This window comes from Rhizobium sp. BK619 (assembly GCF_014195245.1).
GTDB lineage: Bacteria > Pseudomonadota > Alphaproteobacteria > Rhizobiales > Rhizobiaceae > Rhizobium > Rhizobium acidisoli.
This window is the reverse complement of record NZ_JACIBH010000001.1, coordinates 394,908-507,345: the sequence shown is the minus strand read 5'-3', so window position 1 is coordinate 507,345 and position 112,438 is coordinate 394,908. Positions and strand designations below refer to the sequence as shown.

Genomic DNA, 112,438 nt, shown 5'->3' with positions numbered 1-112,438 from the left:
TCGCGCCGATGGCAGCCGTCAGCATCTACAGCGTCGAGGGTCTTGCGGGCCTCGGCGGCCGGCTGCTTTATGGCACCCTTGCCGACAGGATCGGGGTGAAGCCGGTGCTGGTCGCCGGCCTGCTGATGCAGGCGGGCGCTCTTGCGACCTATCTCCTCGTCAGCGAGCTGACCCAATTTTATGCGCTCGCCATCGTCTTCGGCAGCGCCTATGGCGGCGTGATGCCGCTTTATGCGGTACTGGCGCGGGAGTATTTCGGCCAGCGCGTCATCGGCACCGTCCTGGGCGCAGCGACGATGCTCTCCAGCCTCGGCATGGCCATCGGCCCGCTGATCGGCGGCTGGATCTTCGACACCTTCGTCAATTATTCCTGGCTGTTCATCGGCTCGGCGATGGTTGGCCTCGGGGCTGCGGCGATCGCGCTAGCATTCCCACCACTCGCGCGCCAGAAGCCGCAGCCGGCCTTGGGGGCGTCTTCGTAACGAGATGGAAATTGGTGAGATCCGCCACGCGGCCGTTTACCCCTCCTAATCCCTGCCCAAACGGGAGAGGGTTTGGGAAGGGTCTTGGGTCGGTCCCATACAATCCCCACAGTGGAAATCTCCCGCTTTCGTGCATTGCCCTTCGCCGATTTCGGCTGATAGACTTCCCCAATCTGTTTCATCACCTATGTCATTGGTTTTTCGGGAGACTGTCTTAGCCATGGTAGAACTTGCCCAATCGCTCGCATCGATCAAACTGCCGGACCTCGCCGGCAAGGCCGTGCTGATCACCGGCGCCTCCACAGGCATCGGGGCGGCGCTTGCCCGCGCTTTTGCGGCGCAGGGCGCCAAGGTCGGCGTGCACTACAATGCCAGCCGCGAGCCGGCGGAGGCGCTTGCCGAAGAGATCAGGGCTGCCGGCGGCACCGTGCATCTGATCCAGGGTGATGTATCCAGGGAAGGCGAAACCGAGCGTGTCGTCGAAGAGACGGCGAAGACTTTCGGCCATCTCGACGGGCTTATCAACAATGCCGGCGGCATGCTGGGGCGCAAGCCGACGTCGGAATATACCGATGCCCATTATGCCGCGGTGATGGATCTCAACGCCCGCTCAGTGCTGGCGGCAACGCGTGCGGCCCATCCCTGGCTGAAGAAGCAGGGCGGCTTCATCATCAACACCACCTCGATTGCCGCCCGCAACGGCGGCGGCAATGGGGCAATCCTTTATGCGGCATCGAAGGGCTTCGTCTCGACGATCACCCGCGGCCATGCCAAGGAATTCGTCGCCGACAGGATTCGGGTCAACGCGGTGGCGCCTGGTGTCATCGCCACGCCCTTCCACGAGCGTTATACCAATGACGAGCAGATGGAGCTGCAGCGCAAATCGATCCCGATGGGTTTCGTCGGCACATCGGAAGATTGCGTCGGCGCCTATCTCTTCCTCGCCTCGCCGACGCTGTCCGGCTACATCACCGGCCAGATCATCGAGGTCAATGGCGGCCAGCTGATGCCGTAGGACCTTCCTTCCGGCGCACAGCATCTGCCCTTTTCCCTTGGACGAGGGAACTTTCGAACCACCGTAACGTTTCCCGCTTGGTCTTTTCATTGAGCGGGGCATCATGAGCTTTTCATTTTCGGAACTCGACTTCCTGAAGCCGGAACTCGGCGCGGAGTATACGGGTTCCGGCACTCACTTCGCCATCTTCTCGGCGCATGCCGAACAGATAGAGCTCTGCCTCTTTTCACCCGACGGAAAAAACGAGATCGCGCGGATGCCGCTGCCGAAACGCGAGGGCGACATCTGGTCGGGCTATATCGCCGGTGTCGGGCCGGGCACCGTTTATGGCTATCGCGCCCATGGTCCTTACGACCCGGGCGCCGGCCACCGTTTCAATCCGAACAAGCTTCTGCTCGACCCCTATGCCAAACAGGTGACGGGCGACCTGAAATGGGACGACGCCCTGTTCGGTTATCAGATCGGCGAAGACGACCTTTCCTTCGACGAGCGCGACAGCGCGCCCTTCATGGTCAAGGGCGTGGTGCAGGATCCGGATTTCGACTGGGCGGGTGAAGAGGCGATCCGCCGTCCCTGGCCCGACACAATCATCTACGAAGCGCATGTGCGCGGCCTGACGATGACCCATCCGAAAGTGCCCGACCGGCTGCGCGGCACCTTTCTCGGCATGTGCAGCGATCCGATCATCGATCATCTCGTCAAGCTCGGCATCTCGGCGATCGAGCTTTTGCCGATCCAGTATTTCCTCGACGATCGATATCTCCTAGAGCAGAACCTCAGCAATTACTGGGGCTACCAGACGCTCGGCTTCTTCGCGCCGCAATCGCGCTACATGTCCGGCGACAAGATCACCGAGATCAAGACCATGGTGCGGAAGTTCCATGCCGCCGGCATCGAGGTGATCATGGATGTGGTTTATAACCACACCGCCGAGGGCAGCGAGAAAGGACCGACCCTGTCCTTCCGCGGGCTCGACAATGCCAGCTATTACATCCTCTCGCCCGACGATCCCCGCCACACTTTCGATACGACCGGCACCGGCAATACGCTGAATGTCGCTCATCCGATGGTGATGCGCATGGTGCTCGACAGCCTGCGCTACTGGGTCGGAGTCATGCATATCGACGGCTTCCGCTTCGATCTCGCCAGCACGCTCGGGAGGCAGGATCTGGAATTCGATCGCCAGGGCGGCTTCTTCGGCGCCATCCGGCAGGATCCGATCCTCTCCGGCGTCAAGCTGATCGCCGAACCGTGGGATATCGGCGAGGGCGGTTATCAGGTCGGCGGTTTCCCGCATCCCTTCCGCGAATGGAACGACAAGTTCCGCGACGATGTGCGCCGTTTCTGGAAGGGCGATGGCGGCATGGTGTCGGAGGTGGCGGCCCGCGTCACCGGCTCGGCCCCGCAATTCAACCATTCGGACCGGGGCGCCACCTCGTCAGTCAACCTTCTGTCGGCTCATGACGGTTTCACCCTGATGGATACGGTCTCCTTCGACGGCAAGCACAATGAGGCGAACGGCGAGGACAACCGCGACGGCCATTCGGATAATCATTCCGACAATATGGGCGCCGAGGGTGCTACCGATAATGCCGACATCAATGCCGCTCGGGCGCGGCGTCGGCGCAACATGATTGCGACCCTGATGCTCTCCCAGGGCGTGCCGATGATCCTGGCCGGCGACGAACTCGGCAACAGCCAGGGCGGCAACAACAACGCCTATTGCCAGGACAATGAAATCGGCTGGACGGGCTGGGATGGGCTCGACGATCCCTTCCTCGATTTCTGCCGCCAGGCCGTCGCCTTCCGCAAGGCGCATCCGGTGCTGCGCCAGGAACGGTTCCTGACCGGGGAGGTGAGCGAGGACGGCCGCATCGAGATCGCTTGGTACAAGCCGGACGGCAGCTTCATGGATGACGGCGCCTGGAACGATGATGGATTGCAGGTGCTCGGCGTCTATCTCTCGAGGAGCGTGCATGCTCCCGATACCGAGACGATGGACGACCTTTTCCTCGTCTTCAACGCCGGCGGCGACTGTCAGATCCACCTGCCCGAGGTGAACGGACTGCAGCATTGGTCGCGGATTCTCGACACCGGGACGGAGACCGACGCCTTTGCGGTGCATGAGCAGGACAATCCGGTCATCGTCTATGCCCAGAGCGTCGCAGTCTTTGCGCCGACAGGCCAGACCCAGCCGCCGGAGGGGGCGACCAAGGCCCAGCGCCGCCGCTGGTTCCAGTTCGGGCGCAGGAGCAAGTAGCGGGTCGCAGAAAAGATGAATGCCGAAGCCATCACCGAACTTGGTCTCGTTTATGTCAGCGACGCCGAACCCGGCATCCGCAGGCGAAGGAAAGGCAAGGGCTTCAGCTATATCATGCCCGACGGCACGACGCTTGCCGATGAATTGCAGCGGGCACGCATCGGCGCGCTCGGCCTGCCGCCGGCCTATGAGAATGTCTGGATCTGCCTCTATGACAACGGCCATCTGCAGGCGACGGGCATCGATGCCCGTGGCCGCAAGCAATACCGCTATCACAAGGACTGGCAATCCTTCCGAAGTGCGGGAAAATTCCATCAGCTGATCGAATTCGGCCGGGCCTTGCCTAGGATACGCCGCACCGTGCTGCGCCACCTCGACACCGGCACCGAGGATATCGACGGCGTGCTTGCGGCGCTGACGACACTGCTCGATGAGGCGCATCTGCGCGTTGGCAACCAGGCCTATGTCCGGGAAAACGGCACCTATGGCGCAACGACCCTGCTGAAGCGGCACCTGAAGATCGTCGACGGGCAGATCGAGCTGAAATTCCGCGCCAAGGGCGGCAAGCGCGTCCAGCGCAGCCTCAAACATCCACGGCTGCAGAAAATTCTGGAGGAGATCGCCGACCTGCCCGGCCGCCAGCTTTTCGTCTGGAAGGATGAAAGCGGAGCGCTGAAGCCGATCGATTCCGGCCGGTTGAACGCCTATCTGGCCGAGATATCGGGCATTCCCATTTCGGCGAAGACCTTCCGCACCTGGGCCGGCTCGCTCGCCGCCTTCGGCGCGGCGCGCGAGACGATTGTCGGCGGCGGCCGGCCGACGGTGAAGCAGATGTCGGAGGCGGCTGCCGAGGCTCTGCACAACACACCGGCGATCTCGCGCTCGAGCTATATCCATCCGGCAATCATTGCGCTTGCCGGCAACGATCATCCGCTGATCGAGAGCGCCGAACCACTGCGGGGCTTGCGGGCCGAGGAAAACAGGCTACTTGATTTCCTCACACGCGAGACCGAGGAATGAGCCCCCAAAATCCACCGGTAAGTCATCCACCCGCATCGGACGTCGTGCTGACCCATCCCGACCGGCTCTACTGGCCGGACGAGGGCGTGAGCAAGCAGGCGCTCGCGGATTATTACGCGGCGGTCTGGCCGTTCATGGCGCCTTATCTGGTCAATCGGCCTTTGGCGCTGCTGCGATTGCCTAATGGGATCAAGGGTCACCAGCGGTTTTTCCAGAAGCATGCGTGGAAGGGCATGAATCCTCATATCGAGGAGGTCGCCGATCCTGAGGAAAGGGACGGCGAAAAGCTGCTGCGGATTGTCGATTTCAACGGTCTGACGGCGCTAGTGCAGTCGGCGGCGCTCGAAATTCATCCCTGGGGCACGACGACCGAGAATTGGGAAAGACCGGATATGATCACCATGGACCTCGATCCCGGCGAGGACGTGGCCTGGAGTGCGGTGATTTCAGCGGCGCTCGACGTCAACGCGCGGCTCAAAGCCCGCGGCCTTGCCGCCTTCGTCAAGACCTCGGGCGGCAAGGGGCTGCATGTGGTGGCGCCGCTTGCGCCGAAGGCCGGCTGGGCCGCGGTGAAGGATTTCGCCCATTCCCTCGCCGAAAGCATGTCGGCCGACGCCCCGGAAAAGTATCTCTCCACTGCGACGAAGGCCAAACGCGGCGGCCATATCTATATCGATTATCTCCGCAACGGCCGCGGCAATACGGCGGTTGCCGCCTATTCGACACGGGCACGGCCGGGGGCGCCGGTTTCGATGCCGATCGATTGGTCTGAATTAAACGAGATCAGCGGCCCGGCCGCCTTCACGCTCGCCAATGTGCCGCAGCGATTGGAAACCCGTCCGAGCGACCCATGGCGCGATTTCTTCGATGCGGCCGCACCGCTGGAATGAGTGTCTCTCCGCTCATCCCGCGCTGTCGAGCTCGGGATAATGCCGGAAAATCCCCTCCTCGTTGAAGGCGAGGCGGCGAGGGGAAGCGAGATAGCGGGCAAGGTTCGGGCGCTTCGCCACCCGGTCATGCAGCGCAAGAAGGGTGGGATAGTCCGCCTTGCGCTTCGCCATGGCTTTCGGAAAGGCGTAGGTCATGCCTTCGATCACCTGGAAGAGCGACAGGTCGACATAGGTGAGCGCATTTCCCACAATATGGTCGGGACATCCAGGGTTCTGCCGCAGCACACGCTCGAAATAACCGAGGAATTTCGGAATGCGATCGCGGATGAAGGCGGCGGAGCGGGCCTTCGCTTCCTGCTTCTGGTCCTCGTAATAAAGCGATGTGTCGATCGGGTGATGCGTATCATGCACTTCGGCGACGAAATCGGTGACGGTCAGCTGCAGGCCGTTGGCGACATGGCGAAGGCCTTCATCTTCAGGCGCAAGGCCGAGCTTCGGGCCGAGATAGAACAGGATGTTGGCAACATGCGGGATAATGAGGTCGCCGTCCTTCAGGAAGGGCGGGGCGAAAGGAATATACGGTTCGCTGTCGCTCTTCATCAGGGCGAACATGGCATCCGTACCGCGACCGGGCTCACGGGTGACGTCGACATAATCGGCGCCCGCCTCCTCAAGCGCCAACCGCACGAATTCGCCGCGGCCTTGAAGACCGTCCCAATAATAAAGCTCGTAGGCCATGGCTGATCATCCCTTCGGCTGACGACCGAAGTCTTTTCGCAATTCGACCTTGGCCTTTTCAAGGGTGCCTCGCCGTTTTTTCGTAAGCTGGTCGCCGGCGCGGTTGATGTAGAAGGTCAACATCGACATGGCGGCGCGGAACGGGCCCGACTTGCGGCGATGGCTCTCCTCGGCCGAGTGCTTGACCGCGCGGGCGATCTTTTTCGGATCGTCCGATTTGAACACGCCTTCCTTCAGGTCCATCGCGTCGCTGTGTTCGGTAACATTCTGCGACCATTTTTTCTTCGATTTGGCCATCTCTGAAAATCCTTTGCCGGATGCGGCCGAAGGCAAATCGCCGCCGTCGCATATTCTTAGTGGTGGCTGTGGTGCTCATGGCGCTTGCGCGTCGCGGCCGCCTTCTTCGCCGAAGCGGAGCGTTCCTCCTTCGATCGTGCGGCGGATGCAGCGCCGCCGGCGCGCCCGCCGTTTTCGGAGGATTCATGGGTATCCTTCTTTCCGCGACCGGAACCGGATTTGTTGCCGCCGCCGCTTTCCTTGTTGACCGTCGCCCAGGCACGCCGTTCGGCCTCCTTTTCGGAGTGTGCAAAGGGGGCAAACTGATGTTGCGACCGAAAGTTCCGGCCTTGTGATCACTGATCCGGATTTCAGAACAAAAGCCGCCTCCGCTCGGTTTTCGAGGAGACAGCCTCGCATGAGCCACTACTTGAGGGAGCCGAACGCATGGAAAACCACATCGTCAAAGCCGATGGAAACGGCAGGATCGACGTCAATGGCCAAGTGTCCCCCGTCCTATACGGTGACTCAGGCAAGGGAGGGCCCGTTCCTACGAGGTCGACATCCGCCTCATGGCGCCGCGCGACTGGCTGCTGCAAAGGGGGGTCGAGCGCGATGCCGTGCTGGTCAGCCAGAGCGGCGCGCGCATTCCCGTCTCTCACGACGGCTGGCACCATCATGATGGTGCTAACCATCTCGTCGAGGGCCGCCTGGATCCCGCCGCTCGATCTCGGTCGAACTGACGGCGCGTGACGACAGCTGCACGAGCGAGGTGGATCTGATGCGCAAATACCCGAATTGGACAGCGCCGGTATTGGATGAGGTTCAGCGACAGGTCGCGCCCAACGGCGCCGCAGTGCTACTTTCGATGGAGTTTTTGCGATGCGGCGAAGGCGCGGCCGATATTGAAGAAGGGCGGCTGAGCCGGCGCACGTGAATCGCGGAAAACCAGCCCGACGAGATTGTCGACGACTAGGATGAAGCCGAGCGCGAGCCCGAGATAAAGCAGGGCGGCGATGACGAGGAGCGACATTTCCATCCCTCTAGACGACCGCGATCGCAGTGCGGGTGTCGGCTGCGGCAAGCGGGACGGAACGGATATTGGTGCGGTCGTCGTTCATGGCAACTTCCCGGGTTTCGCCATAAACAGCCAGCGCATAGACTTGTTCCCGGTTTTTGGGCGAGGGCTCAACTTTTTCAGGAAGCCTGAAAGCGTGCAACGTCATCCGGCCTCTGTTCACCCCCGCATGGAAGCCCATCCTCCGAAATTCGATAATGCAGAACTAATTCAAACTTATGACAAACAGCAGCAAAGGGCGCCGAGACGACGCCCTTTTTTCAATTCAGTTGCTCGGTATTCCGGTATTTAAAGAGCTGTCTTTCGGCTTGCCGTCCGTTTCGGCGCAGGGGTCACGACGCCGTTGGTCTTGCTGCCGGCGACGTTACGCTTCGCCTTGGGCTTCACTTCCTTGCCGTCCGAAGAGGCGCTCGACCGTTCGAGCGCTTCGCGCTCGTGTCGTGCCTGTTCCCAATGGATGGATTCTCGCCCTGTTGGATAGCCCTCTTCTTCCCAGAGGGCGTATGCACGTTTCTTGATCCACTCGTCCCGAGTTTCTGCCATCGCTGATCTCCAGTCAAATGATGCCGTCATCCGAACGCGATACTCCTTGGATGGTTCCAGAGGAACGGGAGCGTTTCAAGCAAAATCACGCTGCAACCGCAAATATTTTCGCGATGCAGCATAACAGGGTTGAGAAACACGTTCAGCGCGCGCCAAACTCGGCCGCCTTGTGCAGATCTGACACGAAATCCAGGCGCAGCCGCTGCTGCTCGGCCTCGTCGCGGATGCGCAGGAGATAAGAGGGGTGGATGGTGACGAGGACAGGCGGATGATTAGCCGGCTGTAGGATATGGCCGCGTTCCGGCGTCAGCTTCACCTTTGGCCCGAGCAGCGCATAAAGCGCGCTAGCGCCGAGGGTGACGACGAGTTTCGGTTGCAGGATGTTGAGTTCGGCTCCAAGCCACCAGGCGCAACGCCTAATCTCGCCGGCATTGGGTTTTGCGTGCAGCCGACGTTTGCCGCGGGGCGTGAACTTGAAATGTTTGACGGCATTGGTGACATAGCAGCGCTGACGGTCGAGACCGGCCTCCTCAAGGCAGCGATCGAGCAACCGGCCGGCGGGACCGACAAACGGCCGACCGGCCACATCCTCCTGGTCGCCCGGCTGTTCGCCGACAAGGACAATCTCGGTTTTCCGCGGCCCTTCACCGAAGACGATCTGCGTGGCATTCCTGTAGAGATCACAGCGGGTGCAGCTTTCGGCCTGATGCCGCAGTTGGGCGATGCTTTCCGCTTCCGCGACGTCGAGCGCCAAGGCGGGGCCGACGCTTGCAGCGATGTTCATGATGCGATCCTCATCTCTCCGGATCAATCGTCGGGCGCCGGGATTGTTCCCGCGGCGAAACGGGTGGCCGGGCAGGCAAAATGGTCACGGCGAAAAATTTCGCGTCATGGGAGAGAGCCGGCGCGATTGAACGCTGCCGTTTCGCGGCTATATTGGCCAGCGATGTTCTATCTCCTGTCGACCTACTGGCCGCATATCCTCTTTGTCGTTTCGATCGCCATGGGGGCCGCGGCGGCGATCCATGCCGCCATGACTAAGGAGGAGGTGCGTGCGGCGATCGGCTGGGTCGGCGTCATCATCCTGTCACCGATCATCGGTGCGGTGCTCTATGCGATTGCCGGCATCAACCGCATCCGCCGCAAATCGCTGAGCATCCGCCGCGACGCGCTGCTGCCGGCGGCCGAGTTCGACGAGCTGGAAACGTTCGACGCTGAGGCCGAAACGGTGATCAGCCAGTTCGGCCGCCGCTTTGCGGCGCTCCAGACGCTCGGCGATCGGGTAACGCGCAATCCGCTGACCTCAGGCAATTCGATCGACGTGCTGGAGACCGGCGACGAGGCCTATGCGGCGATGAAATCGAGCATCGACGAGGCGGCGCGCAGCATCCTGCTCGAAACCTATATTTTCGATCGCGACGCGATCGGCCTTCGCATCGCCGATGCGCTGATTGCGGCGGCCAAGCGCGGCGTGGCGGTCCGGGTGCTGATCGACGCGGTCGGCGCACGCTATTCGGTGCCGAGCATTCTCGGCCATCTCCGGGACGGGGGCGTCACCGTCGCCGTCTTCAACGGCAACGTCATCATGGGGTTGCGGCTGCCCTATGCCAATTTGCGCACCCACCGCAAGATCCTGATCGTCGACGGGAAGATCGCGCTGACCGGCGGCATGAACATCCGCGCCGGCTTCAGCGAGGAGGCGACCGGCGAGAGCTTTGCTCACGATACGCATTTCAGCATCACCGGCCCTGTTGTCGCCGACCTCTTCGACCTTGCTGCCGAGGATTGGCGCTTCTCCACGCGGGAGCTGTTGAATGGCGAGGCCTGGCGCATCGAACCGCCGCAGCGCAGTCCCGGCGATCCCATCCTGATGCGCGTAGTCGCCTCCGGGCCCGATCGCAGCGTCGAGACCAACCACAAGATGCTGATGGGCGCCTTTTCCGTGGCGCGCCAATCGATCCGCATCATGTCACCCTATTTTCTGCCGGACCGCGAATTGATCAGCGCCCTGGTGACGGCGGCGCGGCGCGGCGTCGAAGTCGATATCGTCGTGCCCGCGGTCAACAACCTCGTGCTGGTCGACCGGGCGATGACGGCGCAATTCGACCAGATCCTCAAGGGTTACTGCCGCATCTGGCGCTCGACCGGCAGCTTCAGCCATTCGAAGCTGCTGACGATCGACGGCACCTGGGCTTATGTCGGCTCATCCAATCTCGACCCACGCTCGCTCAGGCTGAATTTCGAGGTCGATCTCGAAGTGCTGAACGAAGGTTTTGCCGGCGAGATCGACGAGCATATCGAGGAAACCCTGAAATCGGCGACGCCGGTGACGCTCGACGGTTTGCGGGCGCGGCCCTTCCCGGTGCGGCTGCTCGAGAAGGTGCTGTGGCTGGGTTCGCCTTATCTCTGATGCAAGTCGCCCAAAACTGTGCAGCCGTTTTGGGAGGACGACATGCATAAAACAAGAAACCGGTGCGTTGCATGTCGATGCTACGCGCGTTTTTTTGGCGTTTGACATGGCAAGTTCCGCTTGCCCTCCTATACTGCCGAGAGAAGCCTTTTTGATCAACGGAACGATCGCGCCTTCCGATGCACGCCAAGAAAGATAATCTTCCTTCCAGCATTCTCGCCTCGATCAGAAGCAGGAAGAAGCGACTCGACCCGGCCTACACGGAAACACGGCCGCGCAGTGTGGGAACGCTGATCGCCTCCTACAACGTACACAAATGCGTCGGCACCGATCGCCGCTTCGATCCGGAGCGCACCAGCCGGGTGATCCATGAAATCGGCGCCGACGTCATCGCGCTGCAGGAGGCCGATACGCGCTTCGGCGAACGCACCGGCATTCTCGATCTCGGTCGGCTGGAGCGCGAGACCGGGCTGATCCCGGTGCCGGTTGCCGGCATGGCCAAGGCGCATGGCTGGCACGGCAATGTCGTGCTCTTCAAGAAGGGGCTCGTGCATGACGTGCACCAGGTCAAGCTGCCGGGGCTGGAGCCGCGTGGCGCGCTGGTGGCCGAGATCGAGCTGGAGCAGGGCGGGGTGTTGCGCATCATCGCCGCGCATTTCGGCCTGCTACGCCATAACAGAGCCCAGCAGGCCCGTATGCTGGTCGAACTCATCAACGACAGACAGGAGATGCCGACCATCCTGCTCGGCGACCTAAACGAATGGCGGCTCGGCGACCGCTCCTCGCTCAACACCTTCCAATCCGCCTTCGGCCCGCTACCCCCCGCCGTCCCCAGCTTCCCCGCCGGCCTGCCGCTTCTCGCCCTCGACCGCATCATCGCCAACCGCAAGGGGATCATCTCGGAGGTGGAGGCGCACGACACGCCGCTGGCGCGGATTGCCTCGGATCACCTGCCGATCAAGGCGCTTGTCGAGCTGAAAGCGGTGGGCGGATAGGACGGACTTTGCGTATCCCGATCGTCATTGCACGGCTTGATGTGGTTCCGACCCCCTCTTCCGCTCAAGCTTCGCCAGATGCTCGGAGCACACTGCCTTGACCAGCTCAAGCAATAAAGCCGTTTGCTCTGCCAGCGCGCTGAGAGCCTTCTCGTTTGATCTCGAAATGCTTGGAATACCGGGCTTTAACATAGGCCTCGTTAAGAGTGTTGAACCAGGCGCGCTCACGATGCTGATCGCGAGGAAACGCTCTCAAGACGGCGGTCCTGTTCCTCAACGAGTGAGCGGAAGAATTTGATGTTGTGGGAGGCGGCCGTAATTGGTGAGTGTCAGCAGGACGCAGGAGTAAGCTTGTTCGAATGACTGGTGAAGGCTGAAAGCAGCCCAATTCGTCCAAGCGTCGGGGGTCCTTTCTGATCTGCCAAGCTGAAACTTAGCCGTTTCCAAAATGACCGTCGCTTCGCTAAATTTCAGCTCAAAATGTTCCTCCGCCAAGCGCAGTCGATCGGCTACGGCGAGTGGCTGCGGCTCCGCAAGGAGCTCATCATCGAGTTCAGAGAGAACGATCCCTTCCTTGCGGATATCGAAAAAGAAGTACCGTCCTTCTTCCAGGTTAGTGTTCACCTCGCGCCTCGAATGAACGATGAAGCTCACCGGCGTTTCGATCGATTTGTCGTGGATCAGCCGGTCGGCTGCCTTGTGCCAGTACTCGGCGAAGCGCAAAGCTTACGGTTGTTGACGATGATCAGTAGATCAAAATCCGAGCGGTAATCCTCCATGGGTCAAGCGAAATCGCCCCGGCACCAAATCTTGACGCTCTTCCAGCAAGTTTACGGGCGGACGAGATGACAGATGGATTTTGGATGCGATGGTTCCTGAGATCGATGAGTAAAGTGGCAGTTTGCATGTACCTCTGGAAGTGGCATCTGCACGAATTGAAGTTTTCTGCATTTTCTGTATAATGCAGAAAACGCTCTCATGGAGACTTTCATGAACACCAAGACCGTCAGTACTGCGGAATTCATCCGCCATTTCGGACACTATCACGACGAGGCTCGGCGCGCACCGATTACGCTCACCAAGCACGGCCGGGAATCGCTGGTCGTGCTCTCAACCGAACTGTTCGAGCGCCTCAAGGGCAATGAGGATCCACGTCGTGTCTATGCCGCCGGCGAAACTCCTTCCGAACTGGCGGAACTTCTCATCGGCGAGCTCGACCGGCAATCGGCGGACTATAAGGCTGGGGATCATGACGGCTGAGCGTTTTACGAACGGCACCATCGTCAGCTATCCCTATCTCTGGCGCTGGCAGGCCGACGAAGGACGCGAGCATGGCGAGAAGGACCGGCCGGTCTGTCTGGCGCTTACGGTGCCCGATCCTCGCCAGAACATGACCCATCTGGTGATCCTGCCGATATCGGGAACTCCGCCGCGATCCGACCAGATCGCGCTCGAAATTCCCGATCTCGAACTGCGTCGCGCCGGCCTTTCGGTCTTCAAGCGCGGTTGGGTAACCGTCAGCGAATATAATTACGACATCGCCGAACGGTCCTGGTACTTCGACGCCGGCCAAACGCCGCGCGGCTGGTTCGGCCCGCGCTTTCTAGAAGATATTCGCCAGGCGTTGCGGCCGATCCTCGCAGCCCATGCGGGCCGCATCGATCGCACCCGCTGACGATGTGAAGATCGCCCGCCTTCTCGGCGAGGCCTTACGGTCGCAATCGTCGCGCCCGGTGCTGGAGGCGAATTTTTCGCATCTCAGGATACCGATTCCGGCTGATGGTAGCTGGGATTGGCGTCAAATCTGATTGAATATGGTTCGCCTGATGCCGCAGGCGACGTCCAATGCGCGACTTATCTCGCGCAAGCGGAGGCCGCAATGGGGATGTGTCAGACGCAGGCGTCGATGGGACGAGGACGCGAAAAACTGTCGCAGGTGATGGCTGCGGCCCGCGTGATGTCGCGTCGCTGGCGGGCAAATGCCAATATGCCAATCCCTGAGCGGCTGCCTTCCACTTTGAACATCGGCGCACCACAGCTGATCTCGATGAACCGGGTGTGGCCGCAGGACGACTGCGTCTCGATCGTCTGCCCGCAACTGCCGTCACGGACTATTTTCCGCCGGCGGGCGAACCCGCCTTTGCATCGCGAAGCAAAATAGCCCTATCCGGCCGTCTTTCACTTCGTTCCAGCCCTTCGGGTGCGGCGCCGATCGCCTCCGTCCTGAACACCGCCATCGAGGTCGCAATGGCGCGACCCGACCAAGCGGAAAGGAACCAAGTCATGGCAGTCATCGGCGAATTCACCACCAACGGCAACGTCATTCAGGGCAACGTCCGTACCCTCACGGTCGCAATGAAGGTCCGCCTGCATCCGATCGAACGTGTCTCGCGCGACGCGCCGGATTTCAGGGCCGTTGCCAAGGGCGCCGAGCTCGGAGCCGGCTGGAAGGCGGTCTCAGGCAACGGCGAGCCCTATATCTGGAACCGCCCAAACCGCGAAGCCGCGTGATCGGACGAAGGGGACCCCGCCCAAAAGGCGGCGTCTGCCACATGAGGAAGCCGGAAGCTGGTGTCGAGCCTGCTTCCGGTTTTCGGTGCCCTCGGGACGGTGGGATGCTTGCCAGTCCGTCCGAGCATGCGATGTCGCCGGCTCTCGCGCACCCAAGCCGAACTCGCTTACTTGTTCAGGGCATCCTTCAGGGCTTTGGCCGGCGTAAAAGCCAGCTTCTTCGCCGCTGCAACCTTGATCGTTGCGCCGGTCGCAGGATTGCGCGCCTCGCGCTCAGGTGTTTCCTTGACCTTGAACTTGCCGAAGCCTGGCAGGGATGTTTCGTTGCCAGCAACAGCAGCATCGGTGATCGAAGAAATCACAGCTTCGACGATCGCCTTGCCCTGGGCCTTGGTCAGGCTGTGCTCGGTGGCGATCTTGTCGGCGATTTCATTGGTGGTGGTCATATCAGTCTCCGCATCGTGATTGATAACGGAATCCGTGACAGGCGGTTATCCTTCTGTCATCGCTCGATGCTCGTGTTTGCGGCTTAAACCCTGGATTTCCACAGCTTCTGATCGAGCGCAGCACACGGCGTTCCGAGCGCCGCGACACAATCTGCCGCTCCCGACATTATCGGTGCCACACGAGAGGTTGGTTGTCTGCTCAGTCCCTCCGAGGATGTCATGGCGGGATAGAGGCCTCAAGGACGAGCGGTTCCCCCAATTTTGTCTCCGCTCCGATTCCCTCCACTCCGACAAAATCGGCACCCCCACTCGCCGGCTCCGCCGGTCGCATCCGCGATCCTTGACCCCTCTATCCCGCCATGACCCGAGCGCGCGTCTTTCACAAACGTCAAGGAGACGACGATGACGAACGAACTCGACCGCACGATCCTCGAACTCGAAGCCGAGCTCCGCAACGCCGATCCCGCCGAGCGCCGGCAGATCGAGACCGAACTCGAACTTGCACTGGCCGAGCGCGAGATGATCGTGGCAGAACAGGAAGGATGGGCAACCTCGGAGCCTCCGTTCTGACGGAGGCTTCGGCCGTGTCGCGAGCCAGGCGCGCCGGATCGAGCGGCAGGCTCGAAGCTCTGCTTCGCCACCAACGATCAAAGGTTAGGAGCTCCCTGTCGCTTATGCGCTTTCGGGCGATAGCCGCGAGATCGCTTCTGGCGGAGCAGGTCGAGAAACAGCGACACTGCCTCTTCTTCTCTGGCGAAGACGTGGGCCTTTAACTGCCCGTATGCACCGATCCGTCCCCAGCGCCGCGTCAGGCAGGTCTGCCCGAACAGTGTCGGGGATATATCCATGGCGTAGTAGCGCGCCATGTTCCTCGAGGCGTCCGTGCGTTCGACATAGAGTTGGTAAGGCTGCGCGATCATACCGATAGAATCGCCGATCACCGACTCTACGTCCAACGACAGATTTGAATCCATTGCGCCGGATTGATTCATCCCTGTGATGTTTGAGGTAGGGAACATGTGTTCGGGCGAGTGGCCTTCGTTGGCCTGGCTCTACTGTGTCGCTTCGCGTCATCCCGGAGCCCGCTTCCGCCTTCAGTCACGATCCACCTCGCGGCAAGGGCGAGGCCGCCGCCTCGTGTCGAAACGGCGCCGGGTGGTTCCTCAGCCGGCTAGTCGCCGGAAACGGTCGCGGCGCCTGCCGGCACCGCGGTACTCTTCTTCTCTGACGTCCTATTGTGCACCCGCCACTCCGGCGTCAAGGACTGCACGGCCCCTCCAATTTTCAGTCGCCGGCTGCCGGCCGGCGTCAGAAAATCGGTTCCTCCGCTTGCCGCCGCTGGCGGTCGCGTGCCGCGATCCCTGACCCCTCGCGGCTACTGTGCGGCCTCCTTTCGTCAGAACGAATGGAGACAATACGATGTCCAATGACTGGTACTACGTCCATCAGCTTGCCCTGCTTGCGGGCTTCAGGCTAATCGTCCTTGCGAACCGCATCGGTTGCACAGATAACTTTTCGAGAGCGTTGCACGACCGGCTCGCCGACGGGCTTGCATGCGCAATGGCACGGGCGCGATCGATCATGGCGCTACAGGGCGAACAGGTGTGCGAACCGGATCTCGAAGGCATCACTGCCTTCCAGCTCGAGGGCGAAAAGGAATGCTTCAACCGCTTCCAGATCACCCTTCTTGACGACCTCGAAATCGACTTCGCCACTCGTGAATATCGGGTCAACAATGGCGAGTGGCATTATGCGGACTGCGAGGGCATCGAAATCAGCTATCCGGGCACAATCGGCCTGACCGATGCAGAACTGGGTGGGCTCGGCCCGATCATCCGCGATATATCCCACGAAACGGGCATCTGCATCAGCGCCGCGCGGATCGTCTACGATTGATGCTCGGCGAGAGACGGCGGAGCCCGTCTCTCGTCTCTTCCCATTCCCATGACTTGCCGGCATCGAGCCGGCGCGGTCTTGAGGCGAAAGACTTGCCGCTTCTCCCCTCAAGCACCCCTCTCCCTGCGGAGCGGGTTAACACCCGCCCGGCCTATCGGGCCGATCAGCGGACGCTGCCTCGACTTCCTCAAACAAGACGGAGATGAGGATCGCCCTACGCTACGCCCTCATGCTTCGGGCGTCCGCTCCAGATGATCCTTCTCTCCTGCGGTGCGCTCGCCGTCTCATCGTTCGCGTGCCGTCGATGCCCGCTCCCTCCGGTCAGGGACATCCCGGCAGCTCACGACGAGGCCTCGCTTCAGCATCTTTCACCAAATCGATCTGGCCACCATGCTGTTCCTCCGGCGCGGATCACAGGCTTGCGCCTGTGAGCGCTGTTGCTTTGTCTGACGGCTCGCAACAGCATGGGCTGCGTCGGGCACGACATCCAGGCCGATTTGGTGAAAGATGGCAGGATAGGCTAATGGTATACCACTAGCCGTTTCGCCTGAGGGGCGATCTTCGAGGCCTGAATCGTGAATGGGTAAATGAGCGAATGGGTGCGCAACGGATCGCGCCGATTGGCGACTAAGCGGCCCAAATAGGTGGGTGCGCCCTTCGGCGACTGCGCGTTTCGGTAAGCCAGTGATCCTGTCGGTTCAAAACGGTGATGGATGGTTCCTAGTTTGGGGATATTGCCCGCACCGTACTTTGCCATCGCGGGGGTGTCGGTTAAACCTTTCGCCCGCGACAAGCTGGAATCAACAATGAACGAAACAATCAAAATCGATAGCCGAGGCGACTTTGGGCTCTGGGCGATCGAAGCGGCAAAGCAGATCGTCGGCGAGCAAGGCTTTGAGCTTGCCAAGGCGGCCCGTGACGGCAGTGAAGAGGAGTTACGCTCCGCCGGCAACGCTCTCGGGCAGGCGATCACCAACGTGCTGTTGGAATTATATGACGGCTTGTTGGACGGAGCTCCAGAAGCATAGGCCGATTTGGCCGTCGCCGAGGCTCAGTGATCTAGGCAGATCTCGACGGTCTGCTCCGCCTTGGACTTCTGAGGCGGCTCTCGCCGTCATCTTAGCCGGCGCAGACGATTGGAACAGGGGCGTATCACTCTGCCGCTGGTCTCTACTATGTCCGACGCTCTAATTTCTACCCCAGCAAATCCAGCTCGGACGACGATCCCGCCGAGCAGGATTTTCTCGCGCGTGTCGCGCTTGCGTTCAGCCGTCATTTGGAACCTGCCCCTGCGCTCCAGCGCCGCTATCTGCTGGTCGACGCGTTTGAGGAGCAGGGACAACGACCCCTTTCCTTTCCCCCTTGCGAAACCGCGCGGCGATCTCCTCGACGATCCGATCGACCTCCTCATCGGCGATCTCCATCTCGGCCAGGCCGGATTTGGTGACAGCGCGGGCAAACCGTTCCGCCGATTTGACGATCAATAGACGTTTGCGTTCGCGCAGCCTCTCGATCTGGGCGTCGAGATCGGCGATCGATGATTTGGTCGACATTCGCGGTTCCTTTCGCGGTTCAGATAGCGCGATGTTCGATTATACTGACTATAATAAGATAGTAAAGTGCGCTACCCTGCAACCGGAAAAACGGCATCGGCTCTACGGTCCGATCTGTTCGAGGGCGCAATATACGTCGCTGTCGCGACGTGCCTGGATCAATCTGGAGACACCAGTGGCGATCATGTTCGTCAGAGCGCAGGTGATCAGCAGGGGGGCGGGACGCAGTATCGTCTCGGCCGCCGCTTATCGTCATCGCGCCCGGATGATCGACGAACAGGTGGGAACGTCGTTCAGCTATCGCGGCGGCGCCTCCGAGCTGATGCATGAGGAACTGGCGCTGCCCGATCAAATCCCGGCCTGGCTGAAGAATGGGATCGACGGGCAATCTGTCGCCCGGGCGAGCGAAGTGCTTTGGAATGCGGTCGATGCCTTTGAGAGGCGGGCGGATGCGCAGCTTGCCCGGGAACTGATCATCGCGCTGCCGGAAGAGCTGACGCGGGCAGAGAACATCGCGCTGGTGCGCGACTTCGTTCGCGACAATCTCACCTCGAAAGGAATGATCGCCGACTGGGTCTATCACGACAAGGATGGCAACCCGCATATCCACCTGATGATGACGCTCCGGCCGCTGACGGAGGAAGGATTCGGGCGGAAGAAAGTTGCGGTTCTGGGAGAGGACGGCAAGCCGTTGCGTGTCGTCACCCCCGACCGGCCGACCGGCAAGATCGTCTATAAGGTCTGGGCCGGTGACAAGGAAACGATGAAGGCGTGGAAGATCGCCTGGGCGGAGACGGCCAACCGGCATCTGGCGCTCGCCGGCCATGAGATCCGCCTCGATGGGCGCTCCTATGCCGAACAGGGCCTCGACGGTATCGCGCAAAAACATCTCGGGCCGGAGAAGGCCGCACTCGCCCGCAAGGGCAGGGAACTCTACTTCGCGCCGGCTGATCTTGCACGGCGCCAGGAGATGGCCGACCGGTTGCTCGCCGAGCCGGAGCTTCTGTTGAAGCAACTCGGCAACGAACGCTCGACCTTCGACGAGAGGGATATCGCCAAAGCGCTACACCGCACTGTCGACGATCCCGCGGACTTCGCCAACATCCGCGCCCGGCTGATGGCGTCGGACCAGTTGGTCATCTTGAAGCCGCAGGAGATCGATCAAGAGACAGGGAAGGCGGCCGAGCCTGCCGTGTTCACCACGCGGGACATCCTGCGTATCGAATATGACATGGCGCTGTCGGCACGGGCATTGTCGGCGCGCGGTGGCTTCGGTGTTTCCAGGCGGCACGTTGAAGCGGCGATTGATCGCGTCGAGAGCGGCGATCCCCAAACGCCGTTCCGGCTCGATGCGGAGCAGGTCGATGCCATCCGTCATGTCACCGGTGATAGCGGTATTGCCGCCGTCGTCGGCCTGGCCGGGGCCGGCAAATCGACGCTGCTTGCCGCGGCCCGTCTCGCCTGGGAAGGCGAGGGGCACCGGGTGATCGGCGCAGCCCTTGCGGGCAAGGCGGCGGAAGGGCTGGAAGACAGTTCCGGCATCACCTCGCGCACACTTGCCTCGTGGGAACTCGCCTGGGCAAATGGGCGCGACACGCTCCATCGCGGGGATGTGCTGGTCATCGACGAGGCCGGCATGGTGTCGTCGCAGCAGATGGCCCGTGTGCTGAAGATTGCCGAGGAGGCTGAGGTAAAGGTCGTTCTCGTCGGTGACGCGATGCAGCTGCAGCCGATCCAGGCAGGTGCTGCCTTTCGGGCAATCACCGAACGGATCGGCTTTGCCGAGCTTGCCGGCGTGCGCCGCCAGCGTGAGGCGTGGGCCCGTGACGCCTCACGGCTCTTTGCCCGCGGCGAGATCGAGAAAGGTCTCGACGCCTATGCTCAACAGGGGCATCTGGTCGAGGCGGATACGCGCGAGGAAGCGATCGATCGGATCGTCTCCGACTGGGCTGTTGCGCGCAAGCAGGCAATCGGTCGGTCGATCTCGGAAGGTAGAGATGGCCATCTTCGCGGCGACGAGCTGCTCGTGCTCGCCCACACCAACGACGATGTCCGCAAGCTGAACGAGGCGCTGCGATCGGTGATGACGCAAGAGGGGGCGCTCGGCGAAAGCCGGAGCTTCGGGACCGAGCGCGGGACGCGGGAATTTGCCGTCGGCGACCGCATCATCTTCCTGGAAAATGCTCGCTTCCTCGAGCCGCGGGCCAAGCACTCCGGGCCGCAATACGTCAAGAACGGCATGCTCGGCACGGTCGTCGCGACCGGTGACAAACGCGGCGATCCGCTGCTGTCGGTTCTGCTCGACAATGGCCGCAAGGTCGTCTTCAGCGAGGAGAGCTATCGCAATGTCGATCACGGCTATGCCGCAACGATCCACAAATCGCAAGGCGCCACCGTCGACCGCACCTTCGTGCTCGCCACCGGCATGATGGACCGGCATCTGACCTATGTGTCGATGACCCGGCATCGTGACCGCGTCGACCTTTATGCAGCGAAAGAGGATTTTGAGCCGAGACCGGAATGGGGACGCAAACCGCGTGTCGATCACGCCGCGGGTGTCACCGGCGAGCTTGTCGAAACCGGCGAAGCCAAATTCCGGCCCGATGATGAGGATGCCGACGACAGCCCCTATGCCGATGTCAGGACGGATGACGGAACCGTCCATCGCCTGTGGGGCGTCAGCCTGCCGAAAGCGCTCGAAGACGCCGGCATCTCCGACGGCGACACCATTACGCTGCGCAAGGATGGTGTCGAGCGGGTCAAGGTCCAGATTGCCATTGTCGACGAGGCGACAGGTCACAAGCGCTACGAGGAGAGGGAAGTCGACCGCAACGTCTGGACGGCCAGACAGATCGAAACCGCCGAAGCGCGCCAGGAGCGCATCGAGCGGGAAAGTCATCGGCCGGATGTGTTCAAGCAGCTCGTCGAGCGATTGTCGCGTTCCGGCGCCAAGACGACGACGCTCGATTTTGAAAGCGAGGCCGGTTATCGCGCCCAGGCGCAAGACTTCGCTCGGCGCCGCGGGCTCGATCATCTTTCGCTCGCCGCAGCCGAGATGGAGGAAAGCCTTTCCCGGCGCTGGACGTGGATTGCCGCAAAGAGGGAGCAGGTGGAAAAGCTCTGGGAAAGGGCAAGCGTGGCGCTCGGCTTTGCCATCGAGCGAGAACGGCGGGTCGCCTACAACGAGGCGCGAACTGAATCCCACATCGTCTCGGGCGCAAGCGCTGGCGAAGCACACTATCTGATCCCGCCGACCACTTCGTTCGTCAGGAGCGTCGAGGCGGATGCGCGGCTGGCACAGCATTCCTCGCCGGCCTGGACGGAGCGGGAAGCAGTCCTTCGGCCGCTGCTCAATAAGATCTACCGGGATCCGGATGCAGCACTTGTTGCCCTGAATGCGCTCGCCTCGGACGTCGGCACTCAACCCCGCAGGCTCACTGATGATCTTACGGCAGCACCCGACCGGCTCGGCCGGCTGCGTGGTTCCGAGCTGATCGTCGACGGACGCGCGGCGCGCAACGAGCGCGAGGTCGCCATGGCGGCTGTGAGGGAATTGCTTCCCTTGGCCCGGGCCCATGCGACCGAGTTCCGCAGAAACGCCGAACGGTTCGAACTCCGTGAACAGACGCGTCGCTCCTATATGTCATTGTCGATCCCTGCGCTCTCCGAACGCGCAGCGGCGCGTCTTATGGAGATTGAGGCGGTGCGCAGCCGGGGTGGGGACGACGCCTATAAGTCGGCCTTTGCGCTCGCCGCCGAGGACCGCACCATCGTGCAGGAGATCAAGGCGGTCAGCGAAGCGTTAACGGCCCGCTTTGGCTGGAGTGCATTCACCTCGAAGGCGGATGCGGTTGCTGAACGCAACATGGAGGGGCGCATGCCGGAAAATCTGCCGGCCGCCCGGCACGAGGAACTGACTGGGCTGTTCGAAGCCGTGAAGCGTTTTGCCGAGGAGCAGCATCTCGCCGAGCGGCAGGATCGCTCGAAGATCGTCGTGGCTGTCAGTGCCGTTCCGGCCAAGGAGCCAGAGAAAGGGGTAGGGAAAGAGAATGTGCCCGTGCTGCCCATGCTCGCCGCCGTCACCGAGTTCAAGACGTCGGTCGACGACGAGGCTCGATTGCGAGCGCTCTCCAACCCTCTCTATCGCCAGCAGCGTGCCGCATTGGCCAACGTCGCGACAACCATCTGGCGCAATCCGTCAGGTGCCGTCGACAAGGTCGAGGAACTGCTCCGGAAAGGCTTTGCTGCTGATCGCATCGCCGCCGCGGTGGCAAACGATCCGGCCGCCTACGGTCCGTTACGTGGCTCCGATCGCCTGATGGATCGGATGCTGGCGTCCGGCCGGGAGCGGAAAGAGGTGATGCGGGCCGTGCCCGAAGTGGCAGCCCGCCTGCGGTCGCTTGGGACCGCCTATGCAAACACCCTCGAAGCCGAGCGTCGGGCCATTATCGAAGAGCGCCGGCGGATGGCGGTTGCCATTCCGGGCTTGTCGAAAGCTGCGGAAGAGGCGATCCAGCGGCTGACAGCGGAAGCGAAGAAGAATGGTCGGAAGCTGAGCGGTTCCGTTGGTTCTCTCGATCCGAGCATTCGCCGGGAGTTCGCCGCCATCAGCAAGGCGCTTGACGAGCGTTTCGGGCGAAATGCCATCATCCGCGGTGAAAAGGATCTCATCAATCGGGTCCCGCCGGCGCAGCGCCCGGCCTTCGCGGCGATGCAGGAGAGGTTGAAGGTCCTGCAGCAGACCGTCCGCCAGGAAAGCAGTGAGCAGATTATCGCGGAACGGCGCGAACGTGCTGTCAACCGTGGCCGCGGCATCGGGTGAAGACCGACGAAGAAGCGAAGCGGGCAATCGTGGAAACCAAGCGCGGCTTTCCTGCCCGCACCCACCTGAACGACGGCCGCTACATCGACTAAAATTTGATGCGAAAGAGGCGGGAGAGTGGACTTGACGTCCTTCCTCGTTTGAGAAATGCTAAGATGTCAGACCAATTTCAAGCCTGACTGCCTGATAGAAAAATGGGGAACCATGAAGGCAAACCTTAGCGACAGGCCGGTGATCAGGCCGCTTCCCGTCATGGACCGCGCGCGTCAGGTGACCGATGCGCTGGCGGATTATGTCGAGGATGCGCGCTTGCAGGCGGGGGACCGGCTGCCGGCGGAGCGCGAGTTGATGGCGGCCCTTGCTGTCGGGCGTTCCACGATTCGCGAGGCGATCCGCCACTTCCAGGCGCTCGGGGTGATCGAGACGCGCAAGGGCAGCGGCACCTATCTGTTGAAGCCGGTGTCTAGGGCGACGATCCATATGCCGCTGTCCTTCGATGCGGTGCATCTGCGCGATGCGCTGCTGCAAACGCTGGAGGTTCGCCGCGGAATTGAATGCGAGGCGGGCATGGTCGCAGCGAGACGGCGCACGGCGAAGGACCTCGTCGTCATCGAGGAAAAACTCAACGAGATGGAGCGGGTGCACCTGGAGAAGGGCACCTCGGGGCCGGAGGATCTGGCTTTCCATCTCGCCGTTTACGACGCCACCCACAATCCGCTGTTTCGCCAGCTTCTCGAGCAGATGCGCGAGACCTTCGAGCGCTTCTGGGAGCATCCCTTCGACCGGCAGGATTTCGCCCGCCGGTCCTTTCCCTTTCATCGCACCCTTTTCAACGCGATCGCGGCCGGGGATGCCGAGGCGGCGCGTGCGGAAACATTGAAGATCCTCGACATTGTCGAGGAAGACATCAAGGAAATGTCCAAATGAACAGCGGCGAAGACCCGTTCGATCTTGCCTCCATCATCACCGCCCACGACGACGGCAACTTCGCCGACGCCGTCGTGCCGCCGATCTTCCAGACTTCGCTTTTCACCTTTTCCGATTATGACGAGATGATCACCGTCTATCGCGGCGAGAAGGTACGGCCGACCTATACGCGCGGGCTGAATCCGACCGTGCGCGCCTTCGAAGAAATGCTGGCAAAACTCGAAGGTGCCGAGGATGCGCTCGGTTTTGCGAGCGGCATGGCGGCGATCTCGTCAGCCGTGCTGAGCTTCGTCGAGCCGGGCGACCGCATCGTCGCCGTCAAACATGTCTATCCCGATGCCTTCCGCCTGTTCGGCACTATCCTGAAGCGGATGAAGATCGAGGTGACCTATGTCGACGGGCGCGACGAGGAGGCAGTTGCCAAGGCGCTGCCCGGCGCCAAGCTCCTGTATCTGGAAAGCCCGACGAGCTGGGTGATGGAGGCGCATGATGTCGGCGCGCTCGCGGCGCTTGCCAAGCGCCACGGCGTCGTCTCGATGATCGACAACAGCTGGGCGAGCCCGTTCTTCCAGCGGCCGCTGACGCTCGGCGTCGATCTTGTCATCCATTCGGCCTCGAAATATCTCGGCGGCCACAGCGATGTGGTGGCGGGCATCGTCGCCGGCTCGAAAGAAATGATCGCGCGCATCAAGGCAGAGGCCTATCCCTATCTCGGCGGCAAGCTTTCGCCCTTCGATGCCTGGCTCTTGATCCGCGGCCTGCGCACGCTGCCGCTGCGCATGCGGGCGCATGAGGCATCGGCACTCGAGATCGCCCGGCGCGTGCAGAAGCTCGAGGTGGTGGAGACGGTCTGCCACCCGGGCCTCGCCAACCGCCTGCCTGCCGGCCTCAACGGCACCTCCGGCCTGTTTTCCTTCATCTTCCGCGACGGCGTCGATATCCGCGCCTTCGCCGACCACCTCAAGCTCTTCAAATTGGGTGTAAGCTGGGGTGGTCATGAAAGCCTGATCGTACCGGGCGAGGTGGTGCTGCAGCAAAAGGCACAGCCGAATTCCGCGCAAACCTTTGGCATCCATGCGCGATCCGTACGCCTCCATGTCGGCCTCGAAGGAACCGAGGCGCTGTGGAGAGACATCGAGGAGGCGCTTGCCGCCGCCTCGCAATCCTGAAACCCAAGAACCTAAAAGGGGGAACTGAGCATGAAAAAACTAATAATCTCGACGCTCTTTGCTTCGATGATGGCGGGTACGGCCTTTGCCGATACCACGCTCAAGCTTGTCGAAGTCATCACCAGCCCGGAGCGCACCGAAACGCTGAAATCGATCGTCGGCAAGTTCGAGGCGGCCAATCCCGGCACCAAGGTCGACATCATCTCGCTGCCCTGGAACGAAGCCTTCCAGAAGTTTGCGACCATGGTATCGGCCGGTGACGTGCCCGATGTGATGGAGATGCCCGATACCTGGCTGTCGCTCTATGCGAATAACGGCATGCTCGAAAGCCTCGAGCCCTATCTCGCAAAGTGGGAGCACACCAAGGAGCTGACGCCGCGCGCGCTCGAACTCGGCCGCGACGTCAAGAACACCGCCTATATGCTGCCCTACGGCTTCTATCTCCGGGCGATGTTCTACAACAAGAAGCTGCTTTCGGAAGCCGGTGTCGCAGCGCCGCCGAAGACGCTGGAGGAGTTCACCGCCGCTTCGGAAAAGATCTCCAAACTGCAGGGCAAATACGGCTACTGCATGCGCGGCGGTGCCGGCGGCCTCAACGGCTGGATGATTTTCGCCGCCTCGATGGCCGGGTCGAACAAATACTTCAAAGAAGACGGCACCTCGACGATGAACAGCCCAGGCTGGGCCAAGGGCATCGAATGGATGGTCGATCTTTACAAGAAGGGCTATGCGCCGAAGGACAGCGTCAACTGGGGCTTCAACGAAGTCGTCGCCGGCTTCTATTCCGGCACCTGCGCCTTCCTCGACCAGGATCCGGATGCGCTGATCGCCATTGCCGAACGCATGAAAAAGGAAGATTTCGGCGTCATGCCGCTGCCGAAAGGCCCGGATGGCAAGTCCTTCCCGACGATCGGCTATGGCGGCTGGTCGATGTTTTCGACCAGCGGCAACAAGGATCTCTCCTGGAAGCTGATCGCCACCCTCGAAGGGCCGGAAGGCAATATCGAGTGGAACAAGCGCATCGGCGCCCTGCCGGCCTACACGGCGGCCGAGAAGGATCCTTTCTATGCCGGTGACCAGTTCAAGGGCTGGTTCGAGGAGCTGGCGGACCCGAACACGGTGCCGACTGTCATGCCGACCTACCTCGAGGAGTTTGCCTTCTTCAAGGATTCGTTGGCGATCAAGACCTCGCAGCAGGCCTTGCTCGGCGATATCTCGGCGAAGGATCTGGCCGACCAGTGGGCGGACTATCTGACCAAGGCGCAGCAGAAGTTTCTGAGCAAGAAGTAGGTGGGGTGATGGGGGCTTCGAGGCAGAAGCCCCCTCATCCGCCTGCCGGCACCTTCTCCCCGCTGGGGAGAAGAGACTCGTGGCGGCGCCTCATTCCCCTTCTCCCCGGCGGGGAGAAGGTGGCCCGAAGGGTCGGATGGGGGGGCCGCACGCGCATTGAAAGCCTTGATTACACGTGATGGAAACTGCAATCCGATGACCACTTCCGCCGATACGCTCGACATGCGTCGCGACCGCAGGCCATGGCTGCGTCGTCTTGCCGATGCTTCGGAGCCATATCTCTACAGCGCGCCGTCGCTGATCCTGATCATTGCGGTGATGCTGGTGCCGCTGACCTTGGGCGTTTCCTACGCCTTCCGCGATATCCAGCTGCTCAACCCGTTTTCCGGCGGCTTCATCGGGCTCGATCATTTCCGGGAGCTTGCCGGCGATCCGGCCTTTTACGGAGCGCTGAGGAACACGCTCTGGTGGACCGGCGCCTCCGTCGTGCTGCAGTTCGTCTTCGGCCTCATCCTGGCGCTACTGCTCGACAAGCCGTTTCCGGGCCGGGCGATCGCGCAGGCTTTGGTCTTCCTGCCCTGGGCGGTGCCGTCCTTTCTTGCCGGCCTCAACTGGGCCTGGCTGTTCAATCCGGTCATCGGGCCGATCCCGCATTGGCTCTTCGGGCTCGGGCTGATGCATGAGCCGGGCAATATCCTTTCCGATCCCAATTATGCGATGTGGGGGCCGATCGTCGCCAATGTCTGGTGGGGCATTCCCTTCTTTGCGATCACGCTGCTGGCCGCCCTGCAGGCGATCCCGCGCGATCTCTACGAGGCGGCGTCGATCGACGGCGCCGGCTGGTTCCAGCGTTTCCGCTCGATCACCCTGCCGTTTCTGGCGCCGACCATTGCCATCACCGTGCTCTTGCGCACCGTGTGGATCTCCAATTTCGCCGATCTCATCGTCGTCATGACCAATGGCGGGCCAGCCGACCGCACCCAGATCGTCGCGAGCTATATCTTCACCACGGCGTTCAAGCGGCTCGATTTCGGTTATGCCTCGGCGATCGCGCTGGTGCTGCTCGTGCTGCTGCTTGCCTATTCGATGCTGATCATCCTGCTGCGGCAGACGCTGCTGAACAAGGATTGAGCCGATGAGACGATCCGCCATCCCCACCATCGCGCACCGCCTGGCAATCCTCTGCTATATCGCCTTTGCGCTCTTCCCGCTGTTCTGGCTGCTCAAAGTGTCGGTGACGCCGAACGACCTGCTCTATAGCGAAGGCGTGCGCATGTGGCCGTCGCGCACGACATGGGATCACTATGCCTTCGTGCTGCAGCACAGCGCCTTTCCGACCTTCTTCAAGAACAGCCTGATCGTCTCGGCCTCGACGGCGGTGACGGTGACGATCTGCGCCTCGCTCTCCGGCTACGCGCTGTCGCGCTTCAATTTCCGGGCAAAATACTGGATCGTCGCGCTGATGCTGCTGACCCAGATGTTCCCGCTCGTCATGTTGGTGGCGCCGATCTTCAAGATCCTGTCGCCCTTACATCTGACCAACAGCCTCACCGGTCTCGTCATCGTCTACACCGCCTTCAACGTGCCTTTCGCCACCTTCCTGATGCAGTCCTTCTTCGACGGCATCCCCAAGGATTTGGAAGAGGCGGCGATGATCGACGGGGCGACGCAGTTCACGGCGTTTCGCCAGATCATCCTGCCGCTGACGCTGCCAGGGATCGCCGCCACGCTCGGCTTCGTTTTCACCGCCGCCTGGAGCGAGCTGCTCTTTGCGCTGATGCTGATCAACGGCAATGACGCGGCAACCTTCCCGGTCGGGCTTCTCACCTTCGTTTCGAAATTCTCGGTGGATTTCGGGCAGATGATGGCGGCGGGCGTCATGGCGCTCATTCCGGCCGGTCTCTTCTTCCTGCTCATCCAGCGTTATCTCGTCCAGGGCCTGACGGCCGGCGCGGTCAAGGGTTAAACAAATGGCATCGATCGATATCCAGAATCTCCGCAAAGCCTATGGCCATGTGCAGGTGCTGCACGGCGTCGATCTTGAGATCAAGGACGGCGAATTCGTCGTGCTGGTCGGGCCGTCCGGCTGCGGCAAGTCCACGCTGCTGCGGATGATCGCCGGGCTGGAGGATGTCACATCAGGCGAGATCCGCATTGCCGGCGCCCGGGTGAACGAACGGCATCCCAAGGACCGCGACATCGCCATGGTGTTCCAGTCCTATGCGCTTTATCCGCATATGAACGTCGCCGGCAATATGAGCTACAGCCTGAAACTGCGGAAGACGGCGAAGGAGAAGATCGCCAGCGCCGTCTCCGCCGCCGCCGCCAAGCTCGGCCTCGATCCGCTGCTCGAACGCCGGCCGAAGGCGCTTTCCGGCGGCCAGCGCCAGCGCGTCGCCATGGGCCGCGCCATCGTGCGCCAGCCGAAGGCCTTCCTGTTCGACGAGCCGCTCTCCAATCTCGATGCGCGGCTGCGCGAACAGATGCGCGCCGAAATCAAGAAGCTGCACGGTGACCTGAAGGCGACCTCGATCTACGTCACCCATGACCAGATCGAGGCAATGACCCTGGCGGACCGGATCGTCGCCATGCATGGCGGCGTGGTGCAGCAGGTCGGCAGTCCGCTCGAACTCTACGACCACCCCGCCAACCTGTTCGTTGCCGGCTTCATCGGCTCGCCGGGGATGAATTTCCTCGCGGCGAGCTATGTCGAAGGCGGCGTCAAGCTGCAGGACGGGACGATCGTGCTGCTGGCAAAGCCGCTGCCGCTTGAAGACGGCGCCAAGGTGACACTCGGCATCCGGCCGGAGCATGTGCTGATGACGACTGACGGGGCGGGACTTGCCACCGATGTCGAACTCGTCGAGCCCACCGGCTTCGGCATCATCCTGCATCTTGCCCTGCACGGCCTGCCGTTCAAGATCTTCACGCTCGATCGCGAAGCGCTGAAGGCAGGACCGAAGGTCAATGTGGCTTTCCCGGCGCAGTACCTGCATGTGTTCGACGGCGAGGGAATACGCGTCGATTGATCGGGTCAATCCTCACGCATTGCGAGCGGAAAAAACTTTTGCCGCATCGCCCGTGAGGATTATATCAACCAGGTGATTTGCTGGATTGGATGCCATGACCGACACTGTTCTCGACCGCTTTCTCCGTTATGTCGTTATCGACACGCAATCCGACCCTGCCTCGTCCACGCAGCCGACCACCGAAAAGCAGAAGGATCTCGGCCGGGTGCTGGTCGATGAACTGCTGAAGATCGGCCTGGCCGATGCGCATCTCGATGAACATGGTTATGTCTATGCGACCATTCCTGGAAATAGCGACAAGGCGGTGCCGGTCATCTGCTTCTGCTCGCATATGGATACCGCGCCCGATTTCAGCGGCACGGGTGTCAGGCCGCAAATCATCCGCAATTATGTCGGCGGGGATATTCAGCTCGTCGGCGATCCGAGCCGGGTCATTCGCGTTTCCGAGCATCCCGAGCTGAACAACCAGCTCGGCAACGACATCGTCACCACCGATGGGACGACCTTGCTCGGCGCCGACGACAAGGCCGGGCTGGCGGAAATCATGACCGCGGCCCAAGTGCTCGTCGACAATCGCGAGATCCGGCACGGGACGATCAAGATCCTGTTCACGCCCGACGAGGAAGTCGGGCGCGGCGTCAACAAGGTCGACTTAAGGAAACTCGGCGCCGACTTCGCCTATACGATGGACGGCGAGACATCAGGCCATATCGAGGACGAGACTTTCTCGGCCGATGGCGTCGAGATCGCTATTTCAGGCGTGGCGATCCATCCGGGCTTTGCCAAGGACCGGATGGAGAACGCCATCAAGATCGCTGGCGCCATCATCGACCGGCTGCCGAAGGAGATGGCTCCGGAGACCACCGAGGGCAAGCAGGGCTTTATCCATCCCACCGGCGTCACCGGCTCGATGGAAAGGGCCTCGCTCAGCCTTATCATCCGTGACTTCACCGACAAGGGACTGGTGGAAAAGGAAACGATGCTCGAAGCCATCGTCAAGGAGGTCATGGCCGGCTATCCCGGCTCGACCTATCATTTCCAGGTCAAGGAACAGTATCGCAACATGAAGGTGGTGCTCGACCGGCACCCGGAGATCGTCGACAATGCCATCGAAGCCGTGCGCCGGGCCGGCATGACGCCGGTGCGCGGCAGCATCCGCGGCGGCACGGACGGCTCGCGCCTCTCCTTCATGGGCCTGCCATGCCCGAACATCTTCGCCGGCGGCCACGCCTTCCACTCGCCGCTCGAATGGGTCAGCCGCCAGGATATGGAAAAGGCGGTCAAGACGATCGTCGAACTGGCCAAGGTCTGGGAAGAGCGCGCCTGAGCGCCCTGCACTTTAACCCATAACCGGAACGGCGGGCTTAGCCGCCGTTCGCTGCGACACTGCCGCGCAGCATGACGCTGTCATAGGCGGGGCGGGGAATGGGGATCGCGATCGGCATTCCCGGGTCGGGTTCGATCGAGGTTTCCGGCGCGGTCACCGGGGCCGTGATCTGCATCGGCATGGGATTGGCAATCGGCGCCATACGTGCCGTCGGCGTCGCATTGATCGCCGACATCGTGCTCGCTGTCGCCATCGGGTCGGGCGCCGGCAGCGGAACCGGAACGGCCGACGGGATCAGCGCGTCGAATTGCGGCGGCAGCATGCTTTCGCCAGGCACATAGTTCATCGCCACCTCATAGGCGGGCAGCGGCGGCGGTGTTTGGAGCATGCCATCGGCGCCGCGCTTCTCGTAGAAGGCGTTGCCGCCGGCGACCGCCACATAATGCATGTTGTTGTAGGGGAATTTCAGCCCGTCGGTGTGGAAGAACATCGCATCCTTGACCGCGGGATGACGGGCGCCTTTGAGGATGGCGTCGGCGGCGGTCGCCAGCTCGGTTTCGGCCTGCGGCTTGACTTCGCGCGTCATCACGCCGGGAGCAAACTGTTTTTCCTGGGCGACGACGCCGCAGATCGAAGGCGGATAGGCGCCTGACGTCAGCCGGTTCATGACCACGGTTCCGACGGCCATATAGCCGTCCTCATCGGAATGCTGCGATTCGAAATACATCGCGCGCTGCAGGCAGTCGCGGTCCTTGTTCGTGTAGTTGAAGGTAACTTTCGCCGGTTGCTTTGTCTTCGCCGCCGTTGCCGCCGGTTTCGGTGTCGTTGTGCAGCCTGCGGCCGCCAGCCCTACGAACAAAATCCCGATCAGGGATTTTCCAAAGGAAATCTCCGCCCTCAACGCAAGGTGCCTCCTGTGGGATTAGTCCTACTTATTAACGTGAAAATCTTTTACTCGTCATGTGACAAAAATACAAACAACCATAGATAACAAAAAGCCAAAGGGACTCTCGCCACATGAGAGTCCTGCGAGGAGTCGGGTCGTGACAACAACCTCCATCAGCTGCGGAACAGCTTCCAGCGGGTCGGTTTGAAGGCCACGCGGTGGCGGTCGAGCCTGTCGGCCTCGCTCGGCGGCAGCTCGATCTCGATATGCGGGCGGTCGTTGCCGATATCCAGTTCGATATGGCGGGTGCCGGCGACGCGGCGGCTGGAAACCGGTTGGCCGGCGATGCAGTTTTCAGCTGATTCGCAGAGCCTGACGTCATGCGGGCGGAAGTAGAGCTGCGCGGTGCCGTCCGGCTCGCCCTCGGCATTGAGGCCGAGCGAGCGGCCTTCGAATCGAATGTCGCCATCTGAGATTTCCACCTGCAGGCAGTTCGACTGCCCGATGAAGCCGAAGACGAAGGGGGAGTTCGGATTGTCGTAGACCTCATCCGGCGTGCCGACCTGCTCGATTGCGCCCTGGCTCATGACGACGACGCGGTCGGCGAGCTCCAGCGCCTCGTCCTGGTCGTGGGTGACGAAGACGGTGGTGTGGCCGGTGCGGTCGTGGATCTCGCGCAGCCATTTGCGCAAGTCCTTGCGCACCTGGGCGTCGAGCGCCCCGAAGGGCTCGTCGAGCAGCAGCACGTTCGGCTCGACGGCCATGGCACGAGCGAGCGCCACACGCTGGCGCTGGCCGCCGGAAAGCTGGGCCGGGTAGCGTTTTTCAAGGCCGGAGAGCTGCACGAGGTCGAGCAGTTCCAGCGCCCGCTTGCGGATATCGGCCTTGGCCGGCCGCCGCGCGCTATTTCTGACTCGCAAGCCGAAGGAGACGTTGTCGAGCACCGTCATGTAGCGGAAGAGGGCATAATGCTGGAAGACGAAGCCGATATTGCGCTGCTGCACTGATTTCTTCGAGGCATCTTCGTCGCCGAAGAAGATCTGCCCCTCCGTCGGGCTTTCCAGCCCGGCGATCAGGCGCAGCAATGTCGTCTTGCCGGATCCGGACGGGCCAAGCAGGGCGATCAGCTCGCCGGAGCGGATGCCGAGCGAGACATCATGCAGCGCCGGGAAACGATCGAATTCCTTGCGGATGTTTTGAACGCGTACTTCCATTCCAAATCCTTCAGTGCCGCCGGCTGGCGGAGATTTCAGCGCTATAGCGCATTTCCAGCAGCGTCTTCAAAACAAGAGTGACGAGCGCCAGCAAGGCCAAAAGCGTGGCGACGGCAAAAGCGCCGGTGAAATTATACTCGTTATAGAGAATCTCCACCTGCAGCGGCATGGTGTTCGTCTGGCCGCGGATATGGCCCGACACCACCGAGACGGCGCCGAATTCGCCCATGGCGCGGGCGTTGCAGAGCAGCACCCCATATAGCAGGCCCCATTTGATGTTCGGCAGCGTCACGTGCCAGAAGGTCTGCCAGCCGCTGGCGCCAAGCGAAAGGGCGGCCTCTTCGTCGGCCGTCCCCTGTTCCTGCATTAGCGGGATCAGCTCGCGGGCGACGAAAGGGAAGGTGACGAACATGGTGGCGAGGATCAGGCCCGGCACCGCAAACAGGATCTTGATGTCGTGGGCGCTGAGCCACTGGCCGAGCCAGGTATTGGCGCCGAACAACAGCACGAAGACCAGGCCGGATATGACGGGAGAAACCGAGAAGGGCAGGTCGATCAGCGTCGTCAGGAAAGCTTTGCCCTTGAACTCGAACTTGGCGATCGCCCAGGCGGCGGCAACCCCGAAGATGAGGTTAAGGGGAACGCTGACACCGGCAACGATCAGCGTCAGGCGGATCGCCGAGAAGGTTTCGGCATCGCCGAGCGCCTCGATGAACGGGCCGGGTCCCTTGCGGAAAGCCTCGACAAAGACGGCGGCCAGCGGCAGCAGCAGGATCAGCAGCAGGAAGATCAGCGAGACGATGATCAGCGTGCAGCGGGCGATGCGGTTTTCGGTGGTCACCGAACGCAGCTTCACCGGTTGAGCGGTTGTATCAAGCGCCATAGCCGTACCTCCGCCTGCTCCAGCTCTGGATGAGGTTGATGACCAGCAGCATGGCGAACGAGATGATCAGCATGATCGCCGCGATGCCGGTCGCTGCCGCATAATTATACTCTTCGAGTTTGATGATGATCAAAAGCGGCGCGATCTCCGATTTGAACGGCAGGTTGCCGGCGATGAAGATGACTGAGCCGTATTCGCCGACGCCGCGGGCAAAGGCGAGCGCAAAGCCGGTGAGCACGGCAGGCGCCAGCCCCGGCAGCAGCACGCGGAAAATCGTCTGGAAGCGGTTGGCGCCGAGCGTTGCCGCGGCCTCTTCCACTTCCATGTCGATTTCCTCCATAACCGGCTGCACGGTGCGCACCACGAAGGGCAGGCCGACGAAGATCAGCGCGATGACGATGCCGGCCGGCGTGAAGGCGATCTTGATGCCGAGCGGTGTCAGGAACTGGCCCATCCAGCCGTTCGGCGCATAGAGCGTCGTCAGGGCGATGCCGGCGACGGCGGTCGGCAGCGCGAACGGCAGGTCGACCATGGCGTCGATGATGCGCTTGCCGGGAAAGCGGTAGCGCACCAGAACCCAGGCAAGCAGGATCCCGAAGACGGCATTGACGATCGCGGCGATGAAGGCGCTGCCGAAGCTGATGCGCAGCGCGTTCAGCGTGCGCGGATCGAGCGCGATCGACCAGAATTTCTCCCAGCCGAGCGCGCTCGACCGGACGGCAAGGCCCGAGAGCGGGATGAGGATCAGAAGGGTGAGCCAGGTCAAGGTAAAGCCGAGCGCCATTCCGAAACCCGGAATGACGCTCGGCCGTCTAAACCGCCACCGCGTGGGGCTATGTGCTTTCATGAAGTCTATTATTGGGCCGGCTTATAGATCTGGTCAAATACCCCGCCGTCGCCGAAGAATTTCGGCTGCGCTTCCTTCCAGCCGCCGAAGTCGTCGATGGTCGCGAGCGTCAGCTTCGGGAAGCGGGCGATATCGGCCGGATCGGCGGCTTCAGGCTTGAACGGCCGGTAATAATGCTTGGCGGCGATCTTCTGGCCTTCGTCCGAATAGAGGTAGTTGAGATAGGCTTCGGCGACCTTGCGCGTGCCCTTCTTGTCGACATTGCCGTCGACGACGGCGACCGGCGGGTCGGCGCGGATGGAGAAGCTCGGGGTGACGATCTCGAACTGGTCGGGGCCGAGTTCTTCGAGCGAAAGATAGGCTTCGTTTTCCCAGGCAAGCAGCACGTCGCCGAGGCCGCGCTGGACGAAGGTGGTCGTGGCGCCGCGCGCGCCGGTATCGAGAACCGGAACGTGCTGCAGCAGCTTAGCAACATAATCCTGCGCCTTGGCTTCATCGCCGCCATTCGCCTGCTTGGCCCATGCCCAGGCGGCGAGGAAGTTCCAGCGGGCGCCGCCCGAGGTCTTCGGGTTCGGCGTGATCACCTGCACGTCGTCCTTGACCAGGTCGTCCCAATCCTTGATGCCCTTCGGGTTGCCCTTGCGGACCAGGAAGACGATCGTCGACGTATAAGGCGTCGAATTGTTGGGGAATTTCGTCTTCCAGTCGGCCGGGATCTTGCCGGTGGCTTTGGCAATGGCGTCGATATCGCCTTCGAGGGCCAGCGTCACGACATCGGCGTCGAGGCCGTCGATGACCGAGCGGGCCTGGGCGCCGGAACCGCCATGGGAGGCCTGGATCGTCACGGCTTCGCCGTTGTCCTTTTTCCACTTCGCGGCAAAGGCGGCGTTGAAATCCTTGTACAATTCGCGAGTCGGATCATAGGAAACGTTGAGCAGCGTCTGATCCGCGAAAGCAGGAGCAACGCTCCCGATCGCGAAGCTGCCTGCCATGACCGCGGCTGCGAGGAGCCGGGTGAGCCGTTGTGTCTGCATGGAAACCCTCCTGTTTTCTGTCTTAACTCTATCAAGTCAGTCGTATAATGAAACAAAGGTTCTTCCCGTTCCGGCCTTACCGTTGGAATGTCATTCCATTTGAGGGGTGATTATGAAATAGACGTGCCGAAGTTGGCCGCGGCCAATTGCTAGCCGGCGCCGCCAGCCGCGGGATCGTGCTTTTTCGGCCACAGTTCCTCCACGAAAGCGCCATGGTGGTGCTGATTTTTGCCCAGATTTTGCCGCGATGACACTTGCGGATTCCTATATGGCCACCGTGCGTCCGTCTATTCCGGCCGCTACGCGGGGGCATCCCTTGAAATGTGCCTCGCATTCCAAACCTGTTAGGGCCATTCAAAATGAATATCAGAACTATCCTTTTTGCCTCCGTTGCCGCCCTTGCCGCGGCCTCCGGAGCCCGCGCAGCCGACGCCATCGTGGCGGCGGAACCCGAGCCCGTGGAATATGTTCGCGTTTGCGACGCCTACGGGACCGGCTATTTTTATATTCCGGGGACGGAAACTTGCCTTTCGGTCGGCGGCTACATCCGTACCGAAGTGCGCTTCGGCGACCAGATCTCCGGCGATTCCGACGTAAACTTCTGGACTCGCGGTCAGGTCACCTTCCAGGCCAAGAACGACACCGAGTACGGCACGCTCACCGGCGTCATCACGCTGCGTTACAATGCCGACAATGCCTCCGATCAGGAAGCTCTGCTGGATGAAGGCTATATCGACATTGCCGGTTTCCGCGTCGGTAAGCTCTACAGCTGGTGGGATGACGACATGAGCGGCGAGACCGATACGCTCGCCAGCAACGAGACGACCCACAACTCGATCCGTTATCAGTACGAGTCGGGCGCTTTCGCCGCCGGCATCTCGGTTGACGAACTGGAAGAAGACTACGACACCAAGCCGGGCGAAGGCCCCAACAACTTCGGTGTCGCAGGCCAGGTCTCCTACAAGGCCGGCGCCATCAGCGCTTACCTGCTTGCCGGTTATGACACCGACACCAGCGAAGTCGCCGTCCGCGGTATCGTCTATGCCGACATCGGCCCGGGCACGCTCGGCATTGCCGGCGTATGGGCAAGCGGCGCCAACTACTACTACGAAGAGTCCGAATGGACGATCGCAGCAGAATACGCCTTGAAGATCAACGACAAGTGGTCGGTTACCCCCGGATTCCAGTACTTCGAAAACATCGCTCTCGAAGCTGACGGCAATGGCTTCACCGGCGGCAGCGCCTACACGACTGGCGTCACGATCGACTATCGCATCGTCGACGATCTCCGTACGAAGCTCAGCGTGCAATATCACGATGAGGACGAAGGCGACGACGAAGTGTTCGGCTTCCTGCGCTTCCAGCGCGATTTCTAAGATTGTCTGATTGCAGACGAGGAGGCGCGACCTTCGGGCCGCGCCTTTTTCATACCCTGGAGTCGGCGATGAAATCGGAATAAAATTCGTCGGCCGTCCTTGCCTTGCGCATGGCGGCGAGCACGCCGTCCGATTGCAGCCGCCGGGCGATGGCGGACAAGACGTTCAGATATTCGCCGCGATTGTTCTCCCCGAAAAGCAGCACGAAGGCGATATCGGTCGGGATATCGTCGATCGCCTCGAAATCCAGCGGCTGGGCAAAGCGGAGGAGAAGGCCGCGCGGACTGGTCATGCCGTCGATCGCCGCATGCGGAATGGCGATACCGTTACCGATCCCGGTGGAGCCGAGCTTCTCGCGCGCTTCGAGCGCCTTAAGGATGGTCTGGCCGTCGACGGAGAAGGCCCTGGCCGCCTTGTCCGCTATACCCTGCAGCGCGCGCCATTTCGTCGGCGCCGACACGCCGATGAAGGTGTGTTCCGGCCGGATGATGTTTGGAAGGTTCATGTCATTCTCAATGCTGTTCTGGCTCAATCCGGTTCCCTGAGCCGGTAGCCGACGCCGGTCTCGGTCGTGATATAGTGCGGCTGGTCGGGAATCTGTTCGACTTTTTGCCGCAGCTGCCTGATGTAGACGCGCAGATATTGCACATCTGCCGCCGGCCCCCATACCTGCTTTAGAAGAAACTGGTGGGTCAGTACCTTGCCGGCATGCTGGGCGAGCACCCGCAGGATGTCGTATTCCTTCGGCGACAGTTTTATGTCCTGGCCGTCAACCTTGACGATGCGCTTGACGAGATCGATCGACAGCCCGCCGGTCTGGAAGATTGCCTTTTCCCCTTGCTGCTGCAGCCGGTGGCGCAGCGCCACGCGGATACGGGCGCCGAGTTCGTTGACGCCGAAAGGCTTGGTCACGTAATCGTCGGCGCCGCTTTCCAGCGCCGTGACGATGCCGGCTTCGTCGGTGCGGCTGGAGAGGATGACGATGGGGATGGAAAGCCCTTCATCGCGCCACGCCTGCAACAGGTCGTGGCCTGATATGTCGGGCAGGCCGAGGTCGAGCACGATGAGGTCGGGCAGGCTGTCGGCCACCGACTGACGGGCGCCGGCGGCATTTGCTGCCTCCTGCACCTCGTAACCTTGGGCGGTCAGGCCGACCCGGAGCAGTTTGCGGATCGGCGGCTCGTCGTCGACGACGAGGATTTTGACGGCTGAACCGGTCATTTGAGTTCATCCAGTTTCGGAATGTCGGTGGGCTTCGGCAGGCGGATGGTGAAGACGGCGCCGGAGCGGCCCGTCCGGTTGCCGGCCGCGATCGTGCCGCCCATCGCCTCGATGAAGCCGCGGCAGATGGAAAGGCCAAGTCCGGTGCCGGCGCGCACCTGGTCGCCCTTGCGCACCCGGTAGAAGGTGTCGAACACGCGGGTAAGATCGGCCGGCGGGATGCCCGGACCTTCGTCGGAGACCTGCAGGACGACATTGTCGGCATCGGCCCAGCCGCCGATATGGATCACCGATCCCTCGGACGCGTATTTCGCGGCATTGTCGAGCAGGTTGAAAATTACCTGCTCGAACAGAACCGGGTCGACGCGCACCATCGGCAGGTCGGCTGGAATGCTCATCTCGGTTCTGTGCCGTTCGAGCATCTTTGCGGCGCGACGCAGGGCGCTGCCGACGATATCGCCGGCATAATGCAGCGCACTGTTCGGCTCCATCGCGCCGGATTCGATTTTGGTCATGTCGAGCAGGTTGGCGATGAAACGGTTGAGGCGCTCGGATTCGTCGACGACGGTGGAGAGCAGATCGCTGCGGTCCTCCTCCGGCATCGAGGCGAAATAATCGCGCAGCGTGCCGGCGGCGCCGAGGATGGCGGCAAGCGGGGTCTTCAGGTCATGTGAGATCGAGGTGAGCAGCGCCGAACGCAGCCGGTCGGCTTCGGCCGCGAGCCTTGCCCGGTCGACATCGGCGACGAGCTGGACGCGTTCGATGGCAAGCGCCGCCTGGTCGGCCAGCGCGTCGAGCAGCCGCTGCTGCTCCGGCGTCAGCAGCGGCCCGTCGCGTCGGTCGCTGTCGAGGCCGATGACGCCGACGGCGGTGCGGCCGGTTCTGAGCGGCACGTAGAGCCGCTTGGCGCCGGGCAGCGTATCGGCGCCGCGGCCGGCGGCGTGATTGTGCTCCCAGGCCCAGCGGGCGGCGGCAATATCGGCATCGTCGAGCGTGTCGTCGGGCGGATAGCCGGCCTTGACGGCGATGCTGCCCTCTTCTGGCAAGAGCAGCACGACGCGGACCTTCAGCATCGAGGCGAGCTGGAAGGCGGTTGCCCAGAGCACGTCGTCGAGCGTGCCGGTGCCGGCGAGTTTCTTCGAGAAAAGATAGAGATCTTCGGTCGTGCGCGCCCGCTGCCGGGCGGCGGCGGCCTGACGCTGCACGGTCGCGGTCAGATTGCTGGCGATGATGGCGACGCCCAAAAAGAAGAACAGCGCAAGCACGCTTTCCGGATCGCTGATCGTCAGCGTGTAGCGCGGCGGCAGGAAGAAGAAGTTGAAGGACAGCGCGCTGAGGATACAGCTGTAAAGCGCCGGCCGCAGCCCATGCAGCACGGCCGAGGTCAGCACCGCCATCAGGAAGACCAGGGCGAGGTTGCGCACGTCGAGCACCTGGTCGAGCACGATGCTGACGCCGAGCGCGATAGCGACATAGACGGTTGCCAGCAGATAAGCCCGCAAATCCAGCTGCGGCGCAGTGGCGGCCGCCTTGACACCGCGCGCGGTGGTGCCGTCCTTCCCGGTGCCGGAGATGACGTGGACGCTGATCTCGCCGGTCTTGCGGATCAGCTCGTCGGTGATCGAGCGACCCCACCAGTCGCGCCAGGTCGGCTTCTTCGGCGCGCCGATGACGATATGGGTGACGTTGTTGGCGCTGGCGTGGCGGACGAGTTCGTCGGCCACCTCGCGGCCGGGGATGGTGATCGCCTCGCCGCCGAGCTGCTCGGCAAGCCGCAGCGTCGAGGCGATGGTATCGCGCTCGGCTTCGCTGAGGTTGATCGAGCGGTTGGTCTCGACATAGACAGCCGCCCAGGGCGCCCGCAGCCGCGAGGCCATGCGCGAGGCGTAACGCACCAGCGAGGCTGACCGCGGGTGATGATCGACCGAGACGAGGACGCGTTCGCCCGCCGCCCAGGGGCCCGATATGGCGTGGGCCTGCATATGGGTGAGCAACTGATCGTCGACGCGCTGGGCGGTCTTGCGCAGCGCAAGCTCCCTCAGCGCCGTCAGATTGCCCGGCGTGAAATAGTTGGTCAGCGCCCGCTCGGCCGTGCGCGGCATGTAGACCTTGCCGTCATGCAGCCGCTTGATGAGATCGTCCGGCGTCAAATCGATGATCTCGACGTCGTCGGCAAGATCGATGATCGAGTCCGGCACCGTCTCGCGCACCCGGATGCGGGTGATCTGCGAGACGACGTCGTTCAGGCTCTCGACATGCTGGATGTTCAGCGTTGAATAGACATCGATGCCGCGGTCGAGCAGTTCCTTGACGTCGAGGTAGCGCTTCGGATGGCGGCTGCCCTCGGCATTGGTATGGGCGAGTTCGTCGACCAGCACGAGATCCGGCCTGCGGGCGAGGATGCCGTCGAGATCCATCTCCTCGAGCGACCTTCCCTTATAGTCGATTTCGACGCGGGGAATAATCTCGAAGCCGGCGAGCAGCGCCTCGGTCTCCTTGCGGCCATGGGTCTCGACGACGCCGATGACAACATCGAAACCATCGGCGATCTTGGCGCGGCCGGAAAGCAGCATCTCATAGGTCTTGCCGACGCCGGGGGCGGCGCCCAGGAAGATCTTCAGACGGCCGCGCGTTTCCGCCCGGGCTCTTTCGAGAAGCGCATCGGGCGATGGCCTGCCGGCCTGGTCGCGATTGTCGTCTGGCATGCGTGTGGTCTTTCCTGTCGGCGAGGCTTGCTCCACGTTCCCTCATCCCTGTGCTCGTCCGAGGGATCCAGCAGCGTCGCGTCCGCGACGCTAAGGACTCTTTTCACGCGAAAGACTTCGCGTGGCTGGATTCCTGTGACAAGCACAGGAATGAGGGCGAGGTTGTGGCCCGCCTACCTTTACTCAGTCATAGAAGCATCAAGCCTCTGGTTCAACGCCAGAACATTGGCCGTAGGCTCGCCGAGAAGGCCGAGCTCGCGGGCCTGGATGGCGCCGTCGACGAGCGCCTTGATCTTGGCCTCGTCGATGTTGCGCGCCTTGGCGACGCGGGCCACCTGGAAGTAGGCGGCTTCGGGCGAAATGTCGGGATCGAGGCCGCTGCCCGACGCCGTGACGAGGTCGGCCGGCACTTCCGAATTCGGGTTCGTCGCCTTGGCTGCTTCGTAGTCGCCTTTGACGCGGTCGATCAGTTTCTGGCTGGTCGGGCCGAGGTTCGAGCCGCTGGAGGCGGCGGCATTATAGCCGTCGCCGGCAGCTGAGGGACGGCCGTGGAAATATCTGTCTGAGGTGAAGGCCTGGCCGATCAGGGTCGAGCCGATCACCTGGCCGTTCTTCTCGACCAGGCTGCCGTTCGCCTGGGCGGGGAAGAGGGCCTGGGCCGCCCCGGTCATGGCGAGCGGGTAGAGAAGGCCGGTGATGGCGGTGGTGGCGACGATCATGACGACCGCCGGGCGAAATTCTCTAAACATTGTTCTTAACTCCTTTAAGCGAGGCCGAGGGCTGCGACGGTCAGGTCGATCGCCTTGATGCCGATGAAGGGGACGATGACGCCGCCGAGGCCGTAGATCAGCAGGTTGCGCGACAGAAGCGCGCCGGCGCCGATCGGACGGTAACGCACACCCTTCAGCGACAACGGGATCAGCGCGATGATAACAAGCGCGTTGAAGATGATTGCCGAGAGGATGGCACTTTGCGGCGTCGAAAGTCCCATGATGTTGAGCACGCCGAGCTGCGGGTAAAAGGTCAGGAACATCGCCGGGATGATGGCGAAATACTTGGCGATGTCGTTGGCGATCGAAAAGGTCGTCAGCGCGCCGCGCGTCATCAACAGCTGCTTGCCGATCTCTACGATCTCGATGAGCTTCGTGGGGTCGCTATCGAGGTCGACCATGTTGCCGGCCTCGCGGGCGGCGACCGTGCCGGTGTTCATGGCGACGCCGACATCGGCCTGGGCAAGCGCCGGTGCATCGTTGGTGCCGTCGCCGCACATGGCGACGAGCTTGCCTTTGGCCTGTTCCTCGCGCATCAGCGCCAGCTTCATCTCCGGTGTGGCCTGGGCGAGGAAATCGTCGACGCCGGCTTCGGCGGCGATGGCCGCTGCCGTCAACGGATTGTCGCCTGTGATCATCACCGTGCGGATGCCCATGCGGCGGAGCTCGGTGAAGCGCTCGCGGATACCGCCCTTGACGATATCCTTCAGCTGGATGACGCCGAGCAGCCTGCCGTCGCGGGCAACGGCGAGCGGCGTGCCGCCCGATTTGGCGACCTCGTCGGCCAGCGACTGCAGTTCGCGAACGATCTCGCTGCCATTCTTCGAAGGGGCATCGCCGTTGACATAGGTGAGCACGGCATCGACCGCACCCTTGCGGATCGAAGCGCCTTCGAGGTCGACGCCGCTCATGCGGCTCTGGGCGGTGAAGGGCACGAAGGTGGCCTTGAGGCTCGCCATGTCGCGGCCGCGGATTGCATATTTCTCCTTGGCGAGCACGACGATGGAGCGTCCCTCAGGCGTTTCGTCGGCCAGCGAGGCAAGCTGGGCGGCGTCGGCGAGATCCTGTTCGGAAACGCCGCGAACCGGGCGGAAGCTCGTCGCCTGGCGGTTACCGAGCGTGATCGTGCCGGTTTTGTCGAGCAGCAGCGTGTCGACGTCGCCGGCCGCTTCGACAGCGCGGCCGGACATGGCGAGCACGTTGAAGCGGACGAGACGGTCCATGCCGGCAATACCGATCGCCGACAGCAGCGCGCCGATCGTTGTCGGGATCAGGGTGACGAAGAGGGCGACGAGCACGATGATCGGGATCGAGCCGCCGGCATAGATGGCAAAGCTCGGGATCGTCGCGGTGGCGAGCACGAAGATCAGCGTCATGCCGGCAAGCAGGATGTTGAGCGCGATCTCGTTCGGCGTCTTCTGGCGTTCCGCACCTTCGACCAGCGCGATCATCCGGTCGAGGAAGGTCGAACCGGCGGCTGCGGTAATGCGCACGCGGATCCAGTCGGACAGCACCTGGGTGCCGCCGGTCACCGCCGAGCGGTCGCCGCCGGATTCGCGGATGACAGGGGCGGATTCGCCGGTGATTGCCGCCTCGTTGACGGAGGCCACCCCTTCGATGACCTCGCCGTCCGAAGGGATGATGTCGCCGGCCTCGACCAGCACGATATCGCCGACCTTGAGACTGGTGCCGGGCACCATGCGGTAGTCGCTGCCATTGTTGGTGGTAAGCAGCTTGGCCTGGGTTTCGGTGCGCGCCTTGCGCAGCGAATCCGCCTGCGCCTTGCCGCGGCCTTCGGCGACGGCTTCGGCGAAATTGGCAAACAGCACGGTAAACCAGAGCCAGAGATTGATCTGGAAGGAGAAGCCGAGATTGCCGTTGCCGGCGACGAGGTCGCGCAGGAAAAGCACGGTGGTCAGCACCGAAACCGTGGCCACGACGAACATGACCGGGTTTCTGGCAAGTGCCCGCGGGTCGAGCTTCTCGAAGGCGGCAGCGATGGCCGGGATGAGAATGCGAGAATCCATGATGCTCGCGGATTTTGCCTGGCTCATAAGAGACTCCAGCTTGGAACGAGGATGGCGAACCTTGCGGTCAGCCCTGTAAAATCTTGAAGATCACCGCGGCGACGAGCAGGCCTGCCAGCATCACCAGGATGATGTCGGAGGCCTGTAGCCTCGGGCGGTTCCCACGTCCCGGCACACCGGGACGTGGGTGAGAAGCGTGGCGAAGCCTGTGGCGGAGGATCATGATCTCGCCTTAGAAAGTCTGCCCGGCGATCATCACCAGGTGCTCGACGATCGGGCCGAGTGCCAGCGCCGGGAAGAAGGTCAGGCCGCCGACGATCAAGATGGTGCCGACGAGCAGGCCGACGAAGAGCGGGCCGTCCGTCGGGAAGGTGCCTGCCGAGGCCGGGACCGTCTTTTTGGCGATCAGCGAGCCGGCGATGGCAAGTGCCGGGATGATGACCAGGAAGCGGCCGGCGAGCATGCCGATGCCGAGCGTCACGTTGTACCAGGGCGTGTTGCCCGTCAGTCCGCCGAAAGCCGAGCCGTTATTGGCCGCAGCCGAGGTATAGGCATAGAGGATTTCGGAGAAGCCGTGCGGGCCGGCGGTGCCGATCGAGGCGACGGCGGACGGCAGCACCGTGGCGATGGCGGTGAAAACCAGCATGGCGAGCGGCAGGCAGAGAATGGCGAGAACGGCCATCTTCATTTCCTTCGCCTCGATCTTCTTGCCGAGATATTCCGGCGTGCGGCCAACCATCAGGCCGGCGACGAAGACGGCGACGATGATGAACAGCAGGATGCCGTAGAAACCCGCCCCGACCCCGCCGACGATGATTTCGCCGAGCTGCATGTTGATCAGCGGGATGAGGCCGCCGAGCGCGGTGAAGCTGCCATGCATTGCATTGACCGCGCCGCAGGAGGCGGCGGTGGTGATGACGGCAAAAAGCGAGGACAGGGCGACCCCGAAGCGGACTTCCTTGCCTTCCATATTGCCGCCGCCAAGGCCGAAGGCGTGCATCAGCGGATTGCCGGCGGCTTCCGCCCAATAGGTGACGACGACGCCGGCGAGGAACAGCACGCCCATCGTGGCGAGGATCGCCCAGCCCTGGCGCTGGTTGCCGACCATGCGGCCGAAGACGTTGGTCAGCGCCGCGCCGATTGCGAAGATGGAGACCATCTGGATGAGGTTGGAGATCGCATCGGGGTTTTCGAACGGGTGGGCGGAATTGGCATTGAAGAAGCCGCCGCCATTGGTGCCGAGCATCTTGATCGCAAGCTGCGAGGCGACGGGGCCGACGGCGATCGTCTGCTGCGCGCCCTCGAGCGTCGTCGCATTGACATAGGCTCCGAGCGTCTGCGGCACACCGAGATAGACGTAAGTGAGCGTCAGCACGATAGAGATCGGCAGCAGCACGTAGAGGGTCGCCCTCGTCATATCGACCCAGAAATTGCCGATCGCCTTGCCGGACGCACGCGAGAAGGCGCGGATGAAGGCGAGTGCGATCGCAATGCCGGTCGCGGCGGACACGAAGTTCTGGACGGTGAAGCCGGCCATCTGGGTGAGATAGGACATGGTGCTTTCGCCGCCGTAGTTCTGCCAATTCGTATTGGTGACGAAGCTGACGGCGGTGTTGAAGGCAAGCTCCGGCGGGACGGCCGCCATGCCGGCCGGATTATAGGGAAGCCCGGCTTGGAAGCGCTGCAGCGCATAAAGTGCGATGACGCCGAGAAGATTGAAGAGCAGCATGGCGAAGGCATAGGAGGTCCAATGCTGCTCCTCGCCTTCGCTGGTGCCGGCCGCGCGGTAAAGTCCCCGTTCGATCGGAACGAGGAGGGGCGACAGGAAGGTGCGCTCGCCGCTGAAGACACGCGTCATGTAGCCGCCGAGCGGTTTGACGAGCACAAGCACGATCCCGCAATAAAGCAGGATCTGAAGCCATCCGTTGAGGGTCATGGAGGTCAACTTTCAATACCCGGCTGCTTCTCGGTCGCGTATGTGCGAGCTCGGAAGCGCCGGTTCTCTTCAAAAGCGTTCTGGGCGAAGCAGAGCGTAGGTGAGGTAGACGGTGAGAAACACGGTCACGGCACCGCTCAAGATATAATCGAGGGTCATCGTCGTTTCTCCTGTCAAAGCCTGTCGCAGGCTCGTGTGTAGGCAAAGCACAGCGCGAAGAATAGGATCGCGGTGCCAAGCAGAATGATATCCATCATGATCGTGACTCCTGTTATTCTTGTTGGAGTCAGACAAGACAAAGGGCGCCATTCCCTCGGGAAGGCCGCCTTTCATGCTTTCTGGCGTGGAGATGATCGGTCGATCTCTCGGGCTTCAATATGCAGCCGGAGGCCATAAAGGTTCGAGACGGCCGGAGGGCCGTCAATATAAAAATCTTATAAATGCTTTTCGGTGAGCGAGTTAAGGATCGACCCGGAACCGGTATTGGCCTTCGGCACTGCGGCCGTCCATCGAGAGGACGCGCCAGTCGACGGTATAATCGCCGGGCGCCATGGCCGGATCGAGCGGAACCTTGAAGATCGATCCCTCAGGACCGGAGAGAAACGGCTTGCCGGTGGGAATCGCCGTCCCCCGGGCATCCAGCAGGACGGCTGTCGAGCGGGCAAGATCGACCGGGCCGGTGAAAGTGAGTTCGAGGTTGGCCGGCGCCAGCCTTACTTCCTGCTCCTGCGGCGGGAGCGAGGCTTGTTCCAGCGCCGCAGACGCCTCACTTGCGATGAAGAGAAGGGAGACGAACAGACAGAATGACGCGATCGACTTCATGATGGTCTTCCTTATCGTGCCGACCCGCATGTGCCCGGAGCCGTCATGCTTCCGTGACGCCATGCCGACGAATTTTTTTAATAACGCCGTGGGGGAAGATTTCGATCCCTAGTTTTTGCGATAACGCGCGCCGGCCGCGGCCGGGGGCCTTTCGGCAGCGCGGCGATCAGATCCACAAGCCGCTGCCAGAATTGCCGGATTGACCTTGATATCGTCGGGCCGGAAGACCGATTTCCACCGGCATTGTCGTGATCGTTCTTCATCGCTCTCTGCCTGTCCTCATGGCCGGGATCTCGAATGGAAAATGTACTCCCCGACGGCCTCGGCTGGAATCATACGGAGGTCTTGGAAGACAAATCTTTCGGATTACAGGAAATGGGCATTTCATCGCGTGTTGAGCAAAAGCTTGATCTCTTCGATTGAATTGCTGCCCCTTACAGTCTTATAGTCGCTTCAACGGCACGCGACGAACCGCGGGCAAAAGGGAAGGAAACCGATCATGACCAAAGTCCGTGCGCTGGTACTGGAGCGCCAGCATGAGCTTGCGCTTCGCGATATCGATCTGCCGCTCGAAACAGGACCGGGGCAGGTCAAGATCAAGATTCATACCGTCGGCGTCTGCGGTTCGGACGTCCACTATTATACCCATGGAAAGATCGGCCCCTTCATCGTCAACGCGCCGATGGTGCTCGGTCATGAGGCGGCAGGCACGGTGGTCGAAGTCGGGGCTGGTGTGACGCATCTGAAGGTCGGCGACCGGGTCTGCATGGAGCCCGGCATTCCAGACCCGAATTCCAAGGCTAGCCGGCTCGGGATGTACAATATCGACCCGGCCGTGACCTTCTGGGCGACGCCGCCGATCCATGGCGTGCTGACGCCGGAGGTCGTGCATCCGGCCAATTATACCTTCAAGCTGCCTGACAATGTCAGCTTCGCCGAGGGCGCCATGGTCGAGCCCTTTGCCGTCGGCATGCAGGCGGCCAGCAAAGCGAAGATTACACCAGGCGATACCGCCGTCGTCCTCGGCGCCGGGCCGATCGGCACGATGGTGGCGATTGCCGCTCTTGCCGGCGGCTGCGCCCGGGCGATCGTCGCCGATCTCGCCCAGCCGAAGCTCGATATATCAGCGCAATATCAGGGCGTCATCCCGGTCAATATCCGCGAAAAGAACCTGAGCGAAGAGGTCGTCCGGCTGACCGACGGTTGGGGTGCCGACGTCGTCTTCGAATGCTCCGGCTCGCCGAAGGCCTGGGAGACGATCATGGCGCTGCCGCGCCCGGGCGGCGTCATCGTCGCCGTCGGCCTGCCGGTCAACCCGATCGGTTTCGATGTCTCGACGGCATCGACCAAGGAGATCCGTATCGAGACGGTGTTCCGCTACGCGCACCAATACGAGCGCTCGATCGCGCTGTTGGCATCAGGCCGCGTCGATCTGAAGCCGCTGATATCAGAGACCTTCACATTCGAGGAGTCGATCAAGGCCTTCGACCGCGCCGTCGAGGCGCGGCCGAGCGACGTCAAGCTGCAGATCATCATGGAGTAGGGCGCCGCGCCACTTTTACGAGTGCCCGGCACTCGGCCTCATCTTGCGAAAGGCAAGGGCCGCGGCGGCGACGACAGCCGCGGCTCCGATCGCAATCAGCAGATGGCGGTGAAGGGAAAGGTGGCCCAATATCTGCTCGATGCCGTGCCCGAACAAATAGCCGAGCGCGGTGAAAAGCTGCCCCCAGATCAAAGCGGCGATGGCGTTCAGGACGACGAATTTTCCGGTCGATATCCGCGTCGTCCCGATGACGATGGGACTGATCGTCCGCAATCCCACGAGGAAACGAAACGCAAGGATGAAGCCGGTCGGATATTTTTCCAGAAGCTGGGTAACGCGGGCGAGCGCCGGCTTTTCCATCAGCCGGCGGACGAGGCTCCATCGGGCCGCGTAACGGCCGGCAAAGAACCAGAACTGATCGCCGGCGAAGGATCCGGCCATGGCTGCGAGCGACGCCGACCAATAGGGAAGCAACCCGCGATGAGCGATCACGCCGCCGAGAAAGGCGGCCGTTTCGCCTTCGAAGGCAGCCCCCAGAAAGATCGCCAGCAGGCCGTAATTCTCGATCAGCAGTTCGATGGACACGCGGGTTCGCCTCCAGCTCTTCCCGAGGTCAAGTCACGGCTGAACCGGCTTCAGATCGCCAAGCAGGGTCGGGATCAGTTCCGACACCGTCGGATGGATCGGCACCGACCATTGCAATGCGGGATAGGTGGTCCCGGCATTCATCGCATCGATCAGGCCGTGGATCACCTCGTCGCCCTCGATGCCCAATATCGCCGCGCCAAGAATCTGCTTGGTCTCGGCGTCGGCAATCACCTTCATGAAGCCTTTGGTCTCGCCGCGCTCGTTGGCGCGGCCGACCCGGCTCATCGGCCGGGTCGAGACCATGATCTTGCGCCCCGACTGCCGCGCTTGTTTCTCCGTCATGCCAACGCGGCCGAGCGGCGGGTCGATGTAGAGCGCATAGGCCGGAATGCGGCTTGAGACCTTGCGGTCGTCGCCGTCGAGGAGATTGGCGGCGGCGATCTCGAAATCATTGTAGGAGGTGTGGGTGAATGCGCCGTGGCCGTTGCAGTCGCCGAGCGCGAAGATGCCCTCGACATTGGTGGCGAGCCTGTCGTCGACGGTGATGAAGCCGCGTTTATCGGTGATAACGCCGGCGGCATCGAGGCCGAGATCGTCGGTGTTCGGCGTGCGGCCGGTGGCGATCAGCACATGGCTCGCATCGATTGTCGCCGCGCCTGCTGTGACGCTTACCCCGCTGCCGTTTCCGGCAAAGGCGATGTTGCCGGCATCGGTGTGGACGCCGATGCCTTCGGCGCGCAGGATCTCGGCGATCGCATCGGATATATCCTCGTCCTCGCGTGATGCGAGCTTCGGCCCGTGTTCGATAACGCTGACTTCGGCGCCGAAGCGGCGATACATCTGCGCAAATTCCAGCCCGATATAACTGCCGCCGATCACCGCCAGGTGCCGCGGCAGCGTGTCGAGCTGGATGATCGAGGTGCTGGTGAGGTAATCGATATCATGAATACCAGGCAGATCGGGGATGACAGGCCGCGCGCCGACATTGAGGAAGATGCGCGGCGCGGTCAACGTCTCGCCGTTGACGCTGATAGTCTTCGGGTCTTCGAAACGCGCATGGCCGTAGATCACGCTCATGCCGTCCATGCCGGTGAGCCAGCCGATCAGGCCGTTGCGGGCATTCATCGTTACGGTTTCGGCGCGGGCCCTCACCACCTTCATGTCGATGGCGATTTCGCCGCGGATGTTGACGCCGTAAGCGGCGCCGCTTCTGGCGACATGGGCGGCGCGGGCGCTGGCGACCAGCGTCTTGGTCGGCATGCAGCCGGCATTGACGCAGGTGCCGCCGAGGAATTTGCGCTCGATCAGCGCCACCTTCATGCCCTTGTCGACCATGCGGGCGGCAAGCGACGGGCCGGCCTGGCCGGCACCGATAACAATAGCGTCGAAGTTTTTCATGCGACGGCTCCCACGATCAGCACCGCGCCGATGACGGCGACGGCATCCTCGATAAGGGCGGCCGGCAGGTCCTTGCCGAAGGAGGCGGCGAGCCGGCTGCGGGCGGCAGCACCACCAAAGGTGCCGATGACGGCGCCGATCACGCCGGCAATCAGCCCGCCGAAGAGCAGGCCGCTGGCGGCCCCGATCGCAGCACCCGAGAGCGCGCCTGAGACGATGCGGGCACCGAACTGCATCGGCACCTTGCGCGACGGCGTCGACGGCAGCTGGTCGGCGACCAGCTCGGTGACCGCGAGGATCGTGAAAATCCACGGCGTCCAGCGATAGCCCATGAAGGCAAGCGGCGTCTGCGACAGGTCGAACCAGCCGAGTGCTGCGCCCCAGGCGACGGCGGCCGGCGCCGTCATGGTGCGAAGGCCTGAGATGACACCAATCAGCAATGCAAGAAGCAGAAACATGCGATCCCCCTCATTGCCGGCTTTGTGCCGCGAGAGGGAAGGTTGCACATTGTCAGGCGCGTGGCAATTCGCCTTGCCCTGCAGGCGAGTTAGTTCGCAAACGCGGCGATGCCGGTGATCGCCCGGCCGATGATCAGCGCGTGGATGTCGTGGGTGCCCTCATAGGTGTTGACCACTTCGAGGTTGACGAGATGGCGGGCGATGCCGAATTCGTCGGAGATGCCGTTGCCGCCGAGCATATCGCGGGCCGCGCGCGCAATCTCCAGCGCCTTGCCGCAGCTGTTGCGCTTGAGGATCGAGGTCAGCTCCACCGGCGGATGACCTTCCTCCTTCATGCGGCCGAGCCGCAGGCAGCCCTGGAGGCCCAGCGAGATTTCCGCCGCCATGTCGGCGAGCTTCTTCTGGATCAACTGGTTGGCGGCGAGCGGCCGGCCGAACTGCTTGCGCTCCAGCGTGTATTGCCGCGCCCTGGCGTAACAATCCTCGGCAGCACCAAGCGCGCCCCAGGCGATGCCGAAGCGGGCCGAGTTGAGGCAGGTGAACGGTCCCTTCAGGCCGGTGACGCCGGGCAGAAGATTTTCCTCGGGCACGAAGACCCCGTCCATCACCACTTCGCCGGTGATCGAGGCGCGCAAGCCGACCTTGCCGTGGATGGCAGGCGCCGAAAGCCCCTTCCATCCCTTTTCGAGGATGAAGCCACGGATCAGCCCGTCCTCGGTCTTTGCCCAGACGACGAAGACATCGGCGATCGGCGCGTTCGAAATCCAGGTCTTCGAACCGGTGAGGCTGTAGCCGCCGTCAACCTTTTTCGCGCGTGTCGCCATCGAGCCAGGATCGGAGCCGTGATCGGGTTCGGTTAGGCCGAAACAGCCGATCCATTCGCCGGTGGCGAGTTTCGGCAGGTATTTCAGCTTCTGCGCTTCAGAGCCGAAGGTGTCGATCGGCACCATCACCAGCGAGGACTGCACGCTCATCATCGAACGATAGCCGCTATCAACCCGCTCGACCTCGCGGGCGATCAGGCCGTAGGCGGTGTAACCGAGGCCGGCGCCGCCGTAATCCGGCGAGATCGTCGGTCCGAGCAGGCCGAGTTCGCCCATTTCGCGGAAGATTGCAGGGTCGGTCTTTTCATTGCGGAAGGCGTCGAGAACGCGGGGCGCGAGCTTTTCCTGCGCATAGGCATGGGCCGTATTCTGCACCATGCGCTCCTCGTCGGTCAGCTGCTCCACCAGGCGGAACGGGTCGGCCCAGTCGAAAACCTCGCGCGTATGCTGCATGTCGGCGTCTCCTCACCCTTGACTTCAGGCTTGCCTCATCAAAGGTCGCATAGACCCGCCAGCCGACCGCGTCAACAGAAGGCCGCCTCATCGAAAAGACCGGGCGCGCCATCTTTTCAAAAGCGCCGGCATGCTCCACTTTGCCCGCGATCGATTCTGGAACGAGGAGGCGGAAATGTCGTCAAGCGATCTGTTCGTATCGGCCGAAGGCGCCGAATGGGTCAATCCCGAGCCCGGCGTTACCAGGCGCATCATGACCTATCTGCCCGAGATGATGATGGTGGAAGTCGCCTTCGAGAGCGGCGCCGTCGGCGCGGCCCATTCGCATCCGCACATTCAGGCAAGTTATGTCGCCGAGGGCAGCTTCGAAGTGACGATCGACGGCCGGACCGAGGTGCTGCGCCAGGGCGGCAGCTTCATCGTGCCCCCCAATCTCGTCCACGGCGTCAAGGCGCTGGAAAAGGGCCGGCTGATCGATACCTTCACGCCGCACCGCGCCGAATTTCTCAAATAGTCAGATTTCGGCTTCCGATCGGCGCACCGGGCCCGCTGGAGTGACATAGGGCGGCACGAAGCGCGCGTCCTCGCCGCGCACGGCCTCGCGCAGGAAGTCGATGACGGCGCGCACGCGCGGCGCCTGTTTCAGGTCGCGGTGGCAGGTGATCCAGTACTGGCGCTTGAGGTCGATTTCCGCGGGCAGCACGCGCACGAGCTCGGGATAACGGCTGGCGAAGAAATAGGGCAGGATGCAGAGGCCGAGGCCGTTTCGGGTGGCGGTCAGCTGCGCGAAGATGCTGGAACTCTGGAACTGCGGTTTGATGCGCGGATGCACATCGCTGAGATAATCCAGGCCCGGCGCGAAAATCATCTCCTCGATATAGCTGACGAAGGGATGCTCAAGCAGGTCCTCGCGACAGGTGATGGCAGGCGCCTTTGACAGGTAGTCGCGCGAGCCGTAGATCTGCAGGTGATAGTCGGTCAGCTTCTCGGCGAAATAAGGCCCGCCCTTCGGCTCGTCGAGCACGACGGAAAGATCGGCCTCCTTGCGCGACAGCGACATGATCTGCTGGATCGTCACCAGCTCGAGCGAGAGATGCGGATGCTGGGCGGCAAACTGGTGCAGAACGGTGGCGAAGAAGAAATTGGCAAAACCCTCAGGCGCGCTGAAGCGCACGAGGCCGCGCTGCGCCATCGAGCCGTCGGCGAGGTCGGCGCGCAGCCGCTCGGTCTCCTGCTCCATTTTCTCGGCCGTCTCGACGAAACGCGTGCCCATGGCGGTCAGCACATAACCGCGCGGATTGCGCTCGAAGAGCTTGACCTTGAGGGTGAATTCCAGCCGGTCGATGCGGCGCGAGACGGTCGCATGGCTGGAGCGCAGCTGGCGGGCCGCCGTCGACAGCTGTCCAGTGCGGGCGACGGCTAGAAAAAACTGAAGATCGTCCCAAGTAAACTGCGGCGGATTGTTCATCGCGATCCCCATCTGTTCAAAAACGAACAGATACTGTTTGGAATTAGTTGTAAACCACCCGTTGCTTCAACGCGGAATTTCCGTGATCGTAGGGACAGGGTCCGCCGTTCTGAGGAGTGCGGCTGGCCAAATCTGAACAGACCCGCAATCTGGCTCATCTCTGGGAGGAGAGAATATGCGTAAGAATCTCATTGCATCAGTTGCATTTCTGCTTGCGAGCAGCACAGCGGTGCTCGCGCAGAGCGCGACCGACGGCAAGGTCAAGATCGGCATCCTGAACGACCAGTCGGGCGTTTATGCCGACTTTGGCGGCAAGTCTTCCGTCGAAGCCGCCAAGATGGCGGTCGAGGATTTCGGCGGCAAGGTATTGGGCGTTCCGGTCGAGATCGTCGATGCCGACCACCAGAACAAGCCCGATATCGCCTCCAACATCGCCCGCCAGTGGTATGACACCGAGCAGGTGGATGCGATCATGGAGTTGACGACCTCGTCGGTGGCGCTCGCCGTGCAGGCGATCGCCAAGGAAAAGAAAAAGATCGACATCGTCACCGGTGCGGCGACGACGGATCTCACCGGCAAGGCCTGCTCGCCCTACGGCTTCCATTGGGCCTACGACACCCATGCGCTTGCCGTCGGCACCGGCGGTGCGCTGGTCAAGCAGGGCGGCGACAGCTGGTTCTTCCTGACCGCCGACTATGCTTTCGGCTATTCGCTGGAGCAGCAGACCACCGACTATGTCAAGGCGAGCGGCGGCACGGTCGTCGGCGCCGTCCGCCATCCGCTGTCGACCCAGGACTTCTCGTCCTTCCTGCTGCAGGCACAATCATCCGGCGCCAAGGTGATCGGTCTGGCCAATGCCGGCCTGGATACCTCGAACGCCATCAAGCAGGCGGCCGAATTCGGCATTACCCAGGGCGGCCAGCATCTGGCGGCGCTGCTCTTCACGCTCGCCGAAGTCCATGGTCTCGGCCTCGAGGCGGCGCAGGGGCTGACGCTGACCGAAGGCTTTTATTGGAACCGCGACGACGACAGCCGCGCCTTCGCCAAGAAATTCTTCGCCCGCACCGGCAAGATGCCCAACATGATCCATACCGGCACCTATTCGGCGGTGATGCAATATCTGAAGGCGGTGCAGAAAGCCGGAACCGACGAGACGGAAGCCGTCGCCAAACAGCTGCATGAAATGCCTGTCGATGACGTCTTCGGCCGTGGCGGCACGGTCGGCGCCAACGGCCGCATGATCCACGACATGTACCTGCTGCAGGTCAAGAAGCCGGCCGACAGCAAGGAGCCGTGGGACTACTTCAACGTTCTCGCCACCATTCCCGGCAAGGAAGCCTATATCGACCCCGCCAAGAGCGGCTGCGATCTGGTGAAGTGAGCGCAATGGCGGTTTCCGCGATTGAAACGCAGGAAAAACCGCGGGTGGTCTTATCCGCCCGCGGCCTGCGCCGCGATTTCGGCGGTTTCACCGCCGTCAAGAACGTCGATCTCGACGTGCACGACGCCAGCGTGCATGCACTGATCGGCCCGAACGGCGCCGGCAAGACCACGGTCTTCAACCTGCTGACCAAGTTCCTGCAGCCGACATCGGGCACAATCACGCTGATGGGCACCGACATCACCGGAACGCCGCCCGATAAGGTGGCGCGCATGGGGCTGGTGCGCTCCTTCCAGATCTCGGCGGTCTTCCCGCATCTCTCGGTTCTCGACAATGTGCGCGTGGCGCTGCAGCGGCCGAACAATCTTTCCACCCAGTTCTGGCGGTCGCTTTCGGCGCTCGACCGGCTGAACGAACGCGCCGAGCAGTTGCTCGCCGGTGTCGGGCTTTCCAAGGAGCGCGATCATATCGCCGCCGATCTTTCCTATGGCCGCAAGCGGGTGCTGGAGATCGCCACGACGCTGGCGCTCGATCCGAAGGTGCTGCTGCTCGACGAGCCAATGGCTGGCATGGGGCTTGAGGATGTCGGCGTCGTCTCGGCGATCATCCGCGACGTCGCCCGCGACCGGGCGGTGCTGATGGTCGAGCACAATCTCTCCGTCGTCGCCAATATCTGCCAGCATGTGACGGTGCTGCAGCGCGGCGAGATCCTTGCCGAGGGCGATTATGCCACCGTCAGCCAGGACGAGCGCGTGCGGGTGGCCTACATGGGCACGGAGGAGCATTGATGGCCGCTCTCCTCGAAATTCAGGGACTGAACGCCTGGTACGGCGAAAGCCATGTCCTGCACGGCGTCGACATGCGGGTGGCCGAAGGCGAGACGATCACCATTCTCGGCCGCAACGGCGTCGGCAAGACGACGACGCTGCGCACCATCACCGGCATCGTGCGGGCCCGCAAGGGCAGGATCAGCTTTGCCGGCAGCGACATGATGCAGGTGCCGCTGCACAAGACGGCGCATCGCGGCATCGGCTTCGTGCCGGAGGAGCGCGGCATCTTCTCGACGCTCACCGTGTCCGAAAACCTGCTGCTGCCGCCTGTCGTGGCAAAGGGCGGCATGACGCTCGACGAGATCTACGAGCTTTTCCCCAATCTCTACGAGCGCCGCGGCAGCCCGGGCACCAAACTATCAGGCGGCGAGCAGCAAATGCTGGCGATCGCCCGGATCCTGCGCACCGGCGTCCGGCTGCTCATTCTCGACGAACCGACGGAAGGACTTGCCCCCGTCATCGTCCAGCGCATCGGCGAGGTGCTGCAGACCCTGAAAGGACGCGGCATGACGATCCTGCTCGTCGAGCAGAACTTCCGTTTCGCCAGCCGTATTGCCGATCGCTTCTATCTGATGGATCATGGGCAAATGGTGTCGGAATTCCCGGTCGGCGAATTGCCGCAGCGCATGGATACGCTGCACAAGGTTCTGGGGGTTTAGATATGACCAGGACTAGCAATTTAGGCCACAACGTTTCCTCCCTCATCCCTGTGCTCGTCACAGGGATCCAGCAGCGCCGCGTCTGCGGCGCGGAGGAGTCATTCCGACCCAAGGACTTGGGTCGGCTGGATTCCTGTGACATCCCTCGGGTCAAGCCCGAGGACAGGAATGAGGGCGGTAGAAACCGTAGCTGCGCAGACGAAACCGATCTCTTCCAGAGGAGGATGCCATGACGATGATCTTCGGCATTCCCCTGCAGGCGCTGCTCGGCCAGTTGCTGATCGGCCTGATCAACGGCTCGTTCTACGCGCTGCTCAGCCTTGGCCTCGCCATCATTTTCGGCCTGCTCAGGGTGATCAATTTCGCCCATGGCGCGCAATATATGCTCGGCGCCTTCGTCGCCTATCTGCTGCTCACCTATGCCGGCATCGGCTATTGGCCGTCGCTGATCCTGGCGCCCGTCATCGTCGGTCTTGCCGGGGCGATCATCGAGCGGTTGTTCCTGCGCCGGCTCTACGATCTCGATCCGCTCTACGGCCTGCTCTTCACCTTCGGGCTGGCGCTCGCGGTCGAAGGCACCTTCCGTTATCTCTACGGCTCGTCCGGCCAGCCCTATGCGACGCCGGCCGCACTGGCAGGCGGCGCCAATCTCGGCTTCATGTTTCTGCCGATCTATCGCGGCTGGGTGGTGGTCGTCTCGCTGGTCGTCTGCCTCGGCACATGGCTTCTGATCGAAAAGACCAAGCTCGGTGCCTATCTCCGGGCAGCCACCGAAAACGCCGTGCTCGTGCAGGTCTTCGGCGTCAACGTGCCGGTGCTGCTGACGCTGACCTACGCGCTCGGCGCCGGTCTTGCCGCCTTTGCCGGCGTGCTGGCGGCGCCGATCTACCAGGTCTCGCCGCTGATGGGCTCGAACATGATCATCGTCGTCTTCGCCGTGGTCGTCGTCGGCGGCATGGGATCGATCATGGGCGCGATCATCACCGGTTATGTGCTCGGCATCGCCGAGGGCCTGACCAAGGTCTTCTATCCCGAGGCCTCCAACATCGTGATCTTCGTCATCATGGCGATCGTGCTTCTCATCAGGCCCGCGGGCCTCTTCGGCCGGGACGCTTGACATGGCTGACATCACCGACACCATCCGAACGGAAAGAAGCCGCACCGCCCTTTCGGTCCAGGCGGGGTTCCTCGCCATCGGGCTGCTGCTTCTGCTGCTCGCACCCTTCTTTTTCTATCCGATCTTCCTGATGAAGCTGCTGTGCTTCGCGCTGTTTGCCTGCGCCTTCAACCTGCTGCTCGGCTATACCGGGCTGCTGTCCTTCGGCCATGCCACCTTCTTCGGCGGGGCGGCCTATTTCACCGCCTATACGGTGAAGACATGGGGTCTGCCGCCGGAACTCGGCATCCTGATCGGCGTGGCGGGCGCGGCGTTCCTCGGGTTGGTGATGGGCTTTTTCGCCATCCGCCGCCAGGGCATCTATTTCGCGATGATCACGCTGGCGCTGTCGCAGATGTTCTTCTTCTTCTGCCTGCAGGCGAAGTTTACCGAAGGCGAGGACGGCATCCAGTCGGTGCCGCGCGGCCATCTCTTCGGCTTCATCGATCTGAACAGTTCAACCAACATGTATTATTTCGTGCTTGGTGTGTTCATCGTCGGCGTGCTGATCATCTGGCGTTTCATCAATTCGCCCTTCGGCATGATCCTGAAATCGATCCGCGAGAACGAAAACCGGGCGATCTCGCTCGGTTATTCCGTGGCGCGCTACAAGCTCGGCGCCTTCGTCATGTCGGCAGCCCTTGCGGGGCTGGCGGGCGCGGTGAAATCGATCGTCTTCCAGTTCGCGACCCTGACCGACGTCGCCTGGCAGATGTCGGGCGAGGTGATCCTGATGACGCTGCTTGGCGGCATCGGCACGCTGATCGGGCCGCTCTTCGGCGCCGGGCTGGTGGTGGCGCTGGAAAACTATCTCGCCACCTCGGAATTCCCGGTGACGATCATCACCGGCATCGTCTTCATGGTCTGCGTGCTGATCTTTCGCCGCGGCATCATCGGCGAATTCTACGCCTCGCGGCTGGGGCGGAAACTGGGCTTCGTCTATCGCCGCTGAACGGGCGGACCCCTGTCTTTCGAGACAGGCGGCGGCGCTGCGACTCTCCCTCTCCCCGTCCCGCGGGGAGAGGGAAGCGGCAAGCATCTGGAGTTTCGTGCGGGGCGCACATGGATCGTTACGACTATATCATCATCGGGGCGGGCAGCGCCGGCTGCGTGCTTGCCAACCGGCTGTCGGCCGATGGCAGGAGCCGGGTGCTGCTGTTGGAAGCCGGGGGCAGCGACAATTACCACTGGATCCATATCCCGGTCGGTTATCTCTATTGCATCAATAATCCGCGCACCGACTGGTGTTTCACCACGGCGCCGGAAGCCGGATTGAACGGCCGGGCGCTGAGTTATCCCCGCGGCAAGGTGCTCGGCGGCTGCTCGTCGATCAACGGCATGATCTATATGCGCGGCCAGGCGCGCGATTACGACCTCTGGCGGCAGATGGGCTGCAGTGGCTGGGGTTGGGACGATGTTCTGCCCTTCTTCCGCAAGTCCGAGGATTTCTATCGCGGCGAAGACGAGATGCATGGCGCCGGCGGCGAATGGCGCATCGAAAGGGCGCGCGTGCGCTGGGCCGTGCTCGATGCCTTCCAGCAGGCGGCGAAAGAGGCAGGCATTCCAGAGACGGCGGATTTCAACCGCGGCAGCAATGAAGGGTCCGGCTATTTCGACGTCAACCAGCGTTCCGGCATTCGCTGGAACACCTCGAAAGCCTTCCTGCGCCCGGCGCGGAAACGCTCCAATCTGACCGTGCTGACCAAGGCACAGGTTCGGCGGCTGCTGGTCGAGGAGGGGGCCGTGGCGGGGGTCGAATTCCAGCACAATGGCGTGGCGAAACGCGCCTATGCGGGCAAGGAAACCATTCTGTCGGCCGGTTCGATCGGCTCGCCGCATATTCTGGAGCTCTCGGGCATCGGCAGGGGCGAGGTTCTCCAGCGGGCAGGCGTCGATGTCATCACCGAGGTGAAGGGTGTGGGCGAGAACCTGCAGGACCATCTGCAGCTGCGGCTCGCCTATAAGGTGACCGGCGTTCCGACGCTGAACGAGAAGGCGACGAAGCTGATCGGCAAGGCGGCAATCGGGCTCGAATATCTCGTCCGCCGCTCCGGGCCGATGGCGATGGCACCGAGCCAGCTCGGCATCTTCACCCGCTCGGGGCCGGACCGGGAAACGCCCGATCTGCAATATCACGTGCAGCCGGTCTCGCTGGAGAAGTTCGGCGATCCCGTCCATCCCTTCCCGGCAATCACCGCAAGCGTCTGCAATCTGAGGCCGGAAAGCCGGGGTTCTGTGCATCTGTCGAGCCCGGATTTTGCCGCGCAGCCGACGATCAGCCCGAAATACCTCTCGACGCAGCGCGATCGTGACATAGCTGTCCGTTCGATACGGTTGACGCGCAAGATCGTCGCGCAGCCTTCCTTCGCACGGTTCAAGCCGGAGGAATTCAAGCCGGGGCCTGACTATCAGACCGAGGCCGATCTGGAGCGGGCGGCGGGCGAAATCGGCACGACGATCTTCCATCCCGTCGGCACCTGCCGCATGGGCGCCGACAGGGACAGCGTCGTCGATCCCCGGCTGAAACTGCGGGCGCTCGGCAAGCTCAGGATCGCTGACGCCTCGGTGATGCCGTCGATCATCTCAGGCAACACCAATTCGCCGACGATCATGATCGCCGAAAAGGCAGCGGCGATGATCCTCGAAGACAATCGATAGGAGAAGACCATGGCAAGGATCGCATTCATCGGGCTTGGCAATATGGGCGGGCCGATGGCGGCCAATCTCGTCAAATCGGGTCACGAGGTCCTCGGCTTCGATCTCGCGGCCTCCGTGCTGAAGGCGGCCGAGGAAGGCGGCGTCAAACCGGCAAGCCATGCCAGTCAGGCGGTCAAGGACGCCGAGATCGTCATCACAATGCTGCCGCAGGGCAGGCATGTGCTGACGGCCTGGACCGATATCCTGCAGACCGCCGCGCAGGACACGCTGGTCATCGATTGCTCGACGATCGATGTCGAGAGCAGCCGCAAGGCGCATGAGATGGCCAAGGCCGCAAGCTGCCTGTCGCTCGACGCGCCCGTCTCCGGCGGCACCGGCGGGGCGAGCGCCGGCACACTCACCTTCATGGCGGGCGGCTCGGACGAGGCCTTCACCAGGGCGAAACCCATTCTCGAGGCGATGGGCAAGAAGATCGTCCATTGCGGCGAGGCCGGTGCCGGCCAGGCGGCGAAGATCTGCAACAACATGATCCTCGGCATCTCGATGGTCGGCGTCTGCGAGGCCTTCGTGCTCGCCGAAAAACTCGGCCTCTCGCACCAGGCGCTGTTCGACGTCGCCTCGACTTCATCCGGTCAGTGCTGGTCGATCAATACCTATTGCCCGGTGCCCGGGCCGGTGCCGACGTCGCCGGCGAACAACGACTACAAGCCGGGCTTTGCCGCGGCGCTGATGCTGAAGGATCTGAGACTGTCGCAGGAGGCGGCGCTGGCGAGCGGCGCGTCAACGCCGATGGGGGCAGAGGCGGCCCAGCTTTTTGCGCTGTTCGAAAAGCAAGGCAATGGCGGACGGGATTTCTCCGCCATCATCGAGATGTTCCGGGAAAAGCCGTAGACGATACTATAGAAGATAGCTGACCGGCTCGTTGCGCACCGGATGCGGAAAGACGCCCATCCCAACGCCGAAAATCGACTGCAGCTTGTCAGTCTGCATGATCTCCGTGGGCGTGCCTTCGGCGGTGATCCGGCCGCGGTTGAGCGCGACGATCGCGTCGCAATAGCGTGCAGCGAGGTTGATGTCGTGCAGCACGATGATCACGGTCAGTCCGCGTTCGTGGCTGAGCTCCTGCACCAATGAGAGGACGCTTGCCTGATGGGCGAGGTCGAGCGCCGACGTCGGCTCGTCCAGCAGCAGGCAACGGGCGTCCTGGGCGAGCATCATGGCGATCCAGGCGCGCTGACGCTCGCCGCCGGACATATTGGCGACGAGACGGTCGGCAAAATTCTCGAGCTCGGTGCGGACGATCGCTTCCTCGACCTTGTTGCGATCGGTGGCGGTGAAGCGGCCGAGCGTGCCGTGCCAGGGAAAACGGCCGAGCGCGATCAGTTCCCGCACGGTCATGCCGTCGGTTGCCGGCGTGAATTGCGGCATGTAGGCGACGTGCCGGGCAAATTCGCGGGCGCCCCAATCACCCGCCGGCTTGCCGCCAAAGGCGATGGCGCCGGACTTCGCCGCAACCTGGCGGGCGATGATCTTCAAAAGCGTACTCTTGCCGGAGCCGTTCGGCCCCACCAGACCGTAGATGCGGCGCTGCTCGAGCGTCAGGTCGATGCCATGCAGGATGGATTTCGGCCCGATGGCATATTCGATTCCCGACAGGGCGAGGAAAGGCGAAGGCATGATCTGCTCCGAGTTCGGTGTCGCACGGGTTCGGGGAGGGCGAACCCTCCCATTCCCTGCAAAACTAAACCGGAATTGTCAACTTAAGTTTCGGACATTAACCCTTTGACACGGAAAAGCGCAGTCTGCTGTCCCCGAACAGAATATCGATGTCGCCAGGTTCGGTCAGTTCGATCGCGCCGCTCAACGTGCCTGTGGTGATCAGCGCGCCTGCCTTCAGCGATGTCTCGGGGCGCAGACCGTCATTGGCGTAATCGACCAGCCAGGTAAGAACGTCGCCCTTCGGATGCTGGGCCGGGCCGTCATAGATCGTGCGGCCGGCATGGGTGACCTTGAGCGGCGTGCCACCGGCGGTATCGACAGCGCTTTTGTCGAGCTTCGGGCCAAGCACATAGCCGCTATTGCCGAGGCGGTCTGATGTAAACAGCAGAAAGGAGACGCTGCCGCCTTCCTTGACGGCGCTGACCAGCAGCTCGGCGCCGAGATGGACGGCGGAGATCGCCTCGACCACGTCGGCGCGGCTATAGGGAGTGCCGGTGCGGATCGGCAGATCCCTGCCGAAGCGCACGGCGATCTCGGTTTCGAATTTCATGCCCGGGTACCAGGGGATGCTGGCGCCCGAGGCGGCCTCGGCATAAGGATGCAGCGGAGCGGTGACCGCCTGGCCTTGCGGCGAGACCGTCACCTTCCAGGCATTGCTGGAAATGCCGTCGGCGGCAGTCAGGAAATTCTGGGCCTCCATCGCCTGATGCAGATCGGCCGGCAGCGCGAAAGTGCCGGTTTCCTCCTGCCGGCCGGCCTGGCGCAGGCTATGAAGCCGGGCCGCGAGCGCGCCCGGATCGAATGTCTCTGTCATGCTGTCTCCTCGAATTGATTTTCGAGGGGCACACTAACGGTAAGGTAGGGGGGAGCAAGGGCGTTGTTGAGCCGTAATTGGAAAAGCTCTTATTCCATCGCCGCGTACCAGCGGTCGCGATAAGCAGCGAGCCCCGCGACCTCAACCGGTGGAACATGCGTTTCGGCGCCGGATACCGGCCGGATGCCGGTGAGAAGGGCGGCACCCTGGCTGGTGCCGGTCGAGCCGGGAAGGGCGAGCACGTCGCGGCCGGCAAGCGCGGCAAGCAGCTTCAGATAGGTCTCGTTGAGCGCAAACGGACCCTCGACGATAACCGGTCCTTTGGCGCCGATCAGTCCGAGGCAGGCATCGCTCATCAAAGCGAGATAGAGGCAGGCGGCGGCATGACGTTCCTCGCGGCTCGCTCCTTCGGCGCCGATCCAGCGGCTTGCCTTGCCGGGAAAAGGTCCGGAGCCGGGGGCGATGTTGGGCAGCAGCATCATGCCCTTTTCGATGGCTGGGCCGATCGCCGCCTGCGCGGCCTTTTCGTCGACGGGACCGATCTCGGCAGAAAGGATCTCGAACTCCCGCCCGCCCATGAAACGCGAGGAGGGGACGGCCCGGCCATAGGCATCGACATTGGCGAGCGCATCGCGTTTGGCATCGAGGTGATCGAGATCGCCGCCGACGCCGAAATTGATGACCCAGGTGCCGGTGGAGACGACGGCGAAGGGGGCTTCCCGATGGACCAGATGCGGCAGCAGCGAGGCGTTGGAATCGTGAATGCCGCAATAGACCGGCACCGGTGCGGCAAGACCGAGCTGGTCGGCGATCCCGGGCAAAACCGGGCCGAGCGCATCGAAGGCGGAGCGGATCGGCGCCATCAGCGCGCGGACGCCGAGCCTGTCGACGAGCGAGGAATAGTCTGATGTTTTCGGGTTCCAGAGGTCGGTGTGGCAGCCGAGCGAGGTCAGCTCGTTGGCGGCGACACCGGTCAGCCGCGCCGTCCAATATTGCGCATAGGTGAGGATAGTCGCCACCTCGGCGAATGCCTCGGGAAAGGCGCTCTTCTGGTAGTGCAGCTGTGCGCCGACATTGAGGCCCATCGTAAGCCGCGGCGAGAAGGTTTCGTCGAAGGCGGGGCGCAAGGCCGTATAGGCATCGCGGATTTCCTCGGGATATTCATGTTCGTAGTCGATCACAGGCATGGCGAGCCCACCGTCCCGATCGAGCAGCGCGGCTGCGGCGCCATGGGTGGTGATCGAAATGGCGTCGAAGCCCGGTTCCCTCGCCAGGTGCTTCAGCGCATCAATCGCGAATAACCAGAGCGCTTCTATGTCGTAATGCGGGTAGAGACCGGTCTTGATCGCAACGTTCGGCCGTTTCAGGACGGCGATCTCGCCGCCCGTCGCGCTGTCGAGCACGACGACCTTGGCATTGGTCTTGCCGATGTCGAGAACGGCGATGCGGCGATAGGAGGGAGCTGTCATGGCATATGGAAGAGGGTGACGAGGTCGCTTTGAACAGGCGAATTGTCCGGATTCGCAGCCATGATATCGGCCATATAAGCCCACCATTTCTTCATGACCGGATGCTCAGGCAGGCTCGCCATCGTGTGGTCGGCCGGCCGCGTCAACACGCCGAACAGCGTGTTGGTCTGACGGTCGAGATGGATGGAATAGTCGCTGGCGCCCGACTGATGCAGGAGGTCGACCAGTTCCGGCCAGATCTCGTCATGCCGCTTGCGGTATTCGGCTTCCATGCCGGGATTGAGCTGCATCTTGAAGGCGTGTTTTTCCAAAGTCATCGGGAACTCATGAGCTTGATGCGGCGGGCGATGATCGGGATAGCGATGGTGATGATCAGGAGCAGGCCGATGAAGATCGACATGACGATGCCTGGCACGTTCAGCAGGCCGAGGCCGAAGGTGACGAGGCCCATGACGAAGGCGGCGATGACGACGCCGCCGATCGTGCCGGAGCCGCCGAGGATCGAGATGCCGCCGAGCACGACCATGGTGACGACCTCGAGCTCCCAGCCTTGGGCGATCGACGGCCGGGTCGAGCCGAGGCGTGAGGTCAGGCAGACGGCGGCGATGCCGCTCATGATGCCGGTCAGCAGGAAGAGGATGAATTTGACGCGCTCGACCGGGATGCCGGAGAAGCGGGCGGCGAAGTCGTTATTGCCGATCGCATAGACCTGCCGGCCGAAATTCGTCGCATGCAGTAGGATGGCGAAGAGGATTGCCAGCACGATGAACAGCACGAATTCGAAGGAGAACACCCAGACGACATAACCCTGGCCGAAATAGGCGAAGTCGGCGGGATATTTGCCATAGGCCTGATCGCCGAGCACGATATAGGAAATGCCGCGGAAAAGGCTCATCGTGCCGATGGTGACGACGATCGACGGCAGTTTCAGCACCGAGACCAGAACGCCGTTGAAGATGCCGCAGACCAGGCCGGTGCCGACGCCGATCAGCACCAGGCCCGGCGTGCCGACGCCGAACTGGGCTGCCGCCCCCATCGCCGTCGAGGCGAGCGCGATGATCGCCGCGACCGACAGGTCGATCTCGCCTGAAATGACGAGCAGCGCCATGGCGAAGGCGATCATCGCCTTTTCGGTGAAGTTGAAGGTGGCGTCCGAGAGGTTCCAGGCATCGAGGAAATAGGGCGAGGCCAGGGAATTGAAGATGAAGATCAGGACGGCGACGCCAAAGAGCAGCACTTCCCAGCTGGCGACGATGCGGCGCAACGGCGTGCCGAGGCGATCGGGGATGACCCGCTTCTCAGGTGTGGACACGGTGCTCATGCTGCGGCCTCCGTTTTAATCTCGGCTGCGGCGCGGTCGCGCAGAATGATGCGGCCGCGGTTGCGTTCACGCCGGGCGTTGAAGGCGACGGCAAGAATGATGACGGTTCCGGAGATCGCCATCTGGGTGAAGGGTGAAATGCCGATCACCGGCAGCGCATTCTTGATGACGCCGAGGAAGAGCGCGCCGAGCACGGTGCCGGCGACCGAGCCGACGCCGCCGGCAATCGAGATACCGCCGATAACGCAGGCCGCCACACTGTCGAGTTCGAAGCCGTTGGCGATATCGACATAGGCGACGGCATAACGCGACACCCAGAGATAGCTCGAAAGCCCGGCGAGCGCGCCTGACAGAACGAAGGCGAGGAATTTGGTCCAGCCCGTATCGATGCCGGCATAGACGGCGGCGGTCGGATTGCCGCCGGTCGCATAGGCAGAGCGGCCGAACTGGGTATAGCGGAGCAGCACATACATCAGCAGCACGATGATAATGCCGACCCAGCCGAGGACGGGCAGGCCGAGGATCGGCGTGCGCGGCACCGACAGGAAGATCGGGGTCATCTGGTGGGCGTTGACCCAGGCCCCGCCCGAGAGCACGAAGGCCATGCCGCGATAGATGGTGAGCGTGCCGAGGGTGACGACGATCGGCGGGATTTCCAGCGCCCAGACGAGAAAGCCGTTGATGGCGCCGAGACAGGCGCCGATGACGATCGCCATCAGGATCAGCACGACGAGCGGCAGATCGGGATAAGCGGCGTTCATCATCGCGATCGCCATGCCGGTGAAGGCGAGATTGGCGGCAACCGACAGGTCGATCGATTTCGTCAGGATGACCGTCATCTGCGCCAGCGCCAGGATGATCAGGATCGAGGTATCGTTGAAAATGCCGGCGAGATTGTCCGGCGTTGCGAAATCGGCTGCCCGCGTCGAAAAGATCGCGATCATCACGACGATGATGAGGAACAGCAGGGTTTCGCGTTTTCTGATCAGTCTTGCCATGCTCTCACCTTATGAATGCGGGCCTTATGAATGCGGGCCTTATGCATTGTGGGCCTCATGCATTGCCGGTGGCGGCCCGCACCAGCGCTTCCGGCGACAGTTCGGCCCGCTCGAACATCCCGGCGGCGAGCCCTTCCTTCATCACCAGAACGCGGTCCGACATGCCGATGATCTCGGGCAGTTCGGAGGAGACCATGATGATCGACAGGCCCTCGGCGGCGAGTTCACTGATGAAGCCGTGCACGGCGGCCTTCGAGCCGATGTCGATGCCCTTTGTGGGTTCGTCGAGGATGATGACCTTCGGCGACGTCGCCAGCCATTTGCCGATGACGACCTTCTGCTGGTTGCCGCCCGACAGCGTGCCGACCGGCACGGAAAGAGCGGCGGCACGCAGATCCAGCCGCTCGGCATATCTGCGGGCAAGCGCGAATTCTTCTGCCGCTCTGAGGAAACCGCGGCGCGAGGTGCGGGTGAGCGAGGGCAGCGTCATGTTCTGGAAGATCGGCATCGGCAGCGCCAGCCCGTGGCGGCCGCGTTCTTCCGGCACATAGACGATGCCGGCCCGGATCGCGTCCTGCGGCGAGTGAATGGCGGTCTCGCGGCCTTCGAGCATCATCGTGCCGGAGAGCGGCTTGGTGATGCCGAAGAGGGACTGCGACAGTTCCGAACGCCCGGCGCCGATCAGGCCGTAAATGCCGAGAATCTCGCCCTTTCGCAGGGTGAAGGAGATGTCGCGGAATTCGGTGCGGTGGCTGTAGTTGCGGATCTCCATCACCGGGCCGCCGATGGCGACATCGATCTTCGGAAAGGCATTCTCGACGTCGCGGCCGACCATCATGCGGACGATCTCGTCCTGCGGCGTGTCCTTGAGCCGGCCTTGGCCGATGGCGCGGCCGTCGCGGAAGACGACGAAATCGTCGGCGATTTCATAAACTTCGTCGAACTTGTGGCTGATGAAGAGGATCGCCTTGCCCTGTTCCTTCAGGCCGCGGACGATGCGGAAGAGATCGTCGATTTCCTTGCGCGAAAGGGCGGCGGTCGGCTCGTCCATGATGACGATGCGGGCCTCGATCGACAGAGCGCGGGCAATCGCCACCAGATGGCGCTGCGCAATGGAGAGGTCCTTGAGCCTGATCGTCGGATCGATGTTGCTTTCGAGGGCGATGAGCAGCGCCTTCGAGCGGTTGTTCATCACCTGCCAGTCGATGGTGCGAAAGCGGGTGCGCGGCGCATGGCCGAGGAAGATGTTTTCGGCAACCGTCAGTTCGTCGAAAAGCACGGTTTCCTGATGGATGGCGGTAACCCCGGCATCGATCGCCGCCTGGGCGCTGGCAAAACTCGTCGGCCGGCCGTCGACCAGGATCTCGCCTTCGTTCGGCCGGTAGATGCCGGTCAGGATCTTGACGAGCGTCGATTTGCCGGCGCCGTTTTCGCCGATCAGCGCAGTCACCGTGCCGGGATGAAGGGCGATGCTGACATTGTCGAGCGCCTTCACGCCCGGAAAGATCTGGGAGATGCCGCGCATTTCCAGAATGGCGGGCGCATCGCCGGTTTTGCTGTCCGTGGCGGTTTGTTGAAAGGCGGCGTTCATCAGATTTCTACCAAATGTCGAAAGGGAAATCCCGGCGGCAAGGCCGCCGGGATCTTATTCGTCGGCTCCGGATCAGAAGACCTTGGAGAACTGGTCGATGTTCGAAGCATTGTAGACGAAGGGATCGGCCATGGCGGCTTCGCTATTGTCGCCGACCTTGATCTTGCCCATGCGGCCGGCGGCAATTTCGCTGCCCGGCTTGCCATCGGTCTCGCCTTTGACGAGGCGATAGGCGATCTGGGTTGCGGAATAGCCGAGGTCGATCGGGTTCCAGATGGCGAATTCCTTCGTCGCGCCCGACTTGATCGCGCCGGCCATTTCGGACGGCAGGCCGAGGCCGGTGACGTAGACCTTGCCGACGAGGCCCTTGTCTTCGACGACCTTGGAAGCGGCGAGAACGCCGACCGTCGTCGGAGCGACGATGACCTTGACGTTCGGGTTCGACTTCAGCAGGCCTTCGGCTTCACGATAGGACTTGTCCGAGAGGTCGTCGCCGTAAACCGTGGTGACGAGGTTGAGACCCGGGAAATCCTTGAGCTGCTTCTTCATCTGGTCGATCCAGATGTTCTGGTTGGTCGAGGTGGTGGTTGCCGACAGGATGGCGAAGTCGCCCTTGCCGCCGTCGAGATGGTCCTTGACCAGCGTCAGGCACATTTTGCCGATCAACTCGTTGGACGAGGGGTTGAGCTGCAGGATACGGCCTTCCGGCGCCACGCCGGAATCCCAGGAGATGACCTTGATGCCGCGCTGGGTCGCCTTCTTCAGCGCCGGAACGAGCGCGTCCGGATCGTTGGCCGAGACGGCGATGGCGTCGACGCCCTGGGCGATCAGCGAGTTGATGACTTCGATCTGGCCTTCGGCCGTCGTCGACGTCGGGCCGGTATAGATCACCTCAACGCCGCCGAGTTCCTTGGCGGCTTCCTGGGCGCCCTTATTGGCGGCGTCGAAGAAGCCGTTGCCGAGCGACTTCACGACGAGGCCGATCTTGATGTCCTTGGCGCTGGCGGTGCCGGCCATCATGGCGACGGCGAGCGCGACGCCGAGCGCAAGTGTCTTTGCGAGTTTCATGTACTTTCCTCCCTTAAAGATTAGACTTCCACACCTCGGCGGCGCCTCATGCGACCGACGAGGAATCCTCCCTCACAGCCTGGGCCACCGGGCTTGCGACAACGAGCCGGACGCCGGCATTCTCGATCATGCGAGCCGCCTCGTCCGAAATCCCGTCATCGGTGATGACCACAGAAACGCGGTCGAGCGCGCAGAGAATGAGGCTCGACCGGCGATTGAATTTGCTTGAATCGACCATGACGACGAGTTCGTCGGCCTGGTGCATCAGCTTCTGCTCGCTCTGGATGATCAGGGCATCCGCCTCCATGATGCCGAGCGGGCCGACGCCCTGGGCGCCGATGAACATGCGCCGCGCATAAAAATTGCGGATCGCATCATTGTCGAAAGGCGACAGGATGAGGCTCTGCTCGCGATAGATCGCGCCGCCCGGCACCGTCACCGTGTTTTTGGAATGTTTGACCAGATGTTCGGCGATAGCAAAAGAATTGGTCATCACCTGCAGGCGATGGCCGGCCATGTAATGCACCATCTGGAAGGTCGTCGTGCCGCCATTGATGATAATGGCATCGCCCGCTTCGCAGAGATCGACGGCTGCGCGGGCAATTGCACGCTTTTTATCGATGTTGACTGATTCTGAAACCCGGAAGGGCCGGCCGGCAAGATTGCCGAGCTGCGGCGGATGCACCGCTTCGGCACCGCCGCGGACGCGACGGATCTTGCCCTGTACATGAAGAGCCGCAATGTCGCGCCGGATTGTCGCTTCGGAAGCTTCCGTCAGCTCGGCAATGTCCTGGATCGTCACCACGGACTTTTCCTGAACAGCGCTTAAGATGATGCGATGGCGTTCGCGTTCGTGCATTGGGCTCCTCCTCTTGTCACATTTATTTCGCATCCCTTAATGACTGTCAATCACAAACGATCATAAATTTTCATATTGCGATGCAGCATAATCGAATTTGATCGTTTTCGATTGACAAGCACACTTTTGATGCGCGATACCGTGAGCGAAGGGGCGCGCTGATCGCGGCCCCTGACAAGCCTATATGGGAGGATGATATGGCGGCGAACGTCCGGCTTCTGGATAACCGGTGGGATGATGCATATGCGGCAGGCCTCGATGAGCCCGGCAAGCTGCTCTATCGCTCCAACCTGCTCGGCGCCGACAAGCGCATCACCAATTACGGCGGCGGCAACACCTCGGCGAAGGTGATGGAAACCGATCCGCTGGATGGCGGCAAGGTCAAGGTGCTCTGGGTCAAGGGCTCCGGCGGCGATGTCGGCACGATCAAGCTCGACGGCTTCGCCACCCTCTACCAGGACAAGCTCGAAGCGCTGAAGGGCATCTATAAGGGTGTCGAAGACGAGGATCGCATGGTCGGCTTCCTGCCGCACTGCACCTTCAACCTCAACGCCCGCGCCGCCTCGATCGACACGCCGCTGCACGGCTTCGTGCCGTTCACCCATGTCGATCACATGCATCCCGACGCGATCATCGCGATCGCCGCCTCGAAGAATTCCCGGGAGCTGACGCAGCAGATCTTCGGGGCCGAGATCGGCTGGCTGCCCTGGCGCCGTCCGGGCTTCCAGCTCGGCCTCGATCTCGAAGCCTTCGTCAAGGCGAACCCGAATGCCAAGGGCGTCGTGCTCGAAAGCCATGGTCTCTTTACCTGGGCTGATGATGCCAAGGCCTGCTACGAGCTGACGCTCGATATCATCAACAAGGCGATCGTCTGGTTTGCCGAAAAGACCGAAGGCAAGACGATTTTCGGCGGCGCCGTTACGGAGAGCCTGCCCGTTGCCGAGCGCCGCGCCATTGCTGCCCGGCTGATGCCGGAGATCCGCGGCCGCATCGGCAAGCAGGAACGCAAGCTCGGTCATTTCGACGATCAGGACGCCGTGCTCGAATTCGTCAATTCGAAGGATTTGCGGCCGCTCGGCGCGCTCGGCACCAGCTGCCCCGATCATTTCCTGCGCACCAAGATCCGCCCGCTGATCGTCGATTTCGATCCCGCCAAGCCGGATGTCGACGCGATCGTTGCCGGCCTCGACCAGGCGCTGGAGGATTATCGCGCCGATTACGCCCGCTATTACAACGACTGCAAGCATGACAATTCGCCCGCCATGCGCGACGCCAATCCAGTCATCTTCCTCGTTCCCGGCGTCGGCATGCTGTCCTTCGCCCGCGACAAGGCGACGGCCCGCATCGCCAGCGAATTCTACGTCAACGCCATCAACGTCATGCGCGGCGCCTCGACGGTTTCGGAATATCAGGGCCTGCCGGAGCAGGAAGCCTTCGATATCGAATACTGGCTGCTTGAAGAGGCTAAGCTGCAGCGCATGCCGAAGCCGAAGAGCCTTGCCGGCCGCGTGGCCTTCGTCACCGGCGGCGCCGGCGGCATCGGCCGGGCGACGGCTGCGCGCCTCGTCGGCGAGGGCGCCTGCGTGGTGCTTGCCGATATCGACCAGGCGGCGCTTGAGGGCACCGAGGCCGATTTCGTCAAGAAGTTTGGCGCCGATGCGGTGCGCAGCGTCCGGCTCGACGTCACCAAGGAAGATGCGGTGATCGCCTCCTTCGCGGAAGCCTCGGTCGAATTCGGCGGCATCGATATCCTCGTCTCGAATGCCGGCATTGCCTCCTCCGCGCCGATCGAAGCCACTGAGCTTGCGACGTGGAACCGCAATATCGATATTCTGGCGACCGGCTATTTCCTGGTTTCGCGCGAAGCCTTCCGTCTGTTCCGCCGTCAGGCGCTCGGCGGCAACATCGTCTTCGTCGCCTCGAAAAACGGTCTCGCGGCTTCGCCGAATGCCGCAGCTTATTGCACGGCAAAGGCCGCCGAAATCCATCTCGCCCGCTGCCTGGCGCTGGAAGGTGCCGATGCCGGCATTCGCGTCAATACCGTCAACCCGGATGCGGTGCTGCGCGGTTCGAAGATCTGGAGCGGCGAATGGCGCGAGCAGCGCGCCGCCTCCTCGAAGATCGAGGTGGACGATCTCGAGGAACATTACCGCAAGCGTTCGATGCTGAAACTCAACGTGTTTCCGGAAGATATCGCCGAAGCGATCTATTTCCTCGCATCGGACCTTTCGGCAAAATCGACCGGCAACATCATCAACGTCGATGCCGGCAACGTGCAGAGCTTTACGCGTTGATTTTTTGATTGGCGGCGGATGTGTTGCCCCTCACCCTAACCCTCTCCCCGTCGTGACGGGGAGAGGGGACTTGCCCAACGAAATGTTGGAGTGGGACGGAGATGGTGCGGCATATCCCCTTCTCCCCGTTCGAACGGGGAGAAGGTGCCGGCAGGCGGATGAGGGGCAGGCCCACGGCAGTCCCAATGTAGAAATTGCATAACCGGGAGGTAGAAATGGCCGAGTTCAGGATCGCGCAGGATCTGGTCGCGACGGAAAACGACAAGCGGGCGACCGCGCTGAAAGCCGATTACGAGGCGCTGGGTGCGAACCTTGACCGCCGCGGCGTCGATATCGAAGCAATCACCCGCAAGGTCGCGGAATTTTTCGTCGCCGTTCCCTCCTGGGGCGTCGGCACCGGCGGCACGCGCTTTGCCCGCTTTCCCGGCACGGGCGAGCCGCGCGGCATCTTCGATAAGCTAGACGATTGCGCCGTCATCAACCAGCTGACGCAGGCCACACCGAATGTCTCGCTGCATATTCCCTGGGACAAGGCGGATGCCAGGCAATTGAAGGCCAGGGGCGATGCGCTCGGCCTCGGCTTCGATGCGATGAATTCGAACACTTTCTCCGATGCACCGGGACAAGCCCATTCCTACAAATACGGCTCGCTCAGCCACACCGACGCGGCGACGCGGGCGCAGGCGGTCGAGCACAATCTCGAATGCATCGAGATAGGCAAGGCACTCGGCTCGAAGGCGCTGACCGTCTGGATCGGCGACGGCTCGAACTTCCCCGGCCAGAGCAATTTCACCAAGGCGTTCGAGCGTTACCTCGCCTCGATGGCGGATATTTACAAAGCGCTGCCCGATGATTGGAAGCTCTTCTCCGAGCACAAGATGTACGAGCCGGCCTTCTATTCGACGATCGTGCAGGACTGGGGCACCAACTACCTGATCGCCCAGACGCTCGGCCCCAAGGCCTATTGCCTCGTCGATCTCGGCCATCATGCGCCGAACACCAATATCGAGATGATCGTCGCCCGGCTGATCCAGTTCGGCAAGCTCGGCGGCTTCCACTTCAACGATTCGAAATATGGCGATGACGATCTCGATGCCGGCGCGATCGATCCCTATCGGCTGTTCCTCGTCTTCAACGAATTGGTCGATGCCGAGCAGCGTGGGGTCAACGATTTCAACCCGGCCCATATGATCGACCAGTCGCACAACGTCACCGATCCGATCGAGAGCCTGATCAACAGCGCCAACGAAATCCGCCGCGCCTATGCGCAGGCGCTGATCGTCGACCGCAAGGCGCTCGACGGTTATCAGCAGGACAATGACGCGCTGATGGCTTCGGAAACGCTGAAGCGCGCCTATCGCGCCGACGTCGAGCCGATCCTGGCCGAAGCCCGGCGCAGGGCCGGCGGAGCGATCGACCCGATCGCCGCCTATCGCGCCAGCGGCTACCGCAAGAAGATCGCGGCCGAGCGCCCGGCTTCGGTTGCCGGCGGCGGCGGTATCATCTGAACTTCAGTCGCCGGCAGCGTAGGGGTTACTCGCTGCCGGCAACCGCGTTTACGGCTTCCAGGCGCCGGCGATCTGCCGGGTGGCGATGTTCAGCCGGTTCCAGACATTGATATTGGCGATGGCGATGACGAGGGCCGCAAGGCTCTTGCCGTCATAGTGCCGGGTCGCCTCGTCCCAGATCTCGTCGGGCACGGGGTCGGACCGGTCGCTGGTGCGGGTCACGGCCTCGGTCAGCGCAAGGGCTGCCCGCTCGGCACCGCTGAAATAGGGCGTGTCGCGCCAGGCGCTGACGGCAAACAGCCTTTCATCGGTCTCGCCGAGCTTCTTGGCGATGCGCGGATGACCGTCGATGCAGACGCTGCAGCCGTTGATCTGGCTGGCGCGCAGATTGACAAGTTCCAGCAGCTTCGGCGAAAGGCCAGCCTCGGCCGGCACCTTCGCAAGCGCCGTCAGCGCCTGCATGGCGGCGGGAAGCACCAGGGCGGGATTTCCCATTCTCTCCTGCATGACCAATTTTTCCTGCATGATATATCTCCTTGATGCATTTGCTCTTCGACGATCCGCCGGCGCTGTCACACCGGCCGGGTTTCATTCGTCATGGCCTTGACGGAACGCAGCGAAGGAATGTGACGGATGAACGAGAAAAAATGGCTGGCCGATCAATTCGAGGCGAACCGGGCGCATCTGCGGGCGGCGGCCTATCGCATGCTCGGCTCGCGCAGCGAGGCTGAAGACGCCGTCCAGGAGGCCTGGCTGCGGCTCAACCGCCCGGATACGACTGACATCGGCAATCTCGGCGGCTGGCTGACGACGGTGGTGGCGCGCATCTGCCTCGACATGCTGCGGGCCCGCAAGACCCGGCGCGAGCAGCCGCTGGAGATGCCGGTCCATGCCGCGATTGCCGATCCGGCACACGATCCGGAGCGCGATGCGGCCTTCGCCGAATCGGTCGGCGTGGCCTTGCTCGTCGTGCTGCAGACGCTGGCGCCGGCCGAGCGGGTCGCCTTCGTGCTGCATGACATGTTCGATCTGCCTTTTGACGAGATCGCGCCGATCATCGGCCGCACGTCCGCCGCCGCCCGGCAGCTCGCAAGCCGCGCCCGCCGCCGCGTGCAGGGCACGGACGAGGCGCCCGATGTCGATTTCCACCGCAAGCGGACGATCGCGGAAGCCTTCCTGACGGCATCGCGCAACGGCGATCTCGAGGCCTTGCTTGCCGTGCTTGCCCCCGATGTTGCCTTCCGGCCGGATGCGACCGCAGCGCGATTCGGTCCATTTGGCGGAAGGCGCGGCGCGTCCGAGGTCGCAGAGCTGTTCAAGGGCCGGGCACAGGCGGCGGAAGCCGCGCTCGTCGACGGCGAAGTCGGATTCATCGTCCGCATCAAGGGCGAACTGCGCGTCGTCGTGACGCTGACTATCGTCGATGGGAAGGTGACGGTGATCGACGCCTTCGCCGATCCGGATTATCTCGAACACGTCGACTATTCCGTGCTTTCCAGCTGAAACAGACGACGATCCGGTTTGCTCTTTCAGGAGGCGCGCTTCAGATTGGCGCGCCTTCGCCAGCATTTTCGCGGCCGCCCTGTCGCGTCATTTTCCTTGACAGGCGCACCCCCAGCCTTATTCTATTATAGAGATTTACATAACATAACTGTGGAATGACGCGATATGAGCATGCCCGGCAACCAGGCGAAGAAGCCGCTCCTCCTCACCAATGTGAAACCGATGGCTTTCGGTGCGGGGACGCCGGAAGGGCCCGTCGACATTCTCGTCGATGGCGACGGCAGGATCGCAAGGATCGGTCCGGCGCTTGCCGTTTCTGAGGATGTGACCCGCATCGACGGCAAGGGCGCCTTCGTCTCGCCGGGCTGGATCGACCTGCATGTGCATATCTGGCATGGCGGCACCGACATTTCCATTCGTCCCTCCGAATGCGGTCTCGAGCGCGGCGTCACGACGCTGGTCGATGCCGGTTCGGCCGGTGAGGCGAATTTCCACGGCTTCCGCGAATATATCATCGAGCCCTCGCGCGAGCGCATCAAGGCCTTCCTGAACCTCGGCTCGATCGGCCTCGTCGCCTGCAACCGTGTCGCCGAACTCAGGGATATCAGAGATATCGATCTCGACCGCATCCTTGAAGTCTACGCCGAAAACAGCGAGCACATCGTCGGCATCAAGGTGCGCGCCAGCCATGTCATCACTGGCTCCTGGGGCGTCACCCCTGTCAAACTCGGCAAGAAGATCGCCAAGATCCTGAAAGTGCCGATGATGGTGCATGTCGGCGAACCGCCGGCGCTCTATGACGAAGTGCTGGAGATTCTTGGTCCCGGCGATGTCGTCACCCACTGCTTCAACGGCAAGGCGGGTTCGAGCATCATGGAGGACGAGGATCTCTTTAATCTCGCCGAGCGCTGCGCCTCCGAGGGCATTCGCCTCGACATCGGCCATGGCGGCGCCTCCTTCTCCTTCAAGGTAGCGGAAGCGGCAATTGCGCGCGGGCTGCTGCCGTACTCGATCTCGACCGACCTCCACGGCCATTCGATGAATTTTCCGGTCTGGGACCTGGCCACGACGATGTCGAAGCTGCTCAGCGTCGGCATGCCCTTCGACAAGGTGGTCGACGCCGTCACCCACGCACCGGCGTCGGTCATCAAGCTGCCGATGGAGAACCGGCTTGCGGCCGGCGCGCAGGCCGAATTCACCATTTTCGACCTCGTCGATTCCGAGCTCGAGGCGACGGATTCCAACGGCGACGTCTCGGTCTTGAACAAACTGTTCGAGCCGCGTTACGCGGTGATGGGCGCCGATGCCGTTGCCGCCAGCCGCTACGTGCCACGGGCGCGCAAGCTGATGCGTCACAGCCATGGCTATTCCTACCGGTAGGATCGCCGCCGGGCTTGGTTCGGCGACCGAGAAATGCCTCAGCGGTTGCGCCAGCCCATCAGCTTTTCGATCCGCTCCGCCGAACTGCGCACATGCGCGGTATAGTGGTTCTCGTCGGAAAAAGCCTTCTGTTCCGGCAGCACGATGGAAATGGTGGCGACGCACTGGCCGTCGCGGTCGCAGATCGGCGAGGCGATGCAGGCAACCGCATAATCGGATTCCCCCGCCTGGATCGACAGGCGCGCTTCGAAGGCCTTACCGGCCGATTCCGACAGCGTGCCGGGATCGATCTCGGCGCGGCCGGTCGGTGAGGAGCGGGCGCAGCGTTTAAACAGTTCGATGCGCTCCTCCTCGGGCAGATGGCCGACGAGCAGACGGCCGGACGCCGTCCAGTTCAGCGGCACGCGGGTGCCGACGCGCGAGGCCACCTGGAAGTGGCTCGGGCCGTCGGCCATGGCAAGCACCAGCATATAGTCGCCGTCGCGGCCGCAGACCTGCACGGTTTCGCCGGCCTGGCGGCAGAGGTCGTGCATTTCGTGGGTGGCGATGCTCATGAAATCCAGCGACCGGGCATAGGCGAGGCCATAGTGATAGAGCCGGGCACCGAGCCAGATCGAGCCGTCCGCCTGACGCGTCAGCATATTCTTCTCGACCAGATCGTCGACGATGACGTAAACGGTCGACAGCGGCGCCTTCACCGCCTTGGCGATGGCATAGACGCCGGCGGGCGAGCCGGTCTCGTAGAGATGATCGATCACCTGAAGCGCACGGTCGATGCCGCTGACGCGCGCGCGGCGCGCACCCTTGCCGGCGGCTTCGTCGGCATGGCTCTCATCTTCGGTGTAAACTGCGGGTGATGTCTTTCCGTCCAATTCCACGCACCTCGTTAAACTGCGATCATGTTACATTACTATGGCATAGCGGTCGCTGTGGCAAATCGCAACATTTTGTAGGTTGATCGTGCGGAGGAATGCGGAAGCGGGATCATTCTCTGTACGGTGTGCCCGCTCGGAAAGAACTCCATCAAAAACTTGGAACAACAAACCGCAGCCTGAGTTTGACCCTGAACCCAGGAGGTCATGATGACGAATTATCCGACACCGCCTTTCCCATCCCAGAAACAGCCGATGCCCGGTTTTACCGCGCAGATGGACCCGGTTCCCGACCATGGCGAAAAAACCTATCGCGGTTCCGAACGGCTGAAGGGCAAGCGGGCGATCATCACCGGCGGCGATAGCGGCATCGGCCGGGCGGTGGCAATCGCTTATGCCAGGGAAGGCGCCGATATCGTAATTTCCTATCTCGACGAGGATGAGGATGCCGACGAGACGAAGCGGCTGGTCGAGGAGGCCGGTCGCAAGGCCGTGCTGGTCAGCGGCGATATCCAGGATCCGGCTCTGTGCCGGCAGATCGTCGAGACGGCGGTCAAGGAGCTTGGCGGTATCGACATTCTCGTCAACAATGCCGCCCATCAGGCGAGCTTTAAAAGCATCGACGAAATCAGCGACGAGGAGTGGGAACTGACCTTCAAGGTCAATATCCATGCGATGTTCTACCTGACCAAGGCGGCCGTTCCCCATATGAAACCCGGCAGCTCAATCATCAACACCGCCTCGATCAATTCGGACAGTCCGAACCCGACGCTGCTCGCCTATGCGACGACCAAGGGTGCGATCCAGAATTTCACCGCCGGCCTTGCCCAGCTTCTGGCCGAGAAGGGCATCCGAGCCAATGCCGTGGCGCCGGGGCCGATCTGGACGCCGCTCATTCCCTCGACGCTGCCTGAGGAAAGCGTCAGCAATTTTGGCAAACAGGTACCGATGAAACGGCCGGGCCAGCCGGCCGAGCTGGCGACAGCCTATGTGATGCTGGCCGATCCCTTGTCGAGCTATGTCTCCGGCACGACAATCGCGGTCACTGGCGGCAAGCCGATCCTTTGACGCAAGTCGCCCGGGATTGGCGGTTCGGGGTTAAAGACATGCGTGAAACAAGGAGCTGAAGCGGATCGATCAAAGTCGCGACACGTTTCAGTCCGGCCTGCCGTAGCCACCGCCGGTCGGCGTCGTGACGATCACGGCGTCGCCGGCGGCGAGCATTGCCTGGTCGCAGCCCTCAAGCCTTTCGACGGTGCCGTCGGCGCGGCGGATTTCGGTTTTCCCCAGCTGCCCGTCTTCTCCGCCGAAAAGGCCGAAAGGCCGGATCGTGCGATGCGAGGAGAGAATGCTGCAATCCATCATCTCAAGAAAGCGGATGGTGCGCTCGGTTCCGCCGCCGGAACTATATTGTCCCTTGCCGCCGGAACCGCGGCGGATGTGGAAATCTTCGAGCACGACGGGAAAACGGAATTCCAGCACTTCGGGATCGGTCAGCCGCGAATTGGTCATATGCGCGTGCACGCCGTCGGCGCCGCTGAAGCCGGTGCCGTCGTTGAGCAGACCGGCGGGGCCGCCGGCGCAGATCGTCTCGTAATATTGATAGGCAGCGTTGCCGAAGGTCAGGTTGTTCATCGAGCCCTGGGCTGCCGCGAGCGTTCCGAGTGCTCCGAACAGCGCATTCGTGACATGCTGGCTGGTCTCGACATTGCCGGCGACGACGGCAGCCGGATAGGCCGGGCGCAGCATCGACCCGTCTGGCACGATGATCCGGATCGGCCGCAGGCAGCCGGCATTCATCGGGATTGGCTGCTCGACCATGACGCGGAAGACATAGAGCACGGCGGCGCGTGTCACCGGTTCCGGCGCATTGAAATTGGTCGGCTGCTGCGCGCTCGTGCCGGTGAAATCGACCGTCGCCTCACGTGCCTGCCTGTCGACGGTGATCTTCACCTTGATGACGGCGCCCTGATCGGTGGGATAGGTAAATTCGCTGTCGCTGAGGCGGGCGATCACCCGGCGCACACTTTCCTCGGCATTGTCCTGCACATGGCCCATATAGGCTTCGACGACGTCGAGCCCGAAATGGGAAACCATCTTGCGCAACTCCTGCACGCCCTTTTCGTTGGCGGCGATCTGCGCCTTCACGTCGGCGAGGTTCTGGGCCGGATTGCGGGCGGGGTAGGGATGATCCTGCAGCATCGCCGCGAAGTCCGCCTCGCGGAAACGGCCCTTGTCGACCAGCAGGAAATTGTCGATCAGCACGCCTTCCTCGTCGACCTTCGTTGCCCGCGGCGTCATCGAGCCCGGCGCCTTGCCGCCGATATCGGCATGATGGCCACGCGAGGCGACGTAAAACAGGATCACCTCTCCGGCATCGTCGAAAACAGGGGTGACGACGGTGATGTCGGGCAGATGTGTGCCGCCATTATAAGGCGCGTTGAGCGCAAAGACGTCGCCCGGGAGGATACGGTCTTCGTTGAGGCGGATGATGGTTTCGACCGAACGGTCCATCGAGCCGAGATGCACGGGCATATGCGGCGCGTTGGCGACGAGCGCGCCGGTGCGGTCGAAGACGGCGCAGGAGAAATCGAGCCGTTCCTTGATATTGACCGAATGCGCGGTGTTCTGCAGCGTCACGCCCATCTGCTCGGCGATCGCCATGAACAGATTGTTGAAGACTTCGAGCATGACCGGATCGGCGCTGGTGCCGATCGCGGCATGGCGGGCAAGCGGGATCTCGCGGGTGAGGACGATATGATCGTGGCCGGTGAGCCGCGCCTGCCAGCCGGCTTCGACGACGATCGTCTGATGCGCTTCGATGATGAGGGCAGGCCCTTTGAGGATGGCGCCGGGTTTCAGCGCTTCGCGCTTGAAAATTCCGGCGTCCTGCCATGTTCCGCCGGAATAGAAGCGGGTCGTGCGCAGCACTTCCGGCTCGAAGATTTTCGCCTCCCTATAAGTCTCCTCGATATCGGCGCCGCCGCCGATGCCCTCGACTTCGATGGAATCGACGACAACGGGCCGGTCTTCGAAGATGAAGCCGAACTGCTTCTTATGGGCGACGACAAAGGCTTGCACCATCTCTTCCTGTGGCCCGAAGGCGACGGGCAGGGCGGTGTCGGTGCCCTTATATTGCAGGTGCAGGCGGGTGACGACCTCCATGCCGGCGGCCTCGACGCCTTGCAGCGTCAACTCCTCGCGCACCTCCGCCTCCAACCCGGCCCTGATCTCGCCGATCGTCACCAACGCCGTAGCGAGTTCCGTCAGCACCGCGCGCTGGCGGGTGGCGCGGATATCGGCGAGGCCCATGCCATAGGCCGAAAGGATGCCGGAGAAGGGGTGGATCAGCACTCTTTTCATGCCGAGGCTGTCGGCGACGAGGCAGGCATGCTGGCCGCCGGCGCCGCCGAAACAGGTGAGCGCATAGCCCGAAACGTCATAACCGCGCTGAACCGAGATCTTCTTGATGGCATTGGCCATGTTCTCGACGGCGATGGCGAGGAAACCGTCGGCGGCGTCCTCAGCCGTCCGGCCGCCGCCGATCGTCTTTGCCATCTCGGCAAAGGCGGCGTGCACCGCCTCGGCATCGAGCGGCTGGTCTTGTCCCGGGCCGAAGATCGCCGGGAAGAATTCCGGCAGCAGCTTGCCGGTCATGATGTTGGCGTCGGTGACGGTGAGCGGGCCGCCGCGGCGATAGGATTTCGGGCCGGGCGTGGCGCCGGCCGATTCAGGGCCGACGCGGAAGCGCGAACCGTCAAAGCTCAGGATCGAACCGCCGCCGGCGGCCACCGTGTGGATCTTCATCATCGGCGCGCGCATGCGTACGCCGGCGACTTCGGTCTCGAAGGCGCGCTCCAGTTCACCATCGTAATGCGACACATCCGTCGAAGTGCCGCCCATGTCGAAGCCGATCATTTGGCCGAAGCCGGCAATGCGCGACACCTCGACCGCGCCGACCACGCCGCCGGCGGGGCCCGAGAGGATCGCGTCCTTGCCCTGGAACAGATGCGCGTCGGTCAGCCCGCCGGAGGACTGCATGAACATCAGCTTCGGGCCTTGTCCCTCGACGGCGCCGAGTTCGGTGGCGACCCGATCGACATAGCGCCGGAGAACCGGAGACAGGTAGGCATCGACGACGGCGGTGTCGCCGCGGCCGACGAGCTTGATCAGCGGGGAAACGACGTGCGAGGGAGAGATCTGGGTGAAGCCGATCTCGCGCGCAATGGCGGCGGCCCGCTGCTCATGCTCGGGATAGCGGTAGGCGTGCATGAAGACGATGGCGACGGCGCGCAGCCCCTCGGCATAGGCGGTTTCGAGCGCTCGTCGCAGCCTATCCTCGTCGAGCGGACGTTCCACCGTGCCGTCGGCCAGCACGCGCTCGTCGGCCTCGACGACGCCGGCATAGAGTAGTTCCGGCTTGATGATCTTCTTGGCGAAGATATCGGCGCGGGCCTGGTAACCGATCTCCAGCGCATCGCGGAAACCTTTGGTCGTCACCAGGAGGGTCGGATCGCCCTTGCGTTCCAGAAGGGCATTGGTGGCGACCGTCGTTCCCATCTTGACCGCGCCGATGCGCTCGGAAGGGACTGGGTCACCGGCCTTGAGCCCGAGCAGTTCGCGAATGCCGTGCACGGCCGGGTCGCGATAGGCTTCCGGATTTTCCGAAAGCAGCTTGTGGGCGATCAGCGCACCGTCGGGACGGCGTGCGACGATATCGGTGAAGGTGCCGCCGCGATCGATCCAGAAATCCCACTGTCCGCCCATCGTCCGGCCTCCTGTTGAACTGAAAATTTATTGACGATTTATCGATAAAATGTCAACGTTTGCCCTCGGATCATGGAGAGTGGACATGGCGGATGGGCGTGGAAGACAAGCGGAAATCGGGCCGATCGTCTCCTCCGCACATCTGGCCGATGGCGCGCTTCCGGCTCTCTCGGAGCTGGAGTTCGGCCTTATCCTCGCCGGCAATGCCTTCGACCGCTGGATGGTACGCTGCATGACGGCGGCTGGCGAGCCTGGATGTGCCCCGATCGACGTGCTGGTGTTGCATTCGGTGGCGCACCGGCAGCGGCCGAAGCGGCTCGGCGATCTCTGCAGCGTGCTCGGCGTCGAGGATACGCATCTGGTGATTTATGCGATCAAGAAGCTGGAAAAGCGCGGCCTCGTGAAAAGCACGCGGGCGGGCAAGGAGAAGCTGATCGCCGCCACCGAAAAGGGCTTGGAAATCTGCCTGAAATATCGGGCGGTGCGCGAAGCGCTGCTGGTGGAATCGGTCAAGGGGCTGGGGCTCGATGCCGCGGCGGCATCGGCGGTGGCGGCGACGCTCAGGGCGCTTTCCGGCCATTATGATCAAGCAGCAAGGGCCGCCGCCTCTTTCTGACGACAGCCCTTGACGGGGGCAGGGAGAGATCCCCCGAAATGTTCAGGCGGCGTGTTCAGCCGAAGCAGGGCATCGCCGGCAGATTGGCGCGGCTTGCGATCGCCCCGATGATGTTGCCGACCGGCGTCGAGCGCGGTTCGCGTTTGCCGGCGGCCGTCTCCAGGAGTTGCTTGAAATCTTCAAGCTTCACGCCGTCGGCGCGCATCACCATGGCGATCAGGGGGTCGCGAAGGGCTTCGGATATCGTCAGGTCGTCTCTGGTCTTTCTCATGGCTTGTCCTCCTTTCGTGGGCGGTCGCCCGTGTTCCACTTTGCGCTGCCGTGTTCTCATTGACTTTCGCGTTTCGTGGTGTTACCGGTAAGTAACAATGCATTTGTTACCGATCGGTCACATCGATGTCAAGGACTACGTCCGCAAAAAAATCAGAAACTTCGAATGAAATCTCCGCCGCCGTTCCAGAAGATCGCATCCCGCCGCGGGAACGTATCGTCTCGACCGCGTCGGAGCTTTTCCGCGAGCGCGGCATCCGCGGCATCGGCGTCGATGCCATTGCCGACGCGGCGCTGACCAACAAGATGACGCTCTACCGGCATTTCGGCTCGAAGGACGAGCTCGTCTGCGAGACGCTGCGCCGCGCCTCGGAAAAGGCGGGTGCGATCTGGCGCGAGCTGGAGGCCGCCTATCCCGGCAATCCGCGCGCCCAGCTCTACGCCTGGGTGGAGATGCGGGCGCAATGTCTGAACGGCGAGCCCGCCGGCTGCGATCTCGCCAATGCCGCCATCGAACTGAAGGGCGAGGGCCATCCCGCCCACGAGATGATCGAGCGCCACAAGGCAGAACAGCGTGACCGCCTGGCGGCGCTCTGTTCGGCGGCCGATGCGCGCGAGCCTGAGCTTCTTGCCGATACGCTGACGCTGCTGCTCGAAGGTGCGCGCGTCAGCCGCCAGGCGATGGGCGCTGCCAGCTGCTGCGGTCATTTCGCCAAGGCCTGCAATGCGGCGATCGTCTCTTTCGCCTGAACCGGTTTTTCGGGAACCTTACCGCTTCCATACCGTTTTTCCCTCACCGGAGGACAAGTGGAGACCGGGAGATGAACTACGTCTATCTCAAGCGCCTGTATGCCAAACGCGCCGAGCTCGAAGCCAAGCTGGAGCTTCACGATGCGCGCTATTGTTTCGGCGAGGAAGAGGTCGATGACGGCACCGACAGCGATCTGCGTCAGCGGCTGAGTGAAATTTCCGACGAAATCGACGCACTGGAAGCAGGCCGGACCGCGAGAGCATGATCTAAGTCCTGAGGATTTCCATGGTCCGCTCGTCGAATTTCCCTTGATAGAAATGCTCGATCACCCGGTGGAAGAGTGAGCCATGGTCGCTGATCGCGGCAAACAGGGTCATCGACGAGCGCAGCTTCTGATCATCGGGCGAGCCGAGGATCTCATGCGCCGATCGGCCCTCCACCGACAGGATCGCCTCGACGCAGCGCAGCAGCCGGCTGGAGAGAATGGGATCGGCGAGATAGGCGGCGGCTTCCTCGGCCGAGCGGATCGCATATTTTTCCGCCATCGGCGAAGTGCCGAGACCTGATATCTGCGGGAAGATGAACCACATCCAGTGGGAGGTCTTGCGCCCGGCTTTCAGCTCCAAGAGCGCTTTTTCGTAGACGCCGTTCTGGGCGTCGACGAACCGGTCGAGATTGTAATCGATATCACCGGCCATGGTCCTTTTCCCTTTCCTGCATTCTGCAGCCTGGGCCAAGGTCTCCATGCCCGGCGAGGTGATTTTACCTGCGCGAGCCGAAGTCGCCTTCAGCAGACCCTTTCAGCATACGGGCTGCTCTCACGGCAATGGCCGTAAGGCTGATGGTGCGGTGCGCTGTCGCCGGCGGGGGCAGCGATGGCCGATGTCGTCACCGGGTCCGTCTCACTGGAAGAATATGCGGCGAAACCGACAAAGCTCAAGAGAGCCAGCGCGGCGACCACGACAATGCGCTCGAAGCCCGAAAGTTTCTGGGCGCTGACATGTTCCACATAGTCGCGCTCGCCCAAGCCGGTCGTTTCATCCTCTTTCACATGGAGGGTCACCATATCCTGGCGACGGGTCAAAGTTTCACAATCTGTCATCTAAATTACTCCTGCAACACATGCAGCGCCGGTCTCTCAAGAATAAACTCTCAACCCTCATGGCGGACCGACTCCCGCATGCGTGCAGCATGTGTGTCTTTAATCGCGGCAATTGAAGGGGCAATCTGCAAACTCAGTGTTCAAAAAATCGTCCTAATAAATGCAAAATATCGTGATGCTCTGGCTCGCCGGAATGATCCGGGGTAGTCCAGGGGATCATCTTTCTGTGGATCGTCTCATGAGCAAATCCTTCGGCGCGATGTCGGTCGCCCAGCTTTCCGTCCTTATTCAAGGTGGCGCGGCCGATCCGGTCGATGTGGCCGCGGCGGTCTTCGGCACCATCGCTGATTACGCCGACAAGGCGGTCTTCACCACGCTGACCGAAAGCCGCGCGATGGCGGAGGCGCGGGCCTCTTCCAAACGTTTGCGGGAAGGCCGGTCACTCGGATTGCTGGACGGTATTCCGATCGCCTGGAAGGATCTTTTCGATATCGAAGGCCTGGCGACGACGGCGGGTTCCGTCGTGCTGGCCGCCGATGCGCCGGCCAAGCGCGATGCGGCCGTCGTCGCTCTCCTCCGGCAGGCGGGCATGATCGCTATCGGCCGCACCAATATGAGCGAATTTGCCTTTTCCGGCCTCGGCATCAACCCGCATTACGGCACGCCGGTCAATCCGCGCGGCACCGATCTCCCGCGCATTCCGGGCGGCTCTTCCTCGGGTGCCGGTGTCGCCGTCGCAGCCGGCCTGGTGCCGGTGGCGATGGGCACGGATACTGGCGGCTCGGTGCGTATTCCCGCCGCTTTCAACGGCATCGTCGGCTACAAGGCGACCCGCGGCCGTCATGCGATGGACGGCGTCTATCCGCTGGCCAAGAGCCTGGATTCGCTGGGGCCGCTCTGCCGCAGCGTCAGGGATGCGGTGTGGATCGATGCGGCGATGCGCGGCCGGATCGCGCCTGACGTCGTCGAGCGTCCGCCGCAGGGGCTGGACTTGCTCGTGCCCGAAAATATCGTCTTCGACGGAGCCGAGCCGGGCGTCATCGCCGCCTTCGAAGCCGGTTTAGAACGGCTTCAAAGGGCCGGCGTCCATGTTGCCCGTGCCGTCATTCCCGCCTTCGACGCGATTTTCGATCTGATGACGAGATATGGCCCGCTGGTCACCGCCGAAGCTTTCGCGCTTCACCATGAACGCTTGGCGGGACCGGATGCGGACAGGATGGACCACCGCGTCGTCATGCGCACCCGCCTGGGAAGCAGGACGAGCCTGGCCGATTACCTGGCGATCCTCGAGGCGCGCAAACGGATGATCGCCGATGTCGAGCGCCTTGTCGGCGACCGGCTGCTCGCCTTTCCGACGGTCGCCCATGTTGCGCCGCCGATCGGACCGCTGGAAGGGGACGACGAACTGTTCTTCGCGACCAACAACAAGACGCTGCGCAACACCGCGCTCGGCAATTTCCTCGACTGGTGTGGGGTCTCCATCCCCTGCGGCACGGGTGCCTCAGGCATGCCGGTCGGCCTGCTGCTCTCGGCCACCGCCCGTCGCGACGAAACGCTGCTGGGAGTTGCCCTTGCCGCCGAGCCGGTCGTCCGCGGCGATTTCGCCTGAGGCGGCAATTGAACCGGCTGGCTTTTATTGCCATGAATGGCAGAAGGAAATCTGGGAGGAAGGCACGTGCAGATCTTGCAAAACGGACGCTTCGCGGTTTCGACGTGGTCGCTGCATCGGCTACTCGGTGCCATCCATGCCTACAGCCCCGATCCCGACAAAAGTTCTGCGCCGAAAGAACCCTATGGTCCGGGTGCCGCGGCGCTGATCGATATGCCGGCGGCGCTGGCGGCGCGCGGCATCGACCGGCTGGAGGTCTGTTCCTTCCATTTGCCGAGCCTTGAGGCCGGCTATCTAAGTGAATTGCGCGATGCGATGGCGGCCTCGAACGTGCTGTTCCAGACGCTGCTCGTCGAGGACGGCGATCCGAGCCATGCCGAGACGGCCGAACGCGACGTCAGATGGATGGCGGAGTGGATCGATATCGCCGCTGCACTGGGGGCGCAGCGGATACGCGTCATCGCCGGCAAGCAGAAACCGACCGAGGAAAACCTCGCCCGCGCCGCCCGTCACCTCGGCTGGCTGGCCGAAAAAGCCGAAGGCAGCGGTGTGCGCATCGTCGTCGAGAACTGGTTCGACCTGCTGCCGTCGCCTGTCGAGATGAACTGGCTGCTGGACCGGCTGGACGGCAAGGTCGGCCTCAACGGCGACCTCGGCAATTGGGCAGCACCGGCGAAATACGAGGGTCTGGCCGACATCATGCGCCGGGCGGAAATCTGCCATGCCAAGGCCGATTACGGCGTTGCCGGCCTCGATGCCGAAGATTACCGCACATGTCTGGAGATGTGCGAGCGGGCCGGTTATGCCGGTCCCTTCACGCTGATCTACGACTCCCCCTTCTTCCCCGACGAATGGGACGGCATCCTGCTGCAAAAGCAGTTCATCGAGGATTTCCTGCGCGAGGCGCCGGCGCGCAGGACGGCGTGATCCCAAGGATTTTCGCGCTCATTCCTGCCGCGGGAACCTTTGGTTTTCTTCGAGCACGTTCAGGTCCATATGGTTGCGCATATAGCGCTCCGAGGCCTTCTGCAGCGGCTGGTAGTCCCAGGGATAATAGGCGCCGTTGCGCAGTGCCGCATAGACCACCCAGCGGCGCGCCTGGCTTTCGCGCACGGCTGCATCGAAATCGGCAAGGTTCCAGCGCCGGCCGGCCTGGTCGGCAAGCCTCGCCAGTGTGTCGGCATGCGCCGGCTTTCCCGCCAGATTGTCGAGCTCCTGCGGGTCGGCTTCGAGGTCGAACAGCATCGGCGGGTCCTTGTCGCAGAGCGAAAGCTTGTAGCGCCCGTCCCTGAGGCAAACGAGCGGCGCTTCGGAACCTTCCGCGGCATACTCCATCGGCACGGGGCCGCGGCTGCCGGTGCCTTCGGCGAGGCCTGCGAGATCTTCGCCCTCGGTCCATGGTTTCAACGCAGTGATGTCGATCCCGGCAAGAGCCGCCAGCGTCGGCGTCACGTCGAGGGTGGAGACCGGCTGATCGATGCGCGCGGGCTTCCAGCCGGGGGCCGCGATCATCAGCGGGACGCGCGCCGATCCTTCGAAGAAGTTCATCTTGAACCAGAGGCCGCGGTCGCCGAGCATGTCGCCATGATCGGAAACGAAAAGGATGATCGTGTTGTCGGCCATGCGGGTCCGTTCCAGTACGCCGAGAATGTCGCCGATCTTCTCGTCGACATAGGAGATATTGGCGAAGTAGCCTCGCCTTGCCCGCCGGATTTCCTCCGGGCTGATGTCGAAAGCCTCGTGGTCGCAGGCTTTCATCAGCCGCTGCGAATGCGGGTCCTGTTGCTCGAAGGCGATCGGCGCCACCGCCGGGTCAAGCGCCGGGCAGTCTTCATAGAGGTCCCAGAATTTGCGGCGTGCGACATAGGGGTCGTGCGGATGGGTGAAGCTGACGGTCAGGCACCAGGGGCGTTCGTCATGGGCGCGTGAGAGATCGAACAGCTTGCGGGTGGCGTTGTAGGCAACCTCGTCGTCATATTCCATCTGGTTGGTGATCTCGGCAACGCCGGCGCCGGTCACTGAACCCAAATTGTGATACCACCAGTCTATGCGCTCGCCGGGCTTGCTATAATCGGGCGTCCAGCCGAAATCGGCAGGGTAGATATCCGTCGTCAGCCGCTCCTCGAAGCCATGAAGCTGGTCGGGGCCGACGAAATGCATCTTGCCCGACAGCGCCGTCTGATATCCGGCGGCGCGCAGATGATGCGCATAGGTCGGAATGTCGGAGGCGAATTCGGCGGCATTGTCGTAGACGCGCGTCCGGCTCGGCAATTGCCCGGACATGAAGGACGCCCGCGCCGGCGCGCAAAGCGGGCTTGCCGTATAGGTGTTGGCGAAGCGCACTGAACGTTCAGCCAATGCTTTCAGATGCGGCGCATGCAGGAAGTCGGCAGGCCCATCAGGAAACAAGGTCCCGTTCAGCTGATCCACCATCAGGATGAGAATATTCGGGCGCGCCATGTCGTTTTCCTATGCTATTTGCAGATTTTATTGAAGCGTCTATTGTCGTGCCTGTAAAGACAGCATTTTTGAATGGCTGCATAAAGGAATTTTTATGCCAGACCACCCGCTTGAGCTTCGATGGATGCGCATTTTCGTCGAGGTCGCCAGACTCGGGAGCTTTTCGTCGGCCGCAGCGCTGCTCGGGCTTACCCAGCCGGCCGTCAGCTATCAGATCCGCCGGCTGGAGGAGCAGTTCGGCGTCAGCCTGCTGCGCCGCCAGCATCGCGGCGTGACGCTGACTGCCGAAGGCGAGCGGCTTCTCGACGTCACCGCCAAAGCGGTCGGCGACATCGATGCGCTCGCCCGCAGTTTCCGCGCCGAAGCCCAACGACCGGTCGTTCGGCTCAGAACCGACTATGCCTTTTCATCGCTTTGGCTGATCCCGCGCATGGACGGCTTTCGTCTCCTTCATCCGGAAACGGACATCCAGATCGTCGCGACGCAGCGATTTGTCGCCAGTTTTCGCGACGAAGCGGATGTCGCGGTCGTTTTCGGCACGCGGGCGGAATTCGGCGCCATCGGTACGCTTCTGCTGCGGGAAAAAGTCGTGCCGGTCTGCACGCAGGGATTTCTCGATCGCAACGGCCCGTTCGAGGATACGAGACAGCTTGCCAAGGCGGTGCTGATCCATCTCGACACGGCGATGCCATCGCCCTGGTTCGATTGGCGCAGTTACCTGACTGAATTCTCCGTCCTGCGCGATATCAATGCCGGCCGCGGCGATATCAGCTTCAATACCTATTCGCTGGTCATTCAGGCTGCGTTGAGCGGGCAGGGCGTGGCGATCGGCTGGATGGGGCTCGTCGATACGCTGCTCCAAGCGGGCATGCTGGTCGAAGCCGGCCCGCCGCTTGAGGCGCAGAATCGCGGTTACTGGCTGGTGCCACCGCGATCTCCCAGCCCGCACAGCGAAAGCCTCGGTGCCTGGCTAGTGGGCGAAGTCGGAGGGAGCGGCTGACGCCGGATTATTCTCCGCCGCAGAAGCCTTGTCATCGGCGGCGGCGACCGACATTGTGGGAACGAATCCATAGCGAAAGTGACGCAAGCATGCGAACGATCGGATATATCATCGGACTGCTTATGGTCCTTTTCGGGCTGATCTGGATCGGACAGGGAAGCGGATATTTTCCCTATCCGGCCTCGAGCTTCATGATAGCCCAGACGATCTGGGTGCTGTGGGGTGCTATCCTGGCCGCAGCCGGCATTGTCGTCATGATCATCGTCTCGCGCCTGCGCCGGAGAGTATGAACGCCGCCGCTGCCGGGCAGCAATGGCCGCTGGCGGTCTGATGAATTGAGGAGAATGGCATGGGTGCGACTGAGATAGACGGCTTTGCGAACCGGATCAGGAATAGCCAGGGTGGCATGATCTCCGCCTGGGTCGGCATTCCCGACGCCATGCTGGTCAACCACTTGGCGCAGGAGGCCTTCGACGCGGTCGTGCTCGATATGCAGCACGGCATGTGGGACATGCCGTCGGCGGCCAATGCCATTGGTCAGGTACGGCTTGCCGGCAAGCCGGCCCTGGCGCGCATTCCGGTCGGCGATTTCGCCTCCGCCTCGCGGCTGCTTGACGCCGGCGCCTCCGGCATCATCGCGCCGATGATCAATTCGGCCGACGATGCGAGAGCCCTGGTCCGGACGACGAAATATCCGCCGGTCGGCGAGCGCAGCTGGGGGCCGTCGCTGGCGCTGAACCATACCGGCCTGTCGGGCGATGATTATTTGAAGAACGCAAATGCGCTCACCGTCGCCATCGCCATGATCGAGACCCGCGCCGCGCTCGATGCGATCGACGGCATTCTCGGCGTGACCGGCATCGACGGCATTTTCATCGGCCCTTCCGATCTTTCCATCGCGCTGTCGAATGGTGATCAGGTGGCGCCGAATGCTGCCGAAATCGACAGCGCCATGCAGCATGCCGTCGCGCGCTGCCGCGCCCACGGCAAATTTGCCTGCGCCTTTGCCGCCGACGGCGAGCGGGCCGGCGAACTGTTGAAATTCGGCTTCGACCTGGTCATTGCCGGCGCCGAGACCACGCAGCTGCGCTCCGGCGCCCGCCGCGCCATCGATGCCGCCCGCAGGATCGCTTCGGCCAATTGACCCAGGCGGCGGCCTCATCGTTGAGGAGCTTTGGTCAGCGGGTCGGTTTCATTGCCAGCCAGATCACATGACGGGCGCCGCCGCGTTTGCCGTTGGCGCGGGTGTTGACGGCTTCGACGGAAAAACCGCTGTCCCTGAGGCGGCGGGTAAAATCCGGATCGGGACCGGATGACCAGACGGCGAGCACGCCGCCGGGGCGAAGCGCGTCTCGGGCGGAGCGCAGGCCGGCGAAATCATAGAGCCGATCGTTGGATTTGCGGGTCAACCCATCCGGGCCATTGTCGACATCGAGCAGGATCGCGTCATAGGCGCCCTTGCCTGCACGGATCGCTTCGCCGACATCACCCTGATGGATGGCGACGCGCGGATCGTCGAGACAGCCCTTGAAGACCTCGGCCATCGGGCCGCGCGCCCAGGTGACGACGGCGGGTACCAGTTCGGCGACGGTGACGCCTGCATCCTCGGGAAGGATGGCGAGAGCGGCGCGCAGAGTGAACCCCATGCCAAGCCCGCCGATCAGCATCCTCGGCTTCGGATGCGCTTTGATCCGCTCCCAGGAAAGGGTCGCCAGCGCCTCTTCCGAGCCGCTGAGGCGGCTGTTCATCAGCTCGTTGGCGCCGAGCATAATCGAGAATTCACTGCCGCGCTGCTTCAGCCTGAGTTCGCCGCCTTCGCCGGGAATGGTCGCGGAATCGAGCTGGATCCAGGGCAGCATGACGGTTTCGCCTCACTTGAAAGAACCGTCCCCTAGCATAGGGTGATGAGCGGGGCCAGTCAGCAGGCCTCGGGAAAAGCGGGGTGGTGGACAGCTGTCGGTGTTGGGGCTCCTCACACGTCCTTTGTTGGACGAGGCGACGCCTCGGAGATTGCAACGACATTTTGGAGATCGGAAACATGGCGCTCAAGCGGATGGACAATGTAGGCATCGTCGTCGAAGACCTGGCAGTGGCGATTGATTTCTTTGGCGAACTCGGCCTCGAGCTCGAAGGACGGGCCATGATCGAAGGAGAATGGGCCGGACGTATCACTGGACTGGGCGATCAGCGTGTCGAGATTGCCATGATGCGCACGCCTGATGGCCACAGCCGGCTCGAGCTCTCCCGCTTCCTCATGCCCGATGTCGTCGCAGATCACCGCAACGCTCCGGTCAACGCGCTTGGCTATCTCCGTGTCATGTTCACCGTTGACGACATTGACGACACGCTTGAAAGGCTTCGCGCGCGTGGTGCGCAGCTCGTCGGCGAAGTCGTCCAGTATGGAGATACATATCGGCTCTGCTACATAAGAGGCCCCGAAGGGCTTCTCCTCGGCCTAGCCCAGGAACTCAGCTGAGGCGCCTCAGATCATTCGTATGAAATGCTGCGGCTCCACTTCGACGATCTCGTCCTGCTGCGCGGCGGAACGGCGGCGGATATCCTCCACCTCGTCGGGTCTGAGGCGTGCCTTCGGGTCCTCGAAGCGGACGTCGGGATCGGGCACGGCCGAAAGCAGCAGCCTTGTATAGGGATGCAGCGGATTGTCGATCACCCCCGCGGTGCTGCCCCATTCGACGATCTGGCCGGCATACATCACGGCGATATCTTCGGCGACATAGCGGGCGGTGGCGATGTCATGGGTGATATAGAGCAGGCCGAGATTCATCTCCTGCTTCATCTCGTTCAGCAGATTCAATACGCCGAGGCGGACGGAGACATCGAGCATGGAGGTCGGCTCGTCCGCCACGATCACCTCCGGCTGGACCGCAAGCGCCCGGGCGATGTTGACGCGCTGGCGCTGGCCGCCGGAGAGTTCATGCGGATATTTCGGCGCGACGAGATCGGGATCGAGCCGTACGCGCGTCAGCAGTTCGCGGACCGCGACGTCGATCTCGGCTCCCTTGATCTCCGGGCGATGCAGCTTCAGCGGCCGGCGGAGATGGTGGGCGATGGTATGGGCGGGGTTGAGTGAGGCGAAGGGGTCCTGGAAGATCATCTGCACCGAGCGGCGGTAGCGGCCGATCTCGGCGGAATTCGCCGCCTCGACCGGCCGGCCCTTATAGAGGATGCGGCCCGATGTCGGCAGATATTCGCGCATCGCCATGCGGGCGCAGGTCGTCTTGCCGCTGCCGGATTCGCCGACGAGCGCCAGCGCCCGGCCGGCATGCAGCGAAAAGGAAATGGTGCGCGCCGCATGCACGGCCGCCGAACCATGGCCGAAACTCTTGGTGACGGTGTCGAGCGCGAGGATGGCGTCGCTCATAGCAGCACTCCTCCGTGAAGCGAGGGGAAGGAGGCCCAGAGCTTTTTCGTATAGTCGTGCTCCGGCGTCCGGTAGATCGCTTCGGCCGCGTTCTGCTCCACCAGCCTGCCTGACAGCATGATGCCGATGCGGTCGCAGAACTGCACCATCAGCCCGAGATCATGAGTGATGAAGAGCACGGAGAAACCGAAGCGGCGGCGGAGCTCGTTGATGCGCTGCAGGATTTCGCGCTGGACGACGACATCGAGCGCCGTCGTCGGCTCGTCCATGACGACGAGCTTCGGATCGAGCGCCATGCAGATGGCGATGACGATGCGCTGGCGCATGCCGCCGGAAAACTGGTGCGGATAGTCGCGCATGCGATCCGGCGCGATATCGACCAGCGTCAGCATTTCGGCGGTGCGCTCGCGGGCCGCAGCACGGCTCATGCCCTTGTGGGTGCGCAGCATGTCGTAGAATTGCGTCTCGATGCGCAGCACCGGGTTCAGCGAGTTCATGGCGCTCTGGAAGACCATGGCGATTTCGCGCCAGCGGAAGGCGGCAAGGGCCTGCTGGTCGAGATCGAGCACGTCGCGGCCGTCAAGCAGGATGCGGCTCTCCTTGCGGATTAGCGCCGGCGGCTTGTGCAGGCGGCTGATGGCGAAGGCGATGGTGCTCTTGCCGCAGCCGGATTCGCCTGCGAGCCCGAAGACCTCGCCGGGTGCGACGTCGAAATTGACGTCGTCGACGGCGCGGAAATCCTTCTCCTCGCCGATATAATCGATGGTGAGGTTTCTCACCGACAGCAGCGGCTGTGTCACAGGCGGCCCTCCCCGGAACGGACGAGCAGCGACCAGCGCTTCAGGTGATTGCCGGTGCGCAGACGCGGATTGGCGATCTCGTCGACGGCGAAATTCAGCAGCGACATGCCGATGCCGAGGAAGGCGAGGGCAAAGCAGGGGGTGAGAATATCCCACCAGGCGCCGACCGAAAGTGCCGAGGCCTTCTGCGCATTATAGAGCATGGTGCCCCAGGAGATCGCGCGGGGATCGCCGAGGCCGAGAAACTCCAGCGTCGCCTCGGTGATAATAGCGAAGATCACGCTGCCGATGAAATTGATGCCGACGATCGATATCACATTGGGAAAGATCTCGAATGTCATGATGCGCCATTGCGGCTCGCCCATCATCTCGGCGGATTTGACGAAATCCTTGTGTTTGACGGAGAGCGTTTCGGCGCGGGTGACGCGGGCGCCCCAGGCCCAGGAGGTGGCCCCGAGGATCAGCGCGATGACGACGGGGCTTGCCTGGCCGATGAAGGCGGCGAGCACGAGCAGCAGCGGCAGATTGGGAACGACTAGCACCATATTGGTGAAGAAGCTGATGACCTCGTCGGTCTTGCCGCCGCGATAGCCGGAAATGATGCCGAGCGCGGTGCCGACGAGCGTAATCAGCAGGCCGGCGCCGAAGCCGACGGCGAGCGATGTGCGGGCGCCATAGATCAGCCGGGCAAAGACATCCTGGCCGATGCGGGTGGTGCCGAGAATATGGTCGAGAGACGGCGGCTGGTGCGGCCGCCCGGTGCGGGCGGCGGGATCATATTGCGTCAGCAGCGGTGCTGCGATCGCAACGATGACGATGACGGCGATGATGACGAGGCCGGTGAGCGCCTTGCGGTTTCGAAGCAGGGTTTTCATCTCATGCTCCCTTCAGCCGCGGGTCGAGCAGGATATAGCTGACGTCGACGATGAAATTGGCGATCAGCATGGTCGCTGTCATGATGAGGAGCTGGCCCTGGATGACGGGGTAATCGCGGGCGAGGATCGCCTGGTAAAGAATATTGCCGAGACCGGGATAGTTATAGACGACCTCGGTCACCAGCGAGCCGCCGAGAATGGTGCCGATGGCGATGGCAAGGCTGGAGACGGTCGGCAGCAGGGCGTTGCGCGCCGCGTACCAGAGCATCACATGCCGGTCGGACAGCCCCTTGGCGCGGGCCATGACGATATAGTCCTCACCGAGCAGATTGATCATGTTGTTGCGCATGGTCACGGTGAAGCCGCCGATCAAAACGGTGCAGAGTGTGACCATCGGTAGGATGCCGTGATAGGCGACGCTGCCGAGATATTGCAGGCTGAAAGCCGGATCGAGCGAGGGGTCGGCGGCATAGCCGTTCGGGAACCAGCCGAGCGTGAAGCCGAAGATGAAGAGCACGATCAGCGAGGTGACGACGGCCGGCACTGAGGTCGCGAAGATCGCGCCGACGGAAACGAAAACGTCGAACCTGCTGCCGCGGCGCCAGGCGGCGGCGATGCCGAGAAGGGTGCCAAGCCCAAAGCTGATGATCGTCGCAGTGCCCATCAGGCTGACCGTCCAGATAAGGGCATGGCCGAGCACCGAGGTGACCGGCAGCGGGAAATATTTGATCGAGCGGCCGAGATCGCCGGTGAAGATGCTGCCGAGATAGATGAGATATTGCTGCCAGAGCGGCCCATCGACGAAGCCGAAGGTGAGCTTCAGCGCCTGCAGGCTTTCCGGCGGCAATTCGGTGCCGGCGCTCGAAAACATGATCTGCACCGGATCGCCCGGCATCAGCCGCGGCAGGAAGAAATTGATCGTCGCTGCCGCGATGAAGGCTGCCATGTAGAAAACGAGGCGGCGAAGCAGGAAAGCCATGAGAACTCCGTCGTGACGGGAGCGGCGCTTCTGGATGAGCATGATGTCATCCGAAAACCGCTTACACTTTTCGGCATCATGCTCTGACGCCGCTCCCGGGAGGTGTCTTACTTGACCGGCTTGAGCGCGAGCAGGTTCAGGAGGCGTGCCGGATTGGTGCGCGAGATCGACGGATTGACGAAGGGATTTTCCTTGGTCGACCAGCCGGTGAAACGCTTGGTGTTGTACTGGTACCAGTTCGGATTGTTGAACACCGGAATCATCGGCATGTTTTCGGCGACGATGCGCTGCGCCTTGTTCATCGCGTCCTTCTGCTTGGCAAGGTCCGCGGTCTGGGTGAACTCGGTGACGAGCTTTTCGACATCGGGATTGAACCAGCGCTGCGCGGTGAAGCGGGTCTTGCCCTTGTCCGAAGCGCTGAAGGCGCGCTTGTAGGGATAATAGGGCGAGGCCGAGGCCGGCAGGCTGTTGATCGCCGCATCGAAGGTGCCGTTGATGAGGTTGCCGGTCCAGACGGCTTCTTCAGGCGTTTCGATCTTGGCGTCGATGCCGACCGCCTGCATGCCTTCGACGGCGAGATTGACGGTGTCGATCCAGTCGGTCCAGGCGCTCGGGACGATGATCGAGAAGGAGATCTTGCTGCCGTCGGGATTGTCGCGGAAACCGTCGCCGTCCTTGTCCTTGTAACCCGCCTCGTCGAGCAGGGCCTTGGCGGCGTCGGCGTCATAGGTCGCGAACTTGCCGAAGTCTGATTTGACGGAGGGGTCTGCCCAGCTCTTGTAAAGCTCGCCCATCAGGCCGGGGTCCTCGTTCAGCGTCGGATAGCCGTAGCCGGCGACGTCGATCATCGTCTTGCGGTCGAGCGCCATCGAGACTGCCTGGCGGAATTTCAGGTCGTTGAAGGCCTTCTTGTTGTTCTCGTTCGCCGTTTCCAGGTTGAACAGGAAGGCGACCATGCTGCTCGGCGAATACCAGTAGTGGAAATGCGCCGGATCCTTGGACACATAGACATTGTCGATATCGGGAATGAAGGAGACGCCCCAGTCGAGCGTGCCGTCGGCCGTTGCCGTCAGCATCTGGTTGTTGTCGGCAAGCTGCGGGAAACGCATGCAATCGACCTTCAGATGTGCGTTGTCCCAGTAGTTCGGGTTGCGGCACTGGTCGTAGGTCTGGCCGGTGAAGCGCGGAACCTCGGTCAGCGGGCCGCTGCCGACCGGGTTCTCGTTGGCGAAAGTGACCGGATCGGCGACGTCCTTCCAGACATGTTCCGGAACGATCGGCAGCTGCGAGATCTGCTCGGCAGCGAGCGAGCTCGGATTGGCGAGCGTGAAGCGCACCGTCTGGCCGTCGACGGCTTTGACATCGGTGATGAAGCTCCAGATGCTGACGAAGTCGAGCGCCGGGAATTTCTTCAGGTAGTCATAGGTGAACTTGACGTCGGCTGCGGTCAGCGGCTTACCATCAGACCATTTCAGGTTCGGGCGCAGCTTGAAATCGATGCTCTTCAGATCGTCGGAGAGTGTGAAGCTTTCGGCCAAACGATAGACCGGCTTGTTGCTGTCGAAGCGGTTGAAAATAACCAGCGGCTCGTAGATGAAATCGAGCGTCGACTGGCGCGACGAGGTCTGGTTGAACGGGTTGAAGTTGCGAACCCAGGTCGTCGCCGGTTCGATATTCGCCGTCAGGACCGTTTGCGCCATGGCGGAGCCCGAAAGCAGCGTCAGTGCTGTGGCGGCAAGAAGATGTTTTTTCATGTCTTATTCCCCTTTTTTATACGGTGAGAGATGGCGCGCCGTCAGGAGACCAACGCGCTTGCAAACATGTCTTCGACTTCAGCATGGGCGGCGCGGACGTCGATCTGGAGATTGCCGAGGCGGGCTTTGCCGGCGGCGATCCGCTTGAGAGCGGCGTCCGTCAGCGGCCGGGCGGCTTTGGCGGCTGCTTCGCTTTCCCTGATGTCGCCATGGCTGTGGAGGGCGATGTCGAAGCCGGCGTCGAGCACCTGTCGGACGCGTTCCGGCAGGGTGCCGGAGAGCGATTCCATGAAGATGCAGTCGGAAATCAGCACGCCGTCGTAACCCAAATCGTTGCGGATGACGTCGTGCATGACCGGCGAGATGGAAGCGGGCAGCTCCTTGTCGTAGGCCGAGTAGACGACGTGGGCGACCATGGCCCAGGGCGTATCCTTCAGCGCCACGAAGGGCTTGAAATCGGTGGCAGCGAGCGTCTCGCGGCTGGCGTCGACCACCGGGCGCTCCTTGTGGGAATCCAGCGTCGCGCGGCCGTGGCCGGGAATGTGCTTCATCACCGGCATGTTGCCGGTCTCGAGCAGGCCGTCGACCACCTCGCGGCCGAGGGCGGCGATGACATCAGGATCGGGGCCGAAAGAGCGGGCGCCGATGACCGCGCTCGTCGTCGCGAAGACGAGGTCGAGAACGGGCGAGCAGCCGCTGGAAAGGCTGAGTTCCGTCATCATCGCCCCCATGGCCTGGGAGGAAAGGCGCAATGCTCTTTTGCCGAGCGCGAAATCGCGGCGCGCCAGTTCGGCGAACTGGCCGAAGCTGCGGAAGAGCGGCCAGGGGCCGGCATCGAGATGCTGCACGCGGCCGCCTTCCTGGTCGGTGAAAACAAGCGCATCGTCGCGGCCGACGGCTTCGCGGAAGCGTTCGATCAGCCGCTTCGTCTGCTCCGGCTCGCGCTGATTGCGCCGGCCGACGAAGAGGCCGAGCGGATTGGTCTCGCGAAACAGGGCGAATTCTTCATCCGACAGGACCGGATTGGGAAGGCCGACGAAAAGGGCGAGCGGGGTCGAGGACAATTCTGTAACTCCGGGATCAGATGGTCAGGTCGGCCATGCGTCTCAGCATGCCTTCGTAGATGCCTTTGTCGGGGGCGGGGATGATGATGGCGCCTGCGGTCTTCGCGTAAAAATCGACCGGGCCGGCATCGCCGATGAAAGCATAGGCATGGCCAAGCGTCTTCATGGTCTGAAGGCAGGCGGAAAACAGGGCGAGGCCGATACCCTTGCCGCGGGCCTCTGGGTCGACGCCGGTCGGGCCGAAGAAGCCGCGCGCCGTCGTATCGTAACAGGCAAAGCCGAGCAGCTTACCGCCGTCGACGGCGATCAGGCAGGCGACAGGCTGGCGGGAGAAAGCGACGGAGACTTCGCTTGCCCAGTTCTCGCTGAAATGCTGGCGAACCCATTCGACGACGATATGCAGTTCCGGGGGGAGGGCCGGGCGGATGGCGGCACCGACATGATCGGCCTTCCGACTCAGATCGGCAAGCTTTGTGGAGTATAGACTCACAAGCAGGTCTGGCACCGGTCATTCCTCCTCATGTTCCGTTATTGCGGAATATATCCCCTTTTAATGTCATAGACTTGGCTATCTGGCTGAGCTTGTCAACTGCGTTTTTCAAATGGTGCGATGCTGCTCGCTACGATGCTCCCGCTCAAAAGCAAGCTGGCTGCCGAAAGTAAAAACGGCCCGGGGAGCCCGAGCCGTTTCGATTGAAGGGGTGCGTCGATGATGGATGCTTATTCCGTCACTTTCCAAAGCGCATGAAAGTGCTGCACCGGCCCGTGGCCGGAGCCGACCGTGAGGCTTCCGGCAGCGGCGACCGCGCCGGCGAGGTAATCCTTGGCGATGGCGACCGCCTCCGGCACCGAGGCGCCCTTGGCAAGCTCAGCCGCCAGCGCGCTCGACAGCGTGCAGCCGGTGCCGTGGGTGTTCTTGGTCGGCACCCGCCGGGCTTCGAACCAGTGCAGGCCATCGGCCGTGGCAAGCACGTCGGGGCTGTCGTCGCTGTCGAGATGGCCGCCCTTGACCAGCACCGCGGCCGGACCGAGCGCCCGCAGGCCTTCGGCCTGCGCCGCCATCTCAGCCCGGTTCGTTGCGACCGGCTGGTGCAGCAGGGCGGCGGCTTCAGGCAGGTTCGGGGTCAGCAGTGTCGCCAGCGGCAGCAACCGGCGGGTCAGCACGTCGACGGCTTCGGGCGCAAGCAGGGCGGCACCGCCCTTGGCGATCATCACGGGGTCGATGACGATGGGGATGCCGCGGCGGTCGGCCGGTGCTGCGGCCAGAGCTGCGTCGAGTGCGGCGGCGACGGCCTCGGCGATGCCGGCATTGGCGATCATGCCGATCTTGACGGCATCGACGCGCACATCAGCAAAGACGGCATTGATCTGATCGGCGACGAATGGAGGCGGCACCAGATGCACGCCGCTGACGCCTTGCGTGTTCTGCGCCGTCAGCGCCGTCAGCACCGCCATGCCGTAGACGCCGCGGGCGGAAAAGGCCTTGAGATCGGCTTGGATGCCGGCGCCGCCCGAGGGGTCGGAGCCGGCGATGGAGAGGACGTTGCGGATCATGCGCGGGCCTTTCGAATTTCTGCGGCGATGCGGCGCGTGGCGGCTTCCGGGTCCGGCATGCCGCAGATGGCGGAGACGACGGCAAGCCCGCGGGCGCCCGCGGCAAAGACTTCGGCCGCATGCTCCGCCTTGAGCCCGCCGATGGCGACCGACGGCACCGGCGAGGCCTTCACCAGCTTTGCCAGGCCGTCAAAACCGATCGGCTGCTTATGGTCGGCCTTGGTCGGGGTCGCAAACACCGGCCCGACGCCGGTATAATCGACGAGGCTGCGATCGACGCCAGAGGCAAGCGCCGCAGTCTCGACCGACAGACCGAGGATCATGTCGGAGCCGATCATCGCCCGCGCTGTCGCCGCATCCATATCCTCCTGGCCGATATGCAACCCGTCGGCTCCGATGGCGATCGCCGCCTCGACATCGTCGTTGACGATGAGGCGGGCGCCGGTGCCATCAAGCGCCTGTTTCAAGGCGCGACCGGTCTCGATCATCGCGGCCGTGCCGGCTTGTTTGTCGCGCAGCTGCACCATTGTCGCGCCGCCGGCAACGGCAAGCCGTGCCGTTTCGACCATGCCGATCCCGGCGCAGAGGCCAGGATCGAGGACGAGATAGAGCGAAAGGTCGAAGGTCTTCATGCCGCCGATATCCTTGCCCTGGCATCGAGCGTTTCGGCGTCGAGTGCGTGCAGCGCATCGAGAAAGCGCCAGGCGAAGGAACCGGGACCGGCCGCATCGAGTGCTGCCTCCTCGCCGGCGATGGCGAAGGTTGAAAGGGCTGCGACCGTCGCGCCGAACAGGTCCTCGGGCACCGTGGCGGCAAAGGCGCCGACCAGGCAGGTGAGCGAGCAGCCGAGTGCGGTGACCTGCGGCATCAACGCCGATCCGCCGGTGATGCGCACCGCTCGCTCGCCGTCGGTGACGAAATCGACAGCACCGGTAACGGCGACGATCGCCTGCTGCCGCTCAGCAAGCCATCGCGCCGACCCTTCGGCCTGCTCGACCGGATCGCGGCTGTCGACGCCCTGGCCGCGGCTCTCGCCGCCGGCAAGAGCGATGATCTCGGAAGCGTTGCCGCGGATGATCGTCGGCTTGAGCGCCAGCAGACCGGCGACCGCATCGCGCCGGAAGGCCGTGGCATAATGGGCGACCGGATCGAGCACCCAGGATTTGCCGGCCGCGGTTGCCGCTTTCGCCGCCGCCTGCATGCCGTCGATCCATTGCGTCGACAGCGTGCCGATATTGACCGTCAGCGCGCTGGCGATGCCGGCGAATTCGCCGGCTTCTTCAGCCGCATGCACCATGGCGGGCGAGGCGCCGGCGGCCAGGAGAACATTCGCGGCGATGTTCATCGCCACGTAATTGGTGATGCACTGAACGAGCGGCGGCTTCTCGCGCATCGCCGTCAGCATGGCTCCTGGTGTGGTCCTGGTCTGCATGTGGCCCCTTTCAGGCGGGGGCGGGCACGGGGTAAATCGTGCGGGCTAAGCCGCGACCCCGAGCGACTCCCTCCGCCGGCATTATCCGGTTCAGGTTCGAAGGGTGCTTCTCAGCCCGTCTGTCGACGGGCGCCCCTGTCTCTCATCGCGCCCTTTTTCGCAGAGAACGGGGCGGATGTCATCTCGAAAATGACAGTCCTGCGACGGCGCAGCGAGAGACGGGAGGTCGCCGCCGATTCGGGTCTTGATCGGGTTTTCGCGAATGCTGGGCCGCGAATTCCGTCCTGGACTGCGTCGGCCGTTGCGGTTTCGCCATGCGGTTGTCCCCTCATTCGCAGATAAACAACAGTAGCAACCCGGGGGTGTAAGGAATTCCCGAAATACATCTCTGTATTTGGGAGCGGCATCGGGAATGATGCAGGCGCCTCGGAGCGTCTTTTCTTCAAAATGAGTGCAGCTCATCTTCCGCAGGATTCTCCGGATGTCGGAGGGTGAGGAATTATTCATCCTATCCGTCTATGCGCCTGATTTTCAATGATAACTAGCAGGTGACCAGCTTCGCGTAAGTTGCGCATCGTCTCATGGGTCTCGCCAATCAGTTTCATTCGAATTTTGGAATCTGTTGGCGATTTCGTTGCGAGTGGGGTCTCGGGCAAACTGAACGTAATCTCCCAGAACGCGAAGTAAATACCTAACGCAAACTTTACCGTGCTGACACGTTAAGGTTGACCGAATTGCGGATTGTAGCGATATGACTTTCGACGAGAATAAAATCTTCCTGAAGTTGCATTTTAAATGAAGACATTTTTGAAAAGCAGCATGAAGCGGGGTCTCCGGACGAGTGCCCCCATTCTGATATCGATCGCCTATGCGACCCCATCCTTTTCGCAATCTCCCGGCACCCAAGAGCCGGAGCAGGTGCAAGCGCCGACCCAATCGGCGCCGGCGCTAAAATCTCAGAAATTCGACGACTGGTATTATCGCTGCACCGGTGCGGCAGGCGCTGAGGCTTGCGAAGTCGCACAGGTGGCAGAAGTCACCAAGGACGGTAAACCCGTCAATATCTTGACGCTGGCGATATCGGCGCCGCCTGCCGCGCCTTCCGACAAGGACAAGGGCAAGCCACGGCTGATGCTGACCGCCCTTCTGCCGCTCAACGTTTTCCTGCCCGCGGGCCTGTCGATCAAGGCCGACGGCAAGCCCGTCGCCAAGCTCGACTATCGCAACTGCAACCAGACCGGATGCTGGGCGCAGCTGGCGCTGGATACGAAAATGACCGCGGCTTTGAAGAAGGGCGCCGCCGCCGAAGGGCTGGTGCGGCTGATGAACGGCCAGGACGTCAATATCCGTTTCTCGCTGAAGGGGCTGAAGCCGGCCCTCGATGAACTTCAGTCCGTCGCCGCGAAGTAGCCGAATTTCACCCATGACCACAGAAATTCGATACTTTTTGGTTACTGGCGCTGCTCTCGCAGTGGCGATCGCCCCCGCTTATGCGCAAACGCCTGCCGATGATTTCAACCGCCGCCAGGAGGAGCAGTCGCAGACGCAGCGGCTGGATGCCCTGCGCCGCGCAACACCCGGCGGCGGCGCGGATGCGGAAAACGGCGCTTTGCCCGCCGGCCCCGGCAAGGGTGCCTGTTTCGACATCACGCGGGTCGTGATCGAGGGGGCGAACCTGCTGTCGACCCAGGAGATCGGCAGGGTGACGGCGCCTTACGGCAACCGCTGCGTCGGCCTTGCCGAGATCAATGCGGTGCTGAGGGATGTCACGCATCTCTATATCGATCATGGCTATGTAACCTCGCGGGCCTATGTGCCGCAGCAGGATATCCGCAAAACCAGGATTCTCCGTCTGCTGGTCGTCGAAGGCACGCTCTCCGACATCTATCTCAACGGCCGGAAAGTGGCCGGAAACGCTTCGCTGGCGACCGCCTTTCCCGGCCTGATCGGCCGTGTCGTCAATATCCGCGATATCGAGCAGGGGCTCGACCAGATGAACCGGCTGCAGGCCAACGATGCCAAATCGGCGATGCTGCCGGGCCCGAAGGACGGAACCTCGATCCTCAACATCGAAAACCGGGCGGGTCGGCCCTGGCATGTCTCCGTCGCTAACAACAATATGGGGCAGCAGAGCACCGGCTTTTCCCGCAGTTCGGCATCGCTCGGCTTCGACGATCTGCTTGGCATCAATGACCAGTGGAATTTCTCCTACGAGCATAGCGGCCCGAGCTATCCGTGGAGCGACGACGGAAGGGGATATGGCAACAGCTATTCCGGCAGCGTCAGCGTCCCCTACGGTTACTCCACCCTCTCGCTGAACGGCTCCTGGTACCAATATGAAAGTGCGGTCGAAGGAAACTTCAGCACGCTCGAAACCTCCGGCAATTCGGGGCAGGTGGGTCTCGGCATCGATCGCGTTATCTCCCGCGACAAGGATTCGATCACCACGGTCCGCAGCGGCCTGACCTACAAGCAGACCAACAACTTCCTGCTCGGCAATCTGATCGAGGTCGGCAGCCGCCGCTATACGGTCGGTGATATCGGTATTTCCCATTCCCGCCGCATGTTCGGCGGCATCTGGATGTTCGACGCCAGCTTTGACAAGGGGCTCGGTCTCTTCGATGCGGTTAACCCGGGGGATCCGGGTGCCGGCAATGCCGATCCGCGGTTTTCGAAATTCAACGCCACCATCAGCGTGACACAGCCATTCCAGACCGCCGGCAGGCAGTTCGAATTCACCTCGCTGCTCAGCGCTCAATATTCCCCCGACAATCTGCTCGGCGCCGAACAGATCTCGCTCGGCGGTTACAGCAACGTCCGCGGCATGCGCGAAAGCGTGCTCTTCGGCAATAATGGCATGTTCAGCCACAACGAGATCGTCTGGCGAACGCAATCCAACCAGGGCGGCGGCGCTGCTGCGAAGGCATTCGGGGAACTGCGTCCCTATCTCGGCTTCGATTACGGCCACGTCTACGCGCAAAAACGCTTCGACATATCAGGCGGCGACCTCGCCAGCTGGACGGCCGGCATCCGGGCCGTCGGCGGCAATATCAGTGCCGACCTCGGCTATTCCGACATTGTTGCAAGCAGCCTCGACGATGTCGACGGCGGGCTCTTTTATTTCAGCGCATCCGCTCATTGGTAACGAAAGCAGGACCATGACCACCCGCAATATTTCGACGAACAAGCACGCCAACACCCTTTCAAGATCGAAGGCGCTGATCCTTGCTCTTTCCATGTCGCTTGCCGGCTGTGCCGGGCGGGAGGCACGCCCGGTCGCTTCGACCAACCCGTCCGACAGCGCCTTCGATTGCGCCGGCATCGCGCGGGAGTTCGAGGCCAACGAGCGGCAGATCTCCTCGACGGTGAAGGAGCGCACCGATGCGCAGGGCAAGAATATCGTGCTCGGGGCGACCGGTGTGCTGCTGTTTCTGCCGGCGCTGTTTTTCATGGACCCGAAATCGCCTGAGAAGGTCGAGATCGACGCTTTGCGCAACAGGAACAATGTCCTGACCAGCATCGCCAAATCGAAGGGATGCCCGGCGCCCAAGTCCCAGCTGACCGAGCTCTACAAGCATCTCGACAGCAAGCCGAAGCCGGCATCGTCCTCGGACAATCGGAACTGAATTTGGCGGGCACGCAAATCTTATAAATGAAGTCCGGAGTTTCCTATGCGTTTCGTGCGTTTTCTAACCCTTCTCCTGCTGGCGGCGACGTTGGCATCCTGCGTCACCAGCGATCCCCGGCTGGTCTCGGCCCTCAAGAAAACTTCGGTCTCGCAGATCCGCGTCGAGACGGCGCCGGATATCACCATGGGCGGCTTTTTCGACCGCACAAAGCCGGACCCGCAGCTGCCCGCGGTGGTGCGCACACTGCAGAGCACCATGGCGCGCGAGTTGACCGGCCTGCCCGGCGGTCCGGTCAAGGGCCGTCTGGTCGTGACTCTGCATAGGGTCGATGTGTCGAGCAAGGCGGGACGGGTGATTGCCGGAAACGACAGCTACATCCAGGGAACGGTGCGGCTCGAGGATGCCAAGACCGGCCAGTTGATAGCCGAAGCCCAGAGCATTCGCGGTGAAGACAAGGGCGTGAGGGGAGATGGGGAAATCGGCATCGTCATTGCCATGGCCATTAATGCGGCCCAGTCCCAGGGCGAGGACGCGCTCGCCCAAAAGCTCTCCAATTCCTTCACCCGCAATGTGAAGACCTGGCTCACCCAGAAATAGGTTCTGCAATGCAGCAGTCATATTGTCGAAGGGATGGCGACAGGTCCTTGCCGGCGTTTGATCCCCTCCCTCAATCGAAACGGAGAAAATTCGTATGACCAAAAGAGCTTTTGCCGTTGCGGGATTGAGCATCATAGCCGTGCTGTTGGCATCGTGCGGGACAAAGGATCCCGCGATGGTCGCCAGCGAAAGAGTGGCAAAATCCACCGAGATTCTCAACGCAAGAAAACAAAAAGGCGCGTTGATACTGGCGCGCTTTGTCTATCCCGGCCTGTTCGGCCCTGTCCGGTGCCCAGGGGATATCCGGCTTCGCAAGCTTGTCAATGGCGCACCTGACGAATTGGCCGCCCCTGTTGGCTTTTGGACGGCTTACAGGTGGCTTCTGCCGGAGCAAAAAAAGCCTGCGGATCCGAAGGGCAATTTGCTGAACCCTATCGGAGATGCGAAAGACTACGAGCGCGCCTTTCAACCCATCGCGCCCGGTACCTATGTCGTTACCTACGCCTCCTGCGAGCTCTCTTCCCCGAACGGAACCTTGAAGCTTGAGGCAGGCGGCGACCATGATGGTCTGTTTAGCTATATCAGTGCACTGGAAGGTTCGAGCACGATTACGATTGGCGAGGGCCAGATCGTCGATGCCGGCTATTTCCGTGTCCAGGGGACGAAGACCCACCCGGTCGTGGTCGGGCAGGAAGCAAGCGCGGCCGAGCGCGAGGTCATGAGGGAGGTTCTTCCGGGAGCCTATTCCTCCATCACGTTCAAGAAATTCGGAGAATAGCAAACCGGACGCCTGCACGGACGCGCCAAATCGCGTCCATTTGATTCGGATTGCATTTACCTCAAGCGCAGGCGGAAGTTGACGGTGACCAACGGTTGTGGTCTCGGTCGTTCAAAAGATGCAACCACGGCGGGATTTATTCGTCACGTGGATTAAGGTCGCGGAAGACAGTGATGAGCAGAGAGCAGAGCAAGTCGACGACAGCAATAAGTGGCGTCGCCGGAGCAAATGAAAGACCTGGTCGCAGCCTAGCACGTCTTGCCCGGCAATCGCTCGCGCTGTTGCTGAGCAGCCTGTTGGTCTTTCAGCCGATGCTTGCCAATGCCCAGTCGGTCTCGGCGAGTACCACGGCGCCGGCCGCCAATCAGCCGGGCGTTGGTTCGGCACCCAACGGCGTGCCGCTCATCGACATCGTCACCCCGAACAGCCAGGGCCTGTCGCACAACAAATACGACAATTTCAACGTCAGCACGCCGGGTCTGATCCTCAACAACTTCAAGGGCGAGATCGGCAACTCCAATCTCGGCGGCGTCACGCCCGGAAACCCTAACCTCAACAGCTCAGGGCCGGCATCGGTCATCCTCAACGAAGTCACCAGCGGCAACCGCTCTGCGTTGAACGGCGCGATCGAAGTGTTCGGCGGGCGCGCCGATGTCGTCATCGCCAATCCGAACGGCATCACCTGCGACGGCTGCGGCTTCATCAACACGCCGCATGCGACGCTGACGACGGGGGCGCCGCAGATCGGCGCCGATGGCAAGCTCAACGGCTTTAGCGTCAACGGCGGCGATGTCACCATCGGGCCGAACGGCGGCAATTTTTCCGCCGGATCCGGCGCGGTCGACCTCTTCGACATCGTCTCGCGCAGCGTCCACGTCAACGGCCCGGTCTACGGCAAGTCGATGCGCGTGACGGCGGGTGCGTCCAATTTCGACTACGCGACGGGCGATGCTCAGGCGCTCGCGCCGATCTCCGGCACGCCGGAATATGCGATCGACGGCACCGCACTCGGCGCCATGCAGGCCGACCGCATCAAGATCGTCGTCACCGAGAATGGCGCCGGCGTGCGCATGAGCGGCGATCTCGCGGCCAACACCAACGAACTGTCTTTGTCGGCCGACGGCAAGATCTCGCTCGGCAATGTCTCCGGCGAGCAGGGCGTTTCGATCTCCTCGAAGTCGAAGGTGACGGCCTCCAAGTTCACGTCGAAAGCAAAGGCCACCATTGCGGCAGATCAGGGCATCACCCTCGATACCGTCGCCGCCGATGGCGATATCGCGCTTTCCAGCGGCAGCGGCCTGCTGAGTGTCGGCGGCGAGGTCAACAGCGCGGCCAACGTGCAGATGTCGTCATCGAACGGCATTTCGGCCGGCAGCGTCGTGGCCGGCAATGCGCTCACCCTGTCCAGTACGGCGGGCAACATCCAGGTTGCAGGTGCGGTCAAGAGCGCCGATGCGCTGACGATCACCGCGACATCAGGCGCGATCTCTGCCGCCTCGCTTGTCAGCGGGAGCAATCTCACCCTTTCCGCCGGCGCCGATATCGGCATATCGGGCGATGTGCTGGCGCAGGGCAACGTCACGGCTTCAGGCCGCTCGATTGCAGCCGCGACCGTTGCCTCCGGCGTCGATTTCGCCGCCACCGCTCAATCCGCCAATGGCACGCTGGCGCTGCAGCAGGCGGGCAGCATGAGTCTTGCCGCCACAATTGGTTCGATTACCGTCAGCAATGCGCTGCTCAGCAGCGGCAATCTTTCGGCCACGGCCAGCCAGAATATCGCCTACAACAAGCTCCAGAGCCTCAGCAATGCAGCATTGACGGCCACGGGCCAGATTAGCTACGGCAACCCCACCAGCGCCACCGGCAACCTGACGCTCACGACCACCAATATCGATCTCTCCAATGGCGCAGCCGGCAACATCACAGCCGGCGGCACGCTGACGCTCAATGCCGATAGCGCCAATCTCAGCAACAGCAGCCTCACGCTCGGCGGTCTCGCCCTCAATCTCTCCGGCACGGCCGATCTCAGCGGCGCCAAGATCAATGCCATCACCGATGCCGGCGGTTCCGGCGACATCGCCATCAATGCCGACGGCCTCTCCACCTCGGCCAGCACGGCGCTGCTCGCCGACGACGACCTGACGCTGACGCTGCAATCGCTGACCAATGCGGGGCAATTGGCGGCCAAAGATGATCTGACGCTCAACATTTCCGGCAATTTTGACAACAGCGCCACCGGCCTCGTCTATGCCCGCCACGACGCCGGCCTCTTCATCGGCGGAGTGCTCACCAACAATAAGGGCGCCATCCTTGCCGGCAACGACCTCAAGATTGCAGGCGTCACATCGGCGCAGAGAAGTACTGAGGTCACCAATATTTCCGGCCTCATCCAGGCCGGAAACGACATGTCCATCCTCACCAGCGAGCTGACCAACAAGCGGACCGCCACGCCGCAATTGACGACCGGGACGCTGGTTTCCTCCGGCGTTCTCACCGGCTTCACGCTCAATCCCGCCGCTGCCGGCCTGCCTTTCGGCTATCTCGAGACCGCAGATCAGAACATGTTCCAGCTCTATGCCGGCGTCGATCCGGGGTTGTGGCAGGATTATGAGCCGCTGCTCTGGTCGAAGGCGACGCTTGCCGACGGCACGACCTATCACGCATGGACCTGGATCTCGGCCGACGGCCCGGAGAAGGTCACGCCGATCATCGACTGGATCAGGGCAAGGGTGCCGCGGGATGCGAACGGCAACCCGGTTGCCGATCCCAACAATCCGTCGCGCTATTTCATCGTCGACGAGGTGAATTTCAGCGGCTCGGACGAAAGCACCACCTATTCATGGGACTGGTCGTCCCATCTCAGCCAGTCGGTTTACGAGGACCGCCTGACCGGCACGCTCAGCCCCGAAGCGACGATCCGGGCGAGCCGCAACCTCACCATCGACGCCACCAATCTCACCAATTCCTACAGCTCGATCGAGGCCGGCGGCGCCGCGACGCTGAAGGGTTCGACGCTGAAGAATGAGGGCGTCACCCTCTTCCGCACGACGACGACGACCTGCAGCGCCCAGGGCGCCTGCACCGCCTATGATGCCAACGGCCACGCCAATCCTTCGAAGAACATCGCCAACGGCACGACGATCGTCAGCTCCGTCCAGGCGATCGGCGGCGTCTCGGCCAATATCAAGGCTCACGGGGCGCTCTCCGTCGATTTCGGCAGCGTCAATAACACCTCGGCAGCCGGCTCGATGGCCGGCGGCGCCAGCGTGACCGCCGCAAGCAACCCCGGCGATCCGTTGTCGGCTCTCAGCGGCCTGACGGCGGGCGGCGCCCTCTTCAACGTCAATACGGGTCTTGGCACCACCCTTGTCGCCTCGACCAATCCGCGATCGGGCGGTTTCGGCGACCCGATCCCGGGACAGACCTTCCTGTTCGAAACCCGCGCCAAGTTCCTTGATGTCGGTACCTTCTACGGCTCCGCCTATTTCATGGGCAAGATCGGTTATCAGCCGGAGACGACGGTTCCGTTCCTGGGCGATGCCTATTTCGAGAACCAGCTGATCGACACGCAGCTGCGCCAACTCGTCGGCGAAGGCCTCGGCAGAAGCACCTTCATTGCCGGCAACAGCGCCATCGAGCAGATGAAGACGCTGCTGGACAACGGTGTTGCCTATGCAAAGAAGCACGGCCTGGCCGTCGGCCAAGGTCTCACACCGGAGCAGGCGGCCGCGCTCACGGAGTCGATCGTCCTCTACCAGATGCAGACCGTCAACGGCGTCCAGGTGCTCGCGCCTGTCGTCTACGTCGCGGCCGCCGACCGGCAGAAGCTCACCGGCGCCGGCGCCGTCATGGCGGGCGGCTCGGTCGACATGGATGTCGACGATCTCGACAATTCCGGCCTGATCGCGTCCAATGGCGGCCTTACCATCGCCGGCAAGACCATCCAGGGCAGCGGAACGTTCCTGTCGCGCGGCGACACGGTGCTCAACGCCACCAACGGTATCACGCTTGCCGCCCAGACGATGACGATCGGCGGCCAGAACATGGTCAATACCAATGCCGGTGTGACGGCATCGGGCAACCTGCAGCTTGCCGGCGGCAGCGGCGATCTCGCCCTCAACGGCGTCAAGGTGAACGCCGGCGGCTCCGCCCAGCTCTCAGGCTCCAATGTCACCCTCGCGGCGGCCAAGGTGGAGAACAACGGTCAGCAAAATGCCACCGGCACCCAGATCGCAAGCGGCGGGGCCCTGACGATCAAGGCAACCGACAACGTCAATGTCATCGGCAGTTCCGCCAAGGCTGGCACGACGCTTGATGTGACCGCCGACAACGGCTCTGTGGCCGTCGTCTCGACCGATGTCGCCCGCAACAACCAGTCCGGTTACACCAGGACGCTTTCCACCGACCAGCAGCAATCGCAGCTTTCCGCCGGCACGAATGCGACCATTAAGGCCGGCGACGACATCCTGCTTTCCGGCTCCTCTATCAAGGCCGGTGGCAATGTCGCGCTGAGCGCCGGCGACGATATCAATATTACCGCCGCGCAGGAGCAATCGGCATCCACCTTCGGCAAGAAATCCGCCTCGTCGATCACCCATGTCGGCTCGGAGATATCGGCTGGCGGCGATCTCTCGGTGAAAGCGGGCAACGGCGGCGGCGATCACGACCTCAACATTGTCGGCAGCAAGCTTGCCGCCGACGGCAAGGTCGCTCTCAAGGCCGACGGCGACGTGACGATCGCCGAAGCCACCGACACTGCCACCCTCGACACCAGGCTCAGCAGCAAGGGCGGTTTCCTCGGTACGAGCGAGAAGACGACCACGCATCTGGAAACGACGACGGCCGTCGGTTCCGCCATCACTGGCGGTGGCGGCGTCGATATCGAATCCGGCAAGGATACCGTCATCTCAGCCTCGAAGATCGAGGCCGGCAAGGAAGACGGCACCACTCCGGCCGACCTGAACATCACCGCGGGCGGTGACATAGTCATCGCCTCCGGCAAGGACACCACAGCCAAGGATGATAAGGGCTCGCGCAGCGGCTTCCTTTCCAAAGGCTCCTCCAGCCACAAGAGCTACGACGAAGCGACCGTCGCCTCCGAACTCGGCGCATCTGGCAATATCAATCTGAGCGCCGGCGGCGCGGCGGTGATTGCTGGCTCCAAGGCTGATGCCGGCGGCTCCATCAACATCTCCGGCGACAGTGTCTCCATCATCGGGGCGCAGGAAACGCACGAGCTCGAAGAGCAGCGCAAGAAGTCCGGCTTCGGCATCGGCGGTGGCGGCGGATTCATTTCGATTTATGGCAGCCAGCAGAACAAGGGCGCCCAGGCCTCGACCCTCAATGTCGGCTCAGCGCTTTCCGCTGGCGAGGACGTCAACCTGACGGCGAAGGCGACCGATCTCAATATTATGGGTTCCTCGGTCGATGCCGAACGCGACATCAACCTGTCGGCGGCCCGCGACGTCAACGTAACGCCCGGCGCGGAAAGCTTCTCCCAGTCCGAGCAGGAGAAGAAGTCCGGCTTCGGCCTGTCCTTCTCTGCCGGCAATGGCGGCATCTCCATAGGCATCGGCGCGCAAACGAGTAAGGACAGCTCCGCGCAGCAGTCCGACACCAATGCGGCGTCGACGCTGTCTGCCGGCCGCGACTTCAACATCTCCGCCGGCAACAATCTCAACCTGCAGGCAGCACAAGCTTCGGCCGAGCGCGACGTCAATCTGTTTGCGACCAACGACATCAATCTGCTGTCGGCCGCAGATAAGACCAACTACGAGGAGATGCATGAGAAGACCTTCGCCGGCGTGAC

General features: G+C 62.5%; 106 protein-coding genes, 6 pseudogenes and 1 riboswitch (2 of these 113 only partly in view). Of the genes and pseudogenes, 54 read left to right on the top strand and 58 right to left on the bottom strand.

Annotated elements, in window-relative coordinates; translation table 11 throughout:
* The 5 genes from FHX14_RS02380 to ligD all read left to right on the top strand — a co-directional run.
* Positions 1 to 482, top strand: partial view of an MFS transporter gene (locus FHX14_RS02380; RefSeq protein ID WP_184375896.1) — the 3' end only. It extends 733 nt beyond the left edge of the window; the window shows 482 of its 1,215 coding nt (coding positions 734-1,215); its start codon lies off the left edge, out of view; it ends in the stop codon at positions 480 to 482.
* Positions 483 to 702: 220 nt separating this feature from the next.
* Entirely contained in the window at positions 703 to 1,497 is a 795-nt protein-coding gene (locus FHX14_RS02375) for an SDR family NAD(P)-dependent oxidoreductase (RefSeq protein WP_003594508.1), read from the top strand.
* Between the two features lie 103 nt (positions 1,498 to 1,600).
* Positions 1,601 to 3,757 (top strand): glycogen debranching protein GlgX, encoded by a 2,157-nt coding sequence (glgX, locus tag FHX14_RS02370; RefSeq protein ID WP_003594510.1) that lies wholly within the window; start codon positions 1,601 to 1,603, stop codon positions 3,755 to 3,757.
* A 15-nt stretch (positions 3,758 to 3,772) separates the two neighbouring features.
* On the top strand, positions 3,773 to 4,777 hold the full coding sequence (locus tag FHX14_RS02365; protein ID WP_184375894.1) for a DNA topoisomerase IB: 1,005 nt from the start codon (positions 3,773 to 3,775) through the stop codon (positions 4,775 to 4,777).
* Positions 4,774 to 5,667 carry a non-homologous end-joining DNA ligase gene (gene ligD, locus FHX14_RS02360; protein WP_184375892.1) on the top strand — a complete coding sequence of 298 codons (894 nt, stop codon included), beginning with the start codon at positions 4,774 to 4,776 and terminating at the stop codon, positions 5,665 to 5,667. Before FHX14_RS02365 ends, ligD begins: the two co-directional genes overlap by 4 nt.
* Before the next feature lie 12 nt (positions 5,668 to 5,679).
* Here ligD and FHX14_RS02355 read toward each other — a convergent pair whose 3' ends face one another.
* The 3 genes and pseudogenes from FHX14_RS02355 to FHX14_RS02345 all read right to left on the bottom strand — a co-directional run.
* Positions 5,680 to 6,405: a glutathione S-transferase gene (locus tag FHX14_RS02355; protein WP_184375890.1), complete on the bottom strand. Its 726-nt coding sequence runs from the start codon at positions 6,403 to 6,405 to the stop codon at positions 5,680 to 5,682.
* A 6-nt stretch (positions 6,406 to 6,411) separates the two neighbouring features.
* Positions 6,412 to 6,702: a DUF3175 domain-containing protein gene (locus tag FHX14_RS02350; protein WP_003594518.1), complete on the bottom strand. Its 291-nt coding sequence runs from the start codon at positions 6,700 to 6,702 to the stop codon at positions 6,412 to 6,414.
* Between the two features lie 56 nt (positions 6,703 to 6,758).
* Positions 6,759 to 6,986, bottom strand: a pseudogene (locus FHX14_RS02345) (plasmid stabilization protein); the annotation flags it as partial.
* A gap of 142 nt (positions 6,987 to 7,128) precedes the next feature.
* Between FHX14_RS02345 and FHX14_RS02340 the strand changes: the two are divergent.
* A pseudogene (locus FHX14_RS02340) lies at positions 7,129 to 7,483 on the top strand (hypothetical protein); the annotation flags it as partial.
* A gap of 57 nt (positions 7,484 to 7,540) precedes the next feature.
* Here FHX14_RS02340 and FHX14_RS02335 read toward each other — a convergent pair.
* The 4 genes from FHX14_RS02335 to FHX14_RS02320 all read right to left on the bottom strand — a co-directional run bounded on the left by FHX14_RS02335 (position 7,541) and on the right by FHX14_RS02320 (position 9,086).
* Complete coding sequence (locus FHX14_RS02335; protein WP_184375887.1) at positions 7,541 to 7,714, bottom strand: hypothetical protein; 174 nt, start codon at positions 7,712 to 7,714, stop codon at positions 7,541 to 7,543.
* 10 nt (positions 7,715 to 7,724) lie between these two features.
* On the bottom strand, positions 7,725 to 7,907 hold the full coding sequence (locus FHX14_RS02330; RefSeq protein ID WP_184375884.1) for a hypothetical protein: 183 nt from the start codon (positions 7,905 to 7,907) through the stop codon (positions 7,725 to 7,727).
* 140 nt (positions 7,908 to 8,047) lie between these two features.
* On the bottom strand, positions 8,048 to 8,302 hold the full coding sequence (locus FHX14_RS02325; protein WP_003594526.1) for a DUF2934 domain-containing protein: 255 nt from the start codon (positions 8,300 to 8,302) through the stop codon (positions 8,048 to 8,050).
* Between the two features lie 142 nt (positions 8,303 to 8,444).
* A complete protein-coding gene (locus FHX14_RS02320; RefSeq protein ID WP_184375882.1) occupies positions 8,445 to 9,086 on the bottom strand; it encodes a UdgX family uracil-DNA binding protein in 642 nt (213 codons plus the stop codon).
* A gap of 162 nt (positions 9,087 to 9,248) precedes the next feature.
* Here FHX14_RS02320 and FHX14_RS02315 point away from each other — a divergent pair, with 162 nt between their 5' ends.
* Both FHX14_RS02315 and FHX14_RS02310 read left to right on the top strand, forming a co-directional pair.
* Positions 9,249 to 10,712, top strand: coding sequence for a phosphatidylserine/phosphatidylglycerophosphate/cardiolipin synthase family protein (locus tag FHX14_RS02315; RefSeq protein ID WP_054184733.1), 1,464 nt, complete (start codon positions 9,249 to 9,251; stop codon positions 10,710 to 10,712).
* 179 nt (positions 10,713 to 10,891) lie between these two features.
* The gene (locus FHX14_RS02310) at positions 10,892 to 11,707 is read left to right on the top strand and encodes an endonuclease/exonuclease/phosphatase family protein (RefSeq protein WP_003594532.1); all 816 of its coding nucleotides are present in this window, start codon (positions 10,892 to 10,894) and stop codon (positions 11,705 to 11,707) included.
* Positions 11,708 to 11,731: 24 nt separating this feature from the next.
* On the opposite strand, the pseudogene FHX14_RS02305 reads toward FHX14_RS02310, so the two are convergent.
* A pseudogene (locus tag FHX14_RS02305) lies at positions 11,732 to 12,486 on the bottom strand (HEPN domain-containing protein); the annotation flags it as partial.
* 211 nt (positions 12,487 to 12,697) lie between these two features.
* On the opposite strand from FHX14_RS02305, the gene FHX14_RS02300 reads away from it, so the two are divergent.
* The 4 genes and pseudogenes from FHX14_RS02300 to FHX14_RS02285 all read left to right on the top strand — a co-directional run.
* Positions 12,698 to 12,967 (top strand): type II toxin-antitoxin system prevent-host-death family antitoxin, encoded by a 270-nt coding sequence (locus FHX14_RS02300; protein ID WP_184375873.1) that lies wholly within the window; start codon positions 12,698 to 12,700, stop codon positions 12,965 to 12,967.
* On the top strand, positions 12,957 to 13,382 hold the full coding sequence (locus FHX14_RS02295) for a hypothetical protein (protein ID WP_184375870.1): 426 nt from the start codon (positions 12,957 to 12,959) through the stop codon (positions 13,380 to 13,382). The genes FHX14_RS02300 and FHX14_RS02295 overlap by 11 nt, the downstream gene beginning before the upstream one ends.
* A gap of 117 nt (positions 13,383 to 13,499) precedes the next feature.
* On the top strand, positions 13,500 to 13,868 hold the full coding sequence (locus tag FHX14_RS02290; protein WP_184375868.1) for a hypothetical protein: 369 nt from the start codon (positions 13,500 to 13,502) through the stop codon (positions 13,866 to 13,868).
* Positions 13,869 to 13,990: 122 nt separating this feature from the next.
* A pseudogene (locus FHX14_RS02285) lies at positions 13,991 to 14,188 on the top strand (DUF736 family protein); the annotation flags it as partial.
* Between the two features lie 197 nt (positions 14,189 to 14,385).
* Here the strand turns inward: FHX14_RS02285 and FHX14_RS02280 are convergent.
* The gene (locus tag FHX14_RS02280; protein ID WP_003594536.1) at positions 14,386 to 14,664 is read right to left on the bottom strand and encodes an HU family DNA-binding protein; all 279 of its coding nucleotides are present in this window, start codon (positions 14,662 to 14,664) and stop codon (positions 14,386 to 14,388) included.
* A gap of 402 nt (positions 14,665 to 15,066) precedes the next feature.
* Between FHX14_RS02280 and FHX14_RS02275 the strand changes: the two genes are divergently transcribed.
* Positions 15,067 to 15,234, top strand: a complete 168-nt coding sequence (locus FHX14_RS02275) for a hypothetical protein (RefSeq protein WP_003594538.1) — start codon at positions 15,067 to 15,069, stop codon at positions 15,232 to 15,234.
* 77 nt (positions 15,235 to 15,311) lie between these two features.
* Here the strand turns inward: FHX14_RS02275 and FHX14_RS02270 are convergent, their stop codons facing one another.
* Positions 15,312 to 15,656, bottom strand: a complete 345-nt coding sequence (locus FHX14_RS02270; protein ID WP_184375863.1) for a WGR domain-containing protein — start codon at positions 15,654 to 15,656, stop codon at positions 15,312 to 15,314.
* Between the two features lie 427 nt (positions 15,657 to 16,083).
* Between FHX14_RS02270 and FHX14_RS02265 the strand changes: the two genes are divergently transcribed.
* Complete coding sequence (locus tag FHX14_RS02265) at positions 16,084 to 16,560, top strand: hypothetical protein (RefSeq protein ID WP_054184719.1); 477 nt, start codon at positions 16,084 to 16,086, stop codon at positions 16,558 to 16,560.
* An 806-nt stretch (positions 16,561 to 17,366) separates the two neighbouring features.
* Entirely contained in the window at positions 17,367 to 17,588 is a 222-nt protein-coding gene (locus FHX14_RS02260; protein ID WP_184375861.1) for a hypothetical protein, read from the top strand.
* Between the two features lie 173 nt (positions 17,589 to 17,761).
* On the opposite strand, the pseudogene traD reads toward FHX14_RS02260, so the two are convergent.
* A pseudogene (traD, locus tag FHX14_RS32875) lies at positions 17,762 to 17,860 on the bottom strand (conjugal transfer protein TraD); the annotation flags it as partial.
* Positions 17,826 to 18,113 carry a TraC family protein gene (locus FHX14_RS02250; RefSeq protein ID WP_184375857.1) on the bottom strand — a complete coding sequence of 96 codons (288 nt, stop codon included), beginning with the start codon at positions 18,111 to 18,113 and terminating at the stop codon, positions 17,826 to 17,828. The pseudogene traD and the gene FHX14_RS02250, both read right to left, overlap by 35 nt.
* 175 nt (positions 18,114 to 18,288) lie before the next feature.
* Between FHX14_RS02250 and traA the strand changes: the two genes are divergently transcribed.
* From traA to FHX14_RS02230, 4 genes are all read left to right on the top strand, one after another.
* The gene (gene traA / locus FHX14_RS02245) at positions 18,289 to 22,935 is read left to right on the top strand and encodes a Ti-type conjugative transfer relaxase TraA (protein WP_184376250.1); all 4,647 of its coding nucleotides are present in this window, start codon (positions 18,289 to 18,291) and stop codon (positions 22,933 to 22,935) included.
* 204 nt (positions 22,936 to 23,139) lie between these two features.
* The gene (locus FHX14_RS02240) at positions 23,140 to 23,862 is read left to right on the top strand and encodes a FadR/GntR family transcriptional regulator (protein ID WP_037074324.1); all 723 of its coding nucleotides are present in this window, start codon (positions 23,140 to 23,142) and stop codon (positions 23,860 to 23,862) included.
* A complete protein-coding gene (locus tag FHX14_RS02235) occupies positions 23,859 to 25,031 on the top strand; it encodes a PLP-dependent transferase (RefSeq protein WP_184375855.1) in 1,173 nt (390 codons plus the stop codon). Before FHX14_RS02240 ends, FHX14_RS02235 begins: the two co-directional genes overlap by 4 nt.
* Before the next feature lie 30 nt (positions 25,032 to 25,061).
* A complete protein-coding gene (locus tag FHX14_RS02230; RefSeq protein ID WP_003594548.1) occupies positions 25,062 to 26,321 on the top strand; it encodes a sugar ABC transporter substrate-binding protein in 1,260 nt (419 codons plus the stop codon).
* Between the two features lie 27 nt (positions 26,322 to 26,348).
* On the opposite strand, the pseudogene FHX14_RS32870 reads toward FHX14_RS02230, so the two are convergent.
* Positions 26,349 to 26,545: pseudogene (locus tag FHX14_RS32870) on the bottom strand (hypothetical protein); the annotation flags it as partial.
* On the opposite strand from FHX14_RS32870, the gene FHX14_RS02225 reads away from it, so the two are divergent.
* The 4 genes from FHX14_RS02225 (at position 26,517) to pepT (ending at position 30,677) form a co-directional block, all read left to right on the top strand.
* Positions 26,517 to 27,452, top strand: a complete 936-nt coding sequence (locus FHX14_RS02225) for a sugar ABC transporter permease (RefSeq protein WP_003594549.1) — start codon at positions 26,517 to 26,519, stop codon at positions 27,450 to 27,452. The pseudogene FHX14_RS32870 and the gene FHX14_RS02225 overlap by 29 nt on opposite strands.
* Positions 27,453 to 27,456: 4 nt before the next feature.
* Positions 27,457 to 28,287, top strand: a complete 831-nt coding sequence (locus FHX14_RS02220; protein ID WP_003594550.1) for a carbohydrate ABC transporter permease — start codon at positions 27,457 to 27,459, stop codon at positions 28,285 to 28,287.
* Between the two features lie 4 nt (positions 28,288 to 28,291).
* Positions 28,292 to 29,350 (top strand): sn-glycerol-3-phosphate ABC transporter ATP-binding protein UgpC, encoded by a 1,059-nt coding sequence (ugpC, locus tag FHX14_RS02215; protein WP_054185019.1) that lies wholly within the window; start codon positions 28,292 to 28,294, stop codon positions 29,348 to 29,350.
* Positions 29,351 to 29,444: 94 nt separating this feature from the next.
* On the top strand, positions 29,445 to 30,677 hold the full coding sequence (pepT, locus tag FHX14_RS02210) for a peptidase T (protein WP_003594552.1): 1,233 nt from the start codon (positions 29,445 to 29,447) through the stop codon (positions 30,675 to 30,677).
* A 37-nt stretch (positions 30,678 to 30,714) separates the two neighbouring features.
* Here pepT and FHX14_RS02205 read toward each other — a convergent pair whose 3' ends face one another.
* From FHX14_RS02205 to FHX14_RS02185, 5 genes are all read right to left on the bottom strand, one after another.
* Positions 30,715 to 31,578, bottom strand: coding sequence for a cell wall hydrolase (locus tag FHX14_RS02205; RefSeq protein WP_179613094.1), 864 nt, complete (start codon positions 31,576 to 31,578; stop codon positions 30,715 to 30,717).
* Between the two features lie 158 nt (positions 31,579 to 31,736).
* The gene (locus tag FHX14_RS02200; RefSeq protein WP_003594557.1) at positions 31,737 to 32,777 is read right to left on the bottom strand and encodes a sulfate/molybdate ABC transporter ATP-binding protein; all 1,041 of its coding nucleotides are present in this window, start codon (positions 32,775 to 32,777) and stop codon (positions 31,737 to 31,739) included.
* A gap of 10 nt (positions 32,778 to 32,787) precedes the next feature.
* Positions 32,788 to 33,660: a sulfate ABC transporter permease subunit CysW gene (gene cysW, locus FHX14_RS02195; protein ID WP_003594559.1), complete on the bottom strand. Its 873-nt coding sequence runs from the start codon at positions 33,658 to 33,660 to the stop codon at positions 32,788 to 32,790.
* Complete coding sequence (gene cysT / locus FHX14_RS02190; protein WP_184375853.1) at positions 33,650 to 34,507, bottom strand: sulfate ABC transporter permease subunit CysT; 858 nt, start codon at positions 34,505 to 34,507, stop codon at positions 33,650 to 33,652. The genes cysW and cysT overlap by 11 nt, the downstream gene beginning before the upstream one ends.
* Positions 34,508 to 34,515: 8 nt before the next feature.
* The gene (locus FHX14_RS02185) at positions 34,516 to 35,541 is read right to left on the bottom strand and encodes a sulfate ABC transporter substrate-binding protein (RefSeq protein WP_184375851.1); all 1,026 of its coding nucleotides are present in this window, start codon (positions 35,539 to 35,541) and stop codon (positions 34,516 to 34,518) included.
* A gap of 359 nt (positions 35,542 to 35,900) precedes the next feature.
* On the opposite strand from FHX14_RS02185, the gene FHX14_RS02180 reads away from it, so the two are divergent.
* A complete protein-coding gene (locus tag FHX14_RS02180) occupies positions 35,901 to 36,917 on the top strand; it encodes a porin (protein ID WP_003594564.1) in 1,017 nt (338 codons plus the stop codon).
* 49 nt (positions 36,918 to 36,966) lie between these two features.
* Here the strand turns inward: FHX14_RS02180 and FHX14_RS02175 are convergent, their stop codons facing one another.
* From FHX14_RS02175 to FHX14_RS02140, 8 genes are all read right to left on the bottom strand, one after another.
* On the bottom strand, positions 36,967 to 37,422 hold the full coding sequence (locus FHX14_RS02175; RefSeq protein WP_184375849.1) for a PTS sugar transporter subunit IIA: 456 nt from the start codon (positions 37,420 to 37,422) through the stop codon (positions 36,967 to 36,969).
* Between the two features lie 23 nt (positions 37,423 to 37,445).
* Positions 37,446 to 38,138 (bottom strand): response regulator transcription factor, encoded by a 693-nt coding sequence (locus FHX14_RS02170; protein ID WP_003594567.1) that lies wholly within the window; start codon positions 38,136 to 38,138, stop codon positions 37,446 to 37,448.
* On the bottom strand, positions 38,135 to 40,843 hold the full coding sequence (locus FHX14_RS02165; protein ID WP_184375848.1) for a sensor histidine kinase KdpD: 2,709 nt from the start codon (positions 40,841 to 40,843) through the stop codon (positions 38,135 to 38,137). The genes FHX14_RS02170 and FHX14_RS02165 overlap by 4 nt, the downstream gene beginning before the upstream one ends.
* 179 nt (positions 40,844 to 41,022) lie before the next feature.
* The gene (gene kdpC / locus FHX14_RS02160) at positions 41,023 to 41,592 is read right to left on the bottom strand and encodes a potassium-transporting ATPase subunit KdpC (RefSeq protein WP_184375846.1); all 570 of its coding nucleotides are present in this window, start codon (positions 41,590 to 41,592) and stop codon (positions 41,023 to 41,025) included.
* Between the two features lie 14 nt (positions 41,593 to 41,606).
* Entirely contained in the window at positions 41,607 to 43,667 is a 2,061-nt protein-coding gene (gene kdpB / locus FHX14_RS02155) for a potassium-transporting ATPase subunit KdpB (protein ID WP_184375844.1), read from the bottom strand.
* 205 nt (positions 43,668 to 43,872) lie between these two features.
* A complete protein-coding gene (kdpA, locus tag FHX14_RS02150; protein ID WP_054185026.1) occupies positions 43,873 to 45,576 on the bottom strand; it encodes a potassium-transporting ATPase subunit KdpA in 1,704 nt (567 codons plus the stop codon).
* Positions 45,577 to 45,645: 69 nt separating this feature from the next.
* Positions 45,646 to 45,735, bottom strand: coding sequence for a K(+)-transporting ATPase subunit F (locus FHX14_RS02145; protein ID WP_003594574.1), 90 nt, complete (start codon positions 45,733 to 45,735; stop codon positions 45,646 to 45,648).
* A gap of 300 nt (positions 45,736 to 46,035) precedes the next feature.
* On the bottom strand, positions 46,036 to 46,398 hold the full coding sequence (locus FHX14_RS02140; protein ID WP_003594575.1) for a copper resistance protein CopC: 363 nt from the start codon (positions 46,396 to 46,398) through the stop codon (positions 46,036 to 46,038).
* 297 nt (positions 46,399 to 46,695) lie between these two features.
* Between FHX14_RS02140 and FHX14_RS33345 the strand changes: the two genes are divergently transcribed.
* Together FHX14_RS33345 and FHX14_RS02135 are read left to right on the top strand one after the other, a co-directional pair.
* The gene (locus FHX14_RS33345; RefSeq protein ID WP_281414157.1) at positions 46,696 to 46,821 is read left to right on the top strand and encodes a hypothetical protein; all 126 of its coding nucleotides are present in this window, start codon (positions 46,696 to 46,698) and stop codon (positions 46,819 to 46,821) included.
* Between the two features lie 76 nt (positions 46,822 to 46,897).
* A complete protein-coding gene (locus FHX14_RS02135; RefSeq protein WP_003594576.1) occupies positions 46,898 to 47,941 on the top strand; it encodes an NAD(P)-dependent alcohol dehydrogenase in 1,044 nt (347 codons plus the stop codon).
* Between the two features lie 15 nt (positions 47,942 to 47,956).
* Here FHX14_RS02135 and FHX14_RS02130 read toward each other — a convergent pair whose 3' ends face one another.
* From FHX14_RS02130 to FHX14_RS02115, 4 genes are all read right to left on the bottom strand, one after another.
* The gene (locus FHX14_RS02130; protein WP_184375842.1) at positions 47,957 to 48,526 is read right to left on the bottom strand and encodes a DedA family protein; all 570 of its coding nucleotides are present in this window, start codon (positions 48,524 to 48,526) and stop codon (positions 47,957 to 47,959) included.
* Between the two features lie 33 nt (positions 48,527 to 48,559).
* Positions 48,560 to 49,927, bottom strand: coding sequence for an FAD-containing oxidoreductase (locus FHX14_RS02125; RefSeq protein ID WP_184375840.1), 1,368 nt, complete (start codon positions 49,925 to 49,927; stop codon positions 48,560 to 48,562).
* Positions 49,924 to 50,385, bottom strand: a complete 462-nt coding sequence (locus tag FHX14_RS02120; RefSeq protein ID WP_003594581.1) for a DUF4126 family protein — start codon at positions 50,383 to 50,385, stop codon at positions 49,924 to 49,926. Before FHX14_RS02120 ends, FHX14_RS02125 begins: the two co-directional genes overlap by 4 nt.
* An 89-nt stretch (positions 50,386 to 50,474) precedes the next feature.
* Positions 50,475 to 51,662 (bottom strand): acyl-CoA dehydrogenase, encoded by a 1,188-nt coding sequence (locus tag FHX14_RS02115; RefSeq protein ID WP_003594583.1) that lies wholly within the window; start codon positions 51,660 to 51,662, stop codon positions 50,475 to 50,477.
* Positions 51,663 to 51,837: 175 nt separating this feature from the next.
* Between FHX14_RS02115 and FHX14_RS02110 the strand changes: the two genes are divergently transcribed.
* A complete protein-coding gene (locus FHX14_RS02110; protein WP_003594586.1) occupies positions 51,838 to 52,176 on the top strand; it encodes a cupin domain-containing protein in 339 nt (112 codons plus the stop codon).
* On the opposite strand, the gene FHX14_RS02105 is transcribed toward FHX14_RS02110, so the two are convergent.
* Positions 52,177 to 53,130, bottom strand: coding sequence for a LysR family transcriptional regulator (locus FHX14_RS02105; protein ID WP_184375838.1), 954 nt, complete (start codon positions 53,128 to 53,130; stop codon positions 52,177 to 52,179).
* A gap of 175 nt (positions 53,131 to 53,305) precedes the next feature.
* Between FHX14_RS02105 and FHX14_RS02100 the strand changes: the two genes are divergently transcribed.
* The 7 genes from FHX14_RS02100 (at position 53,306) to mmsB (ending at position 60,705) form a co-directional block, all read left to right on the top strand.
* Positions 53,306 to 54,511 carry an ABC transporter substrate-binding protein gene (locus FHX14_RS02100; RefSeq protein ID WP_003594589.1) on the top strand — a complete coding sequence of 402 codons (1,206 nt, stop codon included), beginning with the start codon at positions 53,306 to 53,308 and terminating at the stop codon, positions 54,509 to 54,511.
* 5 nt (positions 54,512 to 54,516) lie between these two features.
* Positions 54,517 to 55,299, top strand: a complete 783-nt coding sequence (locus FHX14_RS02095; RefSeq protein WP_184375836.1) for an ABC transporter ATP-binding protein — start codon at positions 54,517 to 54,519, stop codon at positions 55,297 to 55,299.
* The gene (locus FHX14_RS02090) at positions 55,299 to 56,000 is read left to right on the top strand and encodes an ABC transporter ATP-binding protein (RefSeq protein WP_003594592.1); all 702 of its coding nucleotides are present in this window, start codon (positions 55,299 to 55,301) and stop codon (positions 55,998 to 56,000) included. The genes FHX14_RS02095 and FHX14_RS02090 overlap by 1 nt, the downstream gene beginning before the upstream one ends.
* A gap of 229 nt (positions 56,001 to 56,229) precedes the next feature.
* Positions 56,230 to 57,117, top strand: a complete 888-nt coding sequence (locus tag FHX14_RS02085) for a branched-chain amino acid ABC transporter permease (protein WP_003553893.1) — start codon at positions 56,230 to 56,232, stop codon at positions 57,115 to 57,117.
* A gap of 1 nt (position 57,118) precedes the next feature.
* Positions 57,119 to 58,108, top strand: a complete 990-nt coding sequence (locus FHX14_RS02080; protein ID WP_003594596.1) for a branched-chain amino acid ABC transporter permease — start codon at positions 57,119 to 57,121, stop codon at positions 58,106 to 58,108.
* 110 nt (positions 58,109 to 58,218) lie between these two features.
* Positions 58,219 to 59,814: a GMC family oxidoreductase N-terminal domain-containing protein gene (locus FHX14_RS02075; protein WP_184375834.1), complete on the top strand. Its 1,596-nt coding sequence runs from the start codon at positions 58,219 to 58,221 to the stop codon at positions 59,812 to 59,814.
* Between the two features lie 9 nt (positions 59,815 to 59,823).
* A complete protein-coding gene (mmsB, locus tag FHX14_RS02070) occupies positions 59,824 to 60,705 on the top strand; it encodes a 3-hydroxyisobutyrate dehydrogenase (RefSeq protein WP_003594600.1) in 882 nt (293 codons plus the stop codon).
* A gap of 6 nt (positions 60,706 to 60,711) precedes the next feature.
* On the opposite strand, the gene FHX14_RS02065 is transcribed toward mmsB, so the two are convergent.
* From FHX14_RS02065 to FHX14_RS02025, 9 genes are all read right to left on the bottom strand, one after another.
* The gene (locus FHX14_RS02065) at positions 60,712 to 61,491 is read right to left on the bottom strand and encodes an ATP-binding cassette domain-containing protein (RefSeq protein WP_003594602.1); all 780 of its coding nucleotides are present in this window, start codon (positions 61,489 to 61,491) and stop codon (positions 60,712 to 60,714) included.
* 97 nt (positions 61,492 to 61,588) lie between these two features.
* Positions 61,589 to 62,347, bottom strand: a complete 759-nt coding sequence (locus tag FHX14_RS02060; protein WP_184375832.1) for a fumarylacetoacetate hydrolase family protein — start codon at positions 62,345 to 62,347, stop codon at positions 61,589 to 61,591.
* Between the two features lie 89 nt (positions 62,348 to 62,436).
* A complete protein-coding gene (locus tag FHX14_RS02055; protein ID WP_184375822.1) occupies positions 62,437 to 63,816 on the bottom strand; it encodes an FGGY-family carbohydrate kinase in 1,380 nt (459 codons plus the stop codon).
* Positions 63,813 to 64,133: an L-rhamnose mutarotase gene (gene rhaM / locus FHX14_RS02050; protein ID WP_184375819.1), complete on the bottom strand. Its 321-nt coding sequence runs from the start codon at positions 64,131 to 64,133 to the stop codon at positions 63,813 to 63,815. The genes FHX14_RS02055 and rhaM overlap by 4 nt, the downstream gene beginning before the upstream one ends.
* Positions 64,130 to 65,137, bottom strand: a complete 1,008-nt coding sequence (locus FHX14_RS02045) for an ABC transporter permease (protein ID WP_003594609.1) — start codon at positions 65,135 to 65,137, stop codon at positions 64,130 to 64,132. Before FHX14_RS02045 ends, rhaM begins: the two co-directional genes overlap by 4 nt.
* A complete protein-coding gene (locus tag FHX14_RS02040) occupies positions 65,134 to 66,135 on the bottom strand; it encodes an ABC transporter permease (RefSeq protein ID WP_184375810.1) in 1,002 nt (333 codons plus the stop codon). The genes FHX14_RS02045 and FHX14_RS02040 overlap by 4 nt, the downstream gene beginning before the upstream one ends.
* A 55-nt stretch (positions 66,136 to 66,190) precedes the next feature.
* Positions 66,191 to 67,726, bottom strand: a complete 1,536-nt coding sequence (locus tag FHX14_RS02035; protein ID WP_184375808.1) for a sugar ABC transporter ATP-binding protein — start codon at positions 67,724 to 67,726, stop codon at positions 66,191 to 66,193.
* Positions 67,727 to 67,798: 72 nt separating this feature from the next.
* On the bottom strand, positions 67,799 to 68,794 hold the full coding sequence (rhaS, locus tag FHX14_RS02030; protein ID WP_003594614.1) for a rhamnose ABC transporter substrate-binding protein: 996 nt from the start codon (positions 68,792 to 68,794) through the stop codon (positions 67,799 to 67,801).
* A 46-nt stretch (positions 68,795 to 68,840) separates the two neighbouring features.
* Positions 68,841 to 69,653, bottom strand: a complete 813-nt coding sequence (locus FHX14_RS02025) for a DeoR/GlpR family DNA-binding transcription regulator (protein ID WP_012555180.1) — start codon at positions 69,651 to 69,653, stop codon at positions 68,841 to 68,843.
* Between the two features lie 197 nt (positions 69,654 to 69,850).
* Between FHX14_RS02025 and FHX14_RS02020 the strand changes: the two genes are divergently transcribed.
* The gene (locus FHX14_RS02020) at positions 69,851 to 71,947 is read left to right on the top strand and encodes a bifunctional rhamnulose-1-phosphate aldolase/short-chain dehydrogenase (RefSeq protein ID WP_184375806.1); all 2,097 of its coding nucleotides are present in this window, start codon (positions 69,851 to 69,853) and stop codon (positions 71,945 to 71,947) included.
* A gap of 215 nt (positions 71,948 to 72,162) precedes the next feature.
* On the top strand, positions 72,163 to 73,455 hold the full coding sequence (rhaI, locus tag FHX14_RS02015; RefSeq protein ID WP_184375802.1) for an L-rhamnose catabolism isomerase: 1,293 nt from the start codon (positions 72,163 to 72,165) through the stop codon (positions 73,453 to 73,455).
* 48 nt (positions 73,456 to 73,503) lie between these two features.
* On the opposite strand, the gene FHX14_RS02010 is transcribed toward rhaI, so the two are convergent.
* Positions 73,504 to 73,962: a carboxymuconolactone decarboxylase family protein gene (locus FHX14_RS02010; protein ID WP_037074429.1), complete on the bottom strand. Its 459-nt coding sequence runs from the start codon at positions 73,960 to 73,962 to the stop codon at positions 73,504 to 73,506.
* A 126-nt stretch (positions 73,963 to 74,088) separates the two neighbouring features.
* Between FHX14_RS02010 and FHX14_RS02005 the strand changes: the two genes are divergently transcribed.
* Positions 74,089 to 74,958 (top strand): sigma-70 family RNA polymerase sigma factor, encoded by an 870-nt coding sequence (locus tag FHX14_RS02005; RefSeq protein ID WP_184375800.1) that lies wholly within the window; start codon positions 74,089 to 74,091, stop codon positions 74,956 to 74,958.
* A 171-nt stretch (positions 74,959 to 75,129) separates the two neighbouring features.
* Positions 75,130 to 76,338 (top strand): amidohydrolase/deacetylase family metallohydrolase, encoded by a 1,209-nt coding sequence (locus FHX14_RS02000; RefSeq protein ID WP_184376248.1) that lies wholly within the window; start codon positions 75,130 to 75,132, stop codon positions 76,336 to 76,338.
* A 38-nt stretch (positions 76,339 to 76,376) separates the two neighbouring features.
* Here FHX14_RS02000 and FHX14_RS01995 read toward each other — a convergent pair whose 3' ends face one another.
* The gene (locus FHX14_RS01995) at positions 76,377 to 77,216 is read right to left on the bottom strand and encodes an IclR family transcriptional regulator (RefSeq protein WP_037074329.1); all 840 of its coding nucleotides are present in this window, start codon (positions 77,214 to 77,216) and stop codon (positions 76,377 to 76,379) included.
* Positions 77,217 to 77,420: 204 nt separating this feature from the next.
* On the opposite strand from FHX14_RS01995, the gene FHX14_RS01990 reads away from it, so the two are divergent.
* Positions 77,421 to 78,278, top strand: coding sequence for an SDR family oxidoreductase (locus tag FHX14_RS01990; RefSeq protein WP_003594629.1), 858 nt, complete (start codon positions 77,421 to 77,423; stop codon positions 78,276 to 78,278).
* An 87-nt stretch (positions 78,279 to 78,365) separates the two neighbouring features.
* On the opposite strand, the gene FHX14_RS01985 is transcribed toward FHX14_RS01990, so the two are convergent.
* Complete coding sequence (locus tag FHX14_RS01985; protein WP_184375798.1) at positions 78,366 to 81,977, bottom strand: hydantoinase B/oxoprolinase family protein; 3,612 nt, start codon at positions 81,975 to 81,977, stop codon at positions 78,366 to 78,368.
* 85 nt (positions 81,978 to 82,062) lie between these two features.
* On the opposite strand from FHX14_RS01985, the gene FHX14_RS01980 reads away from it, so the two are divergent.
* The gene (locus tag FHX14_RS01980; protein ID WP_184375796.1) at positions 82,063 to 82,593 is read left to right on the top strand and encodes a winged helix DNA-binding protein; all 531 of its coding nucleotides are present in this window, start codon (positions 82,063 to 82,065) and stop codon (positions 82,591 to 82,593) included.
* Between the two features lie 55 nt (positions 82,594 to 82,648).
* On the opposite strand, the gene FHX14_RS01975 is transcribed toward FHX14_RS01980, so the two are convergent.
* On the bottom strand, positions 82,649 to 82,864 hold the full coding sequence (locus tag FHX14_RS01975) for a hypothetical protein (protein ID WP_012555169.1): 216 nt from the start codon (positions 82,862 to 82,864) through the stop codon (positions 82,649 to 82,651).
* 125 nt (positions 82,865 to 82,989) lie between these two features.
* Between FHX14_RS01975 and FHX14_RS01970 the strand changes: the two genes are divergently transcribed.
* Together FHX14_RS01970 and FHX14_RS01965 are read left to right on the top strand one after the other, a co-directional pair.
* Positions 82,990 to 83,613, top strand: a complete 624-nt coding sequence (locus FHX14_RS01970; protein WP_003594635.1) for a TetR/AcrR family transcriptional regulator — start codon at positions 82,990 to 82,992, stop codon at positions 83,611 to 83,613.
* A 71-nt stretch (positions 83,614 to 83,684) separates the two neighbouring features.
* Positions 83,685 to 83,879, top strand: a complete 195-nt coding sequence (locus FHX14_RS01965; protein ID WP_003594637.1) for a hypothetical protein — start codon at positions 83,685 to 83,687, stop codon at positions 83,877 to 83,879.
* A gap of 1 nt (position 83,880) precedes the next feature.
* Here FHX14_RS01965 and FHX14_RS01960 read toward each other — a convergent pair whose 3' ends face one another.
* Complete coding sequence (locus FHX14_RS01960; RefSeq protein WP_184375795.1) at positions 83,881 to 84,312, bottom strand: DUF1810 domain-containing protein; 432 nt, start codon at positions 84,310 to 84,312, stop codon at positions 83,881 to 83,883.
* A gap of 89 nt (positions 84,313 to 84,401) precedes the next feature.
* Complete coding sequence (locus tag FHX14_RS01955; protein ID WP_172643332.1) at positions 84,402 to 84,680, bottom strand: hypothetical protein; 279 nt, start codon at positions 84,678 to 84,680, stop codon at positions 84,402 to 84,404.
* A 274-nt stretch (positions 84,681 to 84,954) separates the two neighbouring features.
* Here FHX14_RS01955 and FHX14_RS01950 point away from each other — a divergent pair, with 274 nt between their 5' ends.
* Positions 84,955 to 86,325, top strand: a complete 1,371-nt coding sequence (locus FHX14_RS01950; protein WP_184375793.1) for an amidase — start codon at positions 84,955 to 84,957, stop codon at positions 86,323 to 86,325.
* A 66-nt stretch (positions 86,326 to 86,391) separates the two neighbouring features.
* Entirely contained in the window at positions 86,392 to 87,252 is an 861-nt protein-coding gene (locus tag FHX14_RS01945) for a TIM barrel protein (RefSeq protein WP_184375791.1), read from the top strand.
* 18 nt (positions 87,253 to 87,270) lie between these two features.
* Here the strand turns inward: FHX14_RS01945 and betC are convergent, their stop codons facing one another.
* A complete protein-coding gene (gene betC / locus FHX14_RS01940; RefSeq protein ID WP_184375789.1) occupies positions 87,271 to 88,785 on the bottom strand; it encodes a choline-sulfatase in 1,515 nt (504 codons plus the stop codon).
* Positions 88,786 to 88,879: 94 nt separating this feature from the next.
* Between betC and FHX14_RS01935 the strand changes: the two genes are divergently transcribed.
* The 3 genes from FHX14_RS01935 to FHX14_RS01925 all read left to right on the top strand — a co-directional run bounded on the left by FHX14_RS01935 (position 88,880) and on the right by FHX14_RS01925 (position 90,929).
* Positions 88,880 to 89,785: a LysR family transcriptional regulator gene (locus FHX14_RS01935; protein WP_184375787.1), complete on the top strand. Its 906-nt coding sequence runs from the start codon at positions 88,880 to 88,882 to the stop codon at positions 89,783 to 89,785.
* 89 nt (positions 89,786 to 89,874) lie between these two features.
* Complete coding sequence (locus tag FHX14_RS01930) at positions 89,875 to 90,075, top strand: hypothetical protein (protein WP_184375785.1); 201 nt, start codon at positions 89,875 to 89,877, stop codon at positions 90,073 to 90,075.
* Positions 90,076 to 90,134: 59 nt separating this feature from the next.
* Entirely contained in the window at positions 90,135 to 90,929 is a 795-nt protein-coding gene (locus tag FHX14_RS01925) for an aldolase/citrate lyase family protein (RefSeq protein ID WP_184375783.1), read from the top strand.
* 34 nt (positions 90,930 to 90,963) lie between these two features.
* Here FHX14_RS01925 and FHX14_RS01920 read toward each other — a convergent pair whose 3' ends face one another.
* Entirely contained in the window at positions 90,964 to 91,644 is a 681-nt protein-coding gene (locus tag FHX14_RS01920; protein ID WP_184375782.1) for a hypothetical protein, read from the bottom strand.
* Between the two features lie 179 nt (positions 91,645 to 91,823).
* Between FHX14_RS01920 and FHX14_RS01915 the strand changes: the two genes are divergently transcribed.
* Positions 91,824 to 92,261 (top strand): VOC family protein, encoded by a 438-nt coding sequence (locus FHX14_RS01915; protein WP_184375780.1) that lies wholly within the window; start codon positions 91,824 to 91,826, stop codon positions 92,259 to 92,261.
* A gap of 6 nt (positions 92,262 to 92,267) precedes the next feature.
* Here FHX14_RS01915 and FHX14_RS01910 read toward each other — a convergent pair whose 3' ends face one another.
* From FHX14_RS01910 to thiM, 10 genes are all read right to left on the bottom strand, one after another.
* On the bottom strand, positions 92,268 to 93,167 hold the full coding sequence (locus FHX14_RS01910; protein WP_184375778.1) for an ATP-binding cassette domain-containing protein: 900 nt from the start codon (positions 93,165 to 93,167) through the stop codon (positions 92,268 to 92,270).
* A complete protein-coding gene (locus FHX14_RS01905) occupies positions 93,164 to 93,967 on the bottom strand; it encodes an ABC transporter ATP-binding protein (protein ID WP_184375776.1) in 804 nt (267 codons plus the stop codon). The genes FHX14_RS01910 and FHX14_RS01905 overlap by 4 nt, the downstream gene beginning before the upstream one ends.
* Entirely contained in the window at positions 93,964 to 94,842 is an 879-nt protein-coding gene (locus FHX14_RS01900) for an ABC transporter permease (RefSeq protein WP_179613108.1), read from the bottom strand. The genes FHX14_RS01905 and FHX14_RS01900 overlap by 4 nt, the downstream gene beginning before the upstream one ends.
* A gap of 1 nt (position 94,843) precedes the next feature.
* Positions 94,844 to 95,821 carry an ABC transporter permease gene (locus FHX14_RS01895; protein WP_184375774.1) on the bottom strand — a complete coding sequence of 326 codons (978 nt, stop codon included), beginning with the start codon at positions 95,819 to 95,821 and terminating at the stop codon, positions 94,844 to 94,846.
* Between the two features lie 107 nt (positions 95,822 to 95,928).
* On the bottom strand, positions 95,929 to 97,575 hold the full coding sequence (locus FHX14_RS01890; protein ID WP_184375773.1) for an ABC transporter substrate-binding protein: 1,647 nt from the start codon (positions 97,573 to 97,575) through the stop codon (positions 95,929 to 95,931).
* A gap of 41 nt (positions 97,576 to 97,616) precedes the next feature.
* A complete protein-coding gene (locus FHX14_RS01885; protein WP_184375771.1) occupies positions 97,617 to 98,639 on the bottom strand; it encodes a glycoside hydrolase family 3 protein in 1,023 nt (340 codons plus the stop codon).
* A 16-nt stretch (positions 98,640 to 98,655) separates the two neighbouring features.
* Positions 98,656 to 99,144, bottom strand: a complete 489-nt coding sequence (locus FHX14_RS01880) for a GNAT family N-acetyltransferase (RefSeq protein WP_184375769.1) — start codon at positions 99,142 to 99,144, stop codon at positions 98,656 to 98,658.
* A gap of 215 nt (positions 99,145 to 99,359) precedes the next feature.
* Positions 99,360 to 100,193 carry a bifunctional hydroxymethylpyrimidine kinase/phosphomethylpyrimidine kinase gene (thiD, locus tag FHX14_RS01875; protein ID WP_184375767.1) on the bottom strand — a complete coding sequence of 278 codons (834 nt, stop codon included), beginning with the start codon at positions 100,191 to 100,193 and terminating at the stop codon, positions 99,360 to 99,362.
* Positions 100,190 to 100,825, bottom strand: a complete 636-nt coding sequence (gene thiE, locus FHX14_RS01870) for a thiamine phosphate synthase (RefSeq protein ID WP_184375765.1) — start codon at positions 100,823 to 100,825, stop codon at positions 100,190 to 100,192. Before thiE ends, thiD begins: the two co-directional genes overlap by 4 nt.
* The gene (gene thiM / locus FHX14_RS01865) at positions 100,822 to 101,625 is read right to left on the bottom strand and encodes a hydroxyethylthiazole kinase (protein WP_184375763.1); all 804 of its coding nucleotides are present in this window, start codon (positions 101,623 to 101,625) and stop codon (positions 100,822 to 100,824) included. Before thiM ends, thiE begins: the two co-directional genes overlap by 4 nt.
* Before the next feature lie 50 nt (positions 101,626 to 101,675).
* Positions 101,676 to 101,772: riboswitch (TPP riboswitch) on the bottom strand.
* A gap of 648 nt (positions 101,773 to 102,420) precedes the next feature.
* Between thiM and FHX14_RS01860 the strand changes: the two genes are divergently transcribed.
* The 6 genes from FHX14_RS01860 to FHX14_RS01835 all read left to right on the top strand — a co-directional run.
* A complete protein-coding gene (locus FHX14_RS01860) occupies positions 102,421 to 103,035 on the top strand; it encodes an invasion associated locus B family protein (protein WP_184375761.1) in 615 nt (204 codons plus the stop codon).
* Positions 103,036 to 103,048: 13 nt separating this feature from the next.
* Positions 103,049 to 104,770, top strand: coding sequence for a ShlB/FhaC/HecB family hemolysin secretion/activation protein (locus FHX14_RS01855; protein ID WP_184375759.1), 1,722 nt, complete (start codon positions 103,049 to 103,051; stop codon positions 104,768 to 104,770).
* A gap of 13 nt (positions 104,771 to 104,783) precedes the next feature.
* Positions 104,784 to 105,251: a hypothetical protein gene (locus FHX14_RS01850; protein WP_184375757.1), complete on the top strand. Its 468-nt coding sequence runs from the start codon at positions 104,784 to 104,786 to the stop codon at positions 105,249 to 105,251.
* A 45-nt stretch (positions 105,252 to 105,296) separates the two neighbouring features.
* Positions 105,297 to 105,851, top strand: coding sequence for a hypothetical protein (locus FHX14_RS01845; RefSeq protein ID WP_184375755.1), 555 nt, complete (start codon positions 105,297 to 105,299; stop codon positions 105,849 to 105,851).
* Between the two features lie 94 nt (positions 105,852 to 105,945).
* Positions 105,946 to 106,629 carry a hypothetical protein gene (locus FHX14_RS01840; protein WP_012555143.1) on the top strand — a complete coding sequence of 228 codons (684 nt, stop codon included), beginning with the start codon at positions 105,946 to 105,948 and terminating at the stop codon, positions 106,627 to 106,629.
* Between the two features lie 173 nt (positions 106,630 to 106,802).
* A protein-coding gene (locus tag FHX14_RS01835; protein WP_246713334.1) for a hemagglutinin repeat-containing protein crosses the window boundary here: on the top strand, positions 106,803 to 112,438 show its 5' portion. The gene runs 2,749 nt beyond the window's last position; the window shows 5,636 of its 8,385 coding nt (coding positions 1-5,636); the start codon lies at positions 106,803 to 106,805; its stop codon lies beyond the right edge, outside the window.

Coding starts and splice junctions, on each gene's coding strand:
- FHX14_RS02185 (WP_184375851.1), bottom strand. CDS start 35,541: ATGCAGACACAACGGCTCACCCGGCTCCTCGCAGCCGCGGTCATGGCA.
- cysT (WP_184375853.1), bottom strand. CDS start 34,507: ATGAAAGCACATAGCCCCACGCGGTGGCGGTTTAGACGGCCGAGCGTC.
- FHX14_RS02080 (WP_003594596.1), top strand. CDS start 57,119: ATGGCTGACATCACCGACACCATCCGAACGGAAAGAAGCCGCACCGCC.
- FHX14_RS02280 (WP_003594536.1), bottom strand. CDS start 14,664: ATGACCACCACCAATGAAATCGCCGACAAGATCGCCACCGAGCACAGC.
- FHX14_RS02065 (WP_003594602.1), bottom strand. CDS start 61,491: ATGCCTTCGCCTTTCCTCGCCCTGTCGGGAATCGAATATGCCATCGGG.
- FHX14_RS02000 (WP_184376248.1), top strand. CDS start 75,130: ATGCCCGGCAACCAGGCGAAGAAGCCGCTCCTCCTCACCAATGTGAAA.
- FHX14_RS02350 (WP_003594518.1), bottom strand. CDS start 6,702: ATGGCCAAATCGAAGAAAAAATGGTCGCAGAATGTTACCGAACACAGC.
- FHX14_RS02300 (WP_184375873.1), top strand. CDS start 12,698: ATGAACACCAAGACCGTCAGTACTGCGGAATTCATCCGCCATTTCGGA.
- FHX14_RS01930 (WP_184375785.1), top strand. CDS start 89,875: ATGCGAACGATCGGATATATCATCGGACTGCTTATGGTCCTTTTCGGG.
- FHX14_RS02120 (WP_003594581.1), bottom strand. CDS start 50,385: ATGTTTCTGCTTCTTGCATTGCTGATTGGTGTCATCTCAGGCCTTCGC.
- FHX14_RS01900 (WP_179613108.1), bottom strand. CDS start 94,842: ATGAAAACCCTGCTTCGAAACCGCAAGGCGCTCACCGGCCTCGTCATC.
- FHX14_RS01980 (WP_184375796.1), top strand. CDS start 82,063: ATGGCGGATGGGCGTGGAAGACAAGCGGAAATCGGGCCGATCGTCTCC.
- FHX14_RS02310 (WP_003594532.1), top strand. CDS start 10,892: ATGCACGCCAAGAAAGATAATCTTCCTTCCAGCATTCTCGCCTCGATC.
- FHX14_RS02275 (WP_003594538.1), top strand. CDS start 15,067: ATGACGAACGAACTCGACCGCACGATCCTCGAACTCGAAGCCGAGCTC.
- FHX14_RS02135 (WP_003594576.1), top strand. CDS start 46,898: ATGACCAAAGTCCGTGCGCTGGTACTGGAGCGCCAGCATGAGCTTGCG.
- FHX14_RS02170 (WP_003594567.1), bottom strand. CDS start 38,138: ATGACCGGTTCAGCCGTCAAAATCCTCGTCGTCGACGACGAGCCGCCG.
- FHX14_RS02355 (WP_184375890.1), bottom strand. CDS start 6,405: ATGGCCTACGAGCTTTATTATTGGGACGGTCTTCAAGGCCGCGGCGAA.
- FHX14_RS01950 (WP_184375793.1), top strand. CDS start 84,955: ATGAGCAAATCCTTCGGCGCGATGTCGGTCGCCCAGCTTTCCGTCCTT.
- kdpA (WP_054185026.1), bottom strand. CDS start 45,576: ATGACCCTCAACGGATGGCTTCAGATCCTGCTTTATTGCGGGATCGTG.
- FHX14_RS01990 (WP_003594629.1), top strand. CDS start 77,421: ATGACGAATTATCCGACACCGCCTTTCCCATCCCAGAAACAGCCGATG.
- FHX14_RS01970 (WP_003594635.1), top strand. CDS start 82,990: ATGTCAAGGACTACGTCCGCAAAAAAATCAGAAACTTCGAATGAAATC.
- pepT (WP_003594552.1), top strand. CDS start 29,445: ATGACCGACACTGTTCTCGACCGCTTTCTCCGTTATGTCGTTATCGAC.
- FHX14_RS02330 (WP_184375884.1), bottom strand. CDS start 7,907: ATGACGTTGCACGCTTTCAGGCTTCCTGAAAAAGTTGAGCCCTCGCCC.
- FHX14_RS02335 (WP_184375887.1), bottom strand. CDS start 7,714: ATGTCGCTCCTCGTCATCGCCGCCCTGCTTTATCTCGGGCTCGCGCTC.
- FHX14_RS02055 (WP_184375822.1), bottom strand. CDS start 63,816: ATGACAGCTCCCTCCTATCGCCGCATCGCCGTTCTCGACATCGGCAAG.
- FHX14_RS02270 (WP_184375863.1), bottom strand. CDS start 15,656: ATGAATCAATCCGGCGCAATGGATTCAAATCTGTCGTTGGACGTAGAG.
- FHX14_RS01985 (WP_184375798.1), bottom strand. CDS start 81,977: ATGGGCGGACAGTGGGATTTCTGGATCGATCGCGGCGGCACCTTCACC.
- FHX14_RS02230 (WP_003594548.1), top strand. CDS start 25,062: ATGAAAAAACTAATAATCTCGACGCTCTTTGCTTCGATGATGGCGGGT.
- FHX14_RS01850 (WP_184375757.1), top strand. CDS start 104,784: ATGACCACCCGCAATATTTCGACGAACAAGCACGCCAACACCCTTTCA.
- FHX14_RS01915 (WP_184375780.1), top strand. CDS start 91,824: ATGGCGCTCAAGCGGATGGACAATGTAGGCATCGTCGTCGAAGACCTG.
- FHX14_RS02100 (WP_003594589.1), top strand. CDS start 53,306: ATGCGTAAGAATCTCATTGCATCAGTTGCATTTCTGCTTGCGAGCAGC.
- FHX14_RS02315 (WP_054184733.1), top strand. CDS start 9,249: ATGTTCTATCTCCTGTCGACCTACTGGCCGCATATCCTCTTTGTCGTT.
- FHX14_RS02105 (WP_184375838.1), bottom strand. CDS start 53,130: ATGAACAATCCGCCGCAGTTTACTTGGGACGATCTTCAGTTTTTTCTA.
- FHX14_RS01840 (WP_012555143.1), top strand. CDS start 105,946: ATGACCAAAAGAGCTTTTGCCGTTGCGGGATTGAGCATCATAGCCGTG.
- thiD (WP_184375767.1), bottom strand. CDS start 100,193: ATGATCCGCAACGTCCTCTCCATCGCCGGCTCCGACCCCTCGGGCGGC.
- FHX14_RS02165 (WP_184375848.1), bottom strand. CDS start 40,843: ATGCCAGACGACAATCGCGACCAGGCCGGCAGGCCATCGCCCGATGCG.
- FHX14_RS02115 (WP_003594583.1), bottom strand. CDS start 51,662: ATGCAGCATACGCGCGAGGTTTTCGACTGGGCCGACCCGTTCCGCCTG.
- FHX14_RS02045 (WP_003594609.1), bottom strand. CDS start 65,137: ATGAGCACCGTGTCCACACCTGAGAAGCGGGTCATCCCCGATCGCCTC.
- glgX (WP_003594510.1), top strand. CDS start 1,601: ATGAGCTTTTCATTTTCGGAACTCGACTTCCTGAAGCCGGAACTCGGC.
- FHX14_RS02060 (WP_184375832.1), bottom strand. CDS start 62,347: ATGACAGAGACATTCGATCCGGGCGCGCTCGCGGCCCGGCTTCATAGC.
- FHX14_RS01955 (WP_172643332.1), bottom strand. CDS start 84,680: ATGGTGACCCTCCATGTGAAAGAGGATGAAACGACCGGCTTGGGCGAG.
- FHX14_RS02095 (WP_184375836.1), top strand. CDS start 54,517: ATGGCGGTTTCCGCGATTGAAACGCAGGAAAAACCGCGGGTGGTCTTA.
- FHX14_RS01935 (WP_184375787.1), top strand. CDS start 88,880: ATGCCAGACCACCCGCTTGAGCTTCGATGGATGCGCATTTTCGTCGAG.
- kdpC (WP_184375846.1), bottom strand. CDS start 41,592: ATGTTTAGAGAATTTCGCCCGGCGGTCGTCATGATCGTCGCCACCACC.
- thiE (WP_184375765.1), bottom strand. CDS start 100,825: ATGAAGACCTTCGACCTTTCGCTCTATCTCGTCCTCGATCCTGGCCTC.
- betC (WP_184375789.1), bottom strand. CDS start 88,785: ATGGCGCGCCCGAATATTCTCATCCTGATGGTGGATCAGCTGAACGGG.
- FHX14_RS02125 (WP_184375840.1), bottom strand. CDS start 49,927: ATGAAAAACTTCGACGCTATTGTTATCGGTGCCGGCCAGGCCGGCCCG.
- mmsB (WP_003594600.1), top strand. CDS start 59,824: ATGGCAAGGATCGCATTCATCGGGCTTGGCAATATGGGCGGGCCGATG.
- FHX14_RS01920 (WP_184375782.1), bottom strand. CDS start 91,644: ATGCTGCCCTGGATCCAGCTCGATTCCGCGACCATTCCCGGCGAAGGC.
- FHX14_RS02040 (WP_184375810.1), bottom strand. CDS start 66,135: ATGGCAAGACTGATCAGAAAACGCGAAACCCTGCTGTTCCTCATCATC.
- FHX14_RS02005 (WP_184375800.1), top strand. CDS start 74,089: ATGAACGAGAAAAAATGGCTGGCCGATCAATTCGAGGCGAACCGGGCG.
- ugpC (WP_054185019.1), top strand. CDS start 28,292: ATGGCATCGATCGATATCCAGAATCTCCGCAAAGCCTATGGCCATGTG.
- FHX14_RS01855 (WP_184375759.1), top strand. CDS start 103,049: ATGACCACAGAAATTCGATACTTTTTGGTTACTGGCGCTGCTCTCGCA.
- FHX14_RS01925 (WP_184375783.1), top strand. CDS start 90,135: ATGGGTGCGACTGAGATAGACGGCTTTGCGAACCGGATCAGGAATAGC.
- rhaS (WP_003594614.1), bottom strand. CDS start 68,794: ATGAAACTCGCAAAGACACTTGCGCTCGGCGTCGCGCTCGCCGTCGCC.
- cysW (WP_003594559.1), bottom strand. CDS start 33,660: ATGGCGCTTGATACAACCGCTCAACCGGTGAAGCTGCGTTCGGTGACC.
- FHX14_RS01895 (WP_184375774.1), bottom strand. CDS start 95,821: ATGGCTTTCCTGCTTCGCCGCCTCGTTTTCTACATGGCAGCCTTCATC.
- FHX14_RS01975 (WP_012555169.1), bottom strand. CDS start 82,864: ATGAGAAAGACCAGAGACGACCTGACGATATCCGAAGCCCTTCGCGAC.
- FHX14_RS02175 (WP_184375849.1), bottom strand. CDS start 37,422: ATGAACCTTCCAAACATCATCCGGCCGGAACACACCTTCATCGGCGTG.
- FHX14_RS02200 (WP_003594557.1), bottom strand. CDS start 32,777: ATGGAAGTACGCGTTCAAAACATCCGCAAGGAATTCGATCGTTTCCCG.
- rhaM (WP_184375819.1), bottom strand. CDS start 64,133: ATGACTTTGGAAAAACACGCCTTCAAGATGCAGCTCAATCCCGGCATG.
- FHX14_RS02220 (WP_003594550.1), top strand. CDS start 27,457: ATGAGACGATCCGCCATCCCCACCATCGCGCACCGCCTGGCAATCCTC.
- FHX14_RS02035 (WP_184375808.1), bottom strand. CDS start 67,726: ATGAACGCCGCCTTTCAACAAACCGCCACGGACAGCAAAACCGGCGAT.
- FHX14_RS02240 (WP_037074324.1), top strand. CDS start 23,140: ATGAAGGCAAACCTTAGCGACAGGCCGGTGATCAGGCCGCTTCCCGTC.
- FHX14_RS02265 (WP_054184719.1), top strand. CDS start 16,084: ATGTCCAATGACTGGTACTACGTCCATCAGCTTGCCCTGCTTGCGGGC.
- FHX14_RS01860 (WP_184375761.1), top strand. CDS start 102,421: ATGAAGACATTTTTGAAAAGCAGCATGAAGCGGGGTCTCCGGACGAGT.
- rhaI (WP_184375802.1), top strand. CDS start 72,163: ATGGCCGAGTTCAGGATCGCGCAGGATCTGGTCGCGACGGAAAACGAC.
- FHX14_RS01910 (WP_184375778.1), bottom strand. CDS start 93,167: ATGAGCGACGCCATCCTCGCGCTCGACACCGTCACCAAGAGTTTCGGC.
- FHX14_RS01890 (WP_184375773.1), bottom strand. CDS start 97,575: ATGAAAAAACATCTTCTTGCCGCCACAGCACTGACGCTGCTTTCGGGC.
- FHX14_RS02140 (WP_003594575.1), bottom strand. CDS start 46,398: ATGAAGTCGATCGCGTCATTCTGTCTGTTCGTCTCCCTTCTCTTCATC.
- FHX14_RS02020 (WP_184375806.1), top strand. CDS start 69,851: ATGGCGGCGAACGTCCGGCTTCTGGATAACCGGTGGGATGATGCATAT.
- FHX14_RS02250 (WP_184375857.1), bottom strand. CDS start 18,113: ATGTCGACCAAATCATCGATCGCCGATCTCGACGCCCAGATCGAGAGG.
- FHX14_RS01965 (WP_003594637.1), top strand. CDS start 83,685: ATGAACTACGTCTATCTCAAGCGCCTGTATGCCAAACGCGCCGAGCTC.
- FHX14_RS02295 (WP_184375870.1), top strand. CDS start 12,957: ATGACGGCTGAGCGTTTTACGAACGGCACCATCGTCAGCTATCCCTAT.
- FHX14_RS02375 (WP_003594508.1), top strand. CDS start 703: ATGGTAGAACTTGCCCAATCGCTCGCATCGATCAAACTGCCGGACCTC.
- FHX14_RS02260 (WP_184375861.1), top strand. CDS start 17,367: ATGAACGAAACAATCAAAATCGATAGCCGAGGCGACTTTGGGCTCTGG.
- FHX14_RS01960 (WP_184375795.1), bottom strand. CDS start 84,312: ATGGCCGGTGATATCGATTACAATCTCGACCGGTTCGTCGACGCCCAG.
- FHX14_RS02110 (WP_003594586.1), top strand. CDS start 51,838: ATGTCGTCAAGCGATCTGTTCGTATCGGCCGAAGGCGCCGAATGGGTC.
- FHX14_RS02145 (WP_003594574.1), bottom strand. CDS start 45,735: ATGACCCTCGATTATATCTTGAGCGGTGCCGTGACCGTGTTTCTCACC.
- kdpB (WP_184375844.1), bottom strand. CDS start 43,667: ATGAGCCAGGCAAAATCCGCGAGCATCATGGATTCTCGCATTCTCATC.
- FHX14_RS02365 (WP_184375894.1), top strand. CDS start 3,773: ATGAATGCCGAAGCCATCACCGAACTTGGTCTCGTTTATGTCAGCGAC.
- FHX14_RS02325 (WP_003594526.1), bottom strand. CDS start 8,302: ATGGCAGAAACTCGGGACGAGTGGATCAAGAAACGTGCATACGCCCTC.
- ligD (WP_184375892.1), top strand. CDS start 4,774: ATGAGCCCCCAAAATCCACCGGTAAGTCATCCACCCGCATCGGACGTC.
- FHX14_RS02010 (WP_037074429.1), bottom strand. CDS start 73,962: ATGCAGGAGAGAATGGGAAATCCCGCCCTGGTGCTTCCCGCCGCCATG.
- FHX14_RS02225 (WP_003594549.1), top strand. CDS start 26,517: ATGACCACTTCCGCCGATACGCTCGACATGCGTCGCGACCGCAGGCCA.
- FHX14_RS02320 (WP_184375882.1), bottom strand. CDS start 9,086: ATGAACATCGCTGCAAGCGTCGGCCCCGCCTTGGCGCTCGACGTCGCG.
- FHX14_RS02085 (WP_003553893.1), top strand. CDS start 56,230: ATGACGATGATCTTCGGCATTCCCCTGCAGGCGCTGCTCGGCCAGTTG.
- FHX14_RS02025 (WP_012555180.1), bottom strand. CDS start 69,653: ATGCACGAACGCGAACGCCATCGCATCATCTTAAGCGCTGTTCAGGAA.
- FHX14_RS02235 (WP_184375855.1), top strand. CDS start 23,859: ATGAACAGCGGCGAAGACCCGTTCGATCTTGCCTCCATCATCACCGCC.
- FHX14_RS33345 (WP_281414157.1), top strand. CDS start 46,696: ATGGAAAATGTACTCCCCGACGGCCTCGGCTGGAATCATACGGAGGTC.
- FHX14_RS01845 (WP_184375755.1), top strand. CDS start 105,297: ATGCGTTTCGTGCGTTTTCTAACCCTTCTCCTGCTGGCGGCGACGTTG.
- FHX14_RS02180 (WP_003594564.1), top strand. CDS start 35,901: ATGAATATCAGAACTATCCTTTTTGCCTCCGTTGCCGCCCTTGCCGCG.
- FHX14_RS02075 (WP_184375834.1), top strand. CDS start 58,219: ATGGATCGTTACGACTATATCATCATCGGGGCGGGCAGCGCCGGCTGC.
- FHX14_RS02090 (WP_003594592.1), top strand. CDS start 55,299: ATGGCCGCTCTCCTCGAAATTCAGGGACTGAACGCCTGGTACGGCGAA.
- thiM (WP_184375763.1), bottom strand. CDS start 101,625: ATGCAGACCAGGACCACACCAGGAGCCATGCTGACGGCGATGCGCGAG.